We start from the raw sequence: 115,343 nt of genomic DNA on the forward strand, positions 1-115,343 counted from the left end.
AAGCAACTTATGGCTCAGGAGAGCGATAGATAAAAAAGGCACGCTGCCATACGGGAATGCTGCTGATAACAGTATCACCAAAATGCTTACGCTATTTCCTGAAGCAAAACTCAGGGGCGGGTAAAAAACACCAGGAGCTAAACTGCTACGCTGCCATAAGTTGCTTTTCGCAAAATTCGGAAATAGCTTGTCATCTGCAATGCCATTATTTGTGCGCAAATAAAACTTACTCAGGATGACAGGAAAATTAACTATGTCATAGGTAGTGGCAAATCCGAGGATTCTGAAGACAGAATAACGTACATCGCATAGCGGCGAGTCGACTCAACCCGACGAGGCTGCGCGCATAGAGGGGGAAAAATAAAAAATTGAGTTTACCTTCTTTACGGCGCACAGGGTGGCCCAGCGCAGAGGGTGGCCGGATGAGTCGTAACCAGCGTTTAAGCGAATGTTTGTGTAAAACCATTCAAAACATTTTAATACCCACCGAGTTGTACCTAAGGATATGACATCCATCACTATTTATGGTCATGAGCGTCATTCCCCAAGCCGGTAGTAAGCTATAGCTTTGCATTGTAGTCCATTTAAAACTGCATGATTAAAACAAGTATGGCGGTCTCCTTAAATACTTTTCTGTTAACCATTAATTGCGGTTCATCCAGCCTCAAATTCAGTTTGTACCATGTAGGCTCGCTGCAGCAAGAGCTATCGGGCAGTGTAGATGCTATTGGCAGTACAACAAGTAAACTGGTTATAACTAACCAGGAAAACTCGCTGCCCGGGCACGCCGGCGGATTTAAAAACCTGGATGCAGCGGTAAAAGCTGTGATCCGCTGGTTTAAAAAAAGCCCATACAACAATAGGCTGTTGGCGGTAGGGCACCGGCTTGTACAGGGCGGGCCAAACCACAGGGCGCCGCAACTCATAACGGGCGACTTGCTAAAAACCCTGCAGCAATTTATTTACCTGGCGCCTAACCACCTGCCTGATGAAATTAAAGCTATCAAGGCATTCCGGCAAGCTTTTCCAAAGTTGCCGCAGGTAGCGTGCTTTGATACAGCCTTCCACGCCGATATGCCAGACGAGGCTAAATATTACCCCCTGCCCGATAAATACCGCGAACAAGGCCTGCTGCATTACGGCTTTCACGGCCTTTCGTACCAGTACATTATGCAAAAACTGGCCGCCGATGGTGTAAAAGTAAAAGAGCAAAAAATAATTATAGCCCATTTGGGCAATGGCGCCAGTATGGCCGCGGTAAAAAATGGCATCAGTATAGAAACCACTATGGGCCTTAGCCCCATTGGCGGGCTGGTAATGGGCACCCGTTCCGGCGATCTTGACCCCGGTGTGGTGCTGTTCCTGCTGAAACAAGGCCGGCTCACCACTACGCAGCTGGATACTTTACTCAGCAAACAATCGGGGCTGAAGGCTATCGCGGGCAAAAGCGATGTGCAGCAATTGTTGGCCACAGAAACCCATAATGCCAAAGCGAGGGCAGCTATTACCCTATTCTGTTACCAGGCCCGCAAATTCATCGGTTCGCTGGCTGCGGCGATGGGTGGGTTAGACAGGCTGGTTTTTACCGGCGGCATAGGCGAACATTCGGCCGTCATCAGGGAGCGCATTTGCCACGACCTGGAGTTTTTAGGAATTTATATCGACCAGAAATTAAACAGCAGGAATAGCGACGATATATCATCATCAACCGGTAAAGTAAAGGTGATGGTAATAAAAACCAACGAAGAAGAAATGATTGCACAACATACACAAACCATTATTTTAAAATAAAACTCACCATGGAAACCGAAATTTTAGATATAGAACAGGCTGAATTATCGCCCGAACTATTAAGAAAAATACACGCCTACTGGCGCGCCGCAAATTACCTCTCGGTGGGGCAATTGTACCTGCACCATAACCCATTGCTAAAAGAACCGCTTAAGCTGGAGCATGTAAAAAACATGCTGCTGGGGCATTGGGGCACTACACCGGGACAAAACTTTATTTATACGCACCTAAACCGTATCATCAATAAATATGATCTAAATATGATCTATGTTTCTGGTCCCGGGCATGGTGGGCCGGCTGTTGTTGCCGGCACCTATCTGGAAGGGACATACACAGAAGTTTATCCTGATATTACACAGGATGAAGACGGACTGCGGAAACTGTTCACCCGGTTTTCATATCCCGGCGGCATATCCAGCCACGCTTCGCCGCAAACGCCGGGCTCTATCCACGAAGGTGGCGAGCTGGGCTATTCCCTGAGTCATTCATTTGGCGCGGTGCTGGATAACCCCGACCTGGTGGTTGCTTGCGTTGTAGGCGATGGCGAAGCCGAAACCGGCCCGTTAGCAACAGCCTGGCACTCCAATAAATTCATTAACCCGCTTACCGATGGTACAGTATTACCTATACTGCATCTGAATGGTTACAAAATTTCTAACCCTACCGTTTTAGCCCGCATCACCCATGAAGAGCTGGAACAACTGTTTCGCGGCTACGGCTGGAACCCCATTTTTGTGGAAGGCGAAGACCCCGAGCAAATGCACAAAGACATGGCCGCAGCACTTGACTACGCGGTTGACCGCATAAAACAAATAAAATATGACGCCGAACAACCCAATACCGAACGCCCGCGCTGGCCGATGATTGTGTTGCGGTCACCCAAAGGCTGGACAGGGCCCAAGGAAGTGGATGGTCATAAAATTGAAGGTAACTTCCGTTCGCACCAGATCCCGCTGGCAGTTTCTGCTTCAACACCACCGGAACATTTACAAATGCTGGAAGACTGGATGAAAAGCTACCATCCCGAAGAATTATTTGACGAACAAGGTAAACTAATGCCCGAACTGGCCGAACTGGCGCCAAAAGGTGACCGCAGGATGGGTGCCAATCCGCATACCAATGGCGGCAATTTACTGCGCGATTTGCGCCTGCCAGACTTCAGGGATTATGCCACCGTGGTAGAAAGCCCCGGCGCCAGCGGCGAAGGTGATACTTATGTAAGTGGCCGCTTTCTGCGCGACGTCATCAAGGCAAACCAGGAAGAACGAAATTTCAGGATCTTTGGCCCGGATGAAACCGTATCAAACCGGCTGGATGCTGTATTTGAAGTAACCAACCGTCAATGGGACGCGCCAATAATTCCGTACGATGAATTCCTTGCTGCAGATGGCAGCGTAATGGAAATGCTGAGCGAGCACCAATGCGAAGGCTGGCTGGAAGGCTACCTGCTTACCGGAAGGCACGGCCTGTTTAACTGTTACGAAGCCTTTATCCATATTGTCGATTCGATGTTTAACCAGCATGCCAAATGGTTAAAAACAACACTCGAATTGCCCTGGCGCAGGCGCATAGCATCCCTTAATATTTTATTAACATCTACCGTTTGGCGGCAGGACCATAACGGCTTCACCCACCAGGATCCCGGCTTTATTGATCATGTGGTGAACAAAAAGGCCAACATTGTACGGGTTTATTTACCACCCGATGCCAATTGCCTGTTATCGGTAATGGATCATTGCCTGCGCAGCTATCATTACGTAAATGTTATTGTGGCAGGTAAACACCCGGCACCACAATGGCTTAATATGCAGCAGGCGGTTGAGCATTGTACCCGCGGCATTGGCATCTGGGATTTTGCAAGTAACGACCAGGAAGCCGGACCGGATGTGGTAATGGCCTGCAGCGGCGATGTGCCAACCTTAGAAACGCTTGCCGCGGTTTCGATTTTAAGGGAACACCTGCCCGAACTAAAAATAAGGGTTGTTAACGTTGTAGACCTGTTTAAACTTCAAAAAAGCACCGAACATGCTCATGGCCTCAACGATAAAGATTATGACGCGTTATTCACCATTGATAAACCCGTGGTGTTTGCTTTTCATGGTTACCCCTGGCTGGTACACCGCTTAACCTATAACCGCGCCAACAATGCCAATATGCATGTGCGGGGTTATAAAGAGGAAGGCACCATCACCACATCTTTTGATATGACCGTACTTAACGAAATGGACCGTTTTCACCTGGTGATGGATGTTATTGACCGCCTGCCGCAAACAGGCAGCAAAGGCGTTTATCTAAAACAGCAACTAACAGATAAGCTAACCAAACACAAGCAATACATTAAAGCCAACGGCAAGGATATGCCCGAAATACTTAACTGGAAATGGAAACAATAGCGCAAGAGGTAATTGTTAAGCCCGATATGCATACCTATTACCGCAGCTATCGTGTTGATAAAAACGACACCGGGATAAAAATGATACCGACAAATGATTTTAAGCCGGTACCTTCCTTATTTGTCTACAGTAAATATGCGGTTTATACTTTACAGGACGGTTATGGCCTATATTATCAAACCACCAGTTTGGTAAACGCCATGAAAAAAGCCAAGGAGGGTGCGCTGGCCTGTATAAACACTTACATTGGGCAAGGCGAGGCCGGTATGGCAGCATTATTGCAATACCGGATAGACCATTATGAAGATTTGCATATAAACCTTGTTGATGCAAATATTCAATTGGTAGAACAGGAAATAATAGAGGACCGCTGTTTTAAATGGACACCATATCGCATTAAATGCTAAACATGCTCAGTAAAAAACAAATTTTCGGCTATGAGCCGGATGAGAAATATAAAATATCGGTTGCTTATTTTTCAATGGAATTTGCCGTTGACCAGGCTTTAAAAATTTACAGCGGGGGGCTGGGCTTTTTATCCGGCTCGCATTTAAGGAGCGCGTATGAGTTGAAGCAAAACCTGGTTGGCATCGGGATGTTGTGGAAATATGGTTATTATGACCAGGTAAGGGATGGCAACGGATTTATGAAGCCGGAATTTATTGAAAAGCAGTATTCCTTTTTACAGGATACAGGTATAGTTTTTACCGTACAGGTGCATGATGCGCCAGTACATGTTAAAGCCTGGTTATTAAAACCCGAAACATTTGGAACGGCGCCCATATTTTTATTGAGTACCGATGTTCCGGAAAACGATGACGTGTCGAAATCGATCACCCATAGGCTATACGATTCAAACGAGGCAACCCGGATAGCGCAAACCATTATTTTAGGCGTCGGCGGTGCTATGCTGCTGGATATTTTAAACCTTGAACCGGATGTTTACCACATGAACGAAGGGCATTCGGTATCGTTAAACTTTTACCTGTACGCTAAATATAAAAGCCTGGAAGAAGTGAAGAAAAGAGTGGTTTTTACCACCCATACCCCCGAGATGGCCGGTAACGAAGCGCATAGATATGACCTGCTGAAAAAAATGTCGTTTTTTTATCATTTGCAGGAGCACGAGGTAAAATCGTTGCTGGGGATGGACGGAGATAGTTTTAACTACACCCTGGCGGCACTTAAGTTCTCGGGTAAGGCAAATGGCGTATCTAAACTTCATGCCGAGGTAGCGCGGCAAATGTGGGGCAATAATCCCGGTGTTTGCGAAATTATAGCCATCACCAATGCGCAAAACAAAGCCTATTGGCGGGATGCTGCTTTAGATGAGGCCATCGCTGCGAACAATGCAGAAGCTATTGTTGCCCGTAAAAAGGCTATGAAGCTCGATCTGTTCCGGGTGATAGCAGACCAGTGCGGAAAATTGTTTGACCCCAATGTGCTAACCATTGTATGGGCCCGCCGTTTTGCCGGCTATAAACGGGCCGACCTGGTAATGCAGGACTGGGACAGGTTTGTGGCCATGGTAAATAATGCTAAATATCCTGTACAATTGATCTGGGCCGGCAAGCCCTACCCCGAAGATGAAGGCTCTATCGCCTTATTCAACCAGATCATCGCACGTACGCGGGCGTTTACCAACTGTGCCGTGTTAACCGGTTACGAACTGCATTTATCGGCTTTGCTAAAAAAAGGATCGGATGTTTGGCTTAACAATCCGCGGATGTACCGCGAGGCATCTGGCACCAGCGGCATGACTGCAGCCATGAATGGCAGCATCAACCTCTCCCTGCCCGATGGCTGGGTACCTGAGTTTGCCAAAGACATGAAAAACTGTTTCCTGGTTCAGCCTGCATCCAACGAGCTGCAGGCACATGAAAAAGATAGCCAGGAAAACAGGAACCTGATGGATGTGCTGGAAAAAGCGGTACTGCCCATGTATTATGGCGCTCCAAAAAAATGGTTAGGCATCATGAAACAGTCAGCCACGGATGTGGTACCCACATTTGAAGCCGGGCGATTGGCAGCCGAATATTACGAGAAAATGTATAAGCTGTAGTGTCATGTCAACGATAAATTGACGGATAGTCTTTAGCCCAAAGTCTTAAGTTCTAAGCCAAAAAGAAAAAATTTAACTTTGGACTTACGACTCAGTACTTGTTGACTTAACAGTACTAAGGTATCTGAGAACCGGCAGGATCGCGTTTAAAAATTTGATGTAGAAAGAAGGGTAACCCCTACGGGGCACAAAACACATTTAACATTTTATATCTACAAACGGGTAGCCTCTACGAGGCATCATGCCATACAAACAACCTGTAAATACAGAGCATGATTGTTAAAAAAACTGTCAACCAAAAAGCGGACGAGAGCAACTACAAACTTTTTTCAGGACGATACAAAGGGCGCCTGCCCAATGTTATTAAATTGACCAATTAAGGTCGATTTAACATCGAACACCGAATGTCCAATATCGAATAATGAAGGAAAAACTTCGGCGTTGGACATTCGAAATTCAGTGTTCGATATTATTTGTCCTTCTGTTTTCCTTAACTTTAACTTAATGACAAAAAATGCTTGCCTCGTAGAGGCTACCTGTTTGTAGCAATATTTATCTAAGTTTCTTTTATGCCCCGTAGGGGTTACCTATCTCAGCATTAAAAAGCTATTACATTAAGTTCAAACGTAATTTCCCTTTGTATATCAATTATTTAACCGACATATTATTTGTGCTCAATATCAGTTTTTACGATGACGGTCGTCATGAATACCAACCCATTTTACAATGATCTTTACAAAGCTAAAACCCAATAAAATGCAAAAATACCATCGCTTGTTTTTCTTTTCGGCAGGAGTAACTTTGTTGCTATTGTTAGTTGGCGCTGCACCAAAGGCCGTGGCATATAGTGCCCGAAAAGATACATCCATAGCAACCGTTATAAAAGGCCAGCTTGCGGTACACCGCAAAGAATTATATTTTCCAAACAGTGTTCAACGCTTTTACCGGCAAACAGGCTTCAAGCTGGCCTGGATAGCGCCAGACACTGTTAAAACCCATGCTACCGATGCCATGCTGCTGCTTGATTGCGTGGTTACCTACGGGCTAAAACATTCGGATTATCACCCAGATCAGTTATTATACGATAAGTTAAAGTTACTCAGATCAAGTACCGACCCCGTTAGCAACAAGCAAAAAGCGATGTTCGACATCCTGTTAACCGATGCAATCCTCGCTTTTGAAAACAACCTCCACTATGGCAGGCTTAATCCAAATTATCCCGCCGCAAAAATCGACTCCGGAATTAAAGATGGTTTTAATGCCGAAAAGGTGCTGATAAAAGCACTTAAAAGCCAGCAATTTGAAAAAGAGATTAGCAACTTACAACCTCAAACCAAGGCTTACGCTTCCCTGAAACATCAAATGTATTTGATGAAAGGCCTTTATGAACTTGATTGTTACGAGTTTAGTGAAGCCGATGTGCAACGGGTAGCCATTAATATGGAGCGCCTGCGCTGGTACAGCACCAGAAAAAAAACAGACGTAGCTATTAATATCCCATCCGGCATATTAACCGTTCATACAAAAACCAACGACCAATATTTCAAAATAAAAATAGACAAACCGGGCATGGACCTGCTGGCTGCCGGCCTGGATTATTCGGCAATCAACATCATCACAGCTATGGGGCAGGTATTTTTGCAGATAAGCAGGCCGGGCTATCAAAAGCAAGGGGAACCGGTTATAATAACACCTGTTGTTGGCCAGGATACCGCAATTATCCAGGTTAATGTTGCGCGCAGCGCTAAGCTTTTGGCCTTGTTATCAAACATCGGCAAAAAACAACCTGTTCCTGTGTCGCTTACTTACCTTACCTGCGATATCAAAAACGGGCAACTGGTTACTTATAAAGATATTTTTTATGCCGACCAAAAATTAAAGAAAGCACTATACAAGGTTAACAAGCCTTAATCACGCTACCTGCGCCGGAAATTTGACATCGGCTTTAGTATTTTAACTACTGATTTTAATGATTAATCCGATAACGGCAGCTATACCAATGATATAAGGTTCCTGTATTTTTTTGATATAGATAAGTGCGGCTACTGTAGCTAAAGCAATTAGTGCTGTAGGGATATCGACAATTGACCGTAACCCGATAATAATTACCGACCCTACCAGGGCGCCTATTACCGACGCGGTTATGCCCTCTACAAATGCTTTGATACTGGTATTTTTGGCGATCTTTTTAAACGATGGCGCTAAAGCGACAGTGAATAAATAACAAGGCAAAAAAGTTGCCAAAGCCGCCACACAAGCTCCCGGAAAACCTGCAACAAGATAGCCGATAAACCCAACCGTGATAACCACGGGCCCCGGTGTTATCATAGCTACGGCAACCGCATCTACAAATTGATTTTCTGTTAGCCAGCCAAACTCTTTTACAACGCCGCCATGCAAAAACGGCACAATTGCCAGGCCGCTGCCAAATACAAACGCACCCGCTTTTGCAAAAAACCAGCCGATCTCCTGCAAAGTCTTGCCATCGTATTTCCAGAAACCGGTACTTATTAATATTCCGGCCGGCAGTACCGCAGGCTTTTTGATCCATCGCGGCGGCGCTTTGATAACCATATACATGATGCCGCAGCCCAGGAACAACAGTATTTCTTCTCTTTCGGTAATAACCGTAATCACAACGCCGGCTATATAAAAAAACCACAACAACCATTTGGATTTCATGGCAGCCGGTTCAAACTTGCTGATAGATTTTACGGTTAGTTTATAAGCGCTCATCGCTATGATACCAATCACCGCTGCACCTACCCCATAAAATACCGCCTGCATCCACGTTAAGCCGCCGTAAAGCTGGTAAGCCATGCCTAACAATACCACCATGATAAACGATGGCAGTACAAAAGCCAGGCCCGTAAGCGTTGCACCAATGAGCCCGTAGTGAACAAAGCCGATATAGATACCTAACTGGGCAGCTAAAGGCCCCGGGGCCAGCTGCGCCAATGCCAATCCCTCCTTATATTCTTCGGTCGTCAGCCAGCCTTTTTGCTCAACAAGATCGCGCTGCATATACCCTACCAAAGCTACCGGGCCGCCAAAACCCCAGGTGCCGAGTTTTAGAAAGTATTTTGTAATATCCAGCAGCGAATAAGCCGGTGGTTGTTTGGTTAATTGTTCTTCCATGTGTGTGTTTCCTCCCGTACATATTTTGCGAGGCTACAATATTTACCTTTTTAACTATTGCTTTACCTGCACGGTTGTGCCTTCTTTCAGTTCCTCATTGGCTTGTGCCACCAGCTGGTCGCCGGGTTTCAAATCGCCGGCTATCTCGGTTTTTTCCTTGCCGGTAAACCCGGTCTTTACATCTACCCATTGGGTTTTTCCGTTTACCACCCTGATCACAAACTTACGTTCCTGGGTAGATACCACTGCCTTAAACGGCACCAGGAAACCCTCTTTGGGACGGCTTACCGGCAACACAATTTGCGCGAACATGCCGGGTTTTAGCAAGCCATTCGCGTTGGTAAAAGTTAACTCCCAGGTTTCGCTGCGGGTTTGCGGGTCAATGGCATCTGATTTTCGTGCCAGTTTGGCTTTAAATACCTGGCCGGGATTTGCCGATACGGTGAAAGTGGCTTCGTTGTCTTTTAACGTGGTGGAATTATAAGCCTCCGGTACGGCAACATCAACCCTTAAAGAGGAATTATCCTCTACCCGGAACAACAACGTTTTACCGGTGTTATCTACAAAATCTCCTTTAAATATGTTCCTTGCCGTAACCACGCCGTTAAAGGGCGACCGGATCACCAGGTAATCTTCCATCGCCTTATTGGCCTGGGTAGCCGAACGCGAGGCCTGGTAAACCGCGCTATCGGTGCGCATCTGGCTGCGGGCAATTTCCAGCTCGTTATCAGCCACGGCACCAGGCGTTTGGGCAGCCTTTAACAACCTTAAATATGTTGATTTACTGGATTCATATTTGGCTTTTGTACCCATGCTGTTACTTTGGCTTTGGGCTTGCGCCGCTTTTAATTCAGGAGCATCAAGGACGCATAAAACCTGGCCTTTAGTAACTTTCGAACCGATATCAACTTTTACTTCCTTTACATAGCCCGGTGTACGGGCATAAATATTGGCGCGGTCAAAAGGAATAATTTCACCGGTGAGGTTCAGTTTGTTAGCAATGGGTTCCGGTTTCAGCGTTAGCAGTTTAACCACCGGCTTTTCCGGCGGGCCCTGGGGGGCTGCTTTTTCGGCCTGGTTGCCGCCACAGGCCGCCAAAAGGCAAACAGGAACTAAGAATATATAATTGACAGCTTTCATGATTGATTTTCGGTTAAGGGTTGATATTTGCTTTGCGGGTCATCCGGATCTAAAGAGATAACAGGCACCGGGCGGTTACCAACTGACGACTGGTAAATTAAAGGTAAAACGATGAGGCTGGATACCATGGAGAAAATGAGGCCCCCTATAACAGCTGTGCCCAAAGGCGATGTCTGGTCGCCCCCTTCGCCTAAGCCCAATGCCATCGGGACCATCCCGGCAATCATTGCCAGGCTGGTCATCAGTATAGGCCTCGTCCTGTCTTTGATCCCTTGTAAATAGGGATCTTCCAGTTTTTCACTTCTATATTTTTCTGCCTGGGTAACAAACAGGATGGCATTGGCCACGGCCACGCCAACCGCCATAATACAGCCCATATAGGATTGTATGTTTAAAGTTTTGCCACAGATCCAAAGCAATAACAGGCTGCCGGCTAAAATGCCCGGTATAACCGAGATAATTACCAGCGATAACCGGAACGACTGGAAGTTTACGGCTAACAACAGGAAAATTACCACAATAGCCAGCAAAATACCGTTTTGCAACTCCTGGAAAGTTTGTAAAAACACTTCGGCCTGGCCCGGCTGCTGTATTTTCATGCCCTCGGGCAATTTGCCGGTTTCATTGATGATCTTATCGATATCGTTAATGGCCGAACCCAGTGCTTTGCCTTGCAAATTGGCGGTAATGGTAATAAAGCGTTTTTGGTTTAAACGGTCAAATTCGCCTTCGGTATTACCCATTTTCCAGGTTGCTACATCGCGCATGTAAACCTGCTTTCCGTTATTGGAGCTTAACAAAATATTATCTACCTGCGCGGGGTCGTTCATCACCAGCTCAGGTATCTGCACCTGTATTTGGTATGCTGTCCCGGCTGTTTTATCTACCCAATAATTGGGCTGCGTAAAACGGCTGGATGAGGTAGCCGCAGCCAATGATTTACCGGCATCTTCCACGGTTAAGCCTAACTGTCCCAGCTTCACCCGGTCAAATTCAATTTTCATGGCCGGGTAACCCTGCGGGGCGCTATAAGCCACATCGCGCAGGTAAGGCAGGGTTTTCAAACGCTCAACAATCTTTTTTCCAAACTGGCGGTCTTGCGCCAGGCTTTTACCTAATACCTGCACCTGTATGGGTGTGCCCGTTCCCTGGCTCATCACCTGTTCTACCAGGTCTGCCGGTTCAAAAGAAATATGCGAGCCGGGCATTTGCGTACTTACCGCCTGGCGCACCTTTTCCCTGAAATCATCTATTTTGATACCGGAACCTGTAATAAATTTAACTTTCAGCAGGGCTTCTTCCGGCCCGCTCGTCCATAGGTGGATAACGCTAACCGGGTAACTTGAGCCCACCAGGCCAACATAGGCAGATGATATGGCGATTTTATTGCCGCCCGAAAGGCTATCAACCAGGTGCAGCAATTGTTTTGTTTTTGCTTCCGTCCGTTCAATACGCGTCCCTTCGGGCAACCTTAGCCTTACCTGGAACTGCCCTGCATCAACTTTCGGGAACAGCTCTTTTCCAACTGTAAGAAAAAGCAACGTCGCCAAAGCAATGGAAAGCACGAGATAAACAGGTATTAAAATATTCCTGCCCGGCAACAGACGATGAATCAGCCCTTCATGTCTTTCTTTAAAGCGGGCCATGCGTTTACCTTCTTTTGTGGTTTCGGCCAGCCGATCTTTGAACAGCCAGTTAGCGATCACAGGAACAAATGATTGCGACAACAGGAAAGAAGCAATCATCGCAAAACCAACCGAAAGGGAAAGCGGCAGGAACATGGCTTTAGGGATACCCGACATAAAGAAAGCCGGGAAAAATACCGCCAGGATACAAAGGAGGATCAGCAATTTAGGCAAAGCAATTTCTTTACAGGCTTCTAAAATGGCCCGCCCTTTCAGTTCGCCCTTTTCCTGGTGATGGTGGATGTTTTCTATTGTTACCGTGGCTTCATCTACCAATATACCAATGGCCAGCGCCAAACCGCCAAGAGTCATGATGTTGATAGATTGCCCAAAAAGTTTAAGGCAGATAACCGCCGAAAGCAAGGCCAGGGGTATGGTTAAAACCACGATGAGCGAACTGCGCCAGTCGCGTAAAAATAGCAGTACCATAAGGCCGGTGAGCAAAGCGCCTAAAATGCCCTCGGTCATTAAGCTTTTTATGGAATTGATAACATAACCCGATTGATCAAACTCATAACTTACTTTGATATCCGGTGGGATGGCGGCCTGCATATCCGGCAAGGCTGCTTTCACTTTTTGTACCACATCCCAGGTAGATGCATCGGCCCTTTTGGTTACCGGGATATAAACCGAACGTTTTCCATTAATTAACGCGTAACCGGCCGTAATATCGGCGCCGTTGTCCACCTGCGCCAGGTCATGTACGTATACAGCCGGGCCGCTGCCGGTTTTTACGGGGATGTTGCCCAAATCCTGGATATTATCTACCACCGTATTTTGGGGCGCGATGAGCATCTGATCACCCACACGCAGGTTACCCGCCGGGAGGATGGTGTTCCCTTTGGCAATGGCCGTTACCAGTTCTTCGGGGCTGACACCATAACTACGCAATTTATTCGGGTCTGCTTTAATCAATACCGAACGCTGGTTACCGCCAAACGGCGGCGGCGCCGAAACACCGGGCAGGGTGGAAAACATGGGCCGTACCTTAAATAAAGCCAGATCTGATACCTCGCCTAATGACCTGGTAGGGCTGCTGAAAACCAGCTGGCCAACCGCTACACTGCCCCCATCAAAACGGGTTACAAACGGCGATACTGTTCCGGGAGGCATAAAAGCCCTTGCGCGGTTTACCATTGATACAACCTCGCCGGTGGCCTGCCCCATATCGGTGCCCTCGTAAAAATTGAGTTTCAATAAAGTAACCCCCTGGATGGTTTTGCTTTCGACAGATTTAATGCCGGTTACATACAAAAAGTGGTATTCATAGTAGGAGGTTACAAAACCTTCAATCTGCTCGGCCGACAGCCCGCCGTAGGTTTGTGCCACATAAATGGTGGGGGTACCCAGCTTAGGGAAAATATCTACCGGCATAGTACGTATAGATACCACCGCGAAAAAAACTATGGCAATAACGGCTACGATGATGGTGACCGGTTTTCTTAATGAGGCGTATAAAAACTGGATAATATTCATTTGCCGTATTGATTTAAAAACAGGTTCAGGTTGCCGCTATAGGCCGCCTCATTTAATAATGCCCGCCATGCCCCGTAATAAGCTATCCGGACAGTGGCTTCAGACTGAAATAATAATTGCTGCGCCTGTATCACATCATAATAATTGATAAGGCCCGATTTATACCTGGATTGGATGGCTTTATAAGAATATTCGGCAGAATGGAATTGCTGCGGCGCCAATTGTGCCGATTGTACTGCCTTTTGAAAATTGGATACCGCGATTTCCTTTTGGGTATTCAGGTGCAGCTGGGTTTGAGCAAGTTGTTCCCGGCTGGATGCCGTAACGAGTTCCTGCTGTTTCCACAGGGGTTTCTGCCTAAAAACTTCCAGTATTGGAAAAGCTATCTGGGCACCCACCCCATAATTATACCGCTGAAAACGCCAGCCATCGCCGGAGTTAACTGTACCATCCGCGCCGATACCAGATCCCCTGCCATAACCGGTGCTCCATAAAGTTAACTTTGGCAGGATATTTTTCTTCAGCGATTTTAAAGCCAGTTCATTGGTATTTACGTTAGCCTTCCCCAATTGCACTTCGGGATGATCGGTTGTTATAGTATCAGTTAAAGCAATTACCGGCAGATTTTTAAAAAGTGAAGAATCAACCACCAGGCCGGCTGGTAGCTTGCCACCAACCAATTCTTTGAGGGCTATCAGTGTAGAATCCCGCTGCCGTTCAAAAGCAATCAATTGCATTTGGGCCCGGGCGTATTCAGAGTGGAAGGAAGAAGAATCTGTTCCCGGCCGCAAACCGCTAATTACCAGGGTTTGCGCCTGTTTTAAATTAAAAGCCGATTTGTTAATGTTAGACTGGTAAACTTTAACCAAATCGCTTACCAGCAAATAATTTAACCAGGCGCCAATTACATAAACCTGGTGCTGGAACAAAGTTAAATTCTCATCGGCCTGGCCGTATTGCAGCCGGCCTTTAGCCAGGTCAACTTCGGCGCTACGCTGGCCAAAAGTAATGGGTTCCCATTGCAGGTTAAGCGCGGCCGCGCTACCCGGCACGCCACTATAATCATTGCCCCTCGTTGGCGGCCCGCTGATGGGTGTAATATATTGCGGATAAATCATCCCGGTAATATTGTTCGCGGTGGCATAATCAACCTGGTACGATGCGTTTAGCGATGGGATTAAAGCGTTCTGCTTATACTTTACGGCGTATTGTAAAGATTGTGTTTGCAGTCTCTTGGCTTTTATTAAAGGGTAATTGGCCGATGCCGTCCGGAGCAGCGAATCAAGGTAAGGTTTGCCTTGTTGCCCCAAGACCTGTTCGGGCAGTAAAAGACATAGGAACATACCTGTGAGCAGGCAGGTCTTCGGGAAGACGGGTAAATCGTTAAATTTCATAGCTGGAAATCCAGTGCTGTAAATGTAGGCGCAATACTATGGCAATTTACTACTTTAAAATAGAACAGATTTTACCGAATAGAATCTGCTTTACTTTTTTACAACGTTTTTTTTGTACTCAGACGCCCTCATCCCCATTTGTTTTTTAAAGATCCGGTTAAAATGGCTTTGGTCCGAAAATCCGGTGAGGTAAGCAATCTCTGTAAAAGAGTAATCAGTAGTTTCCATCAGGTTTATTGATTTTTCGATGCGCATCTTACGGATGTAATCGCCAAAGGACAAATTCTCAAAATATTTGGAAAACTCCCGCGACAGGTAGGCCGGGTTTATTTTTAGTTCTTCTGAAACCTGTTGCAGGCTCAGGCTCATGTTGGTATCAATCTGGTCCTGGATCATCTCCTTAATTTCCTTTGCCCATACGGGCGCTTTTTTGGAGCCCTGCTGCTTAAGATATTTGTTAAAAACCTCCAGTAAAAGGTATTCTACCGGCTCCTGGATATGTTTTTGCTCGTACAAGTACTTGGCCCAGGTGTATAAGCCGTCATAAACTTTCATACCCAGTTCCAGCAATTCGTGGTCATCAGGAATATTTTTTGACAATCCTAAAAAAATGGCCGACAGGCCCGATGCCTGCGGGGCGAAATCATGCCGGTCGGTATCCGCACCGCGAACAATGGCAGCAATACGATCAAGCGCTGCATCTTTAAGCTGATGTTTCTTTATAAAATAATCAAAACTGCACTGGTCGTCATAATGGGTATATTCAACGTCGGGCAGGTCAAAAGGAGTGGCATTTAAAATCGCTGCCTGCGCAATCACATGGTCTACGGGCACATAAATAATCTCGGCATCAGGGTCAATAAAGCGTTTAATGAGCCAGGGACAGGCTATGCGGTCAATCTTCGGATGTTCGCGGGTAATCCATTTCATTTCGTTACCAAAGTTAGAAATCTAATCCTTTTTTTAGCAACGAACTAAAGGGTGGCTATCCATACATAATCGTAACAAATTTGTTTAAATCGCCAGAAATCTATTTGGACGGTGAAAGTATCAAGACGGGCGTTAATCAGTTAATAGACTCCAGCGTAATGGTGCCCATCAGCTTGCCATTTTTATTAAAGGTTTCCGACTTTACAAAACGCCCCAGTTTTGGCGCAAACCACTCTGTTACCTTTATGCGGAACGGCATGCTGATACCCATCATCTTCACCGTGGTTGTAGCATCGTACGTTACTTTAAAACAATCAAAACTACCTGCGCCTGTGGTTATAGTTTCGGCTGCTTCTACTTTGCGGTTAACAATATCCATTTGCATTTCCCCTTTGGCAGCGCCGCCATTATTCATGTTGATGGTTATCGATCCATCATCAAGCGTTTGGCCGGCTTTCATATCGGCAGGATAAGTCAGGTACCGGGCTTCGCCGCTCACCTGCATATCGCCGTATTGCTTCATAGAGGCGGCCGGGATAAACGATTTCATATCAATCTTAATCGCGTTGCCGCTGCAAATCATCTCCGAATCACCGGTGCCGATAACCTTGCCGTTATGGTCGCTGATAACAGCATGTACCGCCACTGTCGACGCGTCTTTTTTGGTGCTGGTGTAAACGGCGGTCATTTGTGGCTGCCCCTTGGCATCATGGTTAATATAGCTGAGTTTTTTACCCTCAACGTTGTTAACAAACTGGTTGCAACTTTGCGCGTTAACTGTATGCCCGCCAATAGCAGCGCATAGCAGCAGGATGATCAATTTTTTCATGACGTTTGTAGATGATTAAACCGGAAGTAAATATCATACCTAAAGCACAGATATACAACCGTATAAGTACGTCAATACAATGTGGCAGCTACGTAATTTGGGGACATTCGTAAAAAAAAGGTGCTGATACTTTAACTATATATTGTTTATTGATAAGTGGCTGCGAAAGTATATGTTAACAGGCAAGCAGGTATTATCCCGTCTAAAATGACTTTTCTGCATCAATTCCTATTCTGAGTTTTGATGTACAATTATCGAAGCATTTGGTTGGATCAAAATAAAAAAATGACAAACCACCCGCATTCCCCTTTGTTGTAACAGTAAACCGGATATTCCGGCAGATCAAAAATCAAGAGGAGGAAGTATCATGACACTTGTAAAGTTTAATGACGGCAAAAGCAGTATGCTGCGGCCCGGGTTCGACGACATTTTTGAATCTATCCTGAACGACACTTTTCTATCCGACCGTATGGTATCGCGCGTGCCGGCGGTTAACATTTCGGAAACGGATGGCAATTATCATATTGAACTGGCCGCGCCGGGGCTAAGCAAAGAAGATTTTAACGTAAGCCTTGACCGCGACGTGCTCACCATCTCGGCCGAAAAACAGAGCGGGCAACCGGCTAACGATAAAAAGTACAACAAATGCGAATATAATTATACCTCATTTGTACGCTCTTTTACGCTGCCCGATTCTGTGGATAACGAGGGTATCAATGCCGAATATACCGATGGTTTGCTGAAGGTTAATGTGGCCAAAAAAGAAGAAACCAGGACAGCCGCGCGCCAAATAGAGATTAAATAAGCCACAACTGCGGCAATTGTTAACAGGCGCCGTACCAGGCGCCTTTATTTTTTTAGTCATGTTGGCCAGTAAAGATCAAAGCAAGCAAAATGATGCCGGACAACCGGCACCCGAGCTTAAAACGGAAGGTCCGCTTGCCGAAAAGGATCAGCAGGGACAGGCGGCAGAGCGTGCCAGGAAACTCGCGGAGGTGGCGCTGGCTAAATGGCGGCACCTGCAGGAAAAAATTAAAAAATAACATGATGCGACCGGTGGCCGCTGTAATTAATTACAGAGATATAACCACAAAGTATTGGCAATACAGCAACGTTTTTTCAACAATTGTGCAATAAAACAAAGCGTGCGGGCAAGGGTTAAACTCACCCCAATTTAACTGCAACGGTTTAACTTACCTGTATTAAACCTCGCTGCCGTGATGATCGTAAAATTCATTTTCGTAGGTTTCGGGCAGCGGCACCGAGGGGTCATATTCCGGACTGCTCTTTACTGCATTAACCGTGACATCTACGTAAACCGCGTCCTCTTCCCATTTTACATAGGTAATCCACTTAGGCGATATAAGCACCTTTTTCCCCGGAAACCAATGCCCGGTATCCACTACCAGGAAATGTATGCGCCAATTTTGATCGTCAATAATAAAATCTTCCACATCGCCAATTTCGCCGTTGGTGGCGTGAATGCGGTAACCTGCAACTTCGCGGGTGCTGCGCAGATGAGGGTTGACGGGCTTATCGCCGGCTTTTGTTGCCAAAATGCTTTCTTCAAACGGTACCCGGGATTCCATCATGCCCGACATACCCATGCCCCCATAAAATCCTGCTCCAGCCGAACCCATGTATGGCCAGCCGTAGTGACTATACAGGTCAATTTCCTGCTGCCGGGAAACTGTTCTTTCTGTATCAATATCAGGGCTGTGTTCAATTTGCTTTTTAGTTAGGTTCACCGGGAAAACTTTATTTTCCCAATCGGGTGTTTTTAATGCCGCGGGCGAAATCAGCACCTTGCGGCCAAACAGCCAGCCACCCGTTTTAATAATCAGGTAACGTATCGTCCAGGTTTCATCGTCAAAATAAAACTCATCCAGTTTCCCAAATTCGCCGTCGGTTGCCCCCATACTGAAGCCAACCAAACTTTTTACATTCCGTTTCATGATTTCCTCGGTTTATCGCAGTATCTGCTTACTAATTACCCACAAAAATCATGCTGAAAAGCGGGATATCTGGGGGATAATGCATTGTTAAGTCAATAGTCTTTAGCCGGAAGCCTCCAGTCATATTTTGCTTGTTTTTTATTTAGAAGATGTTTAAAAACAGCCTCTTAGAACTTAAGACTTTCGGCTCAAGACTAACCTTCACTTTAAGCATTACAGGACACTTTTACAGATAATGTTTGCCGCTTGCCGAAGTAAAGCTCCTGTCGTCGGCCGAAGGCCCATAAATGGAAGGCACCTCAATATCGTTCAGGCGCATATAAACCGTTAGTTGTCCGCGGTGGTGCACCAAATGGTTAATCGTTGATTCTACCTGTTCTTTTTTGGATGACCGGAGCAATTCCCGGCCACCTGTTTTAAGGTAAAAGGTTTCTGCCAATTCACCTTCACTAACATTTAACAGGGTTTCTTTAGCTCCGGCCACGTTTTGTTTAAAATAATTCACCAGGTCCTGTGTGTCGTTCGGTTTTAAATGCTGAAAGGTAGCAAAGTCGATCTCGGAATATTTGATGATATGGGTAATCCATAAGGGTATCTCGGCCACAAGCAGCGCCAGGTAGCCCATTTCCATTGATCTTTCATGCGGTTTCCAGCCAAACAGCCGGGCCGGGATCCGTTCCAGGCATTTGAGACTGGCAGGCGATTCGGCCTCCAGTTCCCTGGCAAATTCACGTACAAACAATACATCGTTCATGAGCTTGAATTTTATTGGTGATAGATAAGCCAAAAACAAGTTTGCCTTAAAAAAGTTTAACTGAAGTTCTTTTTTTGAATCCGGTTGAAATTTTCTCCTGTCAATTAAAAAAAAAGCAAACTAATAAAAATGAGCATTGTTCTATAAATATTGTATAGGACCAGTTAATTAACTTCACAACATAACACCTTTATAAATTGAAAGCCAAGGCATCGTGTTTAGTCCTTGTGTATCCCATTTTCCGGCTTCTATATAATACATACTGACGATGGCGGCCCCAGGCTCAGCTATTTAAAATATTGAATTATGGAAACTAATAAAATCAAACAAATTCAGGATTTCGGCCAAAGCATCTGGCTGGATTTGCTGGACAGGGGGCTCACCCGCTCGGGCCGGTTAAAAAAAATGATTGACGAAGACGGCCTGCGGGGCATGACCTCGAACCCGGCCATTTTTGAAAAAGCCATTAGCGGCAGCGCCGATTATGATAAGCAGATCAGGGAACTGGCAGAAAAGCACCAAAATAATGAAGCCATTTTTTATGAACTGGCAATTACAGATATCCGGGAAGCTGCCGACCTGTTCGAACCCGTTTTCAGAACCGGGCATGACGGCTATGTTAGCCTGGAGGTTTCGCCACACCTGGCGCGGGATACCAGCAGGACCATACGGCAGGCGATGGAACTTTGGCGAAAAACAGACCGGAAAAATGTAATGATTAAAATACCCGCGACCACCGAAGGCTTGCCGGCTATCCGCAGGGCCATTTGCGAGGGAATTAATATCAATATCACGCTGCTGTTTGGGCTCGACCGCTATGAAGCCGTTACCGACGCTTACCTGTCGGGACTGGAAGACCGCTTAGCCGACGGCCAGCCAATTGACCAAATTGCTTCGGTAGCCAGTTTTTTCCTGAGCCGCATTGATGTACTGGTAGACCCTATGCTGGAAAAAAAGGGCTATCCGGAACTGAGGGGCGAAATAGCGATTGCCTGCGCCAAACAGGCTTACCAGGTATATAAAAGGGTTTTCGGCAGCGACCGCTTTAAAAAATTACAGGAAAACGGCGCCCGCCCGCAGCGCGTATTGTGGGCCAGCACCGGCACCAAAGACCCATCTTTCCCTGATACCAAATATATAGATGCACTTATCGGCCCCGAAACAGTGAATACCGTTCCGCTGGAAACGCTGGACGCCTACCGCGATCATGGGCACCCGGAAAACAGGTTGGAGCAGGGCACCGATGAGGCTGTGCAGGCGCTGGCCCGGCTAAAAAAGATAGGGATCAATATTGACGAGGTTACCGCGCAGCTGGAAAGCGAGGCCATCGAAAAATTTAATAAGCCATATGATCAGCTACTGCAGGCAATCGAGGAGAAAAAAGCCCGGTCGCGGGCCAAATCTTACGCGCTTTAAAACCGGTAAGAGAAAGCGTATTCCATAGCAGGTTTAGTAAGATGTGGCTATTTAAAGTATTAACAGGTTACCTGAGCGGGCATTCGGCAGTTTAGCGCTTTACCTGGTGGCTATTAATTTAATGCAGCAAAAATTAAAAAAATACCATCAGGGAAAGCACAATTTATACTTAACTTTATTTACTCTTATACGTTTGTTCCGGTTTCTATCTTTTCATCTAAAAATTAAAAGTTTATGGAAACAATCATGGTACAAGAAGCAGATGCCGCTACCCTGGATGTGGTAGCCACTGCTTTACAAATGGAAGGCTACCGGGTTTGCAGCCTGGATGATACGAACGAAAATGCGTTGGAAATGATCAGGCGCCATCACCCCAAACTGGTTTTACTTGATTGCTGGCTCAGCCATAATTCGGCGGGGCAGGTTAGCCAGTGGATAAAAGCGCATTTTCCACACCTGCCGGTGATTGCTTTTAGCTGCGATAACCAGATTGAAGCAAAATACCGGCAATTTGGCTTCGACGATTATATCCAAAAGCCATTTGAACTGCATAAACTATACCAGGTAATCAGAAAGCATTTACCCCAACGGCATAAGCGCCGGGAAACTGCCGCACACGCTTAATCCATCAGCATATAGCAACCGGTTAGGTGGCCGGTTTATTTGTAGTTTGATTTTTTTATCAGCATCTGTAAGTCCCTTACCCATATTTTACGGCCATCGGTTTCCACGATGCCTTCTGCTTTAAACTCCTTTAATAAGCGAATTACGTTTTCTTGTGCAATACCCGCCATATTAGCCAGGTCGAGCCTGGAGATATTTAAAACAATATTTTTTTCATCGGCGCCATCTACTTTATACTTCTCCCGGAGCACGATAAGCGCAATGGCCAGCCGTTCTGAGGCAGTGCGCTGCGCGATTACCGAAATACTGTTAGTCAATACCGTAAATTCATGGCTTAACGCCTTGAGCAGCCGCCAGGTAAAAGCCGGAGACCTGTGTAAAATGCTGATAAAATCTTCCTTGGGTATAAAACTTATCAGGCTATCTTCAATAGCCGCCGCCGAATCCGGGTACCGTTCATCAGACAATACCGCATGATAGCCGAATAACTCGCCCTGGTTGGCCACATAAAAGATTTGTTCTTTCGCGGTATTATCAACTTTGTATTTTTTGACTTTGCCACTTTTAATCAAAAATATACCCGAGGGTACGGTGCCTTCCCTGAAAATCACATCACCTTTCTGGTAATGCAGATCGCTGTGGTGCGCAAGTAAATCTGCATGGTCTGCTTCAGACAGCACATGAAGTGTTGATTGCGTGGTAAAATTCCACCGGTCGATTGGAAAAATTCCGGATAGGCTCATATGCTAAGGTACGATTTTTTTAAAAACTGATAAGTATCAGTTCCTGCGTTGATCTGGTACGGAAAACCGGGTTACTTAACCATTTAAATTTACCGGCAATGAAAGCTTACCCTTTTTTCCATTTCTCACCATCGGCGAATGAGCCTGACGAAGGCCAGTTAAAACTAAAAAAAATCGATCCGATTACAGGTTTATTCAGCGATGATGCGGCATTTGACTGGCTGTACCCCGAACATTTTCAGCTGCTATCGCTGAAACATTGGACACCGTTGGCCATTGCACGTAAAGCCGCCAGCTTTTTAGCCGAGCCAAATGCCCGGGTACTGGACATAGGTAGTGGCATTGGTAAATTTTGTTTGGCCGCAGCATACTATTTTCCCGAAACCTATTTTTATGGCGTTGAACAACGGCACGAGCTGATATGCTTGTCTGAAGAAGCTAAAGGGTATACCCAATTGCCCAATGTTAATTTTATCTACGCCAATATTACCCAGGTGAATTTTAAGGAGTTTGATCATTTTTATTTCTATAATTCTTTTTACGAAAATATCGACCCCGAAAACCAGATAGATGATACCCTGGAATTATCGCAAAGCCTTTATGCCTACTATAACCAGTACCTGTGTGCCGAACTGGATAAAAAGCCATCGGGAACAAGGCTGGTAACCTTTCATAGCTTAGAGCAGGAAATACCGTCGGGCTTCAAGCTGGCAGCTATAACCTGCAGTGGCCTGATGAAAATGTGGATCAAAGCCTGACCCGATGGAAACCGCAATTTTCACCTCCGCTTTTAGAAATTTTAATCCTTCCCCAAATAAAAGAATGCTTAATGAGCTATTAAACCCATCCCTGTTTTGCCATGACAGCGCTTTTGACGAGTTGTATCCCGAACATATCCGGCAGTTGTCGCAAATGCACTGGACACCCGTGGAGATTGCCAAAATAGCGGGCAATTTCCTGGCCGTTCCTAATACCAGGGTTTTGGATATTGGCAGCGGGGTTGGCAAATTTTGTATCACCGCCGGTTTTTTCCATCCAGAAACAACGTTCTCAGGCATTGAACAGCGCCGCGAATTATACAATTTTGCCGAGATAGCCAAAGCCGGGATAGATTTGCCCAATGTAACCTTTATGCACGGGAACCTGACTGAACTGGAATTTAACGACTACGACCATTTTTATTTCTACAACCCATTTTACGAAAATATTGAGCCTGATAGCCGTATAGATTATGCCGTAGAGGCTTCCTTTGAGCTGTATGACCAGTATAGCAGGCTGGTTTACCAAATGCTGGCCGAAAAGCCTTCAAAAACGCGGCTGGTTACCTTTCATACCCCAGGCGGCCAGGTTCCGCCTGGTTATCAGCTGGTAAACAATACCTACAGCAGGTTATTAAAAATGTGGATTAAAGAATAAGCCGATGTTTAAACCCAAACTCATAGATACCCTAAAGCATTACCGGAAAGAACAATTCTTTAAAGATCTGATCGCCGGGACCATTGTGGGCATAGTGGCCCTGCCTTTGGCTATAGCATTTGCCATCGCCTCCGGCGTATCGCCCGAGAAAGGAATTTTCACAGCCATTATCGCCGGACTAATCATTTCTGCGCTGGGTGGCAGCCGGGTGCAAATAGGCGGGCCAACCGGGGCTTTTATCGTGGTGGTTTATGGCATTGTACAGCAATTTGGTATCAACGGACTAATCATAGCCACTTTCATGGCCGGGATATTCCTGATTGTAATGGGCATTACCAAATTGGGCAACGCCATCAAATATGTGCCGTATCCCTTAATTACCGGCTTTACTACGGGCATAGCGCTCATTATTTTTTCCTCGGAGGTTAAGGATTTCCTGGGCCTGCACATGGGCAGCGTTCCCGCCGATTTTATCAGCAAATGGGTAGCTTTTGGCCGACATATTTCTTCGGTCAATCCATACGCAGCTGGCATCGGGGTTATTACCTTAGGCCTGGTTTTGCTTTGGCCCAGGGTTACACACAGGGTGCCTGGTTCGTTGATCGCCATCCTGGTTACCACCTTTGCCGTCGCTTTTTTTCATTTACCTGTCGAAACCATCGGCAGTCGTTTCGGCGCTATACCGTCATCCTTGCCCCGGCCGGTAATTCCCGGTGTCAGTTTCGCCACCATTCAGCAGTTAATAAGGCCGGCCATTACCATTGCGTTACTGGGCAGTATCGAATCCTTGTTATCGGCAGTAGTGGCCGATGGCATGACCGGGGGCAACCATCGTTCCAATACAGAATTGATTGCCCAGGGGCTGGCCAATATTTGTTCATCGCTGTTTGGGGGGATACCTGCTACCGGTGCTATTGCCCGAACGGCCACCAATATAAAAAACGGCGGCAGAACACCGGTGGCCGGTATTGTTCATGCCCTCATTTTGTTAATTATTATGCTGTTTGCGGGAAAATGGGCCGCTTTGATCCCGATGCCGACATTAGCCGGAATATTGGTTGTGGTTGCCTGGAATATGAGCGAGCTGGAGAGTTTCAAATCGGTACTTAAGGGCTCCAAAAGCGATGCCGTTGTTTTGATCACCACGTTTACACTCACGGTATTGGTTGACCTGACAGTTGCAATCGAGATAGGCATGATCCTGGCCGCGTTCCTGTTTATGCGGCAAATGATGCAGGCCAGTTCTGTGCAGCAGGCTAATGTTCTGCCGGGCGAATTATTTAAGCCGGAGAATATGCCTGAAGGCCTGGATGTTTTTGAGATTAACGGCCCCTTATTTTTTGGCGCGGCTTACAAGTTTAAGGATGCAATGAAGGTAATTGAAAACCCGGCCCGCGTGCTAATCATCCGGATGCGGAACGTGCCGGTTATTGATGCTACCGGCATCAGGGTGTTGCGCGAGGTACATGCAGCAACAACAAAAAGCGGAACAAAACTGGTTTTAGCCGAGGTTGCCAGCGAACAGGTTATGGGTGAGCTGAAAAAAGCGCGTTTATTATTTCAGATTGGTAAGGGAAACGTTAAAGATACTTTTGAAAATGCATTAAAACGCGCTAACACCATTTTGGAAGCCGGGTAAAATCAGCGATAAAGGCTGTATTGTATTTGTTAACGTCGCAAAAACCACGGGGTATAAAAGCGGAGTAAAACAAAACCGTTGTCATCTCCTTAGGCCAGTGGCAGCGAAAAATAGAAGGTCGAGCCTTTGCCGCTTTCACTTTTTGCCCATATTTTGCCGTCGTGCCTTTTGATAATTTCGGCACTCAGGTACAGGCCGATGCCAAAACCGGAAATATGGCGTAAATGGCTGCCTTCAACGCGATAATATCGGTCAAACACCCGGTCAATATCCGATGGCATAATGCCTATGCCCTCATCTTTAATGCTCACCGTTACCATTCCGCTTGCTGTTTGACAACGGATATCAATCAGTTTGCCTTTTGGCGAATACTTGATAGCGTTGCTGATGAGATTGGAAATAACAGAACTGATTTTATACAGGTCAGCATTAACTATAATATCATCGCATCCCTCCATAGTAAAAACATGGCTGCTTACGGTGAGTTTGGTTTCTTCCAGGATTTCGCGCAGCAAGTGATCAAGCCGGAAAGGCTCTTTTTCAATAAGCAACTGCCCGGATTCTAACCGCGAAATGTTCAGGAAACCATTGATCATGCTGGTCATCTTTTTTACCTGCCGGTTGGCGTTTTCCATGGCCCCTGGCAAAAACTCGTCTTCGCTGTTCCTGAGCTTAGCAGTGCCCATCTGAATAATGGCGCTAAGCGACGTAAGCGGTGTTTTAAGCTCGTGGCTAACCATCCCGATAAAATCATTCTTCCGCTGTTCCTCCTGCTTTTTTTCGGTGATATCCCGGGCAATTTTAGATAAACCAATAATATTGCCCCGCGCATCCTTGATGGGAGAAATTGTCAAAGAAATATCCAGGAGACGCCCGTCCTTTGTTAATCGTTTGGTTTCAAAATGCTCAACCCGCTCACCTTTTTTTAAACGCGCCAGTATTAGGGGCTCTTCATCCTGGCGGTCGGGAGGGATAATTTTATAAATCGTTTCGCCTATCATCTCGTCTGCCGTATAGCCAAAAATCCGTTCGGCTGCGGTGTTCCAACTGGTGATCACGCTTTCCAATGTTTTGCTAACGATGGCATCGTCAGAAGATTGGACGATTGCCGCCAGCTTCGCACTTCTTTCTTCGGCCTGCTTAATATCGGTAATATCCAGGGTAATAATCAGGCCGGCATCTACTTCGTTCTGTTCGTTTTTTAACGGCACAAAATGTACAATATAAAACTCGCCGGTTTCCGCTTTCCATTCAATTGAAAACCTGTCGCCGTTAATCACCCTTTCATACAAGTGGCGGGAGGCTTCGTAACGCTCAGGCGAAACTTCCGAGGGGTGCCTGCCTTCATACCCCTGCCGGTCAAAGCCCATTTTTTCCATGATATCGCCCTCGATGATTACATACCGGTGGTTCCTGTCTATCACAATGATCAGCGACCCGGGAATATTAAGCGCGATGGACCGGAACAATTTTTCGCTTCGCTGAAGGCTGGCCTGGGTTTCAATCAACGCGTCGTTGGTGGCCGCCAACTCTTCATTAGCCGCTGCGAGTTCTTCATTGGCGGCAGCAAATTCCTCGTTGGTGGTAGCCAATTCCTCATTAAGTCCATGGGCGGTATTCTCCAGCAGCCATACCGCTAAACTGGTGACACTGCCTTCATTGTTTTTTATAGGAGAATATACAAAACTAACCATTACCGTTTCCTTCTCACCATCATGTACCAGCGGGATCTCCCTTTCCCGGGCGGTATACGGGCGGCCTTCCTGAACGGCTTTGTTAAGGATCATTTCATCCTGATCAAGCCTGTCCAAAGGAAATACCTCCCGGTAATGCTTCCCCAAAACCGCCCCTTCCGGCTTACCGGTCAGTTTCAAAAAATGGGCATTAACCATTTCGACCACCAGGGTAGCCGCATCTACTATGCAAATACCCACCGGTGCATTCAGCACTATGTAGGATAAATTATACTCATTGAAGATTTGCATAAAGTCAAAGTATTTTCTTTAAACGTAAAGATAAATGAATATCAGTTAGGATGTTCTTAAATAATTGCCTATCTGTTAACCAATAACAATGCCTGGATGGCCCGTGATATTTAAAGCCGCCAGGCAACATTTAAATAATATGATTACATTTCCTGTATCCGGGCTTTTCTTTTTGTTGACGGCACCAAGGGTGGCTCAACATTAATCAATAAGTGAATGCATAAAAGCTAATAGCCCAAAAGTTTATTAATTTTACTGGGCAGGTAACCAAATTTTTTTTTGAATGCCGTTGTAAAATGGTGGGCGTTTTTATAACCCACTTCAAAAGCTACTTCCCTCACCGGTTTCCCATCTTTTAAAAGCAGCTTCGCTTTATCCATTCGCAGGTGATACAAATAACCAAAAACTGTTGTCCCAAAAACTTCTCTAAAGCCCTTTTTTAGTTTAAAATCGTTAAGGCCCACCTTATGTGCCAGCTCTATCAGCGAACATGGGTTTAACAGGTTTTCCTCTACTATGGTTTTGGCTTGATAGATTCGCTCAAGGTCATGCGCTTTCAAAAATGAATTGGCCGATTGTACGGCTAAAGCGGTCACCTGTTCTAATTCAAGAAAAAGTAATTCCAATGCCTTCGCCTCAAAATAAATATGATGGTTCCCTCTTTTATCAATATTAAGGATTATACCCTGGATAACCTGGCTCATTTGCAGCGTAGTTAGCCTGCTTGTTTGCAGCAACTCCAATTGTTCACGGTTCAATGCTGCTGGTATGCTCTTTTTCAAACTATCTCCCAGGAAGCAAACCACGAAGAGTAATAAATTGCATTGAAGGGTGGCCTTAAATTTTAGATGGCCGGGCGAAAAAAGGCAATGATGTTCTGCTTCACAAAACGGGAAGCCCGCTAAACCTGGCTGCGCTGGTCCTGATAAGGTAAAGGTCATTATCAGGCACAAGGTGTCAATCTCGACAGTAACCGGGCATTTTTTATTACCGCCAAAGTCAATCACAAAGAAGCGGATACCTGGCAACTCTACCGTCATAACGTTTACGCGGCCCCAGTTCCCGGTTTGATTGAACGCGGCTTTGTCCTTTAAAACATCATTAAACCTGTAAACATAATCACCCGATGAGGTAGTAGTAATCCTGATCATTATTAATCCGTATGGCGTTTATTAAAATCCCGTTAGCGTTATCATGCTGTTTGTAAATCGTCCAAATTTGCATCATTATTTTTAATTAGTCTAAATAAATGCAAATAAAATATATCCTTTACGCTTTTGTCATGTCATGTACATTCAATATGGCCTATGCGCAAAGGCGGGATACATTAAAAAAGGATACAACAAATATTAAGCAGCTGAAAGAAGTAGTGGTTACCGGAACCCGCACGCTGAAAAGCCTGCAACAGGTGCCAATACCAATTACCCGCATCACAGCTGATGAAATAAAGAAAAAGGGCCTGGTACGGCTGAATGAGATTTTGGCCGAGCAAACTGGGATAACTATTTTAGATGACCCGCACGGACAGGGCATCCAGATCCAGGGCTTTGACCCTGCGTATACCATGATCTTAATAGATGGGCTACCTTTAATTGGACGCAATACAGGTATCCTGGAGCTTTCCAGGATCACCATAAATAATATCGACCGGATTGAAATTGTAAAAGGCCCAACATCTTCCCTGTATGGCAGTGAAGCAATGGCCGGCGTTGTAAATATCATTACTGCAGATCCGGTAAAGGGAATATCGGGCGGGGCGGCAGCCAGGTACGGCACCAATAATACGGCAGATATTGGCATAAATTCGGCCTACAAAAATGACCGGTTCTACATTTCGGGCTTTGCCAACCGTTACAGCAGCGGCGGTTATACATTGCAGCCTTCATCAGGTCTGCCTACGGTTTCCCCATTCGCGGGCTATACGCTGAATGGCAAATCATCTTACAAAATAGACAATAGAACAACCCTCAAACTTTCGGTAAGGTATTATACCAATGACCAGGACAGCAGGTACCTGGTTGATAACCGCTATGCTACAGAAACGGGTACCGAAAAAGATTTTAACATAGCCCCGGTAATTACACATCGCTTTACGGAAAAACTACTTTCTACCCTGCAGCTTTACCGCTCAACCTATAAAACCAAGTCGGATGTAAGGTATGAGGATGACCAGTCTGTATACGACCAGACCTATTTTAACCAGGCCTTTAACCGTGCCGAGCTGCAAAATGATTATGCTTTAAAGGATAACCTGAAACTAACCGCTGGCGTGGGTGGCCAGTATGAAACGGTTGAAGCTACCCGCTACACCAAGCTACAATCATTCACATCTGGCTATGGCTACTTCCAGGCCGACTGGCTGCCGGTAAAAAAGCTGGATATTATTGCCGGTGGCAGGTATGATGTGCACAGCGTTTATAAATCGCAGTTAAGCCCAAAACTGGCGGCAAGCTATGCGCTTAGTCCCAAATTTACGGTACTTGGGTCGGTTGGTAAAGGTTATAAAGCGCCCGACTTTCGCCAGCTTTATTTAAACTTTACCAATGCCGAAGTTGGCTACAGTGTTTTCGGTTACGAAGAAGCAGGCGCAGGTATACAGCGCTTACAGCAAGCCGGGCAAATTGAAACCATATTGATTGACGCCGCTACGCTGAAAAGGTTAAACGCCGAAAGTTCCATGGCCTTTAATTTAGGTTACCGGTACAAACCAACAGGCAAACTCTATTGGACAGCCAACCTTTTCCGCAATAACATTACCAACCTCATCGAAACAGCGGCCATAGCTATAAAAACCAACGGGCAATCTGTTTTCTCCTACTTCAACCTCAATAAGGTTTATACACAGGGTATTGAAACCGACCTGAGCTACCAGGTATTCAAATCATTCCAGGTGGCAGGCGGCTTTCAATACCTGGAAGCATATGACCAGGAGGTTTTGAACCAGATAGCAGAGGGTAAAGTTTTTACCAAAGATCCCGAAACCAATCTTACTAAAGTTATCAAAAGAAGTGATTACGGCGGTCTGCTCGGCCGGTCAAAATACACCTACAATATTCGTGTAAACTACCTCGACGAAAGCTCAGGCATCAATGCCTCCATAAGGGCAATCTATCGCGGCAGATACGGCTATAAGGACACCGATGGAAACGGCATTGTAAACCGCGATGACGAATACACCAAAGGATACGTACTGGTTCACGCCTCGTTATCCAAACCACTGATGAAAGATGCCATCAGGGTACAGTTTACGGCGCAAAACCTGCTGAACTATAAAGATGCCCTGGTTATTCTTAACCTGCCTGGCAGGCTCATTTACGCCGGGATAGCTTATAATTTCAATAAAAAATAACACACAAATTAAATAACCCTTCAAACAATAAAACACATGAACAAATTCACAACTCTATCATTGGCATTAAGCAGCGCAATCATTTTACTGGCATCATCATGCAGTAAAAACAGCGATGACGCCACTCCTGCTGTAAGTAAACTTACCACAAAAACAGTTACCGATCTTGACGGCTCAACAACTAATGTTTACTACAGCCTGTCAACCGGCGCGCAAATTACCGGCGCCGATACAGCGACAACTAAATGGGATATTAAATTTAAGGGGACAAGCATATTTATAAACGGCGGCACATCTGGTACCGGAACTACCCAGGCCCAAATAGTAAGCAGCACTTTTGAAACTTTAACTACGGCGCCAACCGCCGGTTATAAAACGGATGCAACAGGCGCGCCTGCTATATCGGGGTGGTACACTTATACTGCCACCACCGAGCCGCAGCACGCCATCCTTACTGTTCCGGGTAAGATCATCGTAATCAAAACCTCGGCGGGCAACTATGCCAAGGTGGAAATGATAAGCTATTATAAGGGCAATCCAAACACAACAACCGCCGAATTTGCAAACCTGGCTACCAGGCCGGCGTCGCGCTATTACACTTTCCGTTTTGCTTACCAGGGCGATGGTACAACCAGTTTACAATAACCATAGGCTACCATAATTACAAAAACAAATAAATAAAACACTTCAAATCATCATGAAAAAACAAATATGTTTAACGCTGGGCCTGCTGATCATGAGTACAGCCGCCCTTTACGCGCAATCAAAAATGGAACAGGACCGCGCAGCCATCCGTTCGCTCGGCGGCTTTTATAAAGTAACCTTTGACTATACGGAAACTTTTGCGCCTGATACTGCTTACAAAAACCATTCTAAATATCACTCCTCGGGTTATGAGTGGGCGGTAGTTGAGGAAGAATCGCCCAAAAAGATCGTGATCCAGCATATCCTGGTTACCGGTGATACCTCTGTGATTAAGCATTGGCGGGAGGATTGGGTTTATGAAGAAAACAACCTGGTGACGTTTGACAAAGACAATAGCTGGAAAAAAGCGATCTTAAAGCCAGCCGAGGCGAAAGGCCGCTGGGTGCAAAAAGTATTCCAGGTTGATGACAGCCCCCGCTATGAAAGTATTGGTACATGGATACATGCCGATGGCAGTCACGAGTGGCACAGTGAATGCGATGCCCCCCTGCCCCGCCGGGAGTTTACCAAGCGCAGCGATTATAATGTGCTTCGCCGGGGAAACAGGATTTACCTGACCGCTAACGGGTGGATGTTTGAGCAGGATAACCAGAAAATTATCCGTTCGGCCACAGAAGATAAATTACTGGTGCGCGAAAAAGGTTACGAGGAATTTACCAAAGCGGATGAAAGTAAATTTAATTATGCCAAAAGCTGGTGGAAAAGCCGGAAACCTTACTGGACATCTGTGAGGCAGGTTTGGGACGAAGTTTATGCACAGCACGCACAGGTAAAACTAAAGGGAAAAACAGATGGAAAGCTGCTATATGAAAGGCTTTTTGACCTGGCCGATCGGTCTGCAAAAGAAAAATGGGACACCGCCAAAAATAAATTGGAAATCAGCAAGGTGATCGAAAATTATTTAGCAGCCATTTAAAAATCAAAGTCCTGCGCTTACCGTCGTAATTTCCACGGAAACGGCGGTAAGGCAGGCACTAATTTTTAACCAGGAACTTTATCCCACCATTTTAAAGGAAATTTAATTTCGTCCACCGAACTTGCAACCATATCCGGCTTAAATGCATAATGCGCAAGCCTGTCTTTAGTTGATATCCCCGACAACACCAGGATTGTTTTATAGCCCATTTGTACGCCTCCCTGTATATCGGTTTCCATCGTATCGCCTATAACGGTTGTTTCTGCAGTTTCCAAGCCCAGGAACTTACGTGCCGAGCGCATCATCACCGGGCTTGGCTTCCCGGTAACAAAAGCTTTCCTGCCTGTGGCCTCTTCAATCATCGCGGTAGTTGCAGCAATCCCTAAATTGTTCCATCCCGGTTTTTTGGGAGAGGGGTCACGGTTTGTGGTAATAAACTTGGCGCCTGCCAAAATCATATCTACCGCGCGCTGTACCATTTCTAATGTAAAATTCCGGCCTTCGCCCAAAACAACAAACTCCGGATCGGTGTTTACCAGCGTAATGCCATTTTCATGTAAACTGCTCAGCAAACCACCTTCGCCCAAAACATAGGCGGTTCCGTTAGGGCTTTGATCGCCCAAAAACTTTCCGGTAGCCATTGCGCTTGTATAAACATGCCTATCTTCCACCTCAATCCCCAAACCTTTCAATTTACGTACAACTTCCAGGCTTGTGCGCTGGCTGTTGTTGGTCATAAAGGCAAAAGGTATATCGTTATCAATTAAATGCTTAATAAATTTATCTGCCCCAAATATCAATTCTTCGCCGCTATAGATAACGCCATCCATATCGATTAAAAGTCCTTGTTTCATATTACGTTTTTTATATTATAAGTTATGAGAAGACTGGCTTCTCCATATTCAAATATACGATATTAATAACAAATTGAATATTTCATTAAAAATGCCGTAATTTTTTTATTTATTTATTAACAATTTATTAATACAAACAAGCTTTAGAAAAGCATTCCAACATATCTTGAGCCTTCAATTTCTGAAGAATTTGTGATATAGGTTAACTGCATTAGTGACCTGCTTTTCTGACTTAACAATTAAGTTTTATTCTTCCAGGCAAAACATGATGTCGGTACGTAAAACATACTTTATACCATTAATCACCGGCTTGCCTTCGTGTTCTAAATTGTGTAAGAAAACAAGCGCCAACCCCTTTTTCGGTTGAATAGTGAGGCTACCGAAATTCGTCTCGCCTCCTTCATAATTTTCATTTAAATAAATCATAAAGGTATAGTAGCTTGCTTCGCCATCACTTCTGATGTAACTCTGATCCCTGTGGCGCTTAAATTCCTGACCGGGCTGATACTTGTAAAATCTAAAAAGCTCATTTAACCCAACGGCTTTACTATACCCAATTTGGTTAGGTGCAAATGGCTTTAGTTGTTGCCACAGTATGCCGGCAAGTTCATGGTCTTTATAAATCACCCTGTTGTTATTACGAACCGTGGTAACAACTTTTTGTCCGCTCCCTGTTTCAATGGTTGCGGGCTCGTAACCGATGGCTTCACTTTTAAAAATAAAATCATCACACGCTTCCGGCGTCCAAAAATCCTCAATTATGAAAATATCATTTGTCAGAACATGGAGTTTCATTATGCGTAGCTTTAATATCGGCTCACCTTTAAGGTTTCTGGTAGCATGCAAGCCTTTTGATATTCAAATATAGGATAAAAGTTTATCGGAACTTTACCTTTTAGCCCCTGCCTGCTGTGCAAATCGCGGATCAAAAAACTGGCTTTAAATAAAAAAGCCTTCTTTCGAAGGCTTCTCTGTGATCCCGCTGGGATTCGAACCCAGGACCCCAACATTAAAAGTGTTATGCTCTACCAGCTGAGCTACGGAATCGTTACTTTTCGACTTTCCCGGTACTGCTACCGTTTCTGTTTAAAGAGATTCAATTATGGTTTTAAATAAGAAAAGCCTTCTTTCAAAGGCTTTTCGTGATCCCGCTGGGATTCGAACCCAGGACCCCAACATTAAAAGTGTTATGCTCTACCAGCTGAGCTACGGAATCATACTTTTCAACTTTCCCGGCACTGCTACCGTTTCCGTTTAAAGTGGTGCAAATATAGGGCGATTAATTATATGATGCAAGTGCTATTTGTAATTAATTGTAAACTATTTGTTAAGCTATTAATTGCCAATAAACTACATTTTAAATATGGCTATTTTACCCTTGTCGCCAGCCAATAAAACCAGTTTTCCGTGTTTAGCCCTGCGGCAAACATTAAAGCTGGTGGCATCAATTTTTTGCCATGACTCGCCGTTGGCCGTTGATAAGCTGGTGCCGGATGTCCCTGTAGATAAATATATCCTCCCTTGTATGCGTTCAACACATGACTGAAACCCGGTGGCGCCTGCCGGCAAAACCTTGTATGTGTTGCTTTTTTTATCGTACTTACAAATTACAGAATCCGTTACTTTATCTTTTGAATAGTTACCCCCTACTGCCACCAATAGATCATCAGATATCGAAAAAGAACCTTTACTACCTGCATTTTGTGCAAGAGGTAAACTTTTTGTTTGCCACTGCGGTTTGTCGCAATTACATAACTGTAAAAAACGGGCTACTGTGCCGCCGCTTGCTATAACCACACCCAAATCTTTATTAACCCTTAAGCAGGTACCGCTTGCTGCAAAGGCGGCCTCGCCAGGTAAAGCATCGGGCGTGTTTTGCATTTCGGCCCAGGTTTCGCCGCCATCAGTGGTTTCCATCAGCAGGAATTTATTTTTTATAGGATCTCCTAAAATGTAGCCGTGTTTGGCGTCGGCAAAATCCATGGCATCAAAAAAGTATATGCTATCGGTTTTGCGGCATTTTTCCTGCCAGGTTTTACCGCCATCGGTAGTTTTTAAAACCAGCGCCGGAGTGCCCGAACTCATGATTACGGCCTCTTTAGCGTTAAATGCTTCTATATCCCTAAATTCGGCTTTTTCATAGCCGGCAACCTGCTGCCAGGTCCAGGTTGCGCCGCCATCGGTGGTAATGGCTATGTGACCTTTGCTGCCGCTTATCCAGGCGGTTTTATCATCAACAACCGATAAACCGCGAATACTTGTTGGTTTATCCTGTTGTAAAATGGTGATGGTTTGCGCGGCCGAAACAAATGGCGTAAACAGTAAAACTGTGATTATTAGCTGGTAAAAACGTTTCATGAAGCCTAAATTAAGCCTAAACCGCACAAGTAACAACTGACTGTGTATTTTTAAATTTATTATAAGGCTTTTTGACGGAAACGTTTATATTTGCACGCTTGTTAATAAAACAACAGGCCCGGATGGCGAAATTGGTAAACGTTGCGGTCTCAGAAGCCGTTGAGAATTGTCTCTTGAGAGTTCGAGTCTCTCTTCGGGCACGCCGGAAATGAAGTTGAAAGTCTTAAGTCCTAAGTGAAAAGTGAAAACTTTTGACTAACGACTTAAGACTTTAGACTTAAAAATGCCCAGGTGGCGAAATTGGTAGACGCACCATCTTGAGGGGGTGGCATTCGTAAGGATGTACGAGTTCGAATCTCGTTCTGGGCACTTCGCAAAAATTCAAAAAATCATTTCTTCCTGCTACGTTCAGCTATATTTAGCTTTCATCTAAACATCCTATTGTGTTAGTTGTAACGTATATACATTAAACACCGCAAATGTATAAATACCTATTATCCATATTTATCACCTTATTTACAGCATTAACCCTGCGGGCGCAAAGCCCCGCCACATCATATAGATATAAAGATTATGTTTTCACAGACATCGATTTTAAAGAAAACTTAAGTTACTATCCGGCCGCAAAACCCGGGGACAAAAAATCGTACTTATTTGATCTATATCAACCCAAAGGCGACAACTCTACGGCCCGTCCCCTAATTATCTGGATGCACGGCGGTGGTTTTAAATATGGCTCAAAGGCCGACGAGGGTATCAGGATCTGGAGCAGGGATTTTGTGCAGCGTGGCTACTTGTGCGCGGCAATTAACTACCGGCTAAGCAAAAACAACCCGGTATTCCATTTTGATGAATTGCAAAAAAGCTGCTATTATGCCGTACAGGATGTAAAAACGGCTATAGCTTATTTTAAACTACACTACGCCGAATACCGTATCGATACCAACAAAATAATTCTTGCCGGTAATTCGGCGGGCGGCATTATAGCCTTGCAGGCCGCTTATAGCAGCAATGCCGAACTTTCCAGGCGTACGGGCGTAGCCGACCTTACGGCATTACTTAAGCCCGATGACAAGGCCAAAGTTGCAGGCATCATCAACTTTTGGGGAGGTATTCTTGACATCCGCTGGTTAAAAAATGCGCGGATACCAATTGTAAGCGCCTATGGCTCGCACGATCGTATTTTAAACCCCGCGCAGGCAGATACCGGGATGTATGGCAGTATTGCTATCCACCGCAAGGCCGACGAACTGCATATAAAAAACAGCATAAAAGTATTTGAGGGTTTCGGGCACGAGTTGCAAAGGCACTTCAACCCGCTTTTTGATGCCGGTAAACCCTCGCAAAAAAGATGGCTTGAGGCGGCCCGGTTTGCAGCCGGTTTTTACTACGAAATATTATTTAAGAAACCGGAGTAAACAATTGTTGTTTTTTGCAGTTATAATATTGAAATTGCTTTGATCCAATTAATTACACATACATGAGAGTCACAAAAATTATCACGATTGCAACCATAGCGTTAATGAGCTTTGAGGCTTTTGATGCCACAGCCGAAGCATTGCCGGCTGTTGAGGCAACGTCTGTTTTGCAAATCAAGCTTCCACCTCCGCCGCCACGGCCACCTGCACCGCCAAATCCGTTCAGGAGGCATCACCGGCGCGTACGCAGGCATCACCGCAGGTTGCATATCAAATTGCCGCCGCGTCCGCCTGCACCGCCAAATCCGTTGAATTTGCCAACACCGCCGCGTCCGCATTTGCCGCCGCGTCCATAATTAAAAAAGCCCTCCCGATAGTACATCCGGAGGGCTTTTATATTCAGGTTTACTGGGGAAGGTTATAAAAAAATGTTTCGGTTACAATTTTACCGTCTTTAACTTCGTAAACACAAACTTCGCTCATCATGCTGCGGCCCTGGCCTTTATAGGTTACATCCATATCCATGGTTACCGCAAAAAAGTTACCGCTTACAATCGGGTCAGATACCTGGCTGCTGTGAACTTCTTCAACCATATCATACCATTGCTGATTTTTGGCTATGGCGGCTTCCTTGCCTTCCGAAAGCTCCATATGCGAACCCTTTGGCTCATGGCCTACCACATCATCGGCATACAACTCATCTATGGCATCTAAATTTTTGCCTGCACGGCAAAACTCCACTAATTTTCCGGCTACTTCCTGTGTATTCATCTCTGGTTGGTTTTATTGGTTAATGTTGTATAAAGTTACTCAGTATTATAAAAACCGTGGCATTATTTGTTTTAAGTTTAGGTTAAGCTTTGTTCAAGTCAATAGTCTTAAGTTCTAAGTCTTTAGTCGATTTTGGACTTTCTGATACGGCATTCAATACTTAGAATTCGAGCCTCCGAATAACCAAACAAAAACGCCAACCTTTCACCTTTAGCCTTTCACCTTTAACGCTCCCCCCTTCCGCAAAAAAAGTTTAATAAAATCATTTTTTTATGATTACTTTGAAGGTTAAATTTTTGCAAGGGATACAACAAATTAAATGCAGCTTACCCGCTTAGAAATCAAGGGCTTTAAGAGTTTTGGAGATAAGATCACCATTAATTTTAATGAGGGTGTAACTGCCATTGTAGGCCCCAACGGCTGCGGTAAATCAAACGTTGTCGACTCCATCCGCTGGGTACTGGGCGAACAAAGCACCAAGATGCTCCGCTCGGAGAAGATGGACAACGTAATATTTAACGGCACCAAAACCCGTAAAGCAGCCAACCTTGCCGAAGTTTCCCTTACCTTTGATAACACCAAAAACGTACTGCCTACTGATTATTCGCAGGTTACCCTTACCCGCAAGCTTTACCGCACCGGCGAAAGCGAGTACCGGTTGAATGATGTGCAGTGCCGCTTAAAAGATATTACCGATCTTTTCCTGGATACGGGCATCGGCTCAGATTCGTACTCCATCATCGAGCTGCGGATGATTGACGAGATCATTACCAACAAGGAAGGCTCTCGCCGTAATTTATTCGAGGAAGCATCGGGCATCTCCAAATACAAGCTGCGCAAAAAGCAAACGTTCAATAAGCTAAAAGATACTGAAGCCGATTTAGAACGTGTTGAGGATTTACTTTTCGAGATTGAAAAGAACCTGAAAACACTGGAGAACCAGGCCAAAAAAACTGAGCGCTATTACCGCATCAAGGATCAGTATAAATCGCTGAGCATTATGCTGGCCTCGTTCAGGATAGTATCTTTCAGCGAATCGTTGGCAAAAATTCAGGACCAGGAACAAAAACAAAAAGCCGATAAAGGCGGCATTGTTGCCCAGATAGATACTTTGGAGGCAGCCTTGCAGCAGCAAAAGCTGGATAGCATTACCAAAGAGAAAAACCTGTCGGTACAGCAAAAAACCACCAATGAGTTTGTATCGAAGATTCGCGCTTATGAAAGCGAGAAAAAGATCAAGAACGAGCAGCTAAAATTCCAGCAGGATAAAGAAGCGCGGCTGACAGAAGAACTGGACAAAGATAAAAACCAGTTAAACCACGTTTTTTATAACATCAAACGACTGTCGGAAGAAAAGGCGCTGGAAGATGAAACCCTGCAAACCATTAAAACCCGCCTTGCCGATTTGAAAGAAGCGGTTGACGAGTTGCGCCTGCAGCAAACATCGGCACGTAACGAGCTGACCGAAATAACCGGCATCAACACCCGCCTGCAAAACCAGGCCTATAAAGCCGAGAAGGATATCGATATCCTGCAAATTCAGCAACAGGCGCTGGAGCAGGAAAGCCAACGCAACATGGAAGATACCACCAATAAGGAGGTGGAACTTTCGCACTTTAATCAGGTAGTTGCCGAACTACAAAACCGTAAGGAAACGCTGGATTTTGATTACCAGCAGGCCCTTGATTTTGAAAACAAGTTAAAGGAGCAGATAGCAGAAACGGATGCCGAACTAAGTTTGGTAAAAGATACCATCATTAAAGAAAGCCGCAAGCTGGATGCCAAACAAAACGAGTACAACCTTACCAAAAGCATGGTGGATAACCTGGAGGGCTTTCCCGAGTCCATCCGCTTTTTAAAGAAAAATACCGACTGGGCCAAAAATGCCCCCCTGTTTAGCGATGTACTGTTTTGTAAAGAGGAATACCGCGTAGCAATTGAAAACTACCTGGAACCGCTGATGAACTACTACGTAGTTGAAAATTATGACGAGGCTATAAAGGCCATCCAGTTATTGAGCAATTCGTCACGTGGCCGCGCGCATTTTTTTATCCTTGAAAATTATAGCGAGATAAACCCAACCAACCCTGCTTTTGAAAATGCAGGCGCGGTATCCGCCCTTAAAGTTATCGAGGTTGATAAGCGCTACATTAACCTGTGTAACCATCTGCTGAAAGATGTATACCTGGTTGATGACGATAAAGACCAGCAAATTAACAACGCTGCCCTGCCCGATGGCGTTGTGCTAATAGGTAAGAGCGGTAAGTTCAACAAATCAAAACATACCATGGCCGGCGGATCGGTAGGTTTGTTTGAGGGAAAAAGGATTGGGCGCGCCAAAAACCTGGAAAACCTGGCTAAAGAGATCAAGGCTATCGAAAACCTGGTTAACACGCAGAAAAGCAAATCTGACGAATTACAGAGTAAGTTATCTGCTTTAAGGTCATCAACCAAAAGCGCCGAGATTAACGAGCAGCAGATGATCATTAACCGGCTGAATACCGAACTGATCACGGTAAAAACCCGGCAGGAACAGTACCAGACATTTATTGAAAACAGCCTTAACCGTAAGGATGATATAGCCCGCAAAATTGAAGGTATTAAGGCCGAAATGGAAGCTCTGCACCCACAGCTGGCCGATTTAAAAGCCCAGAAGCAAATTCAAAGCGAACTACTCGTTGATAAACAAGCCGAATTTAACGAACTGAACGAATATGTATCGGTGCAATCAAACGCCTTTAACCAGGAGAATATCCGTTTTCACCAGCAGCAAAACAAGGTATCGGGCCTGGTAAAAGACCTGGAATACCGCGATAATCAGCAGGAAAACCTGGAGGCCCGCATCAAACAAAACAGCACCGAACTGGAAAAGGTAAAAATTGCCATACAGGATAACCTGAAGCAATCTGATAACTCCGACGATGACCTGCTGGAAATGTACGAGCAAAAAGAAAACCTGGAAAAAGCCACCCAACAGGCCGAACAGGAATACTATCAATGGCGAGGCATCATCACCGAAAATGAAAACGAGATAACCGCGCTTCGCCGTAAAAAGGATAACCACGAAGTAATTGAAAATGAACTTCGTGACGAGCGTAATAACCTGAAGCTTGAACTAAATGCGCTTAAAGAACGCCTCTCGGTTGAGTTTAATATAGATATTGAAGACCTGCCCGAAACGGAAGTGCCTGCTGAAAGCGAACAGGAGTTACGCGAAAAGGCCGAGAAACTTAAAAAACAACTGGACGATTTCGGCGCCATCAATCCTATGGCGGTTGAGGCCTATAATGAGATGAATGAGCGTTACACCTTCATCCAGGCACAAAAGAAGGACCTGAGCGAGGCTAAGGCATCGCTGCTGGCAACTATCCAGGAGATTGATGATACCGCTAAAGAAAAGTTCATGCGTGCCTTTGTGATGGTGCGCGAAAACTTTATCAAAGTATTCCGTTCACTGTTTAATGATGAAGATTCGTGTGATTTGATCCTGACTGATCCAAGTCACCCGCTGGAATCGGACATTGACATCATCGCGAAGCCAAAAGGGAAACGCCCGTTATCTATCAACCAACTATCCGGAGGAGAAAAAACACTTACAGCAACAGCCATACTGTTCTCGCTTTACCTGTTAAAACCTGCCCCGTTTTGTATTTTTGATGAGGTGGATGCTCCGCTTGATGACACCAATATTGATAAATTCAATAACATCATCCGCACCTTTTCAAAAGATTCGCAATTCATCATTGTATCGCACAACAAACGCACCATTGCCAGCACCGACGTTATTTATGGCGTAACCATGGTTGAGCAGGGAATATCCCGTGTGGTGGCTGTTGATTTGCGGGAACTGGCTGATTAGGAAGATAACGGGTTTCCAAAGAAATTAAATTACCGACTCTCGAATTCAAATAAAAAGGGCAAAAGATAAAATCCATTGCCCTTTTTATTTATTTTTCGCGCTTTTTTACTTACGGCGAAGTCCTTTTTCACTAACCATACCTCTAAATTTACGTTCATCCAGCTTAAGTGTCATCTCTAAAACTTGCTGTGCCGACATGGTTTTAGTTTTTGTCAAACTCTGAACTTTCGGACCTGAAACATCATACACTCCCGTATTGATATAGTTTAATGCATGTTGCAGTAATACTTCCGTGCTATCTCCAAAATCCTTTGTTACATCATCATAATCAAGTTTACCCGGATAATCTGTTGAACCTGGCGTCATTCCCGAATAATAGCCACCCTGATTAGCCGAGTTTTTGGTTTCAAACTGAGGCACAAATAACTGGTATTTATTGATATCTATGGCAAAAAAGCCTACCGGCTTACCATAGCTTGTACGGCCTATAAGCTTAACTTCCATTTCAGGACGCAGGTTATTAATTGTAAGTTCACTTGCCGATGCTGTTGAACCGGTCACTATGAAAAACACCTTACTTATATTTAACGAACCATTCTTTGCGAAATTAATCCGATTGTTGGCGGGTAAAAAATCGCCTTTGTTAATATTATATATGGCACTTAGCAGTGGGTGATTATCAGCCTGTAGCTTACTATTATAATAATAGGTAAACATCTGAGTGCCACTTTTTGCAGCAGGTACAATCAGGTTATCCAGGTATTCGGCTGTTTCAACGCTTCCACCCAGGTTGTAGCGGAAGTCTACAACCAGATCTGTAATGCCGGCAGCGCTAAAGGCATTAAATGCCTTTAATAATTGTGGGCGCGCGTTTTCTATTACAGTAAAAGTATTAAAAACAATATATCCTATCTTTTTGTCACCCATGATAAAAACCTTGTATTTTAACACTGGGTTAATGGTATAATCGGCCACCTTCAACGGCACATCTACCGTGGTATTATCAGCTTTTTTAAGCGTCATAGTTATCGGGGAAGTACCAAAAATCGCGTTTACCACAAAGTTCACGTTGGCGCCATTATCATAATCCAAACTGGTACGGTTATTAAGTTTTACTATCTGATCGCCCCTTTTAATACCTGCGCTATCAGCTGGCGACCCCGGGTATACATATTTTATGCGCAGGTCATTAGTTTCCTGGTATAAAACCGAAAATCCAAAATCACCGCTTATACCCCCCAACTCTGTAGAAACGGATCCATCATCAATAAACGAATATTTAGCCGAACCCGGATCATCTGCATAATACTCGTAGGGCTTACCCGTTGCCGGGTTTATTTTAAACTGTGATATAGCGTCAACCTCTTTTGTAAGCGCGTTTATTTCATTGGTACCTGTATAACTACGCGGCAGGAATGTTTTGTAATCTGGGATGGCATCGTACCATAAATAGGTTTCCTTGGCATACAGGTAAACAGAATCCTTGATCAAATTGGATATTTCTAACTTGATTGCCGTGGAGTCGGTAGCATTAACAATTATTTTTTTATCCTTGTGGCATGCTGATAACAAGCCGACAGTAAGGATGAGCGTTAAGTAAAGTATTTTTTTCATGTACAACGAATATAATGTGTTAACGAAATAAAAATAAGTATGTTACAACAGGCGTTACAAAAATTTATCGACGCCCATGTAGTCAATTCCAACAGTTTCGGCGCATAAACTATCTATTTCAGAATTGCCTATCATCAAAATGTCCCGTCGTTGCAGGTTATGCTCCTGCATTAAAAGGTGTATTACATCGGGCTCGGGCTTTGGCGCGGTTTCATCGGCCAGGTAGCAAATTAGGTACGGTTCCAATTTATGCCACTCTACCTGCCTTATCTTGTTTACCTGTTGCGTAACCTTCCCGTTGGTTACAATGAATAGCTTTTTGCGATCCACAACAATTTCCTGAAGTAAGGTAAGCATATTCTGATACAAAAGCAATTTCAGGGGAAGTTTGGCAGTATCAAAAAGGTTATAAAATTTATCCCTGTACTGCTCTGCAACAGGAAACTTTTCTGCAAGCTTATCAAATACAAAATCCGACCCTTCGTTAACATAGGTATCAGTCATTAAATTGGTTACCTGTTTGGCATCAACCAATTCAACATACTCCAGCATGTTTGCAAACAGGTAGTAAACCTGGTATATATAATCTTTGGCCGGGTACAAAACATCATCCAGCTCCAGTACAAACGCAGTCTTGCGCTTATCAATATCCTTATACGTCATCGTTGCCGGCAATGATTTTTATATTATATTCATTAAATAACACTTCCGATTGTTTCAACAGCACAGCTTCCTGCTCCCGAAACAGGTAAACACTGCCTACCCCTAAGTCAAGGCATAAAGCCAGCATCTCATGCGTGTAACTGGGCGATGCAGGGTTGGGCAGGCGAATAAGCTGGCCTGGTTTCAGCATAAAATCGGGCAGGTCCATGTAATCGCCCATAATAATTTCGGCGCCATTTAATTTATTTTTCTGCTTATAAGCCTGTGCAGCGTTTGCTGCTGTTATCAGTATCTTCAATTCAATAGCTAAGCTTATGGTACAATTAAACCGTCTTTCATAATAACTGTACGGTCAGATAGGTCGGCAAGTTCTTCATTATGAGTAACAATTACAAAGGTTTGGTTAAAATCTTTACGCAACTTAATAAAAAGTTCATGCAACTCCAGCGCGTTTACCGAATCGAGGTTCCCCGATGGTTCGTCGGCAAATATTAAAGCCGGATTGTTGATAAGCGCACGTGCAACAGCAACCCGTTGTTGTTCGCCGCCCGAAAGCTGGTTGGGTTTATGGCTTACCCTATCGCTCAATCCCAGCAAATCCAGTAACTCTTTGGCTTTCTTTTCGGCATCTGCTTTTGATACACCTGCAATAAACGCCGGGATACACACATTCTCCAGGGCCGTAAACTCGGCCAGCAAATGGTGAAACTGGAAGATAAAACCAATTTTACGGTTTCTGAAATCGCTTAAATTTTTATTATTAAGCTGGCTTAACTCAATATCATTAATATACAACTGTCCCGAGTCCGGCCTGTCTAACGTACCTAAAATATTAAGCAAACTACTTTTGCCGGCTCCTGATGCGCCAACAATGGTTACAATTTCGCCACGTTTAACCTCCAGGTCAACACCCTTTAATATCTGTAACTGCCCGTATGATTTGTAGATGGATTTAGCTTTAAGCATAACGCAAAGTTACTATTTTGGTTGATTTTATTGCGGCGCCAATAACCCGCTAACTTTTAGCTAAATTTAAAAGCCCTGGTGTTAAAATAGTACAACCAAACATACAAAAACACGTATAAAAGACAATTAATTAAACAGCAATAAGTTTATTACAACCACCTAAATACAAAATATGCGCCTTCTGGTAGTTTGCTGCATTATACTTTTCAATGTACCGTTTATAAATGCACAGCAGCTATTTGTTGAAAAATACCCAATGAGCGTTTACGGCGCCGGCATACAAAGCTGGACTATGGCGCAGGATAGCCAGGGCGTATTGTATATTGCCAATAACGATGGTGTTGTTAAATACGATGGCATTAGCTGGGATTTAATGCCCATTGCCAATCAAAACTATGTGTTTTCGCTGGGCCTGAATTCAAAAAACGAGATTTTTGTAGGCTCCTACAATGAGCTTGGTTATTTCAGAAAAGATAGCGCCGCAAATTACAAGTACCACACTTTATTGCCACTGCTCCCAAAAACGTACAAAAACCTGAACGATTTACGCCAAACAATGGTTTTTAATGACGAAGTGTTTTTCAACAACAATAAAAACATTTTCCGGTACAGTAAGGGCACACTTAAAATATTCAACGTTGCCGATAACTGGTTGTTTAGGTTAAAAAAGCAATTATTTTCGATAGGCGGTAATGGCTTGTTGGTTTATAAAAACGGTCAATTTGTGGAGGTCGGTTTCGCCAGGCAAATAGCCGGGCTGCATATAAAACGAATTGCCGATTACGAAAATGGCAAATATCTTTTGCTCGACGATAACAACCGGTTATGGTCATTAAACCCGCTGGAAGCAGATAGTAATAAAAAAATGTTGCTGCTTACCCAAAAGCCCGTTACCAGTACAAAAAACGTTACTGTGCGCAGCCTGCTTTACCTGGATATGGGAAAAATAGCCCTGGTTGCCGAAGAAGGCGTTTACCTTTTAAACAAAGCTGGCAAAACGGTAAACTTCAATTCTAAAGAGATGCTGGGACTTAACCTCAATACCGGTTTTTGCTTCCTGGATAGGGCCCAAAACATTTGGCTTGGTGCCGATACTTACATTACGCAGCTGATTTCAAGTTCGCCGCTATCAATATATGACAATAATAATGGCCTCGACGGGACGATATTATCGCTTGGTAAAAAAGGCAACGATTTATATGTGGGCACCGATAAAGCGCTTTTTTACAAAAATAGTAATTCAACGTTTTCTGCCATCCCCGGAACCGAAAGCGAAAACTGGAATATGTTTAATTTCGGCAACAAACTATATTTAGCTCATCGTACCGGGGTTTTTGAAATACAGGGCAAAAAAGCTATTCCGCTCATCCATCATTTGTTTATCCAAACCCTGGGCGAAGTAAAAAACAAGCCGGATTGTATGATCATGGGCACCTACAACTCGGGTATCTGGCTTTTATCAAAAGAAGGCAATGCCTGGCACGAAAAAAAGATCAGGGGCTTTGAACAGGAAACCCGCTATATACAGCAAGACGACGAGGGTAACGTATGGATAAGCCACTACAATAAAGGCATTTATAAGCTCCGGCTAAACGCCCAAATGGATTCGGTAATCAGTACCGCCTTTTACGATACAAAAAATGGGTTGCCATCAACCCTTAATAACCGAATTTACCGCTTAAACAACGGGTGCATTATTGCAACCACAACCAATGGTTTTTATAGCTACAACAAAGTAAAAAACAGGTTTGACCCCGATGCCGTACTTGGCAAGGTAAGCCAGGGTGTTTGCATTTATACAGTTAAGCAAACTGCCAGGGGCGATATTTACTTTTGGGGCGCACCATCAAAAAAAGCGCAAAATGCAGGCGCCTTTATAAAACAGCCCGATGGCTCATTTAAATTGACGTTTACACCGTTTAAAAAAATTGCGTTGACTACCCACGGCCTGCTACCTGTTGATGTTGATGCACCGGTACTTGCAGCCGGCCCCAATGAAATATGGATTGGCAATTTAAAGCGGGTTGTAAATTACAGCCCCAATCAACAAACCTACTACCATAAACCTATGCCGGTATACATCAAAACCGTAAAGGCGGCAGATTCAACCATTTTTGCCAGCGGGGCCAGGCTGCCACAAAACGATATTCCGTTTTCAAAAAACAGGTTGAAATTTGTTTTCACAAGCCCATTTTTTGAGGATGCCGATAAAATTCTATATCAATACCAATTAAACGGGTTTGAAGATAAATGGTCGGGCTGGAGCCATGACAAAGAAGTTTCATTTACAAACCTTACCGATGGCGATTACATTTTTTTTGTACGGGCCAAAAATATTTACGGGCAAATAAGCCGCCCTGCCTATTATTCGTTTCATGTTAACGCTCCCTGGTTTAAAACCTGGTGGGCTTATTTACTTTATATACTTACAGGGTCATTATTGTTTTACCTGTTCAGTATATTTAATAACGGCCTCATTAAAAGACAAAAATTGGCGCTTGAACGAAAGGTGACCGAAAAAACCAGGGAATTAAGCGATAAAAACAACGAGATTTTGGCCCAAAGCAAAGCGCTGCAAGAATCAAACCTAACCAAAGACAAGCTTTTCTCCATCATCTCACACGATTTAAGGGGACCAATAGGCCAGCTGAAACAAACCCTCGACCTGGTAAAATCAGGTTCAATATCGCTGGAAGAATTGGAGGAACTTATCCCGCATCTCGATGAAAACATAGGATCGGCATTTAGCCTTACTGATAACCTGCTTTACTGGGCAAAAAGCCAGATGGACGGCATCCAGGTAAACCCGGTTTTGTTTGATGTAATGGAAATTGCCGACGAAAACTATCACCTGTTTAAGCTAAACACCGACACCAAACACATTGAACTGGTAAACAACATTAACAAAAGCATTGCTGTTTATGGCGACAGGGATATGATAAAGCTGGTATTGCGCAACCTGCTTGGCAATGCCACAAAATTCACCCCTGTTGACGGCAAAATAATCCTGGGATACAGTACCAAGCCCGGCTTTGTTGAAGTGTATATAGAAGACACCGGCGGCGGCATGTCTGCCGAGGATATTGCCAAAATATTCCGCAAAGAAAATTTTCATAAAGATGGCACCTCGGGCGAAAAAGGCTCGGGGCTGGGGCTCTCACTTTGCCAGGATTTTATCGAAAAAAATGGGGGTAAACTAACCATTCAAAGCGAATTGGGCAAAGGCAGTAAAATTTCTTTCTGGCTTAAAAGCGATGATAAAATAAGTCCTGTCAAATAAACGCTACAATCCTCCCCTACTTTAAACAAAAATTGTAGATTTACCGCAAATTCTTCAAAAAACATGAATATCCACGAATATCAGGGCAAAGCGATATTAAAAAGCTTTGGCGTACGAGTACAGGAAGGCATTGTTGCTGATACACCCGAAGAGGCTGTTGCAGCTGCCCAAAAATTGAAAGAAGACCTGGGATCAAGCTGGGTGGTGATAAAAGCACAGATCCATGCCGGCGGCCGTGGTAAAGGCGGTGGCGTAAAGCTGGCCAAAAATCACGACCAGGTTAAAGAAATTGCAGGCAACATTATTGGCATGCAACTGGTTACCCCACAAACCGGACCCGAAGGTAAAAAAGTAAAAAAAGTTTTAGTAGCCCAGGATGTTTACTACCCCGGCGAAAGCGAAGTAAAAGAGTTTTATATGAGCGTACTGCTCGACAGGGCTAAGGGCCGTAACATTATCATGTACAGCACCGAAGGCGGTATGGATATCGAGGAAGTTGCACACTCAACCCCCGAATTGATATTTAAAGAAGAAATTGACCCTAAAGTTGGTCTGCAGGCTTTCCAAACCCGCAAAATCGCTTTCAACTTAGGTTTATCGGGCGAGGCTTTTAAGGACATGACCAAATTTATCGCGGCGCTGTACAAAGCTTACGATGCTACCGATTCATCGCAGTTTGAAATTAACCCGGTATTAAAAACATCTGATAACAAAATTTTAGCTGTTGATGCCAAAGTTAACCTGGATGATAACGCCCTGTACCGTCACCCGGATTATGCCGCTATGCGTGACACCGACGAGGAAGACCCAACCGAGGTTGAAGCCAGTAAATCAAACCTTAACTATGTAAAGCTTGATGGTAACGTAGGCTGTATGGTTAATGGCGCCGGTTTAGCTATGGCCACCATGGATATCATTAAAATAGCCGGCGGCGAGCCAGCCAACTTCCTTGACGTAGGTGGTACTGCCAATGCCGAAACTGTAAAAGCCGGTTTCAACATCATCCTGAGCGATCCAAACGTAAAAGCTATCCTCATCAACATCTTTGGTGGTATCGTTCGTTGCGACCGTGTTGCACAAGGTGTTATTGATGCCTACAAAGAAATTGGCAACATCCCCGTACCTATCATCGTGCGCCTGCAAGGCACCAACGCTGCCGAAGCAAAAGAATTGATAGATAATTCAGGATTGAAAGTATTCTCGGCCATCTTATTAAAAGAAGCTGCTGAAAGAGTTAAAGAAGTACTGGCTTTGTAAATAAAGCAGACTATAATATATTGAAAGAGGGGCCTTGTGCCCCTCTTTTTGGGTTATAACTAATTGCATATCCTAACCCGTAAAACTAATGAATGCAAAGGAAAAACAAACTGCTTTTATTAAAGCCTATTTAAAACCGACGCTAAAACAATTCGGCTATTCAACCAACAGCCAAACATGGTGGAAAACCCATGACGACTTTCATATAGTTATTAATCTTCAAAATTTTTCGTGGAATTCCAAAGACGAAGTTAATTTTTCCTTTAACATAGGGATTGCGCTTAAAGCTACTACAAATGATAATTCCAAACCGTCATACCATGATCTTAATATCCTAATGGGTCAAAATGGCTATTTACCTATTGACCGTTTCGTACACGATTACCATAACAAACCGGGATACATCATTAAAACAGGTTCTGACTTGGCAAAGTTCATAAATGAGTTTCAGATAGACTTTGAACAAAACATTTTACCGGCACTGGATGGCCTTAATACGTTAGAGGACTGCATAAACTACTACCAAACTATTCCATTTTGGGGCGAAAGATTAAGGCAACAAATTACAGACTTAGGGCTACGTTAAATTTTCAAATCTAAAATTTTGCATGGTCCTCTTTTCATCAAAAAGCCGCCCCAATAACCTTCATATAATCCTCCCTGTTGCATTTTTTAAAGGCAATATCCCGGCATTTGTTGAATTGCACAAACGCTTTTAGCGCCACTATTATCTTCCCTGTCATGGTTTCATCAAGTTCCAACTCCTCGAAGTGCAGATTATGCACAATCAGTACCTTTTGTTTCCTGTCGGCTTTGGCATCCATGCGGGCTACAAAGGTATCACCCACGAGTACCGGTAACGAGAAATAGCCATACTTACGTTTGGGCGCGGGCACAAAGCATTCAATCTGGTAGTCAAAATCAAAAAAGTCGCGTAGCCGGTGCCTGAATACATTCAGAATATCAAAGGGCGAAAGAATAAAAGCATCACCCGCCAATTCAACTTCTGTTTGCTGGCCGGGTAGCATATACAGCGGGGCGCTTTTTAGCCCTTCTACCTGCACTGTGAGCACTTCACCGGCGGCTACCATTTTCTCGAGTTCTTTTTTTACCAGGTTGCCTTTCACATAGCGGGCGCGCCAGGCCATTTCTTTAACATAGGCAATACCCAATGCTCCCAGCGTACGCCTGACCACGAAGCGGGCAAATTCTTCTGCCGTGGGCATGCTTAAATCCGTATCCGGCGGAATTAAATTCATCGGCACATCATATACTTTATGAAAACTTTTGGTGCGGGTGATGGTCAGTTTGCCATCCAGGTACAGCCGTTCCAGCGCCACTTTGGCCGGCCGCCAGTCCCACCAGCCCGAACTGGCCTCCAGCCGGTCGTTTTCAAAATCGCCGACCATCAGGGGGCCTTCGCGCTCCACCCGGTCAAGTACTTGTTTCATAAGCCGGGTCTCTGCCGGGCTTACAGGCTTCCTGTTTACCGAAAAACCCTCCTTAACCGGCAACGAAAAGCGGAAGTCGCGCATTGGGATATAACCCGCGTCGGAAGTAAAATATTCAAAGATCCGGCCATCCGCCGTTAGCTCCCCCAGCCATTCCGGCTCATAGTCGGGCACGCGTGCTGCCATCACATGGTGGTGCGCCCTTTCAACCACGTAATTGGTATCCAACTGCACAAAACCCAGGTGATCAATCAGCCGGTAAACCGCCTCAGGGCCTGTACCAAACTGCGCTTGCCTGGCCAATCCGGCGGCCTGAAGGATGATCTTCCGCGCTTGTGATTTTGATAGTATCAGAGGTTCCATACCAATTCGTTTTTCTGTAGGGGTCCGTCACATGAACCGCTACAAAAACTCCGTTTGCAATTATGTATTTACAATTTTCCAGCCTGGCCGGCAATTCCTTCAGCGCGGCGTGCTTTATGTTTTATGGCTACAAAATCGGGTTAAACTGCAACCGGCAATGCCACACCATCGGCCTCTTCGGCAACCAGCGGGTTAATGCTTTCGTCATCTTTTTCAACCCGCAGGTTGTTTACTATGTGCATTTGGCGGGTTGGCGTGTTTTTGCCCATAAAATATTCCAGCAGGCCTTTAATATTGGCATCTTTCAGGATCACGGGGTCAAGGCGGATATCTTTACCTATAAACAAGCCAAATTCATCAGGCGAAATCTCGCCCAATCCTTTAAACCGGGTTATCTCAGGCTTGTTGCCTAATTTAGCAATGGCGTTGCGGCGTTCCTCGTCGCTGTAGCAGTAAATGGTTTCCTTTTTATTGCGTACCCGGAACAGTGGCGTTTGCAGGATGAAAACGTGGCCTGCCTTTACCAGGTCGGGAAAAAACTGCAAAAAGAAGGTCATGAGCAACAGGCGGATGTGCATACCATCCACATCGGCATCGGTAGCTATTACTATGTTGTTATAGCGCAGGGCATCCAGTCCGTCTTCAATATTAAGGGCATGCTGCAGCAGGTTAAACTCCTCATTTTCGTACACCACTTTCTTAGTGAGGCCAAAACAATTAAGTGGTTTACCTTTCAGGCTGAATACGGCCTGGGTCATTACATCGCGCGATTTGGTGATGCTTCCGCTTGCCGAATCACCCTCGGTAATAAACAGCGTGGTATCCTGGCGGCGCTCGTGGGTATCTTCAAAATGCAGTTTACAATCGCGCAGCTTGCGGTTATGCAATGATGCCTTTTTGGCGCGCTCGTTAGCCAGCTTTTTAATGCCGGCAATATCCTTACGCTCGCGCTCAGATTGCAGGATGCGTTTTAACAATGCATCGGCAGCGGCCGGGTTTTTATGCAGGTAATTATCCAGCTCCTTTTTCAGGAAATCGTTGATGAAACCACGTACCGATGGCCCTTCGGGGCCAATATTTTGCGAGCCGAGCTTGGTTTTGGTTTGCGATTCAAAAACCGGTTCCTGCACCTTAATAGCAATGGCCGCAACTATAGATGCGCGGATATCCGAAGCATCAAACTCTTTTTTATAAAACTCGCGGATGGTTTTAACAACAGCTTCGCGGAAGGCGGCCTGGTGGGTACCGCCCTGTGTGGTGTTCTGGCCGTTTACAAACGAGTAATACTCCTCGCCGTATTGCTGCCCGTGGGTCATGGCTATTTCAATATCCTCGCCTTTTAGGTGGATGATGGGATAACGCAGCGTTTCTACATCGGTGTTACGGGTAAGCAAATCGTACAACCCACGTTCCGAAAAATATTTTTGACCGTTAAAGTTAATGGTAAGGCCCGAGTTGAGGAACACATAGTTCCAGATCATGCTTTCAACAAACTCCGGGATAAAACGGTAATGCCTGAAAATGGTATCATCGGGTATAAAGTTGATGGCGGTACCGTTACGCTGCGTAGTTTCCTTTTCAGCTTCATCACGAATCAGCTCGCCTTTAGCAAACTCGGCCAGCTTGGTGCGGCCGTCGCGGTACGATTGCACGATGAAATTGTTTGACAATGCGTTTACCGCTTTGGTACCCACCCCATTTAAACCTACCGATTTTTGGAAGGCCTTGCTATCGTACTTACCACCGGTGTTTATTTTGGATACGCAATCAATCACTTTTCCCAAAGGGATGCCGCGGCCATAATCACGTACGGATACTTTATGATCGCTCATATTTACCTCAATAGTACGGCCACTGCCCATTACAAACTCATCTATCGAGTTATCTACAATCTCTTTAAGCAATACGTATACCCCATCATCATAGGCCGAGCCATCGCCCAGTTTACCAATGTACATACCTGGGCGCAAACGGATGTGCTCCTTCCAATCGAGCGAGCGGATACTATCTTCACTGTAATTAACTGGTTCTGCCATTTATAAAGTAGAATTTAAAAAAAGGTATCACTATGCACCTATCTGCAAAAATAAAGTTTCGGCAATGAATTGAGTGTTCAAAACTGTCAACTTATTAACATTATGTTAATGGATCTTAAACTTGAGACAATTGGTGCCCCTATCAATATTCCTGAAAAATTCGGGATCTTTTTCGTTGGTAAAGCAAACCGCCATAATTGTACCCGTGTGGTTACGCTGTAGCATGATAAGCAGGGCGTATTTATAACTTTTTGTTTCGGGCATATCTAACAGGTTTAGCAGGTATGATTTACCTGCATCGGCTTTGTAGCGTGCCAATACATTTGCCGGGATAGCCCGCACAGAATTATCCTGTTCGCCGGTAAAATTGGTAGCCTGGGCTTTAGCAATCTGCAGGTATGATGAATCGGGATTTTCCTGTTCGTGGTAACGTTCAAGGCTCTTCCAGTTTTGCTTAAGCGATTTTACCTGGAACCAAATCTCAAATTCCTTACCCGGGATTTCCATAGCATAATCAAAAGAAAAATTTTCGTTGTTTACAGCCGGTATCTCTCTGAATCCCTTAGGGAAGGTAAATGTAACGTTGGCATTGGCCAAAATTTTTGAAAACTCCTGAAATTGCGCGCTACCTTTAACCGGCTTAACAATTGCGACGGGCGACGACTTTTTCCTGTTGCCGGCCAAATATAACGGGCGCTTTACCTGTGCAAAAACACCTGTAATGCATAGCAATAGTATAGCCTGAAGTAAAATACGCTTAAGCTGCTTCACAATAGTTTTCATTAACTCGAAACCAGGGCTGTTTCTATATGTAATTCTATGAAAATAGAACCACAAATCAAAATTAATTAAAATTTAAAAAACACAAACAACCAATTTAATATCAGCTATTTGCATTCGTCAAATGACATTTTATGCAGCTTTGCCCGTTTTATTTAGCGGATAAAAAAATCAGCCCAAAAATACTGCAACAAAATGGCTTTATAAATTTTGTTGCTAATTTAGTTTCGGCACAAATTTTAAAAATATGAAATACCAGGACATTCCGCTTATTAATAACGAAGCCATCCATAATTTTGAACTTACTATAGATGGCAACAGGGCCTTTATTGATTACAAGTTAAAGGGTGATAAAATTTACCTGATACATACCGAAGTACCGGTAGCAATGGAGGGCACCGGTGTTGCCGCCGCCCTTGTTGAAAAAGCTTTTAACTACATTGAAGATAACCACTTGAAAATTGTGCCTCTTTGCGCATACATTATAGCTTATTTAAAACGCCACCCCGAGTGGAAGCGTTTACTGGCAATAGCAGAATGAAGATTTAAAACAAACTGCCCGGAAAATATAAACTTTCCGGGCAGTTGGTTATTACGGCTGCAGCCAAACAACTTTTACACCTTTTTTACCATTTTGATTTGAAAGTTCCAGGGTAACGTACACATTGTTGTTGCGGTCATAGTCGGATATTGAAAACAATCCCAGGTTATGGTCTTTTTTTCCTTCCGGATTGCCAAAAACGTATTCTCTTTTCAAAATTGGTTCTTTGCCGGTAAGCGGATAATAAAAGCCATCGCAACCACTTACGCCCATTATATCAACCAGGCCTCCACTTTCCTGCTTTTCGTTATTGCGTTCGGTGTCATTGAATAAAATGTAACTTTTGATTTTCCCATCAAGGTAAGCGAACGATTTAAACTGACTACCTCCGCCCAGTTTTTGAGCTGTGCCTTCCCGGTATGATTGGTAAAACGGGCCTACTCCTCCATTGATGAAATGACTTTTGCGGATAAGGAAATCAGTCGACAGTTCCCCGGTTTTAGTGTAATTAACCACAGCCAGATCGCCAAGTATTGTGGTTACCGAGTAATTGGTGTAGCGGTAGGCCATTTCTTCGGATACAACGGTGAAAGTACCATCGTCATTGATGAACAGGTTTTGCGGTAAACCCCTGAAACCCTTCTTTGAATATTGATCAAGGCGTTCTGAAGGAGAAATTACATTTACCCGGTTGATCTTTTTATCGAAAGGATTTACCAGTGCCATAATAGGCGTATAACCTTCATCTTTTGAGTTCTCTTTGGTTGAAGCTATCAATACCAATGATTTAATAGCAGGATTGTAACGGCATATACCATGATATACCAGTAAATCCAGCGAAAAGCCCAGTTCAGTAAAACTAACGGTTTTGGCACCTTTATCTAAATTAGCCAAAATAAGCTCGCTCGCTTTACCGCCGCTGTTTGCGGTATTATAACCATAGGCCAAAACCGAAACTTTATCGCTTCCAATTACAGCCATATCAACATAGCGGATATATTTATATTTTTCATCCGGTGATGCATAAAACGCCCGGCCTGTTTCTTTGTTATCGGCCCCGTATGATATAATTTCAATGCGTTTGCTTCTTTCCGACTCGAAACTGTTTAACAGCACCAGGGCATAATTGTCGCTGTGCGGATCTTTGCGCACAAAAAAATCGGGTTGCGGCACATTACCAAATGCCATAGCATAGCCCGCAAAAAAACTTACTTTGGCCAACTGAGCAATTTGTTTGTCTTCTTTGGCCGCACCTGTTTTGCCGTCAATTATAATACGATACAACACAGGGGTGCGGGATTCTGATTTGCTGACCATCAAAACAACATCGCCATTTATTTCAAAAACGGCTTCGATACTACTCCCGGTTCCGAGCTTGTCATACGATGGATTGATATGATTAGTAGCTATTTCCTGGTGCGCCGGGTTGTAAATGCGGGTATCAATACCTTCTTTATTACTGATATGCATAAATATAGTACTCCCGGTTTTTAATTGTAATATTTTGGCAAAACCCTCTTCGGGTTCTTTAAAAACAGGGCCTTCGGCTATAGGTTTGAACTGGGCGTTAACTGTAACACAAAATAAAAGTAACAAGAGTAGTGATAAAGGTTTTTTCATTCGGGTTTAATAATTACTTAGGGCTTAAAAATAGATAAAAATGCATCTAAGAACAACAACAAAGTATTGTGAAATAAATCCCGCACCAAACACTAATATCAGTAAAGCCTTCTATCCAAATTATTTCCTGATGTTTACCGGCAGTTCTTCATTTTCGTCTATCATTCATCGGTAATTTTCCGCCGTTTACCGGAAGTTTGCTTTGCTTCGCCTAATATCTATAGCTAAAAGGCCATTCTGTTTGCATTTTTGAATCAACAAATCGCAATCACCATGAAAACTTTACTTGCTATACAAATTATTCACCTGATAGTTAAAGCCGCAGAACATGCCGAAGCTATCATTAATTCCATCGGTCACCTGATAAAATAAGCCCCCCAGCCCCCTGAAGGGGGAGTTTTTATTATCAGGTTCTATATAAATCAACGTTACTCCCATAATGCCATCTGTAAAAAAATAACGCTATAAAAAGGGAGATAAAACGAACCGGTACAGGGCAAAATCGGCAGCCGAAGATAAAACGGCTAAAAATACGATGAGCCCGTAACCAAAATCATAAAGAGCCTCACCCTGCCCTCTCCAAAGGAGAGGGTTCTTAAAAATCAAGGTTTTTGAAAATAAAATATGCAAATCAAAAGTCCTCTCCTTTGGAGAGGATTATTCGCACTATGATATTTTGAGGCGCTCATGAATACTGTTTAGGTGAGGCTGGAGCTGTTTTAAATAATTCATGGTTATTTCATTATTCTGTTGCATTTTTACCTTATGGCGAAACCACCCATTATCACTGTAAAAAACCTGGTAAAAAACTACGGCGATTTTGCTGCCGTAAAAGATATCAGCTTTGAAGTTTATGAAGGCTATTAAGACTTTTAAATGGGAATAAGGGGAGAGTCAAGAGATTAGAGTCAAGAATTAAGACCCGAATATATCTGCTTTGCATTATCTGGGGAATGAAGCAATTTCCAACTTTATAAATCAGTCACGCTTTATCAGCCATTATTTAAACGGCTCTCCCCAGGCGGTAACATCAAAATATATGGCCAAATTTAAACTACTTAGTAGTTGAATATGTTTTGAACTGATAGCCATGCCGCCCAAACGCTGATTACCGGCATGAAAATCCATAATTACCTGAACGAAGGCATTGGCATTTGCTGCTAATGCGCGCACGCCGTCAATATCTTTTTGCAAAAATGTCAACAGTTTTTCAAGCTTGTCTTCAAATTCGTCTGCCTCTGGGTTGGGCGTAATTTCGATGCAGTTAAAGTTATAAGTACGCCTTCCATCTGGTCGTAAATCGCCGGTGCTCCATACCCTTGTTGGTTGCAGCGTTGTAAAACCTTGTAATATGTCCGATTTAATTATTTGAGACTCGGCCCTGAAGTATACTGTATTACGTGATTCCGTTCCTACATTAAATATTTCCTTTTTTATAGGATCGATATAAACCGCAAAGTTAAAGTATTCGTCCTTTACGGGTAGGTATGCAATTATCAAATCATCTTCCTTCTCCCTGTCTATGCGGTCAATCTTAATCTTGCCATCGTTTAACATCGGCTGATGGATCTCCAGGTATTGCCCGGTAGTTCCTAAAGTTTTGTTCAGAAACTCATCTTCAACTAAAAGTGCTACTTCTTCATTGGTCATATAAATACTAAAACTAATGCAAAAGTATACTTAAAACAACTTTTTATTGCGATAGGGATGGCAACGGTACCGGCCTGCGCGTAATGCCCGCAGGCGTATTAGTGAACAGCCCGGGCCGCAGGCATCGCCCCAAATCGACAAATTATAAACCTCACTACATTAACAAAATAGACCTTTTCTTTTCTATCAGCCGGTTTATTGACAAACTTAACATTAACTTAACATTAAGATACCATAACTTAACACTAACGTAACATTAAGGAAATACATTTGCACAATTAAACCCCTGAGTTATGTTCAAAACCAGCATTGGTGCCGTTTTAGTTTTTATTTTATTGTTATGTTCATTTACCGTTAAAGCCCAGGATAGCAAAGTAGGTACATGGGGCATAGCTACCGTTGTTTTACCTGGCGATAGTGCTCATAAATGGGGCGGCTACTCAGAAATTCAAACCCGCACAAACGGCGTGTTTAAACAGTTTCAGTACTACGAGGCAAAAGCCGGTGTAAGTTACGATCTGGATAAAAACTTTACCGCCCTGCTTGGTACCGGAACCTACCATACTTATGATTATACCGATCTTGATAAAGGCCCAACAACCAACGAATACCGGTTTTGGGAGCAAATGACGGTTAACCAGTTTTTAGACCGCTTTAAATTCGAACACCGTTACCGCATAGAGCAGCGCTGGGTAAATGGCGATTACCGTAACCGTTTCAGATATCGCCTAAACATGTTTATTCCCTTAAACCACAAAAAAATTATTGCCAATACCTGGTTTATCTCGGTTTTCGACGAGGTGTTTTTTAATAACCGGGTACCCAATTTCGAGCGTAACCGCATATCTGCCGCTTTGGGTTACCAGGTTGATAAAAGCTGGATAGTGCAGGCCGGCTGGATAAACCAACGTAATTATACAGCCATACAAAGCAGCGCCAAAAGCAATATTATGCTGATGCTGATGTATCGTATTAACCGTAAAAACGCTGTGCAACGCGAACATGTGCCTACTACAACCGATTAAGGCCGGAATTTTTCCTTTTTGGAGGCAACATCAGCATAAAAACATTTTAATTTCATGTTAAATTGCTGTTACCCTTTGGCATTATTGATTAATAATGATAACAAATACAAAATTTCGATTGTGATTTCTTGATTTTGCTGTTAACTTAGCCGCCGTTTACAATTTACAAATATCTGACAATAAAAAAATGAGCTTAATAATTGACGTACACGCCCGCCAGATTTTAGATTCGCGCGGTAACCCTACTATCGAAGTAGAAGTATTAACTGAGAATGGCGCATTCGGTCGCGCCGCGGTACCTTCTGGTGCATCAACCGGTGTACACGAGGCTGTTGAACTTCGCGATGACGATAAAACAAAATACATGGGTAAAGGCGTGTTAAAAGCTGTTGCCAACGTAAATGACATTTTAGCTCCTGAATTAAAAGGTATCGATGTATTTGATCAAAACAGCATTGATGCCCTGATGATTGAAATTGATGGTACCGAAAATAAAGGTAAAATTGGCGCCAACGCTATATTAGGCGTTTCATTGGCCGTTGCAAAAGCAGCAGCACAGGAAAGCCGCCAGCCTTTATACCGCTACATTGGTGGTGTAAATGCCAACACCTTACCTATCCCGATGATGAACATCATCAACGGCGGTTCGCACTCTGATGCGCCTATCGCTTTCCAGGAATTTATGATTATGCCGGTTGGCGCTCCTTCATTCTCTGAAGCTTTACGTTGGGGTACCGAAGTATTCCACAACCTGAAAAAAATCCTGCATGACCGTGGTTTATCAACCGCAGTTGGCGACGAAGGTGGTTTTGCACCAACCTTTGAAGGTACCGAAGATGGTGTTGAAACTATTTTGAAAGCTATTACTAAAGCCGGCTACAAACCGGGCGAAGATATCTTTATAGCTTTTGACTGTGCTGCATCTGAGTTTTACAAAGACGGCAAATACGATTATACCAAATTTGAAGGCGAAAAAGGTGCTATCCGCACCAGCGCCGAGCAGGTTGAATACCTTGCCGAGCTTGTTGGCAAATACCCTGTTATTTCGATTGAAGACGGCATGGCCGAGGATGATTGGGATGGCTGGAAATTATTAACCGAAAAACTGGGCAAAACTGTACAGTTGGTAGGTGATGATTTGTTTGTAACCAACACCAAACGTTTACAACGTGGTATTAACGAAGATACTGCAAACTCAATCCTGGTAAAAGTAAACCAGATTGGTTCATTAACCGAAACCATCAACGCGGTAACTTTAGCGCAAACCAATGGTTATACATCTGTAATGAGCCACCGCTCGGGCGAAACTGAAGATGCTACCATTGCCGATTTAGCTGTAGCGTTAAATTGCGGACAGATCAAAACCGGTTCGGCTTCACGTTCAGACAGGATCGCTAAATACAACCAATTGCTTCGTATTGAAGAAGAATTAGGCGCTAATGCCAAATTCATTGGTAAAGATTTCAAATTTTTGAAAAAATAATTTTACCTCATATAAAGGGCCATCTGTTTTGTACGGATGGCCTTTTTTTATAAAACACCAATGTTTTTGGCCGCAATTTGTGCAGGCCAACAACTTAAGTAACGCCTGTTACGTTATAAACAAAATACAAGTACTAAATTTTTGATGGATAAGAAAAGGGTTTCGCGGGGATTGTGGTTATTATTACTTTTAGTTTTAGTTATCGGGGCCGATAGGATCAGCAAAATTTATGTGCGCGACCACGTCCATTTTTCTCTTATTATTACGATTGTAAAAAACTTTATCACCGTTACCCGGGTTGAAAACACCGGCGCTTTTTTAAGTATAGGCGATTCGTTGCCCAACCCATGGCATTTTATCCTGCTTTCTGCTTTACCCGCAGCAGCACTGGCCTGGGGCCTGCTATATGTATTATTAAAACGCGGATTAACTACGCTTAACCAGGCTGGCATTATTGTAATACTGGCCGGCGGTATAGGCAACCTGTATGATAGGGCCGTTTATGGCAGCGTAACCGATTTTGTACAAATGAACTTCGGTATTTTTGAAACCGGCGTGTTCAATGTAGCTGATGTGGCTATTATGGTTGGCGTGGGTATGCTGCTGCTAAACGCCTTTATCCGCGAGCGCGAGCAGAAAAGACAGGCGGCTGAGGAGAAAACAGTTACGGCTTAGTTTTCAAGTTCGATTTTATATTTCAGGCTATCCAACTGCGTGGTTGTTAAATCAATTCTTTTATAGATATTTTTATAGGTAAGTGGCTTATTCTCTGACAATTGTTGAATATCTCTTCTATAAAACAAAAAAGTTAACCCACCCTTATCCACTGCCTTAATTTTCCAACTCGAAGCGTTAATTGAAGGGTGGATGGTATCATGCGGTAATAATTGATTGCCATTAATGTTATAGGCTATGTCATACCGCCTTTTAGCTGTATCGTATGCGGCTATTGAATCATAAGCAAAGTTATAAGTATATTCATTTTCTGATTTATAATCATGCACATAATAATATAATGAGTCGGTGGTACTGTTAATGATAGTGATATCATTATTTCCGGGATCATAGATGCACGAAGAGCTAAATATAGCTATACTTGTAATTATGGTGATGGCCCATTTTTCCATTTTTTAGATGACTAAGTTATTATTGATACCATTTTATCAGCAAAGTAACCCTTGCCTGGTTCAAATTAATCTTAACATAAAAAAGCGTATCTTTGCAGAAAATTATGCCTCGCTAAAAACATAGGCATATCAGTCTATAATATTACCAGCATATCTGCACATCTGAAATTTGCACATCTGCACATTCAAACAAACATGTCATTCGAAAATTTAAAATTAATTGAGCCTCTCCTCAAGGCCTTAAAAACCGAGGGATATACAACCCCTACCCCTATCCAGGCGCAAGCCATTCCTATTGTATTAAATCACCGCGATTTATTAGGTTGTGCGCAAACCGGTACCGGTAAAACCGCCGCCTTTGCGTTGCCTACCTTGCAGTTACTGTTCCAGGACAGGATGGCCCATAAAGAGCAAAAAGCAATCAAGGCCTTAGTGCTTACACCAACCCGCGAACTTGCCATCCAGATTGCCGAAAGCTTTACCGCTTATGGCAAACATACCGGCTTAAAAAACCTGGTCATATTTGGCGGTGTATCGCAAAACCCGCAGGTTGACGCCTTACGCCGTGGCGTTGATATTTTGATAGCAACCCCGGGACGCTTACTGGATTTAATGAACCAGCGCTTTGTACACCTTGACCAGGTTAGAATGCTGATACTGGACGAAGCCGACCGCATGCTGGATATGGGCTTTGTAAACGATGTTAAAAAGATCATTGCAAAAGTACCTTCAAAAAGGCAAACGCTGTTTTTCTCGGCTACCATGCCTGCTGAAATAACATCATTAGCCAATACCATATTAACCAATCCCGAACGGATAGAAGTAACCCCGGTATCGTCTACAGCCGATACTATACAACAGGCATTATATTATGTAGAGAAGAATGACAAAAAATCATTGCTGATCCACATATTAAAAGATAAAGGAATTAAAACCGCGTTGGTATTTACCCGTACCAAACACGGCGCCGATAAGGTTGTAAAAGATTTGAATAAAGTAGGCATCACTGCCGAGGCCATTCACGGTAATAAATCACAAAACGCGCGTCAGCGGGCTTTAACCAACTTTAAAAACCGTACTACACGTGTGCTAATAGCTACTGATATTGCTGCCCGCGGCATTGATATTGATGAGCTTACCCATGTTGTAAACTACGAGTTACCTAACATCCCCGAAACTTATGTTCACCGCATAGGCCGTACAGGCAGGGCCGGCGCTGACGGCATAGCCATGTCGTTCTGTGATTCGGAAGAGATCCTGTTTTTACGCGACATCCATAAACTTATAGGGAAAGAGATTCCCGTTGAGGAAGGTCACCCTTACCCAATGAGCCCTGTGGCCATGGCTGCAAACCTGGTGGCCGGCCAATCCAAAAAGGGATCAGGCAGCTTTAAACGCGAAGGCGGCCGTGGCGGCAGCGGACGTAAGCCATCTGGCGGCAGGCCAGCCGGCGGCGGCGGTCGTTCAGGCGGCTCAAGCGGCATGAGCGGGGCAAGCAGATCATCGGGAAGAAGATAGTTCATTAAGTGAGTAGTTGATTGGGTGAGTGGTTGATTAAGTTAAAAATCAACCACTCACCTAATCAACCCAATTAACCACTCACTAAAAATATTTGCAACCTTCAAGAAAATTAAATAGCTTTAAATGAAATTCAAAGAACCCATATCGATGAAACGCCTCATTGACCTTTTTAAGAATAAATTCTTTTTGGTTACCCTGGCTTTTGTAGTGTGGATGATTTTTTTCGACAAAAACGACCTGTTTTCGCAATACGAATACCGCACCCAGGTAAACAAGCTTAAAAAAGAACGCGACTTTTATAAAGCCCAAACAGACCAGGTTACCAAAGAGCTAAACGAACTAACATCCAACCGGCAGCAATTAGAAAAATTTGCCCGCGAAAAGTACCTGATGAAAAAGGACAACGAGGATGTTTATTTGATTGTACCGGAGAAAGCGGAAAAATAGAGGCAAGAAATTAGAATCAAGATATAAGATATTTAATAGCGGTGAATTGTTCATCGCTATTTTTTTACGATTTGATTAGAAGTTGCACCCAATCTTCTATCTTTCAGTTACGTTACTAAACCTTATTTACGAAAAATGAAACACATTGTCCTCCTAATAACACTTTGCTTTATATGCATTTATTGCACTGCCCAGGTTAAATTAAGTGATAAGGATTTTAACAACCTCATCTCCCTTAGTCAACTATATTCTCAAAATAACATGGCAACCGGCAATGCTTTCGCTAAAGCTGCTGACGCTTTAAGAACGCCTGTGTTAAATAATATGGTTGATGTCTTAATAGCAACAGGAAAGCAAGATAGTACCGTATTGCAGCCCCGCTTTATCAACAGGCCAACCAACGACGAAATGCAGCTGTGGTATGTTCTGCGCGAGATACACTACAATCGTATAGATACGAGTAAAAAACCTTTCCCTGACCCGGATGTAGCCCGCAAAGCGCTCGCCGAGACTATTGATGAAAGACTCCTGCTCGATAACTATTATTACCGCTTACAAACCGGACTGGCTATGCTTTTCAATACAGCCGACCTACGCACACATAATTTCGACCTGGGCAACATGAAGTTTAAAAATGATACCGAAAAAGCGATCTTCTTTCATAGCATAATGAGCGCACTTGCAAATGGCAGGTTCCAGGTTTTACATTACTTGAAAAAAACAGAAAAACTTACGGAAAAGCAAAGTAAAATGCCACTATTTAACGGCAAGCCCTATTATTATTATACAAATTTGGATATCCCTGATTTTGAAATTACAGGATATAAAAAGAAAGAGTCGTACCAAGAAGTTCATGTTGGGAATTTCATCAGTACATTACTGATACAATTTTCAAATATGGCTTCAACCAGCGATAATATGCATGCCCGCGAGTTGTATTTCAATTCTATTCTGCACAAGCCCGAGTATTTCAAATACAGCAAATCAAAAGACGATTTGCAGGGAATGTACGATAAGGCAAACTAACCAAGGTTTTTAGGTTGTTCCCACATTGCCAACACCCTATCCCTCAACATTATCGATGCCCTTTCAACAGTATATCTCACTATCAAAGCACCAACAATACAAGCACAAAAACAACAAACCATCATCAGGTTGCCGTTTTTATCCACTCCAGCTCTTTCAAAAGGGCCAGGATGGTGTGTATGATCAATTTATGGCTAAGATATATGCCGTATGAAAGGGTTGCAATTTATGATGTTACTTTCGATTTGCCAACGCCCGCAGGTGATCTAACCTTAATAGTTTATGTTTATCTGAAATATTTATTATTCTACCGACATTTCACTCCTAACGGAGTGGTTTTTCTAAATACTATCTCATATAAACTTGTGTACACATAGTAGCCCTCGGGAAGGAATAGCACGGCCTCCTGCTTTTGACTCCGCATTTTATACTCTTTTGATTCTTGACTCTATATTTCCCCTTCGCGTTTTCTTAAAAACCACTCTGTACTTAGCAGCAGAAGGATCAGCACAAACAGCCATTTTACGTCGATGATGTCGCTATAGTGCTTATCTTCATAAACTATAGTTTTAATATTATCATTTTTGCGGATCAAATCTGCAAGCCGGCTGATTTGCGACGGTTGCAGCATTTGCCCGCCGCTTTGCTGGGCAAGGGCCTGCAACAGCTGGTGATTAGCCGCGCTTTGCCGGGTTTCCAGGTTAAGGGCCTTAACGGTGAGTTGGCCGGCGGCTTTAAACCGGTTTTTACCGTTTTGGGTTGATGCGCTGTAGCTATACTCGCCAACCGGCAAGGCACCGGCATCCAGTTGGTAGCTTGGGCCAAAACGGCTAAACAGGAAACTGTAGTTTTTACCTGCGCTGCTCTTCAGGTCAATCTTCACATCAGGCGTGTTGATAAGCTCCAGGGCATCGTTATATAGTTCGGCGTTCAGGATCACGTTTTCTCCCTCATCAAAAACATTGCGGGCCGGGTAAACGCGGAAACGCTGGCGGTTGGCGTTGGCGGTTAAGTATTGTACGGTTTGGCTCAACAACTCGTCTGTAGCGTTGCGGTTGCCAAAGTTTTGAAACTCCGATAGCTGCCAGCGCCAGATGCCTTCGCCTGTTAGTACAGCGGTGCGGCGGCCGCCTTCATCGCCAAAGGCTAACAAAGGATAAGTTGTAGCTATGGCGCCAATTTTTTGCTTTAATAAAATGGTAGTACCTGTCCCCGTTCCGTAGCTGCCAAAGGGGGCCAGTAAAGGCGGCAAATTGCCAATCTTTTTGCGCGATGAATCGGATAATGTAAAAGCGGCAAAACCGGCTTCGGGCAAGGCGTATACTTCCTGCGTTTCGCTGCGGCCGGCGCTTATTTTTACAATGTTTTGTTCGGCATTAAAAGCCTGCAAATCGCTTTGCGAACCTAAAATGTACCAGGTGGGAATTTTACTTTGGGTGATAAAACTTTTTACCGGGGCAAGGCTGCCTGCATTAATTTGATACAGTATTACTAGGCTATAGTCGGCCAGTTTAATGCCGGTCATATCAGAGGTCAATGCTGTTTTTACCTCATAGTTCTTATTGGTTTCAATGGCCTGTTTAATTACCGTAATATCCGGGTGCGCGCTTTGGTACAGTACCAACACCTTTTGGCGGGCATCCAACACATCTACATAAATAACTTCGGTGTTATTTTGGGTCGATAGCTCGTTTTTAACCGGAGCTATGTTGATGGTGAATTTACGTACACCTTTCCTGTCCGCCGTGAGCTTAACAGGTACAAGCTTTTTAAAATCGGCGCCGGTTACCGGGATAGTTTGCGAAAAAACCTGTTTACCATCTTCGGCAACGGTTAAATGGATATTTTCGCCTTTGCTTTGGTAGGCGGCGGTTAATACCTCTACCTCAAAATCGTTACCTAAAAAAGCGGTTTTGTTATAGTTTACATTACCAATAAGTAGGTCGCGTTTGGCTACAGTATCGCCAAGGGCAATGGTATAAATACTCGTTTTGATGTTTTTGGCCTCGTATTGCGGATCGTTACCCTGGTTGTATAAACCATCGGTAGCTAAAACCAGCGCACCAATGTTTTGGTTAACAAATTTGTTGTTTAGCTGGTGCAGGGCATTTGCCAAATCGGTTTGCTTACCGTTGAATTTATTGGATAGACCATTGTTCAGGTCTTTATCAAAATTAAACTCCTGCACATCGTATTTATCGCCCAGTTGTTCCTTAAGTTTAGCAAGATCACCCACCAGTTTATCAGCATTAAAACCGGGAGCTTTAAATGTATTGATGGATGATGAATTATCCTGCGCTATCAACACCAAAGGTTTCTGAGGATCGTATTTGATAGACTTTACCAATGGAGATACCAGCAGCATCGCGATAAAAAACACCACCACCGTGCGGATAACCGACAGCCCGTACCTGAAATATTTACCCAAATTAACCGGTTGCCGGTAAAGCAGCCAGGCGTATACAATTCCTAACAGCAAACAGGCAGGCACCCACCATCCCGAAACCGAACCCCATGTAAGTGAAAATAGAAATAGCATATTTAAGTGATACGTATTACGTTGCACGTTTTACGTTATGGTGCAATATCAGAAAATAAGCTGAATTGAGGTAAATTAATCGTCACGGGCTAAACAGATGAATATTGGTAATGAATATCTTACCGCAACAGGTTTTCCCTTCATTTTGCCAGGCGTCCACTTTATTTTTTTGACTTTAGCAAACAGCCCGTTCGAAAGTAAATGATCTTTACCGCAGGGATCTCTTACAACGGTTTCGTTATCAATTATTCCGTCTGCCTCGACAACAAAGGTAATAATTACCCTTCCGCCGGGTGATTCACAGCTATCGGGATAATGCAGGTTCTTGGCAATTGCACTAATAAGTTTGTCTAATCCACCTGCTGGCATTGGCATTTCTTCAACAGATTCGTAGATGTGCCACTGTGATATTGGAATTACCTTCTTATGCGCCACCACCCTTTTACTTTGGGCGTGGCTGTCTCCAAAAGCAAAGCATATGAGTAAAGTAAGCAGGATTATTTTCACGGTTTAAGTAATATTGGTTGATATTAAAGTAACTGATTTTTTATCACCAAATTGTATGACCAGGATAAAAACAAACAAGGCAAGCTAAATGCCTGCCTTGTTAAAATATCTATCGTAATCATCCGTTTGCTATCTTCGAACCCCAGACTTACGAAGTTTTTAAAACTTCGTAAGTCTCTTGCCGCTTTTTTTGCCTGCGCAAGAGCTTTTTGAATTTTTACTTTTGAATTTTGACTTAATACTAAAGCATCCCTCCATCAACAGGAATTACCTGCCCGGTGATGTAGGTTGCCATATCCGATGCCAGGAAAACGCAGGCATTGGCTACGTCTTCAGTTGCGCCGGCGCGTTTAAGCGGGATTGCCGCTGCCCAGCCTTCAACCACTTTAGGGTCTAATACCTCGGTCATTTCTGTTTTGATAAAACCAGGAGCCACAACGTTGGTACGGATATTGCGTGAACCTAATTCTTTGGCCATTGATTTGGAGAAACCAATGATACCCGCTTTTGAAGCGGCATAGTTACCCTGCCCGGCATTACCCTGTACACCCACAACCGAACTCATGTTGATGAATACACCGTTGCGGTTTTTCATCATGATTTTTGATGCGGCTTTGGTTACGTTGAAGATAGATTTAAGGTTAACGTTCATCACTTCGTCCCATGCTTCCTCGGTCATGCGCATCAGTAAACCATCTTTGGTGATACCGGCGTTGTTAACCACAATATGAAGGGTGCCAAAATCGGCAATAATATCGGCTATCAATTTTTCGGCTTCGTCGTATTTTGAGGCATCGGAGCGATAGCCTTTAACCTGTGTACCAAAGCTTTGCAATTCCTGCTCTAAAGCCTGGCCTTTTTCAACAGACGACAGGTAAGTAAAAGCTACATTAGCGCCGTGCTCGGCAAATTTTTCGGCTATTTTGCGGCCTATTCCTTTTGATGCACCGGTGATAAGTGCGGTTTTTCCTTCTAATAATTTCATTTATGTACTATTTCGGGCGGTGAAGTTAGTTATTTAGTGTGAAAGTTGGAAAAGCCGTTTTTAGTATCAAGTAGTCAGTATCAAGTATCAAGATTTTTTTTTGAGTTTACGTTGGATATATTTAACCACTAAAGCTGCGTATTGGGATAGCAAAATACATTCTTTCAGGTGCTAGCTGAATCAGTAATTTTGCACGACATTTTTTCTTTTGTCTTGATACTTGATACTAGCTACTTAATACTATTTTTATGCTAACTACTTGATACTAATTCACTACCTTTGCGGCTCAAAAAATCACTGTAAATGAGCCAGTCTGTTCAAATAAAAAACGCTTTAATTTCTGTTTACTACAAAGACAACTTAGAGCCTATAATTCTCGAGTTAAATCGCCTTGGTGTTAATATATATTCAACCGGTGGTACCGAAACTTTTATCCGCAATTTAGGGGTAAATGTGATACCTGTTGAGGATCTTACCTCGTACCCGTCTATATTAGGTGGCCGTGTTAAAACCCTGCACCCTAAGGTATTTGGTGGCATTTTGGCCCGCCGTAGCTTTGATAGCGATGAGAAACAACTGGCCGAATACGAAATCCCTGAACTGGATTTGGTTATCGTAGATCTTTATCCGTTTGAAGAAACTGTTCAATCCGGCGCGAGCGCTGCAGATGTGATTGAAAAGATCGATATCGGCGGTATTTCCCTTATCCGCGCCGGTGCTAAAAACTTTAAAGATGTAACCATAGTTGCTTCAAAAGACGACTACGGCATACTGGAAGACATCCTGAAAACACAGGATGGCGTTACCACTATCGATCAGCGTAAATCATTCGCGCAAAAAGCATTCAACATTACTTCAAACTACGATACGCACATTTTCCAGTATTTTAACCAGGAAGAGCCGTTGCCGGTATTTAAACAAAGTATCCAAAAAAGCCAGGTATTACGTTACGGCGAAAATCCGCATCAGCAAGGTACATTTTACGGTAACCTGGATGCTATGTTCAACAAACTAAACGGTAAAGAACTTTCCTACAACAACCTGGTTGATGTTGATGCAGCAGTTGCGTTGATTGATGAATTTACCGGCGAGCCAACCATCGCTATATTAAAACACACCAACGCCTGCGGTATTGCTTCGCGCTCGTTCATTATAGAGGCCTGGATTGATGCTTTGGCATGCGACCCGGTTTCGGCTTTTGGCGGTGTAATTATCGCTAACGACGAAATTGATGCGGCAACCGCGACTGAGATTGACAAGATATTTTACGAAGTGCTGATTGCACCTGCCTATACAGACGAAGCTGTACAAATATTACAGGCTAAAAAGAACCGCATTATTTTGGTCCGCCAGCCTGTTGAATTACCGGTTAAGCAATTTAAAACTTTGCTGAACGGCGTTATCGAGCAGGATAAAGACGCCGTGATTGAAGGCCCGGCCCAAATGACCCCGGTTACCAACCGCAAACCAACCGAGCAGGAATTGAAAGATTTGTTTTTTGCCAACAAGGTGGTGAAACATACCAAATCAAACACCATTGTATTTGCTAAAAACAACCAGCTAATGTCAAGCGGTGTTGGACAAACTTCAAGGGTTGATTCTTTAAGGCAGGCCGTTATTAAAGCTCAAAGCTTTGGTTTTGATCTGAACGGTGCTGTTATGGCATCCGACGCGTTTTTCCCTTTTCCTGATTGCGTGGAACTTGCTGCCGAAGCAGGCATTACTGCCGTATTACAACCGGGCGGATCGATAAACGATAAGCTTTCTGTAGCCATGTGCGATGAAAAGAACATCTCGATGGTGACTACAGGGGTGCGTCATTTTAAGCATTAAAGCTTGAGTTGATTGGGTTGATTGAGTTGGATTAAGTGAGTGGTTTAAAAAAACAAGTGCGAGTATGACAACTCAATCAACCTAATCAACCCAATCCAACTTAATCAACCCACGCAAACAATAAATATTAATTTTTAACGCTTTTAATTGCAAGTATGTAATTTTATTAAGCGTATTTTTATAAACTTTGCAGATTATTTCAAGGGAAACATTAGATGGGTTTATTTAACTTTTTTACACAGGAAATTGCTATCGATTTGGGTACTGCCAATACCCTCATTATACATAATGATAAAGTTGTTGTTGACGAACCGTCCATCGTGGCGTTCGACAGGACTACCAACAAGGTTATTGCCATTGGGCGCCAGGCCATGCAAATGGAAGGTAAAACACATGATAATATCCGTACCGTTCGCCCGCTTAAAGATGGTGTAATTGCCGACTTTAACGCTGCCGAACACATGATACGCGGTATGATCAAAATGATAAACCAGGGTAAAGGATGGTTCTTCCCATCGTTACGTATGGTTATCTGTATCCCATCGGGTATTACCGAGGTAGAGAAACGCGCGGTGCGCGACTCGGCCGAAATTGCAGGCGCCAAAGAGGTTTACCTGATACATGAGCCAATGGCTGCTGCGGTAGGTATTGGTATTGATGTGGAAGAGCCTATGGGTAACATGATCATCGATATTGGCGGTGGTACTACCGAAATTGCGGTTATCGCTTTATCAGGTATTGTTTGCGATCAATCTATCCGCGTAGCGGGTGATAACTTCGACTCGGACATTGTACAATACATCCGCAGGCAGCACAATATCATGATTGGCGACCGTACTGCCGAAAAAATTAAAATTGAAGTTGGCGCCGCACTGCCAGAACTGGCAGATCCACCTGCTGATTTTGCAGTACAAGGCCGTGATTTGATGACCGGCGTGCCAAAACAGATTATGGTATCGTATACCGAAATTGCGCATTGTCTTGATAAATCTATCTCCAAAATAGAAGAAGCGATATTAAAAGCGCTGGAAATTACCCCGCCCGAGCTTTCGGCAGATATTTACCAGACTGGTATTTACCTGACCGGTGGTGGCGCCCTATTGCGCGGCCTTGATAAACGTGTGGCAGCCAAAACCAAACTGCCAGTTCACGTAGCCGAAGATCCGTTGCGCGCCGTAGTACGTGGCACAGGAACCGCCCTAAAAAATATTGGTAATTTTAAATTTTTAATGCAATAGTAGGTCAATGACTGAATTATTGAGTTAGTGAATTAGTGATTTTTAATTGCTTTTTCAATTCAATAATTCAGTCATTCACTAATTCACTAATTAATAAAGCCGATGCGTAACCTCTTGATATTTATCACTAAGTATAACGCGTTTTTTTTATTCCTGATTTTTGAGGTGAGCGCTTTGCTTATCTATATCAAATACAACTCTTTTCAAAAAGCTACTTTTATCAATTCGCAAAACCAGGTTACCGGCAGTTTATACGGGCAGGTAAACGAGTTTAAGGGATATTTATCTTTAAAAGATGTGAACGACAGTCTTGCACGTGAAAATGCCAGGTTACGGGGAATGCTTAAAACATCATTTTATATTGATACAACCGAAAAGCATAAAGTGGTTGATACGGTGTACAAGCAGCAGTATACTTACCTGGTAGCAAGGGTTATTAATAACTCAACCAATCAATCCAACAATTACATCACCATAAACAAGGGCAGCAGGGATGGCATAACCAAAGATATGGGTGTAATTTGCGGCGCCGGCGTTGTAGGTATGGTGGCCGCCGTTTCAGATCATTACGCCAGCGTAAAATCATTGCTGCACTCAAAAAGCCAGTTTAGCGCTATGCTTATAAACGATAAATCTGTAGGCTCATTTATCTGGGGGAATGATTTGAATCCGCATAAAGGCTTGCTGAGCCTGCAAAACGACGCCAAACCCGTCCTGGGCGAGATGGTAGTTACATCGGGCTATTCGCTTTTCCCTACCGGGATCCCTTTTGGCAAGGTAACTAACCTGCATGCTAAAGAAGGCGGCTTACTACTTAATGTAGAGGTTGGTCTTTCGGTTGATTTTAGCAAACTGCAGTATATATACGTAGTAGTTAACAAATACGCACAGGAACAAGCGGGACTGGAGGCCCTGGAAGTTAAATAATGGCCCGTACTATTATCGTCAATATCATCCGCTTTTTTCTATTGGTTTTTATGCAGGCATTCCTGCTTAAAAATATTACCTTTTATAACCTGTCTACCCCATACTTTTATATTCTGTTTATATTGCTGCTTCCGTTCGAGACACCGAATGCGCTGCTGTTTATATTATCATTTATATTAGGCCTTACGGTAGATGCATTTTACGATACTCCCGGCCTGCACGCCGCCGCCTGTGTGGTGCTTGCCCTGGTGCGCATCCTTTTTATCAATATAACAGTGCAAAAAGACGGCTTTGATAATGAGCCCGAACCCACCCTGAGCATTATGGGCTTCAGGTGGTTTTTTACCTATGCGGTAATACTCACTTTAGCACATCATTTTTTCCTGCTAAGCCTTGAAGTATTCAAGTTTTCTGAAATACAATACACACTAAGCCGTGTTGTTTTGAGTTCAATATTTACGGTATTTTTGATACTTGTTTCGGGCCTGTTATTTTTCAAAAGGAAAGAACGTAAATGAATAGTTTTTTTGAGCGTCGCTACGTTATCACGGGTATTTTTGTTGCCATAATTTTCACGCTGCTAGCCAGGCTTTACTATATCCAGATAGTTGATGACCGTTACGCCATCTACGCTACCAAAAACGTGATCCGCAGTTTTATTCAATACCCCGCCCGCGGCCCCATCTTAGACAGGAATGGCAAAATACTGGTGCAAAACGTACCTACCTTTGATATTATGGTTGTCCCAAAAGATGTAAAACCTTTTGATACCATTGCGTTTTGTAACCTGCTTGGTATTGATAAGGCAGGCTTCGACAAACGCTGGATAAAAGCCATCAAATATTCGCCCAATAAAGATTCGCAATTTGAAAAACAAATATCGGCCCAACGGTTTGCCTCTATACAGGAAAAAATAAACGACTTTACCGGCTTTTATGCATTGTCACGTACTGTACGCGCTTATCCAGATTCGGTTGCGGCGCAGTTTTTAGGTTATATCGGCGAGGCGCAGGACCGTGACATCAAGCGATCAAACGGCTATTACCGCCTGGGCGATTATATCGGTGTTACCGGTGTCGAAAAAGCATATGAAACCGTGTTGCGCGGGCAGCGCGGCGTAAAAAACATGATGGTAGATTCGCGGGGGATACAAAAAGGCTCATTTGCCAACGGCGCTTTTGATACCATTCCCCGTACAGGCGAACGCTTAACCTCGTCATTAGATATCGAATTACAAAAGCTGGGCGAAAAACTGATGCAAAATAAGCTTGGCAGTATTGTGGCCATTGAGCCGTCCACCGGCGAGATCCTGGCTTACGTAAGCAGCCCGGGCTATGATCCTAACCTGATGGTTGGCCGCGAGCGCGGTAACAACGCTGCTAAAATGTATAACAATCCGTATAAGCCGTTTTTCATCAGGCCCATACAGGCGCAGTATCCGCCAGGCTCATCATTCAAACCTCTGAGTGCTTTGATAGCCTTGCAGGAAAACATCATCTCACCTGCTGAAACATACTATTGTACCGGGCATTACAGGGCCGGCAACCGCCTGGTACCGTGTAACAATGGCGAAGCCCACGGCAGCGTTAACATGGGCAGGGCAGTAGCCGAATCCTGCAATGGTTATTTTTCGATGGTGTTTCAACGCATCCTGGAACGCAGCGGGACAAAATATACCGAAGCTGCGTTTACTAACTGGCGGGCCAATGTAATGAAATTTGGCCTGGGCACAAGGCTTGATCTTGACATGCCGGCTGAAAGCCGGGGCAACGTACCAACTCCCCTGCATTACGACAATATTTATAAAAAGGGCGGCTGGCGTGCCAGCACCATCATTTCTTTAGCCATAGGCCAGGGCGAGTTATTAGCAACCCCATTACAAATGGCCAACCTGGAATGTGCCATAGCCAACCATGGCTTTTTTTACAAGCCGCACCTGATTAAAGCCATTGGTACCGAAAATGTAATTAAGGACGAGTATACCAAAAGAAATTACGTCGGGATAGATTCGCAATATTTTGAGCCCGTTATTAACGGGATGCAGGCCGTGGTGGAAGATGGCACAGCCAGGCGATCAAAAATTCCGGGCATTATCATGTGTGGTAAAACAGGTACAGCGCAAAACCCCCGTGGCGAAGCTAACTCGGTATTTGTGGCTTTTGCACCCCGCGAAAACCCTAAAATAGCTATTGCCGTTGTTGTAGAAAACTCGGGCGAGGGCGCACACTGGGCTGCACCAATTGCCAGTTTTATTGTCGAAAAATATTTAAGGGGCAAAATAACCCCGCGCGAATCGGGTATCACGGTTGATTATTTTGCCAATGCAAACCGCCTGCCCGATTTGAACCTTTACGCGATGGACCTTAAGAAAGAGCGGATGCGCGATAGCATCCGGGCTGCGAGGGCCGATTCGATAAAAAAATTCAAGACCGATTCAATAAAAAAATTCAAGTCCGATTCGATAAAAAAAGCCACCGGGGTAAAAACGGTAAACAATAACAAACAGGGTAGCTGGGGCAGTTTATTAGCAGGCAGGGGGGCTGGCAAATAGCATGAACAACCACAATAATAATCAACGGAGTTTCTTTTTTAATGTTGATTGGGTAACGGTGTTCCTATACCTTATCCTGTGCGCCATAGGCTGGTTTAATATCCATGCCGCAGTGTTTGATGAAAGGCACCCCAGCATAATTGATGGGGCAACCAATTACGGTAAGCAATTTGTATACATTATAATGGCCGTGGCGGTTGGCATGGTTATTTTACTGTTAGAGAGCCGCTTTTTTAGCGCCCTATCCCCGGCTTTTTATGCCGTAACAGTGCTTTTGTTAATAGTTGTACTGATTGTTGGCCGGAATGTTGGCGGTAACCAGGCCTGGATAAACCTTGGCGGGGGCTTCAGGCTGCAGCCATCGGAGTTTGCCAAATTTGCAACGTGCCTGTTATTGGCCCGGTACCTGAGCGGGCCCAATATCCGCGTTACCGATCCCAAATCGTTTATGGCGGCGGCCGCTATTATCGGCCTGCCTATGATACTGATTATGTTGCAGCCGGATACAGGCTCTACATTGGTGTTTTGTTCGCTTATTTTTGTACTGTACCGGGAGGGTTTATCCCCTTATTTCCTGATCGTATCCGGTTTGCTAATTACGCTTTTTGTGGTGGCCCTGTTGTTTAATCCATTGCATATTATTATTGCATTGGTGGCATTTACCGCCCTGGTTATCTTTTTGTTCAGGCGTAACCGCAAGCTCATCAGCACTATGCTGATAGGCCTTGCTATCTCCATCACCTTTGTGTTTAGTGTAAAATTTATTTACACCAACGTTTTAAAACCGCACCAAACAGATCGTATCAATATCATTTTGGGCATCACTACCGATTTACGGGGCAAAGGATACAACGTAAACCAATCAAAAATAGCTATAGGCTCTGGCAAAATGTGGGGTAAGGGCTATTTGCATGGCACCCAAACCAAATACTCATTTGTACCCGAGCAAAGCACAGATTTCATTTTTTGCACCATAGGCGAAGAGTGGGGCTTCGCCGGATCAGTTGTATTATTAGGCCTCTATATTTTCCTTATCCTCCGGGTTATTTTTCTCGCCGAGCGACAGCGATCGCCATTTTCGCGTATCTATGGCTATGGCGTGGCCTCTGTGCTCTTTTTCCACGTTGTGATCAATATCGGCATGACAATAGGAATAGTACCGGTTATTGGTATCCCACTGCCATTTATCAGTTACGGCGGCTCATCATTATTAAGCTTTACCATCCTGCTCTTCGTGCTCATCAAATTCGACTCCAACAGGATGGGGATTATATAAGCCGGAAGATGTGCAGATGAATTATTTGAAAATTTGAGGATTTGAGGATTTGAAAATGTTCAGTGCATTCAGAAATAAAAGCCTGTCATTATAAGTGATAAAATTTCGCGAAATTCTGAAGGGGAAATGAAAAGCCGACGAAGGACTTAGTAATTAAAACTTCAACTTCCATAATCTACAACATGTTATGGGTAGGCACGAAGGGTCTATCAGCTGTGCATGACGGATAGAAAAGTTCGCGAATAGATACTTCGTTGCTACCCATGACATGTTGAAAAACGGAAGTCATCCCGTCCGTTAGCTAACGGATCAGGATCCCACAGGACAGGTGGTCCACATGAAGTACACTTAGCATGTGGGGTGCCGAAACAAGTTCGGCATGACATTGGGGATTAACCGATGTCATTCTCCCTTCAGAATCCGCGGATTTTACTACTCTGGATAACAATCTTTTATTCTTGAATGTCATTTCCCTTTCAGAATCCGCGGCTTTATAACTCGTATAGCATAAAAACAATAAACAAAAAAGCCTCCCGAAATACTCAGGAGGCTTATTTTTTTGCTGTTGAAGGTTACTTCTTCATTTTCATCGTGTCTTTTTTCATTGTCGAATCCTTCTTCATTTTTTTCTTCTTCATTTTTTTCTTTGTAGTATCTGTTTGCATAATACCATGCGTAGTTTTTACCGTTGCTTCACCGGCAAATGCAAAAACGCTTCCGAAAGAGATTGCTGCTAAAGCAATCATACAAAGTGCTTTTTTCATAGTTTTTCTGTTTTATAGTTTTTTATACTACCAATAACAAATTAACTATAGATTGTTTTTTATTTCGTTTAATTAAATAACGGTGCCGTTAGGAATAATCGCGCGTTTTTTAACAACTACAATACCATCCTGCACAGTATGCGTGCCGTAATCGCCATCGGCCAGCAATTCGCCGCAGTTGATGCTCACATCGTCGCCTATGTAGGTATTTTTATCAATGATGGCATTTTTTATCTTTACCCTGTCGCCTATACCCATAATTGGCGAGTCGCTCAATTTCAGTTCGGCAATTTGCTCAAGCGTTTGGTAGTTATCGCTACCCATTACATAGCAGTTTTCAATTTCGGTATCAACTCCTATCCGGGTGCGGATACCAATGATAGAGCGGGTAATTGTTTTAGCGCTGATAATACAACCGTCTGCGATAATCGATTTATTTAATGTAGTGCCGGATACCTTTGATGGAGGCAGCATGCGCGCACGGGTATAAATATGGTTTTCGCCAAAAAGGTTAAACTTAGGTATCTCGTCGGTAAGGCCCAGGTTAGCATCAAAAAACGATGGGATGGTACCAATATCTGTCCAGTAGCCCTCATACTGGTAGCTCAAAACCTTATGATTAACTATAGATTGCGGGATAATTTCTTTGCCAAAATCAGTACGGTCATTGCCTTCCAGCAATTCATACAGCAGTTTGCGGTTAAAAATGTAAATACCCATTGATGCCAGGTAAACCCTGCCTTCGGCTTTCATCTCGTCGCTTACATCCGATGCCCAGCTTTCAAAGTTCGATTTTGGCTTTTCAATAAATGCTGTAACCATGCTGTCATCGTCCGCTTTCAAAATACCAAATCCCGGTACATCAGCGGCGTCAACCGGGATAGTAGCGATAGAAATTTCGGCACCGGCGTCAATATGCTTGGTTATCATATCATCAAAATCCATCTGGTACAATTGGTCGCCCGATAGGATCAATACATACTCAAACTCATGTACAGCCAGGTGGTGTAAACTTTGCCGTACCGCATCGGCCGTACCCTGAAACCATGATACGCTTGACGGGGTTTGCTCTGCCGCCAAAATATCAACAAAAGCATCGCTAAAGCTGCTAAAGTGATAAGTGTTTTTAATGTGTTTGTTTAACGAAGCCGAGTTAAACTGCGTTAACACATAAATACGTGTAATACCCGAGTGCAGGCAATTGGAAATGGGAATATCAACCAAACGGTACTTACCGGCAATTGGCACAGCCGGTTTTGAACGTGTTGCAGTAAGGGGCGATAAACGACTGCCCTGGCCACCGCCAAGCACAATTGAAATTACTTTAGATGTCATATCAGAGGGTTTAAACTTTCATAAAGGTTTATATATTCTTTGGCCGATCTGTCCCACGAAAAATCGAGGGCCATCATGCGTTTGCGTAATATTTGTAATTGTGGCTGGTTTTGGTAAAGCGCGGCAGCACGATTTATGGCGTGGCAAATATCATCTACCGAAACCTGGTTAAACCGGATGCCGTAGCCTCCTTCGTCGCCAAAATCAATTACCGAGTCGATTAAGCCGCCCGTACTGCGTACCAGTGGCATGGTGCCATAACGCAAGGAATACAGCTGGTTAAGCCCGCATGGCTCTACACGCGATGGCATCATCAGGAAATCGGCACCCGCATAAACCACGTGCGCCAGGCCTTCGTCATACCCGATAAATACATTGCACCTGCCGGGATATTTGGCCTTAAGTTCAAGTAAGGCCAGTTCCATATCTTTGTCGCCCGAGCCAAGGATAAAAAAGTTAACCTCATCGCCATATTGCGCCAGCGTACGGTCGATGGCTTCTGGCAGCAGGTCGGCACCCTTTTCAATCACCAGCCGGCCGATGAAGGTAAATAAAGGCTTCGAGGCATCTAACCCAAAACGGGTACAAAGTACTTCTTTATTTAATTGCTTTCCCTTCGCCAGTGTTTTAATATTAAAATGGCTCGGTATCATAGGATCTTTCAAGGGATTCCACACTTCGGTGTCAATACCATTGATGATACCATGCCCTTTCGCTCTTTCAATATAAAAAAGGTATTCCAACCCATTGGAGTTAATAGTAAGCTCGCGCAAATAAGTTGGCGAAACCGTGGTATAGAGCCAGCTACATTTTACAGCCGCGGCCAGCGGGTTTATACCGCCGGCCCAATCAAGCAAGCCTGTTGAAGCAGGGTCAACCTCGGGCAGGTATTGAAAATGCTCCCAACCAAAAGCGCCATGATACTGACCATTATGTATGGTAAACACCGTAGGCACATTAGCCAGCCGTTTATACAGTTTGGAATGATAAAGCAGGAAGGGCACCAAGCCCGAGTGATGATCATGACAGTGGATGATATCTGGTGTTTGCTGTGAGTAGCTTATCCAATCTAAAAAAGCCAACTGGAAAGCAATAAACTGCTCCCGTTCGTCGGGATAGCTGTATACATTTTCCCTGTCAAGCAATCCGGGTATGCGGACTAAAAATAACTCAAAACCCAGCTTATCGGTTTTTTCTTTTAAAATCTCAAAGTAAAGGCGGCGGGTGTTTAACAAAGTTACCGCGGTAAAAACAACATCAAATTCGTTTTCCTGCGTAAACTTTCTATCGTAATAGGGCATTACAACTGCTGCCTGCAAGCCTGCCAGGTTTTGATATTTAGGCAGTGCGCCAACAACATCTGCAAGGCCGCCAACTTTGGCAACGGGGTAACATTCGGCACTCAAATGGAATATTTTCATTCAGGTTTTATTGGCTCAATTTAAGGAAAGATTACCAAAAGAGAAACCTATAATCATTAATATAGTTTTTGAAATTTACAGAGAAGATTGTAAAAATGTTATTAAAGTTTTGATGTTTATATTGATAGATTGGTATAAAAGAGTACCAAAAGAATGGAGAGGCTGAATGAGATTGGGCACACTAAGGTCGCTTTTTGATGATAAAAGCAGACCATTTTCTCATTAATACAAAAAATGTCATTGCGAGGAACGAAGCAATCGCGAACCATGCAAATCCGCTATGCACGCGATGAGATTGCCACGCTATCGCTCGCAATGACATAAATTGTCATTATCAATGCGCCTCCAGCCAATTCAACCCCGTACCAATCTCTACCATAATAGGCACGGTAGTTTTGATGGCATTTTTCATATGATGCATAATAATAGGTTTTACAATTTCAATTTCGTCATGAGGTACATCAAACACCAACTCATCATGCACTTGCATGGTCATGCGGGCGTCCAGTTTCTGGTTTATAAATTCGCGGTGGATGTTGATCATGGCTATCTTGATCATATCTGCTGCCGAACCTTGTATGGGGGCATTGATGGCATTTCGCTCGGCAAAACCACGCACTGTCGCATTGGCCGAATTGATATCGCGCAGGTAGCGGCGGCGGCCCATCAACGTACATACATAGCCATTTTCGCGGGCAAAGTTCATGGTATCGCTCATGTATTGTTTAATACCAGGAAACTGGGCAAAGTACTGCTCAATAATATCCGCAGCCTCGTTACGCGGGATGCCTAAACTTTGTGATAAACCAAAGGCCGATTGCCCGTAAATAATACCAAAGTTAACCGCTTTTGCGTTGCGGCGCTGCTCGCTGGTTACCTGGTCAAGGCCAACACCATAAACGTTTGCGGCTGTGGCGGTGTGGATATCCAGGTTATCAACAAAGGCCTGCATCATATTGGGGTCTTTACTGATCTCGGCTATAATGCGCAATTCTATCTGCGAATAATCGGCAGATACAATGCTGTGGCCCGCATTTCTGGGGATAAAGGCTTTACGCACCTCCCGGCCGCGCTCGGTACGGATAGGGATATTTTGCAGGTTGGGGTTAACACTGCTCAACCGCCCGGTAGCAGCTACCGCCTGGTTGTATGACGTATGCACCCTGCCCGTTTTACTGTTCACCATAGTTGGCAAAGCGTCAACATAAGTTGATTTGAGTTTTTGCAACTGCCTGAAATCTAATATATCCCTTACAATATCGCTTTTGGCGGCTAACGAAAGCAGCACATCTTCGCCGGTTTGATATTGGCCGGTTTTGGTTTTTTTTGCTTTAGGGTCAAGCATCAGTTTTTCAAACAATACTTCGCCCAACTGTTTTGGCGATGCGATGTTGAACCTTACTCCCGCTTTTTCATATACGGTTTTTTCCAGTTTACTAATATCAGTCTCCAGTTCTTTACTGAATTCGCCCAGTGTGAAGTGGTCTATTTTCACGCCTTCAAATTCAATGTCGGCCAGTACGTAAATCAACGGATGCTCTATCTCGTGAATCAGCTTTTCGCTTTCTACTTCTTTTAATTTCGGTTCGAATACTGATTTTAATTGCAGGGTAATGTCGGCGTCCTCTGCGGCATATTCTTTTATTTTTTCTATCTCCACATCGCGCATGCTGCCCTGGTTTTTACCCTTGGGGCCAATAAGCGAGGTGATGGAAACCGGCTTGTAGCCCAGGTAATTTTCGGACAGAATATCCATGCCGTGGCGGGTATCCGGGTCGATAATATAATGCGCCATCATGGTATCAAACAGCTTGCCTTTAACCTGTACATCGTACCATTTCAGTATCAGGATATCAAACTTAATGTTTTGCCCTGTTTTGCCGATACTTTCATTTTCCAGCACCGGTTTAAACTCGTTAACTATGGCTTTAACCGCTTCCTGGTCTTCGGGCACCGGCACATACCAGGCCTCGCCTGCTTTTATAGAAAACGACAGGCCAACCAATTCGCAATAATTTGCATCAGTACCGGTGGTTTCAGTATCAAAGCAAAAGCTTTCCTGTTTTTCAAGGATAGCAATCAGTTCGGCGCGTTTTTCAACCGTATCGGCCAGGTGGTATTCGTGCGGTACGTTATCTATATTTTTAGATGCTGTTACAAAGTCTTCGCGGATATCTTCCACATCTACGGTCATCGTAGTACGTCGTTCTTCAACCGGAGAACCAAAGAGGTCGGTTTGGGTACCGGCCGATTTAAATTCGGTGATGGTAAAATCATCGCCGAAAACACGCCTGCCAAGGGTACGGAACTCCAGTTCGGCAAAAAGCGGTTCTAACAATTCCTTGCTTGGCGCACATATTTCCAGGCCAGCCTCATCCAGTTCAACCGGGACATCTAATATTATGGTGGCCAGTTTTTTGGATAATAAACCCTGCTCGGCAAAGTTCTCTACATTCTCACGTTGCTTACCTTTCAATTCGTGGCTATGGGCAATGATGTTTTCCATCGAGCCGTATTGTTTGATGAGCGATTTGGCGGTTTTTTCGCCTATACCGGGGATGCCGGGAATATTATCTACCGCATCGCCCCAAAGGCCCAAAATATCTATAACCTGTTCAACCCTTTCTATCTCCCATTTTTCCAGCACTTCTTTCACGCCCAAAATCTCCATCTCGTTACCCATACGGGCCGGTTTGTAAATGCGGATGTTATCTGATACCAGCTGCGCGAAATCTTTATCAGGCGTCATGCAATAAACCTGGTAGCCCTTTTGCTCGGCCTTTTTGGCCAGGGTGCCTATAATATCATCGGCCTCGTAACCATCTGATGTTATTACCGGGATGTTAAAACCCAGTATTAGCTTCACTACATAGGGTAATGCCTTTGATAAATCTTCGGGCATAGCCTCGCGGTGGGCTTTATAATGTTCGTAATCGGTATGGCGTTCGGTTGGCGCTTCGGTATCAAACACCACGGCCATATGGGTTGGCTTTTCTTTTTTCAACACATCCAGCAGGGTATTGGTAAAGCCCATTACCGCCGATGTATTCATCCCGCCCGAGGTAAAACGCGGACTTTTACTCAAAGCAAAATGCGCCCGGTAAATAAGGGCCATGCCATCCAAAAGAAATAGTTTTTTCATATATTATACACACTAATTGCACGAATTTATTAAACACGAATTGTACTAATTTATTCGAATTTCACGAATTACTTGCAATGGCTTTATGCAAAAATAGAATTAAATCCATGATATTTCGTGCCGATTATAATTAGTACAATTTGATTGAATCGGCGATAATTCGTGCTCATAAAAATTCGTGAAATTCGATTAAATCAGCGATAATTCGTACTTATAAAAATTCGTGAAATTCGGCACCATTCGTGACAATTCGTGTTTACTTGAAACTGCACTCCGGTATATGATCATTCACCATGCCCGTTGCCTGCATGTGGGCATAACAAATGGTGGTGCCAAAGAATTTGAAGCCCCGCTTTTTCATATCCTTACTGATAGCATCCGATTCGGGCGTACTGGCGGGGATTTTATGGTGATGGTTGATAATTGGCTTGCCATCCGGCATAAAGCTATACAGGTATTTATCAAACGAGCCAAATTCCTGTTGTATGCCTATGAATAGTTTGGCATTGTTGATAGCTGCCAATATTTTTAACCGGTTGCGGATAATACCGGTATCCTGCATTAAACGCTCTACATCCTCGTCGGTAAAGGCGGCTACTTTGTGTACATCAAAATTGGCAAAAGCGTTACGATACCCATCGCGCCTGCGCAAAATAGTTATCCAGCTTAAACCAGCCTGGGCAGATTCGAGGATCAGGAATTCGAAGAGCGTTTTGTCGTCATGTACTTCTTTGCCCCACTCTTCGTCGTGGTATTTGTTGTATAAGGGGTCGGTTCCGGCCCAGCTGCAACGGATTAAGTCTTTGGAGCTTTCGTTCATTTTTGCCATATAAAAGAATATACTATGGTGAATTTATTTACGTGCTGCTTGTGCAATACACTTATAATTTTCTTAATAACCGGGTAAGGGGTTTCGCCATCAGCCGTAATAGCGATACGCATTTGGGCGTTGTGTTGCCTCAATGTTGCCTTTCTTGAGCATCTTATCCAATTGAATAACTCGTCATCACATGCTATATCGGGCAATAAACCTGGTTGGGTACGATAGTCGGTAAAATTGTAGTAGTTGGTAATATATTTTTTTAGTGAGTTCAGCGGGGTACCGATAAAGTCAGTTTTGCCAAACTTAGCTATCTCATTCGTTGAAAAAGGAACATCATAAATTTTGGCCATTTGTTTTAACGCGTCTTCGCGAACACCCGCAGATTCGAGCCCAAACATCACCTTGTTTTCTCCAACTAATATGGTTCCAAAATCAGCGTCAGGGTCCCCAGTATTAAATGAATGACCAACGGGTAAATTAATATCAATAGGGCTTCGGGGCAAAGGCCTGCCATAAATTAATAGAAACATCAATACAATCAATAACAGATTGAACATCGGAAACATGTCAACATAAAGCAGTTCGCGGCGGGATTTTGATTGATACATAAGATTAGGTTTTTACTAACATTATACGCCTGTCTATCATTTTTATTGCACTAAAAAACAACACATTACCAACAATCACAATCCCCGCTATAATTCTGAATTTGCCCTTCCTGCCGACACAAATGGTCACATAACAATCGCAACTTTACAGGGCGGATTTGCATAGTTCGCGATTGCTTCGTTCCTCGCAATGACATAGTTTGACATTTTCATTTTACCCCGTCGGCGACCACAAGATTTTATAACCCTCAACTACGCACGGTTAAAAATCACCCCATTAATTTTCTTATCCAACCCGAAACTTGCTAAGCCTCATTTAACTCGTCCCAATACTCTACCGCGCGTCGGTAATGAGGTATAACTATCGATCCGCCTACCAAATTGGCTATCATAAATATCTCGTTCATTTCGTCACTGTTAATGCCGGCCTCGTGGCATTTACCCAGGTGGTATTTAATGCAATCATCGCAGCGCAATACCATGCTTGCAACCAGGCCAAGCATTTCTTTGGTTTTTACATCAAGTGCTCCTTCAGCATAACTGGTGGTATCCAGCGCGAAAAAACGTTTGATATTGGTGTTAGCAGTTTCCATAATCCTATCGTTCATTTTAGTACGATAGCCGTCAAATTCTTCTACAAGTTTTCCCACTTTTTTAATTATTGAATTAGTGATTTACTGAATTATTGATTTTTGACAATTTTACTAAATTATTTAGCATTTTCAATATAAATATTTATTTTTATCGCGGCATTTATTTCAACTTTTACAGCTTAATTAAAAACCATGGAAAGCTTATCGCCCAATATTTTTGTGAAGGATGTTAACGAAACTATCAAATTTTATCACCTGCTGGGTTTTGAACTGGTAGTAACCGTACCCGAAACCGGTACCGACCTGGTTTGGGCCATGATGGCCAAAGGCAATGTTACCATGATGTTTCAAACCATGGCCAGCCTGGGCGAAGAACTTCCGGATATCAGCCGGCAGGATGGGGCGTCGATGCTGCTGTATATCAAACTTAAAAACATCCGGGCATTTTTTGAATCAGTAAAAGATCTGGTGCCTGTTTTGAAAGGCTTAGAAACTACTTTTTACGGGGCTACTGAGTTTTCGATTAAGGATAATAACAATTATGTGCTTACGTTTGCCGAGGATGAGTAAAAAATGTTGTAAACGGGCTCACCCGTTTACAACGATCACCTTGGCAAGTTTCATCTTTTAAAGGTCGATGTAAATTTATAGCAAGCCATCGCAAAACAAAAGGATAACTTTTGTTGACCAATATTTTTGTATCTTCAAACCTCGGATACCGCCTTATATTATAAGGTATCTGATAATCATCTACCCTATGCCGGCAAAAAAAAATATAGCCCCTTTTTATGAACGACTTGCGCTTACCCTGCTGGGTTTTCTTGCCCTTGGCTACCTCATCGTCGTAGGCAAAGATATCCTCGACCCATTAATCTTCGGATTTATATTTGCGATCCTGCTACTGCCGGTTTCCAACTATCTGGAAAAAAAACTGCGCCTGCCGCGCAGCATGTCGTCACTGGTATCTATCCTTTTGTTGGTGGCCCTGGTTGGCGGTATACTATACCTGGTAGGCTCCCAAATATCAAACCTTGCCAACGATTGGCCAATGCTTAAAAGCCAGGTTTCGCAATCAATTCATGATTTGCAAAGTTGGGTGCAATCGGCATTTCATATCAACGCGGCCAAACAACTAAAATATGTAGATGATGCCTCCAAAAAAATAATGGAATCGGGAACCGATGTGGTAAGCACTGCTTTCGGCGCAATCTCATCGCTCATGATATTTTATGTATTTATCATGATTTTCACGTTTTTTATTTTGCTTTACCGGCGGCTTCTTCTCCGGTTTATCATCTGGGTATTCCGGGACGAAAACTCTGAGGTAGTGATGGATATAGTAGTAAATGTTCAATCTATCATGAGGCAATATATACTGGGGCTGCTGTTGGAAATGTTTATAGTGGCCAGTGTAGCTATTACCGCTTTCCTGTTAGTCGGTATTAAGTACGCGGCGTTATTGGGCATCATTGTAGGGCTATTTAATATCATCCCCTATATTGGTATTTTCACAGCATTGTTATTAAGCACAATCATCACTTTTGCTACCGGCAATATCGGCAAAACTGTTACCGTGGCCGTTAGCGTAATTGTAATACATGCTGTAGATGCTAATTTTTTGCTGCCAACCATTGTGGGCTCAAAGGTGAGGCTGAACGCCCTGATCTCGTTTATCGGCATTATCCTTGGCGAAATGATATGGGGGCTTTCGGGCATGTTTCTTTCTATCCCGGTTATTGCTATTTTCAAAATCATATTTGATCGTATTGAAAGCCTTAAACCCTGGGGTTACCTATTAGGAGGCGACTATGAATATAGTAAAAAAGCTGCAAAAGAGATGAAAACAGAGTAAATATTAATTCGAACGTTAATTATTATCCTAAAAAAACATCCCTTTCATGTATTTATTTTAGATTTGCATTATAAAAATACCCCTATTAAATAATGCAAATTGTCCCTCTTAACCAGCGCCCTGTTTACAGGTGCAAAAAGTGCAAGGAAGTACTCAACACCAGGCGAAAGCGTGGACTTTTTATCAAAACCTTCCTGTTTTGGCTACCAATAAAAAAATTCTTTTGCGAGCGGTGCATCGCCAACAGGTACCATTTTTAAAACAGCTTTTATTTTTGTTTAATTCATGGCTATATCATTAATTTAGCGGCATAACAATTGTGCTATACTGCAATTGAAAATCTACCTTTAATGATTCGCAAACACCTTGCTTTAAGTGTTATTTTATGCGCACTGATGCCTTTTTTAGTAATGGCACAAGTTAAACCCGCGCGCTCATTCAGGCTGGTGCCGTTGGGCGTGCTGGGGGGCATTGATGAAAGTAACCTATCGGCCTACATGCTGGCAGCAAGCGGCAGTAACAATTATATATGCTTAGATGCCGGCACGCTGCACTATGGCATAAAAAAAGCCATCGAAAACAAGACTTTCCATGTTTCGCAGGAAAAAGTATTAAGGCAATACATCAAAGGATATTTCATTTCGCACGCCCACCTTGATCATCTTGCGGGCCTGGTCATTAACTCGCCCGAGGACAGCACTAAAAATATTTACGGCCTGCAAAGTACGCTCGAAACATTCAAAACCCACTACTTTACCTGGGCAAGCTGGGCCAACTTTGCCGATGAGGGAGAAAACCCCGCTTTAAAAAAGTTTCATTACAAACCACTTGAGCCTGGCAACGAGGTGGCTATAGAAAACACCTCGTTAAAAGTGCAGGCATTCCCGCTGAGCCATTCAAACCTCACCAGTACTGCCTTTTTGGTACACAGCAATGAGGCTTATATTTTGTATTTAGGCGATACCGGCCCCGATGCTGTTGAAAAAAGCACCAACCTGCAAAAGCTTTGGGAAGCTGTTGCCCCCCTGGTTAAAAACAAACAATTAAAAGCCATTATGATTGAGGTTTCGTTCCCAAGCGAGCAACCAGATAAAACATTATTTGGCCACCTTACACCACATTGGCTGATGGCCGAAATGGATAAGCTGGCTGCCCTGACAGGCAGTGACGCTATAAAAGGATTAAATATTGTTGTTACCCATTTAAAACCGCCGGCAAGCAGCATCGCCAAAATAAAAGCGGAACTTAAAGTTGAAAACAAATTACAATTAAATTTAATTTACCCCCAACAAGGTAAACCGCTTACTTTTTAATTTAATAGCTACCAAGTCAAATCAGGACATATGAAAAATACAGTTAAAACGTGCTTGTTATTGTGCTTGTTGTTAAGTACGGGTACCGTATTTGCACAGCAGGGTAAAGTAATAGAAGAGCAAACCGTTAAAAGCAAAATTTTAAAACGCAACGTTAAATATACCATTTACCTGCCTGCCGATTATGAAACGGCAAACCGCACTTACCCTGTGGTATACCTTTTACACGGATACTCTGACGATAACACCGGCTGGTTGCAATTTGGCGAGGTTAACCGCTTTGCCGATCAGGCCATTTTAGATGGTACCATTCCGCCAATGATTATTGTAATGCCCGATGGCGGTACCAGCTGGTACATTAACTCGTACGATGGCAAAGAAAAATACGAGGATTTTTTTATCAAAGAATTCATACCCCATGTTGAGCAGGCCTATCGCATAAAAACCGAAAGACAATACCGCGGCGTTGCCGGCCTATCCATGGGTGGTTATGGTACCCTGATTTACGCTATTAAATACCCGCAGCTGTTTTCGGCCGCAGCGGCGTTGAGTGCGGCTGTTTTCCCCGACGATCAGTTGGTTAACCAGCCAGATAATAATTATGAAAACGTTTTTGGCCAGCTATTTGGCCGTGGCTTAAAGGGTAAAGACCGCCTGAGCGCTACATGGCAGACTAATTCGGTTTTAAACTTGGTGCAAACTAAAACTACAGACGAATTGAGCAAAGTGCGCTACTGGATTGATTGCGGCGATGATGACTTTTTAACCATAGGCAACAGTATGCTGCACATAGCCCTGACAGAAAAGAAAGTGCCACATGAATTCAGGATGCGCGATGGCGCACACAACTGGACTTACTGGCGCACAGGCATCACCAATGCGCTCAGTTTTATAGGCGATGGTTTCAGGCAGAAGTAGTAGATGTGCAGATATGCAGATTTCAGATGTGCAGATGGATGAGATAATGTTTCAATGTTGATAAATGGCAAAGGATTTTAACCTCCCGGTTTCGATAGGCCACCTGGAAAAGCTTGCAGATGGCACGCTGCCGATAGCTGATTTTTTGAGCGCTTTTTTGGACGACGATCAAAACAACGCCAACATGCGCCAGGGCCTGGCCTCCTATTTTTATGATAATGGAGGATCGCCAGAGGTGCGGGAATTTGATATTGTAGATGCTAAGTTTAATGCCGACAATTTAACAGGATCATTCAAATGCGCATTTACTGTGTATTATTTTTTTACCTGCAGCGATATTAAAAACGATAAACGCGAAAATATAACCTGGCAATTTAAGATAGACAGGAATGATCTTAGCGTAACCCTTGCCGGCGAAGAACCATGGGTGTGGGATGCGGATTAACTATAGCCCTCTATGTCATTGCGAGGTACCATCAGGATGATCCTGAAAAAAACGGGGATGACGTATTGGCTTTAGCGCATCACAACAACTATGTCATTGCGAGCGCAGCGTGGCAATCGCGAACTGTGCAAGTCCGCCATACAAAGTTCGCGATTGCTTCGTTCCTCGCAATGACATAATTAATAATACTAACAATCAGCAACTTAAAAACACGTCATTATAAGATACGAAGCAATCGCGAACTATGCCTTACGGACCAGCACAATAGGGCGATTGCCCCGCTGCGCCCGCAATGACAAAAACATTGTCTTGATACTTGATACTAACTACTTTATACTGTACTTACTATGAAAAAACTTATTCTGATCTGCCTACTCCTCTCTACTTCCATGGCATTTGCACAGCATATCCCGGCCGGTAAGGTGATAGAGGAACAAAATGTGAAGAGCGACATTTTGGATTATAACGTAAAATACGCCATTTACCTGCCGGCCGATTACGAAACATCAAACCGTACCTACCCGGTAGTGTACCTGCTGCATGGCTATGGCGACGACCAAACCGGCTGGCTGCAATTTGGCGAGATTAACCGTTATGCAGATAAAGCCATTGCCGAAGGTAAAATACCGCCGATGATTATTGTAATGCCTGATGCAAAAACCACATTTTACATAAACTCTTACGATGGTAAACAAAACTATGAGGATTTCTTTTTCAAGGAATTTATCCCCACCATCGAAAAAGATTATCGCATAAAAGGCACTAAAAAATACCGCGCCGTAGCCGGTTTATCTATGGGCGGATTCGGAACCTTAATTTACAGCATCAAACATCCCGAAATGTTCTCGGCAGCGGCGGCATTAAGCGCCGCCGTACGCAACGAGGAAGACTTTATGGGTATTACCGATGCCCGGTGGGCCGAGGCGTACGCTAAAGTCTTCGGCCCCAACCTTAAAGGCGCCGAACGATTGAATGATACCTGGAAAGCAAACTCCATTTTGGGCCTTATCCAAACCAAAACAGCCGACGACCTTAACGATGTACGTTACTGGATTGATTGCGGCGATGATGACGCCCTAAGCAAAGGCAATTCCCTGTTGCATGTTGCCCTGATGGACAAAAAAGTACCCCACGAGTTCCGCATCCGCGACGGCGCCCACACCTGGACTTACTGGCGCACAGGCATAACAGACGCCCTGAACTTTATTGGAGATAGTTTTAGACAGAAGTGATTGATGTGCAGATGAAAGAATGGATGTGCAGATGTGCAAATTTCAGATGTGCAGATGAAAGAATGGACATGCAGATGTGCAGATGAAAAGGATGAATTTTAGATATGAGAAATCTCATTTTCAAATTTTCAAATCCTCAAATTTTCAAATTGATTAATCATCTGAAATCTGCACATCCGCACTTTTTTTCATATTTTTATAACCAAACGCCAACATGTGCGTTATGTTGAAATAACAAAGTTTAACCAATTGTTATTTATGTTTACAGCACTGCAAGTATAACTCAATGAGCAAAGTATTTACAATTACCGAAGGTTTGGAGAATATGGGGGCTTTGCGAACGGGCGGACAAGGCTCTGTTTATAAAGGCAGGCGCTATGGCCCCATCATTACAGCGGTAAAATTATTACCCACCCCTATCCATACTGAAAGTACCGACGATAAAAATTTCAGAAATTTCCAGAACGAGGTTGAAAAACTAAAAAAGGTAAATGAAGAGCCTAACCCCAACGTGGTTAAGATCCTCAATTCGGGTATTACCGAAAGCGGTTCGTTCCCTTTTATCGAGATGGAATATATTGATGGCCCCGACCTGGAGGATTTGCTTAAACCACCTCACGAGGCCATTTTTACCATCAAGGAGATCATTAAACTGGCCGATCAGCTGGCCAATGCGCTTTCGCATTGCCACAAAGTATCGGTTAAGCATGGCGATATTAAAAGTAATAACGTAAAGTTCAATATCCATACGGGGAACTATGTGCTGCTTGATTTTGGGCTCTCGGCTATGTCTGATGATCAGCGCCGCACCAGTATCAGGCATGCCGGGGCTATTGAATTTATGGCGCCTGAGCAAAACGAAGGGCTGATGTATTTTCAGACAGATGTGTACAGCTATGGCATTATCCTGTATGAGCTAATTGCCGGCCAGGTACCTTTTCCCCTTAATGACAACGGCGAAACCGCCCGCAACGCGGTAATGCTGTCGCATATGGAAAAGGAAGTTCCTGATGTAATGGAACTGCGCAAAAAGAATTTGCCTGCCAGCTGGACCGACGAAAAGAAAAAGCACGAAATGCAGGTGCCCGCATGGCTGCTTAAAATAGTAGCCAAGTGCCTGGAAAAGGAGCCCGAAAACCGTTACCCAAATGGCATCGAACTGCAGGAGGTATTGGTATATAGCAGCATATCAGCAGTAAACAGCACAGATGTTGATGATTCCTGGAATGCTTCGGTATTGTTAAAGGAAAATGAGCGCCTGCAAGGACTGTTACTTTACTACCAGGAGGCCGAAAGCGCAAGAGGCGTACATGTGGTAAACCCCGGCACCGAAACACCTGTTGTGGTGGGCAAGCACGCGGTGCGCATCTCTAAACCAATATTCATCAGTTTAATTATACTGCTGATTGGCCTTACAGGGTTTTCGACTGTTATGGCCGTTAAACACAGGAAGGGTATTTATAATACTTTCTTTAAATCAACGCCGCCGCCAAGGGATACCTTAAGCCAAAGCAGTACCCAGGCCAAACCGGATAGCCAGGTTAAAAAGGATACGCATGAAGAAACACAACCGGTTAATGATGACCCGGCTTCAAGTATCCCGCCCGAGGTTGATTCTATTGCCGATTCGATATTGCGTGGTGTAAGACACAAGCCGAAGTCCGATCCGCAGTTTTATCGTGATAGCATAAAAAACGCTGATACATCAAAGTTGAGTTTTTAGTTAATGATAATTAACATCTAAAAAAGAATTACCTAATGGAATCCAAATCTACATTTTGGCAAAAAATAGGTCTGCAGGACTGGTTTCTGCCGAATGGGAAGGCGGCCGCGGTGGCCGCTGTAGCAAATAAAACGCTCACCCCCGATGACGTGTACCTGTACATCATCGAAAAATTTAAAGAATCCGTTGGTCAGCTATCTTTTGCCGATAGGGTTGTTTTTTATCACGAATACATCATCAGCTTTAACGAAGAGGATTACCAGGAATTTATCAATAACAGGTCGGGTTTGTTCGGTATTATTGTTCATGAATCGGTAAAAAAATTCTATGAACTGCTGCGCGAACACCAGGAAGTAGGCAAAAAGGTTGAGCCATCAAGTTCAAAATGGGTGTTCAGGCTGGTATCGCATCCCGATTATAAAAAGGGCGATAAAGGCTTTATAGGTAAACTGCTGCCCGGGAGCAATAAAAAGGAAGAGAACCTGCGCGTTACCTTTATACCCCGCCACACCGGCGTAGCCCAAACATTAGACATCAGCAATGATATTTTAAAAGGCTTTACCTATTACAGCGAGGGTTATTACGAATTACCTTACGCGAATGACTTGCATTATAACGAAAAGGATGTGGTAAAACCAGGCCAAACAGTGTTGGCCCGGCTGGATACCATTATGCCTGAGAAGCAGTTTGTAGGCCGTAAGGTGGAGTTTCTGATGAAAAATGAAGACATCGTAGTATCGGGCAACGAAGAAACCCGCGAAGATGCTGCCGTGTTTAAAATCCCGAGCGATTGGGTAAACACGCCGCACCTGCGCATCCGCATGAATAAGGCTGATGGCAAGCTCTACCTTTCGTCGTTTGGCGAATTAACCATGATTAACGAGCAGGAAGTTACCCGCAGCGATGTAAACTCGCCGCAATGGGTGGAACTGCCTTTTAACTCAAAAATATTGCTGAATGGTATCATCGGCATCAACATATTTAAACCCGAAGCATAATGTCACAAATATTATCAATAGGCTTATTGGCGATATGCGTTTTATTATTGCTGGCCCACTTTATCGACATAAAAAGATCAAGCCATGGCAAATAATTTTTTCGGACTGACGGATACCGGCAGGCAGCGGGACAATAACGAGGACACCTTTATTGCCCAGAAAACCGGTGATGGCAATTTTATTATAGCCTGTGTAATTGACGGAGTAGGAGGCTACGTAGGCGGCGAGGTTGCTGCCGAGATAGCCCGCGAAACCATTATCAAAGATTTATCATACATAGCGGGCGATATTACAGCCCTGCTTGTGAACACGTTTGCTGATGCCAATAAGCAGATTTATGATAAAAAAATAGCCGATAAGGAATTGCAGAGCATGGCCTGCGTGCTTACGCTTGCCGTGATTGACCTGGAAAATAACCAGTTTTATTACGCCCACGTGGGCGATACCCGTTTGTATTTGCTGCGCGATAATTCGCTCATCAAAATATCCAAAGACCACTCCTTTGTGGGTTTCCTGGAAGATTCGGGCAGGCTGAGCGAAGAAGCCGCCATGGACCACCCTAAACGCAATGAGATTAATAAAGCCCTTGGTTTTGACCCCCATATAGCTAAAGATGCCGATTTTGTAGAAACAGGCCATTCGCCGTTTTTACCCGGTGATATGTTGCTGGTATGCAGCGATGGACTTACCGACATGGTGGACAAAAATCTGATAAAGAGTATCCTGACCGATGCGGGCACATTAGAAGATAAGGGAACTAAACTTATAAACACGGCCAACAATAAAGGCGGCAAGGATAACGTGACCGTGGTTTTGGCCCAAAACGATAAAACCCCGCGCGTGCAAAATGTAACCCGGCCGGTAGTGTCGGCCAAGGTACAGGAGGAAACTATCGACCCAAAGCATCAGCCTAAACTGCCCGACGGGCCTGCAACAGTACCCGTTAAGCAAAAAAGCAACCGGGGTACGGTGGTTTTGCTTGCCATACTATTCCTTGTAGTTTTGTGCGGATTTGTGTGGCAATACTGGATAAACCAGCAGCTAAAGCATAATGATGTTACACCAACTATTGTAAAACCGTTAGCAAAGCCAAAAAGCGCCGGAGAAATAAAACTACAGGATACGTTAAACAAGTTAAAGGGGAATATACTTATACTTTCGAGCGCCGATTTTAAGGAGCCTATTATTTTAAGCGATTCCATTTATATTGGCAGGGATAGCCTGTACATAAAGGCAAAAGGCAAAATTGTTTTTAAATCCGATTCGGATTATAAGGGGCCGGCGTTTATGCTATCGCCCAAAAGCAAATATGTGGTGCTGGATAGTGTTGCCTTTGATGATTTTAAAGTGGGGATTGCTACACATAACGATGCATTGGTTTTAAAATATGTGCAGTTTAATAACTGCGTTACGCCTGTGCAAACAACATACCTGTTCCCCGATAAGCGATATGTATCGGGCAGGTTGTTTGGCGGTATGTTTACAATAGATTCGTTACCCAAAGCCATCAAAAAATAATGGACAACGGTACACCCAAAACTCCCGGCAGGAGATTAGAACGGCTGTTTTTGTTACTTACCGGCATTTTGCTGGCTGTGTTGTTTGGCAAGCTCTATTTAGTTTTGCAACAAAAATTCGCTGATGTTGATAAGCGGCTTAAGGATGGCACCATAGTAAATTTAAATGCCCCTAACCCGGCAAAAAATGTAGCTGCACTTTTACGAAAAGGCTATTATTTTGATGACCCGAGAGACATTAATTATATCGAATCTGTTATTGCCGGAAGAGCGAATGCCGCCGGAGCTTTTGATAATGCGGGCGAACTAAACAAGCGTAAATACTATGTAAACGCCGATGAAGCTATTGAGCAGGGCGGCGAATCATTCAGGCAGCGGGTGTTGGATTCGCGCGAACTGCTGGGTTACACCGGCGATGATTCCATTCGGTTTAGCCAGGAAAAAAATCATCCGCCCACGATTCCGGCCGAAAATAACCTTGGCTTAGGCAACTATAGCATCAGCGGAAAAATTACCCACAAGGAGCAACCGGTTGCAAATGTTTTGGTAAGGTTGAATATGATCCTCCCGAGGGACAGCATTTATTCGGATGAGGAAACAGCCGTAAAAAACACTACCACCGAAAACTCGCCGACTGTAAAAAAGGTGTTTGTTGCCAATGCCGATAAAAAGCGGCAATTGCAATCGCTTACCGCATTTGCCCGTACCGATGCCGGTGGCCGTTATGAATTTATAAATCTCCCCACCAATAAAGCCTATGAATTATTACCCTTGCAGCCCGGCTTTGAGTTTGGCCGCTCGCAGGGCGTGGTTGATTTGGATGCTGACAAAAAGATCAACTTTATCCAGGCTGCCCACAGCATTAAGCTCTTATCAACACGCGATTTTAATATCCTGAAAAAAGAGGGCGCTTTTATTGTACGTACTATTGACGATTTTAATACCTGGTATTGGATTATCGCTGCCAGCTTTTTTGCCGGGTTTATTATTATCCACCTCCTGCTAAGCTACCGTTATCCCGCGGCCGATCAAATTATTCTGCCCCTGGTGATGATGCTTACCGGCATATCTTTTCTCACTTTATTAAGTTTGCAGGACCCTTTAAGAGATAGGTTTTTAGCAAAGGATACGCTTATTTACCTGGGTATTGGTGTTGGAGTTATCTGCATTATACTGTTTATCAACCTGCGCAAGCTTACTGCCGACTCGGGTTTGTATCGTTTGCTGGTATTCAAAAATGTACGCAGTGCTGCCAATGGCTGGCCATGGGTTGTTGTGGCTATGGGCATCTTGTTCAGCACTATTTTATTTGGTACCGGGCCCGAAGGTAGCGGGGTTAAGGTAAACCTGTTGGGTTTTCAGCCAAGCGAGATTGTAAAATACCTGGTGATCATTTTCCTGGCTGGATTTTTTGCCGCTAATGAAAAATTCATCAGCCAGTACGCAAGCTGGAGCAAGCGTTTATCGTTTTTTTCATCGGCGCTGGTGGCCACATTGATAACGCTGTTATTGTTTTTGGTTTTGGGCGATTTGGGGCCGGCGATGGTAATCTGTTTTACTTTTATCATCCTGTTCTCTTTCTCCCGTGGAGATTTTTTACCCATGGCCGGTTTTGTGGTGCTTTTTGTGCTTATTACCTGGTTTTTTGATAATGTTTGGTTAAGCGCCGGTGTCACGTTTGGCATATTAGGTTTGTTTGGTTTCTGGAAACCAAAATACCTGAGCGAATCTGCGGTGATGGCGCTTATTGTGATCAGCGCTTTTTTAACTATCGATAAAATTCCAGGCCTGGATAAGATAATTCCTGGTCCGGTTGAACGCTTGGTTGAACGCAAAGCCATTTGGCAGGATCCGTGGAATAATGAAGTTTATGGCGGCGACCAGGTAGCAAACGGCCTTTGGGCAATGGCCGGTGGCGGTTTAACGGGCGAAGGTGTTGGCCAGGGCTTTGCCAAAACCATTCCCGAAGCACATACCGATATGATCCTGCCATCAATAGGCGAAGAGTTTGGCTGGGCAGGTATGGCGGCCGTATTTATATTGTTCCTGCTGTTTTTACACCGGTCGATAATTATTGGGCGGCAAACAGGTACGCCTTTGCTGTTTTACTTAAGCGCAGGAATTGGGGTTTGTACGTTCGTCCAGTTTTTGCTGATTGCAGGGGGATCCATAGGGGCCTTGCCTTTGTCGGGCGTATCGTTGCCGTTTGAAAGTTACGGTGGTTCATCATTGGTAATTAATTTATTGGCCACCGGCTTTTTGCTGTCGGTATCGTTGGTAAAAGGCAGCCAGGTACAAATGGACTACATTACCAAACAGCAGGATAAAAACCTGGTACCCGCTTTGGCAGCTGCGTTGGCAGGCGTAGTATTGTTAACCGTAAATGTATCGCGCTACAGCGCCGATAATAAAAATTGGGTGGTAAAACCCGCGTTGGTAGCCGATAAAAGCGGGCTGCGGATGTTTAGCTATAACCCCCGCATCGCTATCCTGATGAACAAGCTGCAGGCAGGCTCATTATTGGATAGGAACGGACTGATCCTGGCTACCAGCAAACCCGAACTTATTGCGAAGCAACAGAAAAAACTTGCTGTAGCAGGCGTAAAAGATTATAACCTCGATTCGGCGGTGCACAAGCGGCTTGAACGGTTTTATCCATTTGAGGAACAAATGTTTTTTTGGACCGGCGATGCCAATACAGGCGTATTTAACGGCAGTACCAACGGCTACTTTGCCGAGTATGAGCACGCGGCCGAGCTGCGCGGCTTTAAAATGCCCATCAGCAGTTATAACGTAAAGGCATCCCGCTACCAGGAGGATAGGTTTTTGCCCCGCGGTGTAAAGGAAATGACCGTAGCCAAAAAGGATTATAGTGAACTTGCGCCTTTGCTGCTAACGGATATTAACGGCCCCGAAGTAGCCGCCTTTAAAAACCGCAACCGGGATGTAAAGCTGACCATGGACGCCGACTTGCAAACAAAAATTCAGCAGTCCATAGCTACCGATACATCTTTGCTTGACAACCGGGTATCTGTAGTGGTTATGGAGGCCAACACGGGCGATGTGCTGGTGTCGGCACAATACCCACTGCCGCCGGTCCACAACTGGGACCAGCTAACGATGTCGCAAGCGGATCAGAATAAACTATCCAACTGGATGACCACTACCGATCTGGGCTTTACCTATGCCTCGCAACCGGGTTCAACGGCTAAGGTTTTAACCGCCATGTCGGCATTCAATAAACTGGGGATGGACGCATCCAAAGTAACATATCACGTAAGCATGGCAGAACGCATCCGTACCAAAGGTATCGAGCCCGATGAAACCGGTATCATTACTATGGAACGGGCTATTGCCAAATCAAACAACGTATATTTTATTAAACTGGCCAACCAGCAGCACCTGGAAGAGTATATGGTAAACCTGTATATGAAAACCGGGATGTTTTTGCATGGGGTAGGCGGCTACTATTATAACAAACCTGCCGAAAACGATGCGCAGGAAGAAAAATGGCGCAACCTGTGGCGTAAAACCGAGTTTAATACCAGGCCCCGGTACGACCCTGACAATATTCATAAAACCAGAGCCAAAGGCATTTCGGGCATGGCCTGGGGACAGGGAGAATTGATTGCCACCCCCGCATCTGTTGCCCGGCTGGTATCAGGCGTAGCCAATAATGGCGTGTTATTAGCCAATCGCTTTGTATTGAATGTTGGGAAAGTAAAAATGCCGGTAAAAGCCGGCATTACCCTGGCCGACAAACCAGATTATGCTGCGCTGTTGAAGCAATACATGATAACCCAAAGCGCGCCGAAGGTGCCTATACTGGGTATAGCAGTTGCGGGTAAAAGCGGTACGCCCGAACGAATTGTAAAAAACAAAAGCGTGAACGATGGCTGGTATGTTTTTTTTGCACCGGAGGCAAACGGAAAAGGCAATATGGTTGTTTGTATCCGTGTAGAATCGACCAAAGGATCGTCAGATGCGGTGCATTTGGCCGGTAAACATATTATCCCTTTCCTTTTGGAGAAAGGGTATATGAAGAGCTTTGGCGAGGAAGTGGTGAGTGGTGAGTAGTGAGTAGGTGACTGCGTAAGCAGCGGGGGATTGGTAGGAGGGAAATTGTGGGTTAGAGATTTTGGTTTAGAATTTCAGATTTAGGGTTTAGAGTTTCGGATTTAGAATTTAAAATATGGCATTTAGTTTTTTCAGTAAAAGCGGCGGAGAAAAGGGACAGGTTGATGTAAAGGGCCTGCGCGACGCCATATTGCGTTTTATAAAAGAAGCCCTGCAAAAGGTTGAAGGCGGTGAAGGCAGGCATATTAAAGAATTGCTGCTTTACCTTGCACCCGATGCCGACGACAAACACCTTTACGAGGGTGCGGTTTACGTACATGAGAAGGAAGTGTTCAGGAACGAGATTCAACGTATTGCTGATGACTACGCGATAGATTTGCCGGATGATTGGACTATCGAAGTGATTTTTGCGGATCAACTCCCTGCCGACGTACCAAAGATACCCGAGATTGATGCTGCTTTCCAGATGCATACCCGCAGGCAGGTGGCGCACAATGCTTCTTCGGCAATTGCTTATGTCAGGATACTTAACGGCGAGGCTGAGCAGGAGGAGTATATCATTAAAGCTACCGATGGTAAAATCAATATTGGCCGCGATAAAAAAGTGATAACGGAGAATGGATCATACCGGTTGAACAAGATCATATTCCCGGCAGATAGTAACGACCCGAGCAACAAATTTATCAGCAGGCAGCACGCCCATATTGAATGGAACAAGGATGCCGAATGTTTTATGATCTTTGCCGACGAAGGCGGTGTACCGCCGCGTAATAAAACCAAGATCAGCATAGCAGCTGATGATAAGCTGATCAAGCTAAATTCTATCCAGATTGGCCACCCTATGAACGAAGGCGACCAGGTAATATTGGGCGAATCGGCGGTGTTTTTGTTTAGTGTTAAGGCGGAAGGATAGGAAGACCGATAAAAGAAGGTTTTGTATCAATGATAAAGTGGCGGTTAGTCCTAAGCCGGCAGCCCTGATTTTTAAGCCGGAAAAGATAAACTTCGACTTTGAGCTTCCGGCTAAAGACTTGACCTTAGCGCGTTAGCATATTTAATCTTTGATAATAATAATTTAAATAGGCTTTTTTGATGGAGTCGCTCAAATAGGAGTTCGCTGTAAGCAGTGCAACCTTGGCCTGCCTGGTTAGCAACGGGAAGGCAAGCTTTTCGATCCTTTTGGATTGAATTCCTATCGCTGTTCCGAATTTAAAAAAATCATCTGTTGTAGGATGCCCCGTCCTTTTCCACGTGCTTGACCGTGATGCATCAGCAAACAACCCTTTTTTCAACGCAAAATCGGTGTCATCCACGTGTATCCTGGTATTGAGCAGATCATATGCCGGGCTAAGCATAAAGTCACCCTGACTGGTTTCCAGCAACCCGAAGTTTTTCATATGGGCATCGCCATTGCCGAAAAGAAAGTTAAAAAGGATCAGTACAAAATATTTTTCTACCTCAACCCTCCATGCAGGCACAAACCGTTGGATGAGCAGGCCTATTTCTTCGTAGCTGGATTCATACTTAAAATCCGGCCCTCCGTTATCTTTGCTTATGCCTGCCAGGCTTGCAAAATCTTCTTTTCTCCACTTATTTCCATCGGGTTTTACATCAAATCTTTTTGTGATATAGGCTGGTTCACCATTTTTAAAGAAAGCCAACGCATTTTCCGCAGTGGGAATACCATATACCTGCCTGGCAATCTGCATCGTGAGGTGCTCATTCGCGGGCACCATAGCCACTTTTTTAACGTCGCGGGGAATTGGCTTTAAAATATAGGTCCCTTGTTCTTTCGCTGTTGTTAATCTTAAGGTTTTGTTATCAAGCAGCAACGACATTTTTTCCTGAACCCCTGATATGGACAGCCGCTTTCTGTTTTCAATAAACTTTTCTGCATCTTCTTCGCTTGTTTTTGGTGATTCGTAGGGCAAAATATGGCTTACACGCTTTTTGCCGAACATTCGTTTTAATCCCAATGGGCTATAAGTACTATAGCCCTCAGCAAGCACGGCCGGGCATATGTTAATCAGTGGTATCATCTTCAACAGGTTTTACGGTAATCGCCCCAATAGTGTCATACCGGGCTGTAGCCAGTAAAAATCCAAATGAATCATCCTCGTCAATCTTCAATTGGGTACTTTGTAATTTTCTGTTCACACCCTCGGCCAGCATGTTAAAAAAAAATGGGAATAAGAAAGATGAATGGTATACCTGTTTTGACTTTGGTAATGTCAGGCTGATGGCTGGTAGTCCTTGGTCTTTAAAATAGGCCTCATCATAGGTAAACAAATAATTATGCCTGTCACTTTCCTGTAGAATGCCCGCAGGAATATTGTTGTAAAATACTTGCGCAGCTCTCATTATACTAATCAACTTGCTTAACTGTCATTTTTAACTCCATCCCCAATACGGCCGCAACCTGATTTAATACCGCTAATGTCGGATTAGCTTCATTTCTCTCTATTTTATAAATTGTATTGACATTTACCGCGGCCAATTCGGCCAAATGCCCTTGAGTTATCCCCAGTTGCTTTCGCCTTTGTTGAATAACTGTTCCAATTGATAACAACATTATAATGGGATTTTTATTTAAAGTTAGTTAAAAAAAGAATTTTAATCATCATAAATCTTATTAAAATAGGATTTATGATGGCCATATTTTTTTTATGATATATTTTTACGCGCAAATCCCATTATAATATGCTTTTTTGTAGCGTCAATCGGCCATAAAATAAATTATTGGAGATGATAACATTTTCTTAGCTGATAAGTTAGTATTTCAAATAACCCTGCGATATATTTAAAAATCTATGCTCAAGAAAGCTATTTTGTTCCTGATACTTGTCACAACGGCTACGTTTGCCCGTGCTCAAACGGCCGAACAGGTTTACGACAACTACCTCGATTTTAATGTTGCAAAGCTGAATGATGACGCAGCCTCGGCAATTGCCCTTGCCGAAAAGATATTGCCCGACACAGCTAAGCTGACGCCCAAAGTCCGGCTTGCATTTTATAACTCCCTGGCAAAGCTTTACGAAGACGATAACCAAAGTATCAATGCTGTTAAATATTACAAAATAGTTGCAGCCGCCCAGCCAGATTATTACGTGGCGCACCGTGCTTTAGGCTACCTGTATATCAAAGACATTTCGGGAAAGCCCGTGGTGGTGAACCTGAATTATATTGAAAAAGCCAGGTTGGCGTTACCCCACCTTGAAAAAGCCCAGGCCTGCGATCCGGATGAAAACACCCTTAAAATTATCAAGGTGCTCTATAACAACTTAAATAACGAAGCCGCGCTTAGCACCCTCCCCGCCCGCCTCGCAAATTTGAGTAAGAACTGTATTGATTTGCTGAGTGATCAATGATTTAGATGTGCAAATGATTAATCAATTTGAAAATTTGAGGATTTGAAAATTTGAAAATGAGGTTTCTCATATCTAAAATTCATCCTTTTTCACCTGCACATCTGAAATCTGCACATCTGCATATCATTTTATAACTATTTCATCTACCAACAACCATGCTTTGGCACCGGCAATATATTCGCCAGGCGGAATAATGCCTTTGTTGGTACCCCTCACTCTTACATAACGTGCCTGGGTTGGATTAATATCGGCCCTCACTGTGTTAATACCGTTCGCGTTAAACTCGGTTTGCCGGTAAACTTCGGTGTAGTTTTTGCCGTCTTCAGATACTTCAAAAGTCAGTAATGTTGGTTCCCACATTTTTTGCCAGTGGTATTTTAAAATGTTAATGCCCAATTGCGATATTGTTTGAACCGAACCCAGATCGACCACAGCATCCAGGTCATTGCCGCTGAAGCCGAACCACTGGCCATCGTTGTATAATTTGCTGCCCAAAATACCATTAACCAAACCAAAGGTATTACCGGGATTATAAGCTCCCTGCGGCTGGTTAACAAGGGTTACTGTTTTACCAACGCCTTTGTGAATGGTGATTTTTTTTTCATATACCCGCCCGGTTAATTTGCCATTGTTAAATACAGCTGCTTTTATGCTGACAGATTGGGTAATGGTTAAGGCACCTTCATACCTTTTGATGCCTAAGCCGGGTAACGATCCGTCGGTGGTATAAAATATTTCTCCGCCGGGCAAGGTGGTGTTTAAGCTAAGCGACACCTGGTGGTCGGCAGTTTCATTTACACTATCCGTTATCTCGTCAAAAGTATTGGCGGCATTAATATTCAGTTTTGTAAGCATCGGCTGCTCATACCTTAACCGCCTCAAAAAGCCATCATAATTTTTGTTTTCTTTAGCCGACCAGGCTACCTCGGCCAAAGCCAATATCCTGGGGAACCATTGACGCTCGGCCCGGGCGGCACTGGGCAGGTACTCGCTCCAGGCGTTGGCTTGTACGCCTTTGATGTACCGGGCTTCGCCGGCAGATAATGCTTTAGTAACAGGTTCATAGTTATAAGTTTTGCTTAGCGGGGTATAGCCACCCGCTGCAATTGGCTCGTCGGGGTATAAGGACTGATAATAGTCCAGGTACACATATTTTTCGGGCGTCATGATGGCGTTGTGGTGTTGTTTGGCAGCAGCTATGCCGCCGTCCTCACCTGTCCAGCTCATAACAGTTGCGCCGGGGGTTAAGCCACCTTCCAGGATTTCGTCCCAACCAATAATCTGGCGGCCTTTACTGTTCAGGTATTTTTCCATACGGCCTATGAAATAGCTTTGCAGCTCGTGTTCATCCTTCAAATGCTCGTCCTTAATGCGTTTTTGGCATTTAGGGCAGGTTTTCCATTTGGTTTTTGGGCATTCATCGCCACCTATATGAATGTATTTTGAAGGAAACAGCGGCAATACTTCGTCAAGCACGTTTTGCAAAAAAGTAAAGGTTTCATCATTACCGGCACAATATACATCATCAAAAATACCCCAATAAGCAACCGTTTTGTAGGGGCCGCCGGTGCAACCCAGTTGCGGGTATGCAGCCAATGCCGCCAGCGCATGCCCCGGCATTTCAATTTCGGGAATAACGCTGATATGCCGCTCCTCAGCATATTTTACGATGGCCTTAACCTCGTCCTGGGTGTAATAACCGCCATAACGTTTGCCATCAAAAAGGTGCGGGCTATCGCGCTTGTGGCCTATGATGGTTTCATCCCGGTAGGCTGAAATGCTTTGTAAAAGCGGATATTTTTTTATTTCTATACGCCATCCCTGGTCGTCGGTGAGGTGCCAGTGAAAGGTATTTATCTTATATAGGGCCAGCATGTCTATCCATTTTTTGATGTCGCTCATGGCAAAAAAATGGCGGCTTACATCCAGCAGCATGCCCCGGTACCCAAAACGGGGACGATCTTGAATTGAACAGCGCTCAACGGTTATTTTCCCGTTGGATAAGCGTAATAGCTGAATAAGTGATTGCAGGCCATAAAACACACCGGCTTCATCATGGCCGGTTATTTTAATTTGCTTTGATGTTACCACCAGTTCATAACCCTCAGGATCAACAACTTTAGAGGAATCGATTTTCAGGATGATATTGCCTTCCCTTTTCACTTTAGGCCGATATCCGGCAAGGGACTGAAAATATTGATTAAAAAATATAAGGTTGCCCGTTTTGATTCCGGGCTCTATAGTTATACCTGTAGCCGCAGAAAATGTAAACATCCCCTTACCTTTTTCAAACTTACAGGGCTGCGGTATTATCCCCTGTTGTTCAATTTGTGCCGATGTACTGCCCGCAATTAATGCCAGGCTTAAGATAGTTAACAGGAATTTGTACGGATGTATCAGCTTTATCATGAATGCAGATTTGCAAAGCCTAATATAGCTGATTATAGGTATTTACGCGTTCAATTATAAAAATTACAAGCTGCCGATAGCTTTGCGATAATTGGTAATGGCTGTGGCGATAGATTTTACAATAGCATCCTGCCCGCCGGGCGAGTTGAGGTAGTCCTCCTCTTCGGGGTTGTTAATAAAACCTGTTTCGATAAGTACGGCAGGCATGGCGCTATGGGCCAATACCAGTACCCCCTGCTCCTTCACCCCTTCGCTTGGGCGGCCGTCAAAATCAGTAAACTCGGCATTGAGCAGATCGCCGAAGAGGATACTTTGTTTGCGGTACTTTTGAATATAGGCGTTCAGGATAATGGCGTTTGACGGGTCGGTTTGATCGTAGCTTTCGTAGTTTTGCTTGTAATCCTTTTCCTGGAAAATAGATGCGTTTTCACGTACAGCCTCCTCCTGCTCCTTCAGCCTGTGGAAACCGTAAACCAGCAGCAGCACTCCCTTACGCTTATGTGCCGAAGCCGCGTTTCCTTCGGGAGATGAGTTGCAGTGGATAGAAACAAACAGGTTACCATGCGCCTGGTTGGCTATGTTTGATCGTTGATTGAGGGGGATAAACGTATCGTCGGTACGGGTCATCAAGGCGGTAAGGTCCCTCATGCCGGTATCAATATAAAGCTTCAGTTTTTTGGCTATGGCCAGGGTAACATTTTTCTCAACCGAGTACGATCCGCGGGCGCCGGGATCTTTACCGCCATGCCCGGCATCAATAATAACCGTCTTAAACCTGAAGCCCGAGCCTGCCGGGATGGAATCTCTTTGCTGTGCCCGGGAGTTTAAATAAAACAGGCAAATTCCTATACAAAACCCGATTATTCTTGAAATTTTCTTGATATATCTCATCTTTTTACCGCCTTTTTGCTGCATTTTGGGCACAAGCCGGTAGCATATAGTGTAAAGCCCCGGGGCTCAAAACCCGGTGGCAGGGTTATGGCGGGAAGGTGCAAATCGTCAAGGCAGTATACGTTTTTGCATTGGGTGCAGTTGAAGTGCACGTGCTCGTCATGATGATGGCCTTCTTCGCAACTTGACGAGCAGAGGGCGTAATTGGCCGTGCCGTTTAAATCAAAAACTTTATGAATAATGCCTTTTTCTTCAAAAGTATTCAGGATGCGGTATAGGGTAACCCGGTCGATATCGTTCATAACACCCTCCAGATCAGGCTGTGAGGTGGCTGCACTACGGGCCGACATCATAGACAATACCCTAAGCCGGGGGGCAGTCTTTTTTAAATGGTGCCTGTTCAGCAGGTCTTCGAAGTGAAAGTTATTACGGGCTGGTTCCATCTAAGTTTTATAGGGGCTGTATACGTGCAAATATATACAACGTTGCATTACGGGAGAAATTATAGTGATGCTGTTGCGCAGGTGTCCGGGTTTTGCGGGATATGGTGTTTTGGGGTTCAGACAGGCAGCGGTTTGAACGGCGGCGACAACTCACCCTGGCTACGCTGTGCTGGCCGACTCTCCGGCTGGCGTCGCAACTCATTTTTATTTTTTTTCCGTTTCCGCCCCTCTATGCGACGCAGTCGGAGAGAGGGGATGACGTCCGTTAGCTAACGGATCGTCGGGGTGAGTCGTAGCCGCCATGCGATAAACGCCATTCCCCTCCAGGTTCCACCAAGTTCTCGCTCCCCTGGCACAACATCAGCCAAAAAACAATGCCCTGCAACAGCTTTTCGCTATCGCAGGGCAATGCCATTCTGAACTTATATAGTCTGCTTAAAACCCATATCGTAACCCTACCTGGAACTGGTATGGGTTACCGCTTAAGCCGGATACACCTGCATTGGTGTTTACGGTATAGGCGTACTGTTTATTTACAGCGTCAAAGCTTTTGATGGTGTAAATTGAAGTAGTACCAAGGTTATGGTTTACGCCCCAATTTTTGTCGAGTAAATTGCTGACGTTAAACAGGTCGACTGATATCTCGAGGTATTGCTTTTTCAGGATTTGCACCCGTTTGATCAGCCTCAGATCTATTACACCGTAAAACGGGTTAACGCCGCCGTTACGTTCTGCTATTTTGCCAAAGCTTTTCTCAATATAATCTTTCATCCCTTTTTCAACCTTGGGGTTATTTAATATAGCATTGATGCCATCTTTTAAATATTGCGGTGTAGATGCGGAGTTAGGATTGTAGATGTAAGCCAGGTCATTGCTGGCCACAAAATCGCCATTAACGTTGCCGTTTACTGTTAACGAATACCTGGTGCCGCTTATCCCCGAAAACCGTAAACCCGCGCTAAAACCATGAAATGTTGGCGAGCTACCATAAAACACCACCTTATTACGAAACTGGTTGTCCGAATAGTTCATGCTGCTTAGGTTACGCGGATCGTCTTTTACATATTGTACCAGGGTAGCGGTGTTTGCCACGTTTCCGTTGTACGATGTATTGTCTTTAGTTTGGTTCCAGGTGTAAGAGAACGATATTTCGCCTTGTTTATAGTACCTGTAATCGGCATCGATGACAAAGGCTACCTGGTTAACTTTTCCCAGGCTTTCAAGTTCGAGCACCCGTCCAACTTCGGTAGTTTTGCGGCCTTGTGTCCAGTCGGCCGATCCATTTGCGGGATTAATTGTACCTGCCGGAACATATACGCCCCGGTTATCTTCGGCGGCTATGCGGAAATATGGTTCGTCTACCATGTTTTTATCCACATAGGTGTAGTTATTGCGGCCCAGGCTCAGGTAAGCACTGGCGGTAACGCGAAAGTTTTGCGCAAAAAAGTGCGAATACGAGGCGTTGGCCTTGTAAACCTTAGGTACTTTGGCGTCTTTGCCGTTCATGTTGATGGTTGCCATCTTTGGTATCGATGGGTTATCAAGCAAGTCCTGGCCTGGCGCTGTCGACGGATCTTTGCGGTAGGCCGGAAAATTGGGCGTTGGCACCAGGTTACCGGTAACATCAACGCTTTGGATATGCGAGCCATCAAACAGCATATTGTTAATCATCGAATACGGATTAAGCGCAGAGCCTAATATGCCGCCTCCAACCCTCACGATATCTTTCCCGTTTTGCCCCAAATCCCAGGTTGCCTGTATGCGGGGCTGAATTTGCAGGGTAGCCAGTTTATTGGATGTGTTTAAGCCTAATGTTCTGTTAACTACTTCGTTAAAATTCGCCTTATCAAGGTAATCAGTATAATCGGCACGGATACCGGCAGTTAAATCAAAACCCGGAAATAACGTGGTTTGGGCCTGCACATACAGGTTTGGCGCAAGAATGTTGAATTTGATATTATGATCTGCCGAAACATAAATATCCCTGGCAAAACGGTAAGGCGTAAGGTTGTTAAAGTTGGTTAACCCGGTAAAATAAAAACGCCCGTTGGTTTCGCTGCCATAAATGGAATTCTGGTTGGTAAAAGATAAGCCGCCTCCTAAAGTGAAGTTAAATTTTCCTTTCGTCCAGTATACGTTATCGGTAAGCTGTGCCACGTTGTTGTTAAAATAGTCGCCGCCGTAACGTTGGCCGCCCAATTGTATGGCCGTTGAATAGGTTGATCCGTTTGCCGCTGTCGAAGAAATATTTTGCACTATAGCGCGCGGAATATTGTCGGCAGGCAGCTGGCTGTTGGCAAACATTTTATTGTATTCCCAATAGTGCTGTACTTTCAGTTCGTTGGTTAAGGTTGGGCTCAGGATGCTGCGCAACGAGGCCATTACGCTGTTGTTCAGGCTTTTCCTGGTGCTATACACCTCGTAAATATTGATGGCCGTATTATCATTATCCGATTGGTTATCCAGGTCATAGATAAAGTTATCGCGAATGGTGAATAAGTTTTTAGCGTTGATTTGCCAGTCTATACGGGCGAAACCGGCATGGGTATTTTTAAATTTATCAAACTGGCCCACCTGCGGCGAATTGGCAACACCGTATTTTGTGCGCGCTATTGATAAAAAGTTATCAAGGGTAGCCTGGGTTACGTTGTAGCGTTTTTCGTCATCGGCAGATTGAATATTAGCTATGTACAAAGGCCGCGAATCTGCCTGGTGATCCCATGCTATAAAAAACTGTGCCTTATCTTTAACGATGGGGCCGCCCAACGAAAATCCGTACTGATAAGTAGAGAACGCCTGGTTACGTTTTAAGCCGTTTAAGCCATAGGGGCTTGAAAGCCAGTTGGCACGCGCGTAGGTAAAAGCGCTTCCCGAAAGTACGTTGGTGCCCGATTTGGTTACTGTACTGATGGTGCCGCCGCCGGCGTTACCGTAAGTAACGTCATAGGCATTGGTAACCACCTGAAATTCGCGTACGGCTTCCAGCGATATGGAATAAGCGCCGGTTGGCTGCCCGCCAGATATGGTGCCGCGTGCTGCCATACCATCAATAGTATAATTGGTTGCCGATGCCAGCTGGCCATTCAAGCTGCCGCCCGAACTAAGTGGCGATAAATCTGCCAGGGTGGTAAAATTACGCCCGTTTACCGGCAGCTTCGCAATGTCTTTAGCGGTAACGGCTGTTGACGAGCCTATATTTTCAATTCTGTTGCGGGTGGTGGCCGATTTAATCTCGACCACGTTAAGCTCATGAACTTTGTCTTCCATAACAAACGCAACCTGCAGCAGGTCGCCCTGGTTAAGTGCAAAGTCGGTTTGTTTTTGGGGCGCCATGCCTAAAGCTTCTACAGTAATGCTGTAAGGCGAACCAAGGGGAAGCTCCTTTAAAAGGAACGCGCCTTTTGAATTGGTTGTGGTTTTAATCATGAACCCGGTCGACTCATTTTTCACCGTAACGGTTGCGTTGGATAAAAGCGCGCCGCCAGGGCCGGATACTTTGCCGGAAATACCGGCCAGGTTAGTTTGTGCCTGGCCCGTTGTAACCAACAGGAAGCAGGCTATGCCCAGCAGGCATATTTTTTGCAGGATAGTTTTGTATAAAGTCAGCATTTCTTAAGTATTAGTTAGCCGCAAAGGTGTACTTGCCGTATTAACCAAAGATTCCCTAACTATTAACCTTAAGTAGTGATTATTTAATCTAAATGTTAATTTTATTGGATTAGGTTACGTAAATTCATTAAATGATATCGCCATTTTATTATTGAGGTATTTGTTTAGGGCGGGGCCTTCAAGTAAAATACCTTAAAGAATTTCGTTTAACAGAAGGTCGCCACTGCTATAACTCTGTATATCAGAATTACCGAAGTTTAATATAGATGGCCATCAGAGTCAGGAAAATCGCTTTTAAACTTTTTTTAGCTACAAACGATTAAGCTTTACAATATAATACACTTTTAAGCTGCCTCGTAGAGGCTACCTGTTTGTAGAAAATAAATAGTTCAACCCTTTTTGCTCCTTAGGAGCTACCTTTCTTCAGGATCAGCTTTTCAAAGCGATTCCCCTGCGATCGGAGTGGAAAGGTACACCAAACGGAGGCAAAAAAAAATTTGACGGATATTGAGAACCAAACTTTAAAAGAGGGATGTCGCAGGGAAATCGCTTTTAAAGAGGAGGCACCTACAGAGCCTGGCTTTTAGGTTTCCTTTGTCTATAAACACGAGACTCCGCTGGAGTCAATGATTCACCGACTATTTTCAACTCCAGCGGAGTTACGTGTTTATAGTGAAAAGCGCCTCGTTTTTTGGCTCCGTAGGTGCCTCCTGTTTTATTGTTGATTTTAAAATCGATTTCCCTGGGGATGTCGAACTCGTATTGACATTTCCTCAAATATTTAGCAAATTTGATCTGATATCAATAAATATGGCACCAATAAAAAGGCTTCACGTATTACCAGCAGGATTAGCTGTCCGCAGGAATAATAACGGTCTCGAGATAATCTGATGTCGGTTCTTACGCCCCCACCCCTTCCCTGTTATATTTCGCCCGGTAATCCAACGGCGACAGGCCGGTTATTTTTTTAAACACTTCCCTAAAGGCTTTATCATCGGCATAGCCAACTTCATTCATTACTTCAAAAATACTTTTGCGGCCTTTTTCCAGGGTGCTTTTGGCTACTTCCACTTTTACACGCTGCAGGTATTCTACCGGGGTGTTGCCAGTGGCTTTAATAAAACGCCTGTCGAAATTCCGGCGGCTGATGGCCAGCTTAGAGGCTAATCCTTCGAAAGAAATTTTTTCGTTTAGGTTTTCTTCTATAAAAATTTGGGCTTTACCAATCAGCTCGTCGCCATGGTTTTTCTGTGTCTGAAAAATATTAAAGGGCGATTGCGATGTCCGGTCCATATCAATCTGGAATACTTTGGAGCAGTAAATAGCTGTTTGCCTGTCAAAATACTTTTCGACCAGGAAAAGTACCAGGTTCAAAAAGGAGTAGGCGCCGCCGTTGGTGTAAATGCCCTGCCCAACCGTAAGCAGTTTATCGGTATGCAGGTCGACGTTGGGGAACAGGCGCTTAAAAGCAGTTGCCGCATTCCAATGGGTGGAGCATGTTTTGCCGTCGAGCAGGCCGGTAGCGGCTAACAAAAACGCGCCGGTGCAAATACTGGCTATTTCGGCTCCGCGCTGATATTGTTCGCCTATCCAGCTGATAAGGCCGGTGTTCTCCTTAAGTACCCGGTCGTACTCGTGCGAAACGGATGGGATGATGAGTAGGTCGGCTTTTGATATTTCATTTATATCTACAGGAAAAATGGAAAAAAAACCGCCATCCAGTTTTAGTTCGGTTTCAAAACCGGCTATATGCACTTCCATCATGGGCCGGTGCCCCAACTGCTGCCAATAGCCATTTGCGCGGTTCAGGATTTGAAATGTACCTACTACGCTGGCCAGGTTGGCGTATCCTTTGGGTACAATGATGACAACTTGCTTCATGCTAAAAATTTTGATTAAAGATAGCTATCTGATTTGTCCAAATCAACCCGTCAGAATGTCCATTTTACACCTTGTACAAGCGGTACTTCGGCGGTAAATTTGTTATATACAATTCCAAATCAATAACTATAAAAAATGACAACAGCAGATTTTACAACCACCCTGTTGGTTGACCAAAGCCCCAGGGAAGCATTTAATGCCATCAATAACGTTCGCGGATGGTGGTCGGAAGAAATTGAAGGCGGTACCAGTAAACTGAATGATGAGTTTAATTACCATTTTGAAGATATACATACCTGCAAAATGAAGCTGATAGAAGTTGTGCCGGATAAAAAAGTAGTTTGGCTGGTGCTGGATAACTATTTTAAATTTACCCGGGATAAAACCGAATGGACGGGCACAAAAATTAGTTTCGGGATTTCGGAAGAAGATGGTAAAACGAAGGTCGTTTTCACCCATCATGGTTTGGTGCCGGCATATGAGTGTTTCGAGATTTGCCGGGGCGCCTGGACCACTTACATACAAAACAGCCTGGCCGGCCTGATCGCTACGGGTAAAGGACTGCCCAACGCCGCCGGTACCGCAAGAACAGAAGACGAAGAGAAACTCATGGCCGAAAAAAAATAAGCCGGCAAACCACATCATCTCCAATACACCATGAACAATTATCAAAAAAGCATCACCGTAAACAAATCCGCCGATGAAGTTTACGCCGCCATTACAGAACACATTGCCGATTGGTGGAGCGATGACCTAAACGGCGCCACCGCCCACACCGGCGACCAATATGATATTGCCTTCGGGAAAACCCAAAAAACATTTAGTATAATTGAGGCCGTCCCCAATGAACGTGTACTATGGCAATGTAATAAAGCGTACATAGATATGGCTTCCCTAACAAACAAGGCGGAGTGGGTGGGCACTAAAATGATATGGACGATAAGTGCCAACGGCCAGGATACCACCCTGAATTTTTTGCACGAGGGCTTAAACCAAAGTTTTGAATGCTATAACGTGTGCGAAGCCGGCTGGGATTTCTTTATAGGCAGCCTGCATGCTTTTTTAACCACCGGAAGCGGAACGCCGTATCGCAAACAACAGGCCGCATCGGCTTGAGAGGATACCAGGCAGGCCGCCGCGCAGTGAACCCGTTGCTCCTTAAAAAACATAAGCAGCTATTTCACAGCCATTTGGCCTTATTAAAAAATAAATAATAGCTTTATGACATAAAGCGTCGGCCGCTTTGCGAAACCATCAATAATAAAACCATGAAAACAACCTTATTTTGCTTGCTTACTTTTATAATGCTTAATTTTTATAATGCCGGGGCACAGGAACTGCCTTTTAAAATACCGGCAACAAGTTTAGGCCAGCGTATTGAACAGGATTTTGGGCTTGGCACCATATCGGTAAAATATTACCGGCCTAATACCAAAGGCCGCAAAATTTTTAACGGCCTGGAGCCCTACGGCATTGTTTGGCGTACCGGGGCCAATAATGCCACTGTTGTAACCCTTACCGATAGTATCCAGGTAGAAGGCAATACTCTTGCACCCGGTTCGTATTCGCTTTTTAGTATTCCCGGTGCAGATGAATGGACAATTATATTTAATAAAACCATTAACCAATGGGGCGCTTATGCCTATGACCCAAAACAGGATGTGCTCCGTTTTAAGGTAAAACCAACAAACCTTACCAATAAGGTGGAAACCCTTACCATTCAATTTGCCGACGTTCGGCAAGACAACTGCCTCCTGCAAATACTGTGGGAAAACACGGGTATCAACCTCCATTTAACAACCGATGTTGATAGCCGAATTATGGCCAATATACAGGAGGCCATGAAAGGCGAAAAGAAGCCTTATTACATGTCGGCTGTATGGTATTACAACCATAACCGGGATATGCAGCAGGCGCTTACCTGGATGCAGGAAGCTGATAAAGCCACCCCGAATGCATATAATGTAAAATACTGGCTGGCAAGACTGCAGCTAAAAACAGGCGATAAAAAATCGGCAATAATATCGGCCAATGAGGGGCTTAAGCTGGCATCGGCCCAAAACAATGCCGAATACATCCGTATGAATAAAGAAGCTTTGCGTGACGCAGGGACAAACTGATAATTTTACCTGCTTTGTCCCTAAAAACTAAGTTCAGACAATCACCCAAAACGTTAAATTTATTTCCTTCATTTCAAACAGGTATTGGCTAAAACAGTTAAATTTGGGATACCTCTGAGGCAACGGCCGTACATATACGCCAATCTTTAGAGCGTTAATCCCGTTTAACTTTAAAAAGTTTGATTAGTAGTAAGGTAAATGTAATATGGAATAGGTTAATTGGCCTTAAACCCGATTTCGGTTTAGAGGGGCGGATCTTCCATTCCGTTTGCATTATCGTTATGTTCGGGCTTGCGCTCAACATCCCATTTAATTATATGATTGGCCTGCCCAAGCTGGCAGGGCTTATGTTTGTGGTATTGCTGGTTGTGGCCGCAGCCTATTATGCATCCCGTTTTTATAAAATGCTGCGCCTGGCAATTGTCACATTCCAGGTTATCAACAACCTGATGCTGATAGCTAATTATTACGACAACTCCGGCCTCAATGGCCCTACGCTTGCTATCTTCCTGTTATCATTCATTATAGCGGTTTCCATCATCCCGCAAAAGCAGTACGCGGTTTGGTTACCTATAAATGTATTAACAATGTTATCGTTGATATACTGGGAAGCGACGCACCCCGGCTGGATCAAAGATACCTACCCCAACAAGAACAACCGCTTTGCCGATTTTGGGTACAGCTATATTATCATCGCCGCGCTTATTTTTTTTATAATAGCTTTTATCCGGAGTGCTTATCACCAGGAACGCCGCCGGGCAGAGCATGAAGCCGCAGAACTGGCTGCCAGTAACGAAACCAAGAACAAATTACTATCTATCCTGGCACATGACCTTAAAGAGCCCCTAGCTTCGGTACAGGGTTTCCTGGAATTACTTACCTATTATAAACTGGAGGAAACAGAAAGGCGGAACATTGAGAATGAGTTGCTAAACCGTACCCGCGATACCGCGCAAATGCTGGGCAACGTACTTACCTGGACCAAGAGCCAGATGGGTGGCGTACAGGTACAACTGGTGCCTCTGCAACTGTTGCATGCGCTGGATGGCACCTTGCAGCTATTAAAAAGCATTTCGGCCGAGAAGCAGATTGAGCTACAGCATGATATCGACGAAACCATTTGGGTGGTCGCCGACCCCGACATGCTACAACTGGTGATCAGGAATGTGGTGATGAATGCCATTAAATTTACCTTTCCGGGCGGTAAGGTTACTATAAGCGCCAATACAAGAGATGGCAAATGCACCATCGCGATAGCCGACAATGGCATGGGCATTCCGGCCGGTAAACAAGCTAAATTATTTTCGATAAGCGAGCAGGTTACCTATGGTACCGGGAAAGAAAAAGGGGCCGGCCTTGGCCTGGTGCTTTGCAAAAATTTTGTGGAACTGCAGGGCGGCGACATTTGGTTTAAGAGCGAGCCGGGGTTGGGCAGCACCTTCTTTATCAGCCTGAATTATTGCCCGCCGGTAACAAACGTTTTCAGTTCTGCAGATACGATAGCAAGGGTTCCCGGAGCGGCATTTTGATGTGATAATTTGCCATACATTTACCT

Annotated in this window: 92 protein-coding genes, 4 tRNA genes and 1 pseudogene; 52 read left to right on the top strand and 45 right to left on the bottom strand. The window is 44.1% G+C overall.

From position 1 onward, the window contains the following. The first annotated feature begins 594 nt into the window (after nt 1-594). From AC1DXF_RS07525 to AC1DXF_RS07545, 5 genes are all read left to right on the top strand, one after another. Nucleotides 595-1,791 (top strand): acetate/propionate family kinase, encoded by a 1,197-nt coding sequence (locus AC1DXF_RS07525; protein WP_477447694.1) that lies wholly within the window; start codon nt 595-597, stop codon nt 1,789-1,791. Nucleotides 1,792-1,799: 8 nt separating this feature from the next. Next, nucleotides 1,800-4,184, top strand: a complete 2,385-nt coding sequence (locus AC1DXF_RS07530; RefSeq protein ID WP_477447695.1) for a phosphoketolase family protein — start codon at nt 1,800-1,802, stop codon at nt 4,182-4,184. Continuing rightward, on the top strand, nt 4,172-4,591 hold the full coding sequence (locus AC1DXF_RS07535) for a hypothetical protein (RefSeq protein WP_477447696.1): 420 nt from the start codon (nt 4,172-4,174) through the stop codon (nt 4,589-4,591). Before AC1DXF_RS07530 ends, AC1DXF_RS07535 begins: the two co-directional genes overlap by 13 nt. A 2-nt stretch (nt 4,592-4,593) precedes the next feature. Then, the gene (gene glgP, locus AC1DXF_RS07540) at nt 4,594-6,246 is read left to right on the top strand and encodes an alpha-glucan family phosphorylase (RefSeq protein ID WP_477447697.1); all 1,653 of its coding nucleotides are present in this window, start codon (nt 4,594-4,596) and stop codon (nt 6,244-6,246) included. A 756-nt stretch (nt 6,247-7,002) separates the two neighbouring features. After that, nucleotides 7,003-8,157, top strand: a complete 1,155-nt coding sequence (locus tag AC1DXF_RS07545) for a L,D-transpeptidase scaffold domain-containing protein (RefSeq protein WP_477447698.1) — start codon at nt 7,003-7,005, stop codon at nt 8,155-8,157. 42 nt (nt 8,158-8,199) lie between these two features. On the opposite strand, the gene AC1DXF_RS07550 is transcribed toward AC1DXF_RS07545, so the two are convergent. The 6 genes from AC1DXF_RS07550 to AC1DXF_RS07575 form a co-directional block, all read right to left on the bottom strand. After that, nucleotides 8,200-9,384, bottom strand: a complete 1,185-nt coding sequence (locus AC1DXF_RS07550; RefSeq protein WP_477447699.1) for a chromate transporter — start codon at nt 9,382-9,384, stop codon at nt 8,200-8,202. 54 nt (nt 9,385-9,438) lie between these two features. Then, nucleotides 9,439-10,524, bottom strand: a complete 1,086-nt coding sequence (locus AC1DXF_RS07555) for an efflux RND transporter periplasmic adaptor subunit (protein WP_477447700.1) — start codon at nt 10,522-10,524, stop codon at nt 9,439-9,441. Beyond that, nucleotides 10,521-13,685 carry an efflux RND transporter permease subunit gene (locus AC1DXF_RS07560; RefSeq protein ID WP_477447701.1) on the bottom strand — a complete coding sequence of 1,055 codons (3,165 nt, stop codon included), beginning with the start codon at nt 13,683-13,685 and terminating at the stop codon, nt 10,521-10,523. Before AC1DXF_RS07560 ends, AC1DXF_RS07555 begins: the two co-directional genes overlap by 4 nt. Continuing rightward, complete coding sequence (locus AC1DXF_RS07565; protein WP_477447702.1) at nt 13,682-15,079, bottom strand: TolC family protein; 1,398 nt, start codon at nt 15,077-15,079, stop codon at nt 13,682-13,684. Before AC1DXF_RS07565 ends, AC1DXF_RS07560 begins: the two co-directional genes overlap by 4 nt. Before the next feature lie 90 nt (nt 15,080-15,169). Beyond that, nucleotides 15,170-16,009: a chromate resistance protein ChrB domain-containing protein gene (locus AC1DXF_RS07570; protein ID WP_477447703.1), complete on the bottom strand. Its 840-nt coding sequence runs from the start codon at nt 16,007-16,009 to the stop codon at nt 15,170-15,172. A gap of 136 nt (nt 16,010-16,145) precedes the next feature. Then, complete coding sequence (locus AC1DXF_RS07575) at nt 16,146-16,838, bottom strand: TapB family protein (RefSeq protein WP_477447704.1); 693 nt, start codon at nt 16,836-16,838, stop codon at nt 16,146-16,148. A 367-nt stretch (nt 16,839-17,205) separates the two neighbouring features. Between AC1DXF_RS07575 and AC1DXF_RS07580 the strand changes: the two genes are divergently transcribed. Beyond that, complete coding sequence (locus tag AC1DXF_RS07580; protein ID WP_477447705.1) at nt 17,206-17,643, top strand: Hsp20/alpha crystallin family protein; 438 nt, start codon at nt 17,206-17,208, stop codon at nt 17,641-17,643. A gap of 58 nt (nt 17,644-17,701) precedes the next feature. Beyond that, nucleotides 17,702-17,881: a hypothetical protein gene (locus AC1DXF_RS07585; protein ID WP_477447706.1), complete on the top strand. Its 180-nt coding sequence runs from the start codon at nt 17,702-17,704 to the stop codon at nt 17,879-17,881. A gap of 159 nt (nt 17,882-18,040) precedes the next feature. On the opposite strand, the gene AC1DXF_RS07590 is transcribed toward AC1DXF_RS07585, so the two are convergent. Together AC1DXF_RS07590 and AC1DXF_RS07595 are read right to left on the bottom strand one after the other, a co-directional pair. Continuing rightward, nucleotides 18,041-18,793 carry a PRC-barrel domain-containing protein gene (locus tag AC1DXF_RS07590; RefSeq protein WP_477447707.1) on the bottom strand — a complete coding sequence of 251 codons (753 nt, stop codon included), beginning with the start codon at nt 18,791-18,793 and terminating at the stop codon, nt 18,041-18,043. A 226-nt stretch (nt 18,794-19,019) separates the two neighbouring features. After that, complete coding sequence (locus AC1DXF_RS07595; RefSeq protein WP_477447708.1) at nt 19,020-19,547, bottom strand: DinB family protein; 528 nt, start codon at nt 19,545-19,547, stop codon at nt 19,020-19,022. A 306-nt stretch (nt 19,548-19,853) separates the two neighbouring features. On the opposite strand from AC1DXF_RS07595, the gene tal reads away from it, so the two are divergent. Both tal and AC1DXF_RS07605 read left to right on the top strand, forming a co-directional pair. After that, nucleotides 19,854-20,963, top strand: coding sequence for a transaldolase (gene tal, locus AC1DXF_RS07600; protein ID WP_477447709.1), 1,110 nt, complete (start codon nt 19,854-19,856; stop codon nt 20,961-20,963). A gap of 234 nt (nt 20,964-21,197) precedes the next feature. Continuing rightward, nucleotides 21,198-21,587 (top strand): response regulator, encoded by a 390-nt coding sequence (locus AC1DXF_RS07605; RefSeq protein WP_477447710.1) that lies wholly within the window; start codon nt 21,198-21,200, stop codon nt 21,585-21,587. Between the two features lie 35 nt (nt 21,588-21,622). Here the strand turns inward: AC1DXF_RS07605 and AC1DXF_RS07610 are convergent, their stop codons facing one another. Further along, the gene (locus AC1DXF_RS07610) at nt 21,623-22,330 is read right to left on the bottom strand and encodes a Crp/Fnr family transcriptional regulator (protein WP_477447711.1); all 708 of its coding nucleotides are present in this window, start codon (nt 22,328-22,330) and stop codon (nt 21,623-21,625) included. Between the two features lie 98 nt (nt 22,331-22,428). Here AC1DXF_RS07610 and AC1DXF_RS07615 point away from each other — a divergent pair, with 98 nt between their 5' ends. From AC1DXF_RS07615 to AC1DXF_RS07625, 3 genes are all read left to right on the top strand, one after another. Continuing rightward, nucleotides 22,429-23,088, top strand: coding sequence for a methyltransferase domain-containing protein (locus tag AC1DXF_RS07615; RefSeq protein WP_477447712.1), 660 nt, complete (start codon nt 22,429-22,431; stop codon nt 23,086-23,088). A gap of 64 nt (nt 23,089-23,152) precedes the next feature. Further along, nucleotides 23,153-23,746 carry a class I SAM-dependent methyltransferase gene (locus AC1DXF_RS07620; RefSeq protein WP_477447713.1) on the top strand — a complete coding sequence of 198 codons (594 nt, stop codon included), beginning with the start codon at nt 23,153-23,155 and terminating at the stop codon, nt 23,744-23,746. A 4-nt stretch (nt 23,747-23,750) separates the two neighbouring features. Further along, nucleotides 23,751-25,385, top strand: a complete 1,635-nt coding sequence (locus tag AC1DXF_RS07625; protein ID WP_477447714.1) for a SulP family inorganic anion transporter — start codon at nt 23,751-23,753, stop codon at nt 25,383-25,385. Between the two features lie 89 nt (nt 25,386-25,474). Here the strand turns inward: AC1DXF_RS07625 and AC1DXF_RS07630 are convergent, their stop codons facing one another. Together AC1DXF_RS07630 and AC1DXF_RS07635 are read right to left on the bottom strand one after the other, a co-directional pair. Next, nucleotides 25,475-27,370 carry a PAS domain-containing sensor histidine kinase gene (locus tag AC1DXF_RS07630; protein ID WP_477447715.1) on the bottom strand — a complete coding sequence of 632 codons (1,896 nt, stop codon included), beginning with the start codon at nt 27,368-27,370 and terminating at the stop codon, nt 25,475-25,477. Nucleotides 27,371-27,597: 227 nt separating this feature from the next. After that, entirely contained in the window at nt 27,598-28,521 is a 924-nt protein-coding gene (locus AC1DXF_RS07635; protein WP_477447716.1) for a helix-turn-helix transcriptional regulator, read from the bottom strand. 131 nt (nt 28,522-28,652) lie between these two features. On the opposite strand from AC1DXF_RS07635, the gene AC1DXF_RS07640 reads away from it, so the two are divergent. The 3 genes from AC1DXF_RS07640 to AC1DXF_RS07650 are packed head-to-tail and all read left to right on the top strand — an operon-like array spanning nt 28,653 to nt 32,340. After that, nucleotides 28,653-30,719, top strand: a complete 2,067-nt coding sequence (locus tag AC1DXF_RS07640; protein ID WP_477447717.1) for a TonB-dependent receptor plug domain-containing protein — start codon at nt 28,653-28,655, stop codon at nt 30,717-30,719. A 36-nt stretch (nt 30,720-30,755) separates the two neighbouring features. After that, entirely contained in the window at nt 30,756-31,364 is a 609-nt protein-coding gene (locus AC1DXF_RS07645) for an HmuY family protein (protein WP_477447718.1), read from the top strand. A 52-nt stretch (nt 31,365-31,416) separates the two neighbouring features. Then, on the top strand, nt 31,417-32,340 hold the full coding sequence (locus AC1DXF_RS07650) for a DUF6607 family protein (protein ID WP_477447719.1): 924 nt from the start codon (nt 31,417-31,419) through the stop codon (nt 32,338-32,340). Nucleotides 32,341-32,405: 65 nt separating this feature from the next. On the opposite strand, the gene AC1DXF_RS07655 is transcribed toward AC1DXF_RS07650, so the two are convergent. From AC1DXF_RS07655 to AC1DXF_RS07675, 5 genes are all read right to left on the bottom strand, one after another. Next, nucleotides 32,406-33,194 carry an HAD-IIA family hydrolase gene (locus AC1DXF_RS07655; protein ID WP_477447720.1) on the bottom strand — a complete coding sequence of 263 codons (789 nt, stop codon included), beginning with the start codon at nt 33,192-33,194 and terminating at the stop codon, nt 32,406-32,408. 246 nt (nt 33,195-33,440) lie between these two features. Beyond that, complete coding sequence (locus AC1DXF_RS07660) at nt 33,441-33,989, bottom strand: 2OG-Fe(II) oxygenase (RefSeq protein WP_477447721.1); 549 nt, start codon at nt 33,987-33,989, stop codon at nt 33,441-33,443. A gap of 179 nt (nt 33,990-34,168) precedes the next feature. Then, nucleotides 34,169-34,241: transfer RNA gene (locus AC1DXF_RS07665), tRNA-Lys, on the bottom strand. A 96-nt stretch (nt 34,242-34,337) separates the two neighbouring features. Further along, nucleotides 34,338-34,410: transfer RNA gene (locus AC1DXF_RS07670), tRNA-Lys, on the bottom strand. A gap of 134 nt (nt 34,411-34,544) precedes the next feature. Then, nucleotides 34,545-35,552, bottom strand: a complete 1,008-nt coding sequence (locus AC1DXF_RS07675) for a WD40/YVTN/BNR-like repeat-containing protein (protein WP_477447722.1) — start codon at nt 35,550-35,552, stop codon at nt 34,545-34,547. A gap of 116 nt (nt 35,553-35,668) precedes the next feature. Here AC1DXF_RS07675 and AC1DXF_RS07680 point away from each other — a divergent pair. From AC1DXF_RS07680 to AC1DXF_RS07695, 4 genes are all read left to right on the top strand, one after another. Beyond that, nucleotides 35,669-35,752: transfer RNA gene (locus AC1DXF_RS07680), tRNA-Leu, on the top strand. A gap of 85 nt (nt 35,753-35,837) precedes the next feature. Then, nucleotides 35,838-35,921 (top strand) — tRNA-Leu (locus AC1DXF_RS07685). A 110-nt stretch (nt 35,922-36,031) separates the two neighbouring features. Next, nucleotides 36,032-36,970 (top strand): alpha/beta hydrolase, encoded by a 939-nt coding sequence (locus tag AC1DXF_RS07690; protein WP_477447723.1) that lies wholly within the window; start codon nt 36,032-36,034, stop codon nt 36,968-36,970. A gap of 62 nt (nt 36,971-37,032) precedes the next feature. Then, the gene (locus AC1DXF_RS07695) at nt 37,033-37,326 is read left to right on the top strand and encodes a hypothetical protein (protein ID WP_477447724.1); all 294 of its coding nucleotides are present in this window, start codon (nt 37,033-37,035) and stop codon (nt 37,324-37,326) included. 49 nt (nt 37,327-37,375) lie between these two features. On the opposite strand, the gene AC1DXF_RS07700 is transcribed toward AC1DXF_RS07695, so the two are convergent. Next, nucleotides 37,376-37,741 carry a SnoaL-like domain-containing protein gene (locus AC1DXF_RS07700; RefSeq protein WP_477447725.1) on the bottom strand — a complete coding sequence of 122 codons (366 nt, stop codon included), beginning with the start codon at nt 37,739-37,741 and terminating at the stop codon, nt 37,376-37,378. Nucleotides 37,742-38,060: 319 nt separating this feature from the next. Here AC1DXF_RS07700 and smc point away from each other — a divergent pair, with 319 nt between their 5' ends. Continuing rightward, nucleotides 38,061-41,600, top strand: a complete 3,540-nt coding sequence (gene smc, locus AC1DXF_RS07705; protein WP_477447726.1) for a chromosome segregation protein SMC — start codon at nt 38,061-38,063, stop codon at nt 41,598-41,600. A gap of 105 nt (nt 41,601-41,705) precedes the next feature. On the opposite strand, the gene AC1DXF_RS07710 is transcribed toward smc, so the two are convergent. From AC1DXF_RS07710 to AC1DXF_RS07725, 4 genes are read right to left on the bottom strand one after another with little or no spacing between them, the layout of a single operon-like run. After that, entirely contained in the window at nt 41,706-43,214 is a 1,509-nt protein-coding gene (locus AC1DXF_RS07710; protein ID WP_477447727.1) for a S41 family peptidase, read from the bottom strand. 54 nt (nt 43,215-43,268) lie between these two features. After that, complete coding sequence (locus tag AC1DXF_RS07715) at nt 43,269-43,877, bottom strand: HAD family hydrolase (protein WP_477447728.1); 609 nt, start codon at nt 43,875-43,877, stop codon at nt 43,269-43,271. Beyond that, complete coding sequence (locus tag AC1DXF_RS07720; protein ID WP_477447729.1) at nt 43,867-44,175, bottom strand: hypothetical protein; 309 nt, start codon at nt 44,173-44,175, stop codon at nt 43,867-43,869. The genes AC1DXF_RS07715 and AC1DXF_RS07720 overlap by 11 nt, the downstream gene beginning before the upstream one ends. A gap of 14 nt (nt 44,176-44,189) precedes the next feature. After that, entirely contained in the window at nt 44,190-44,843 is a 654-nt protein-coding gene (locus tag AC1DXF_RS07725; protein WP_477447730.1) for an ABC transporter ATP-binding protein, read from the bottom strand. A gap of 172 nt (nt 44,844-45,015) precedes the next feature. Between AC1DXF_RS07725 and AC1DXF_RS07730 the strand changes: the two genes are divergently transcribed. The 3 genes and pseudogenes from AC1DXF_RS07730 (at nt 45,016) to AC1DXF_RS07740 (ending at nt 49,966) form a co-directional block, all read left to right on the top strand. Beyond that, entirely contained in the window at nt 45,016-48,123 is a 3,108-nt protein-coding gene (locus AC1DXF_RS07730) for a sensor histidine kinase (protein ID WP_477447731.1), read from the top strand. Nucleotides 48,124-48,183: 60 nt separating this feature from the next. Continuing rightward, nucleotides 48,184-49,380: pseudogene (gene sucC / locus AC1DXF_RS07735) on the top strand (ADP-forming succinate--CoA ligase subunit beta); the annotation flags it as partial. Between the two features lie 88 nt (nt 49,381-49,468). Further along, entirely contained in the window at nt 49,469-49,966 is a 498-nt protein-coding gene (locus AC1DXF_RS07740; protein WP_477447732.1) for a DUF4304 domain-containing protein, read from the top strand. Between the two features lie 37 nt (nt 49,967-50,003). Here the strand turns inward: AC1DXF_RS07740 and AC1DXF_RS07745 are convergent, their stop codons facing one another. From AC1DXF_RS07745 to AC1DXF_RS07755, 3 genes are all read right to left on the bottom strand, one after another. Further along, nucleotides 50,004-51,194: a winged helix-turn-helix domain-containing protein gene (locus AC1DXF_RS07745; protein WP_477447733.1), complete on the bottom strand. Its 1,191-nt coding sequence runs from the start codon at nt 51,192-51,194 to the stop codon at nt 50,004-50,006. A 140-nt stretch (nt 51,195-51,334) separates the two neighbouring features. Beyond that, entirely contained in the window at nt 51,335-53,230 is a 1,896-nt protein-coding gene (locus AC1DXF_RS07750) for a DNA topoisomerase IV subunit B (RefSeq protein ID WP_477447734.1), read from the bottom strand. 105 nt (nt 53,231-53,335) lie between these two features. Further along, complete coding sequence (locus AC1DXF_RS07755) at nt 53,336-54,001, bottom strand: hypothetical protein (RefSeq protein ID WP_477447735.1); 666 nt, start codon at nt 53,999-54,001, stop codon at nt 53,336-53,338. 256 nt (nt 54,002-54,257) lie between these two features. On the opposite strand from AC1DXF_RS07755, the gene AC1DXF_RS07760 reads away from it, so the two are divergent. Then, nucleotides 54,258-54,551, top strand: a complete 294-nt coding sequence (locus AC1DXF_RS07760; protein ID WP_477447736.1) for a GNAT family N-acetyltransferase — start codon at nt 54,258-54,260, stop codon at nt 54,549-54,551. A gap of 51 nt (nt 54,552-54,602) precedes the next feature. Here AC1DXF_RS07760 and AC1DXF_RS07765 read toward each other — a convergent pair whose 3' ends face one another. Together AC1DXF_RS07765 and AC1DXF_RS07770 are read right to left on the bottom strand one after the other, a co-directional pair. Then, nucleotides 54,603-56,171: a hypothetical protein gene (locus tag AC1DXF_RS07765; protein WP_477447737.1), complete on the bottom strand. Its 1,569-nt coding sequence runs from the start codon at nt 56,169-56,171 to the stop codon at nt 54,603-54,605. 999 nt (nt 56,172-57,170) lie between these two features. Further along, nucleotides 57,171-57,821 (bottom strand): DUF4279 domain-containing protein, encoded by a 651-nt coding sequence (locus AC1DXF_RS07770; protein WP_477447738.1) that lies wholly within the window; start codon nt 57,819-57,821, stop codon nt 57,171-57,173. 293 nt (nt 57,822-58,114) lie between these two features. Here AC1DXF_RS07770 and AC1DXF_RS07775 point away from each other — a divergent pair, with 293 nt between their 5' ends. From AC1DXF_RS07775 to lspA, 3 genes are all read left to right on the top strand, one after another. After that, entirely contained in the window at nt 58,115-58,846 is a 732-nt protein-coding gene (locus AC1DXF_RS07775) for a DUF2490 domain-containing protein (RefSeq protein ID WP_477447739.1), read from the top strand. 187 nt (nt 58,847-59,033) lie between these two features. Then, nucleotides 59,034-60,329 (top strand): phosphopyruvate hydratase, encoded by a 1,296-nt coding sequence (eno, locus tag AC1DXF_RS07780; protein ID WP_477447740.1) that lies wholly within the window; start codon nt 59,034-59,036, stop codon nt 60,327-60,329. A 144-nt stretch (nt 60,330-60,473) separates the two neighbouring features. Beyond that, nucleotides 60,474-61,004 (top strand): signal peptidase II, encoded by a 531-nt coding sequence (gene lspA, locus AC1DXF_RS07785; protein ID WP_477447741.1) that lies wholly within the window; start codon nt 60,474-60,476, stop codon nt 61,002-61,004. Here the strand turns inward: lspA and AC1DXF_RS07790 are convergent. Next, nucleotides 61,001-61,456: a hypothetical protein gene (locus tag AC1DXF_RS07790; RefSeq protein WP_477447742.1), complete on the bottom strand. Its 456-nt coding sequence runs from the start codon at nt 61,454-61,456 to the stop codon at nt 61,001-61,003. The two genes, lspA and AC1DXF_RS07790, sit on opposite strands and share 4 nt — an antisense overlap. 195 nt (nt 61,457-61,651) lie before the next feature. Here AC1DXF_RS07790 and AC1DXF_RS07795 point away from each other — a divergent pair, with 195 nt between their 5' ends. The 3 genes from AC1DXF_RS07795 (at nt 61,652) to AC1DXF_RS07805 (ending at nt 64,450) form a co-directional block, all read left to right on the top strand. After that, the gene (locus AC1DXF_RS07795; protein WP_477447743.1) at nt 61,652-62,974 is read left to right on the top strand and encodes a DEAD/DEAH box helicase; all 1,323 of its coding nucleotides are present in this window, start codon (nt 61,652-61,654) and stop codon (nt 62,972-62,974) included. Nucleotides 62,975-63,100: 126 nt separating this feature from the next. Further along, entirely contained in the window at nt 63,101-63,424 is a 324-nt protein-coding gene (locus tag AC1DXF_RS07800) for an FtsB family cell division protein (RefSeq protein WP_477447744.1), read from the top strand. 261 nt (nt 63,425-63,685) lie between these two features. Next, nucleotides 63,686-64,450 (top strand): hypothetical protein, encoded by a 765-nt coding sequence (locus tag AC1DXF_RS07805; RefSeq protein ID WP_477447745.1) that lies wholly within the window; start codon nt 63,686-63,688, stop codon nt 64,448-64,450. Nucleotides 64,451-64,898: 448 nt separating this feature from the next. Here the strand turns inward: AC1DXF_RS07805 and AC1DXF_RS07810 are convergent, their stop codons facing one another. The 3 genes from AC1DXF_RS07810 to fabG form a co-directional block, all read right to left on the bottom strand. Further along, the gene (locus AC1DXF_RS07810; RefSeq protein ID WP_477447746.1) at nt 64,899-66,989 is read right to left on the bottom strand and encodes a hypothetical protein; all 2,091 of its coding nucleotides are present in this window, start codon (nt 66,987-66,989) and stop codon (nt 64,899-64,901) included. 75 nt (nt 66,990-67,064) lie between these two features. After that, nucleotides 67,065-67,496, bottom strand: coding sequence for an energy transducer TonB (locus tag AC1DXF_RS07815; RefSeq protein WP_477447747.1), 432 nt, complete (start codon nt 67,494-67,496; stop codon nt 67,065-67,067). A 241-nt stretch (nt 67,497-67,737) separates the two neighbouring features. Further along, nucleotides 67,738-68,481, bottom strand: coding sequence for a 3-oxoacyl-[acyl-carrier-protein] reductase (fabG, locus tag AC1DXF_RS07820; protein WP_090651241.1), 744 nt, complete (start codon nt 68,479-68,481; stop codon nt 67,738-67,740). A gap of 303 nt (nt 68,482-68,784) precedes the next feature. Between fabG and purH the strand changes: the two genes are divergently transcribed. The 6 genes from purH (at nt 68,785) to rodA (ending at nt 76,306) form a co-directional block, all read left to right on the top strand. Beyond that, nucleotides 68,785-70,314, top strand: a complete 1,530-nt coding sequence (purH, locus tag AC1DXF_RS07825) for a bifunctional phosphoribosylaminoimidazolecarboxamide formyltransferase/IMP cyclohydrolase (protein WP_477447748.1) — start codon at nt 68,785-68,787, stop codon at nt 70,312-70,314. Nucleotides 70,315-70,529: 215 nt separating this feature from the next. Then, complete coding sequence (locus tag AC1DXF_RS07830) at nt 70,530-71,552, top strand: rod shape-determining protein (RefSeq protein ID WP_090651245.1); 1,023 nt, start codon at nt 70,530-70,532, stop codon at nt 71,550-71,552. A gap of 102 nt (nt 71,553-71,654) precedes the next feature. Continuing rightward, entirely contained in the window at nt 71,655-72,479 is an 825-nt protein-coding gene (gene mreC, locus AC1DXF_RS07835) for a rod shape-determining protein MreC (protein WP_477447749.1), read from the top strand. Beyond that, nucleotides 72,479-72,997 (top strand): rod shape-determining protein MreD, encoded by a 519-nt coding sequence (locus tag AC1DXF_RS07840; protein WP_477447750.1) that lies wholly within the window; start codon nt 72,479-72,481, stop codon nt 72,995-72,997. The genes mreC and AC1DXF_RS07840 overlap by 1 nt, the downstream gene beginning before the upstream one ends. Continuing rightward, nucleotides 72,994-75,030 carry a penicillin-binding protein 2 gene (gene mrdA, locus AC1DXF_RS07845; protein WP_477447751.1) on the top strand — a complete coding sequence of 679 codons (2,037 nt, stop codon included), beginning with the start codon at nt 72,994-72,996 and terminating at the stop codon, nt 75,028-75,030. The genes AC1DXF_RS07840 and mrdA overlap by 4 nt, the downstream gene beginning before the upstream one ends. Nucleotide 75,031: 1 nt before the next feature. Further along, complete coding sequence (gene rodA, locus AC1DXF_RS07850) at nt 75,032-76,306, top strand: rod shape-determining protein RodA (protein ID WP_477447752.1); 1,275 nt, start codon at nt 75,032-75,034, stop codon at nt 76,304-76,306. A 572-nt stretch (nt 76,307-76,878) separates the two neighbouring features. Here the strand turns inward: rodA and AC1DXF_RS07855 are convergent. The 7 genes from AC1DXF_RS07855 to AC1DXF_RS07885 all read right to left on the bottom strand — a co-directional run bounded on the left by AC1DXF_RS07855 (nt 76,879) and on the right by AC1DXF_RS07885 (nt 85,049). Beyond that, entirely contained in the window at nt 76,879-77,070 is a 192-nt protein-coding gene (locus AC1DXF_RS07855) for a hypothetical protein (protein ID WP_477447753.1), read from the bottom strand. Between the two features lie 72 nt (nt 77,071-77,142). Continuing rightward, on the bottom strand, nt 77,143-78,405 hold the full coding sequence (locus AC1DXF_RS07860) for a glucose-1-phosphate adenylyltransferase (protein WP_477447754.1): 1,263 nt from the start codon (nt 78,403-78,405) through the stop codon (nt 77,143-77,145). Further along, on the bottom strand, nt 78,402-79,826 hold the full coding sequence (locus AC1DXF_RS07865; RefSeq protein ID WP_477447755.1) for a glycogen synthase: 1,425 nt from the start codon (nt 79,824-79,826) through the stop codon (nt 78,402-78,404). Before AC1DXF_RS07865 ends, AC1DXF_RS07860 begins: the two co-directional genes overlap by 4 nt. 334 nt (nt 79,827-80,160) lie before the next feature. After that, nucleotides 80,161-82,968 carry a DNA polymerase I gene (polA, locus tag AC1DXF_RS07870; RefSeq protein WP_477447756.1) on the bottom strand — a complete coding sequence of 936 codons (2,808 nt, stop codon included), beginning with the start codon at nt 82,966-82,968 and terminating at the stop codon, nt 80,161-80,163. Between the two features lie 256 nt (nt 82,969-83,224). Beyond that, on the bottom strand, nt 83,225-83,788 hold the full coding sequence (locus tag AC1DXF_RS07875) for a DNA-3-methyladenine glycosylase I (RefSeq protein WP_477447757.1): 564 nt from the start codon (nt 83,786-83,788) through the stop codon (nt 83,225-83,227). After that, nucleotides 83,785-84,399, bottom strand: coding sequence for a biopolymer transporter ExbD (locus AC1DXF_RS07880; RefSeq protein ID WP_477447758.1), 615 nt, complete (start codon nt 84,397-84,399; stop codon nt 83,785-83,787). Before AC1DXF_RS07880 ends, AC1DXF_RS07875 begins: the two co-directional genes overlap by 4 nt. Nucleotides 84,400-84,704: 305 nt before the next feature. Further along, on the bottom strand, nt 84,705-85,049 hold the full coding sequence (locus tag AC1DXF_RS07885; protein WP_477447759.1) for a carboxymuconolactone decarboxylase family protein: 345 nt from the start codon (nt 85,047-85,049) through the stop codon (nt 84,705-84,707). Between the two features lie 135 nt (nt 85,050-85,184). On the opposite strand from AC1DXF_RS07885, the gene AC1DXF_RS07890 reads away from it, so the two are divergent. The 11 genes from AC1DXF_RS07890 (at nt 85,185) to AC1DXF_RS07940 (ending at nt 99,980) form a co-directional block, all read left to right on the top strand. Further along, on the top strand, nt 85,185-85,562 hold the full coding sequence (locus AC1DXF_RS07890) for a VOC family protein (protein ID WP_477447760.1): 378 nt from the start codon (nt 85,185-85,187) through the stop codon (nt 85,560-85,562). Between the two features lie 187 nt (nt 85,563-85,749). After that, a complete protein-coding gene (locus tag AC1DXF_RS07895) occupies nt 85,750-86,844 on the top strand; it encodes an AI-2E family transporter (protein WP_477447761.1) in 1,095 nt (364 codons plus the stop codon). 350 nt (nt 86,845-87,194) lie between these two features. Continuing rightward, the gene (locus AC1DXF_RS07900) at nt 87,195-88,157 is read left to right on the top strand and encodes an MBL fold metallo-hydrolase (protein WP_477447762.1); all 963 of its coding nucleotides are present in this window, start codon (nt 87,195-87,197) and stop codon (nt 88,155-88,157) included. Between the two features lie 30 nt (nt 88,158-88,187). Continuing rightward, entirely contained in the window at nt 88,188-89,075 is an 888-nt protein-coding gene (locus AC1DXF_RS07905) for an alpha/beta hydrolase (protein ID WP_477447763.1), read from the top strand. Between the two features lie 64 nt (nt 89,076-89,139). Continuing rightward, on the top strand, nt 89,140-89,520 hold the full coding sequence (locus AC1DXF_RS07910; RefSeq protein WP_477447764.1) for a hypothetical protein: 381 nt from the start codon (nt 89,140-89,142) through the stop codon (nt 89,518-89,520). A 347-nt stretch (nt 89,521-89,867) separates the two neighbouring features. Further along, a complete protein-coding gene (locus AC1DXF_RS07915) occupies nt 89,868-90,752 on the top strand; it encodes an alpha/beta hydrolase (protein WP_477447765.1) in 885 nt (294 codons plus the stop codon). Nucleotides 90,753-91,038: 286 nt separating this feature from the next. Then, complete coding sequence (locus AC1DXF_RS07920; RefSeq protein WP_477447766.1) at nt 91,039-92,475, top strand: serine/threonine protein kinase; 1,437 nt, start codon at nt 91,039-91,041, stop codon at nt 92,473-92,475. 35 nt (nt 92,476-92,510) lie between these two features. After that, entirely contained in the window at nt 92,511-93,473 is a 963-nt protein-coding gene (locus AC1DXF_RS07925; RefSeq protein ID WP_477447767.1) for a hypothetical protein, read from the top strand. An 84-nt stretch (nt 93,474-93,557) separates the two neighbouring features. Next, nucleotides 93,558-94,991, top strand: a complete 1,434-nt coding sequence (locus tag AC1DXF_RS07930; RefSeq protein WP_477447768.1) for a protein phosphatase 2C domain-containing protein — start codon at nt 93,558-93,560, stop codon at nt 94,989-94,991. Further along, nucleotides 94,991-99,067, top strand: a complete 4,077-nt coding sequence (locus tag AC1DXF_RS07935) for an FtsW/RodA/SpoVE family cell cycle protein (RefSeq protein WP_477447769.1) — start codon at nt 94,991-94,993, stop codon at nt 99,065-99,067. Before AC1DXF_RS07930 ends, AC1DXF_RS07935 begins: the two co-directional genes overlap by 1 nt. A gap of 115 nt (nt 99,068-99,182) precedes the next feature. After that, on the top strand, nt 99,183-99,980 hold the full coding sequence (locus AC1DXF_RS07940; protein WP_477447770.1) for an FHA domain-containing protein: 798 nt from the start codon (nt 99,183-99,185) through the stop codon (nt 99,978-99,980). 124 nt (nt 99,981-100,104) lie between these two features. Here AC1DXF_RS07940 and AC1DXF_RS07945 read toward each other — a convergent pair whose 3' ends face one another. The 3 genes from AC1DXF_RS07945 to AC1DXF_RS07955 are packed head-to-tail and all read right to left on the bottom strand — an operon-like array spanning nt 100,105 to nt 101,639. Next, nucleotides 100,105-101,106 (bottom strand): type II toxin-antitoxin system HipA family toxin, encoded by a 1,002-nt coding sequence (locus tag AC1DXF_RS07945; protein WP_477447771.1) that lies wholly within the window; start codon nt 101,104-101,106, stop codon nt 100,105-100,107. Beyond that, nucleotides 101,090-101,428 carry a HipA N-terminal domain-containing protein gene (locus AC1DXF_RS07950; RefSeq protein WP_477447772.1) on the bottom strand — a complete coding sequence of 113 codons (339 nt, stop codon included), beginning with the start codon at nt 101,426-101,428 and terminating at the stop codon, nt 101,090-101,092. Before AC1DXF_RS07950 ends, AC1DXF_RS07945 begins: the two co-directional genes overlap by 17 nt. A 4-nt stretch (nt 101,429-101,432) precedes the next feature. Beyond that, nucleotides 101,433-101,639 (bottom strand): helix-turn-helix domain-containing protein, encoded by a 207-nt coding sequence (locus AC1DXF_RS07955; RefSeq protein WP_477447773.1) that lies wholly within the window; start codon nt 101,637-101,639, stop codon nt 101,433-101,435. A gap of 238 nt (nt 101,640-101,877) precedes the next feature. On the opposite strand from AC1DXF_RS07955, the gene AC1DXF_RS07960 reads away from it, so the two are divergent. Beyond that, nucleotides 101,878-102,435 carry a hypothetical protein gene (locus AC1DXF_RS07960; RefSeq protein ID WP_477447774.1) on the top strand — a complete coding sequence of 186 codons (558 nt, stop codon included), beginning with the start codon at nt 101,878-101,880 and terminating at the stop codon, nt 102,433-102,435. Nucleotides 102,436-102,558: 123 nt separating this feature from the next. On the opposite strand, the gene AC1DXF_RS07965 is transcribed toward AC1DXF_RS07960, so the two are convergent. The 5 genes from AC1DXF_RS07965 to AC1DXF_RS07985 form a co-directional block, all read right to left on the bottom strand. After that, nucleotides 102,559-104,844, bottom strand: coding sequence for a glycoside hydrolase family 20 protein (locus tag AC1DXF_RS07965; RefSeq protein ID WP_477447775.1), 2,286 nt, complete (start codon nt 104,842-104,844; stop codon nt 102,559-102,561). 63 nt (nt 104,845-104,907) lie between these two features. After that, nucleotides 104,908-105,735: an N-acetylmuramoyl-L-alanine amidase family protein gene (locus tag AC1DXF_RS07970; RefSeq protein WP_477447776.1), complete on the bottom strand. Its 828-nt coding sequence runs from the start codon at nt 105,733-105,735 to the stop codon at nt 104,908-104,910. Continuing rightward, nucleotides 105,732-106,178: a Fur family transcriptional regulator gene (locus AC1DXF_RS07975; RefSeq protein WP_477447777.1), complete on the bottom strand. Its 447-nt coding sequence runs from the start codon at nt 106,176-106,178 to the stop codon at nt 105,732-105,734. Before AC1DXF_RS07975 ends, AC1DXF_RS07970 begins: the two co-directional genes overlap by 4 nt. A gap of 435 nt (nt 106,179-106,613) precedes the next feature. Then, nucleotides 106,614-109,787, bottom strand: coding sequence for a TonB-dependent receptor (locus AC1DXF_RS07980; protein WP_477447778.1), 3,174 nt, complete (start codon nt 109,785-109,787; stop codon nt 106,614-106,616). A gap of 900 nt (nt 109,788-110,687) precedes the next feature. Beyond that, nucleotides 110,688-111,668: a GlxA family transcriptional regulator gene (locus AC1DXF_RS07985; RefSeq protein WP_477447779.1), complete on the bottom strand. Its 981-nt coding sequence runs from the start codon at nt 111,666-111,668 to the stop codon at nt 110,688-110,690. Between the two features lie 135 nt (nt 111,669-111,803). Between AC1DXF_RS07985 and AC1DXF_RS07990 the strand changes: the two genes are divergently transcribed. From AC1DXF_RS07990 to AC1DXF_RS08005, 4 genes are all read left to right on the top strand, one after another. Next, nucleotides 111,804-112,295, top strand: coding sequence for an SRPBCC family protein (locus AC1DXF_RS07990; RefSeq protein ID WP_477447780.1), 492 nt, complete (start codon nt 111,804-111,806; stop codon nt 112,293-112,295). A gap of 30 nt (nt 112,296-112,325) precedes the next feature. Then, on the top strand, nt 112,326-112,784 hold the full coding sequence (locus tag AC1DXF_RS07995; RefSeq protein WP_477447781.1) for an SRPBCC family protein: 459 nt from the start codon (nt 112,326-112,328) through the stop codon (nt 112,782-112,784). 152 nt (nt 112,785-112,936) lie between these two features. Next, nucleotides 112,937-113,788 (top strand): DUF2911 domain-containing protein, encoded by an 852-nt coding sequence (locus AC1DXF_RS08000; protein WP_477447782.1) that lies wholly within the window; start codon nt 112,937-112,939, stop codon nt 113,786-113,788. A gap of 179 nt (nt 113,789-113,967) precedes the next feature. Next, nucleotides 113,968-115,317, top strand: coding sequence for a sensor histidine kinase (locus AC1DXF_RS08005; protein WP_477447783.1), 1,350 nt, complete (start codon nt 113,968-113,970; stop codon nt 115,315-115,317). Nucleotides 115,318-115,343: the final 26 nt, after the last annotated feature.

The organism is Mucilaginibacter sp. P2_A5 (assembly GCF_056404995.1).

Coding starts and splice junctions, on each gene's coding strand:
- AC1DXF_RS07525 (WP_477447694.1), top strand. CDS start 595: ATGATTAAAACAAGTATGGCGGTCTCCTTAAATACTTTTCTGTTAACC.
- AC1DXF_RS07530 (WP_477447695.1), top strand. CDS start 1,800: ATGGAAACCGAAATTTTAGATATAGAACAGGCTGAATTATCGCCCGAA.
- AC1DXF_RS07535 (WP_477447696.1), top strand. CDS start 4,172: ATGGAAACAATAGCGCAAGAGGTAATTGTTAAGCCCGATATGCATACC.
- glgP (WP_477447697.1), top strand. CDS start 4,594: ATGCTCAGTAAAAAACAAATTTTCGGCTATGAGCCGGATGAGAAATAT.
- AC1DXF_RS07545 (WP_477447698.1), top strand. CDS start 7,003: ATGCAAAAATACCATCGCTTGTTTTTCTTTTCGGCAGGAGTAACTTTG.
- AC1DXF_RS07550 (WP_477447699.1), bottom strand. CDS start 9,384: ATGGAAGAACAATTAACCAAACAACCACCGGCTTATTCGCTGCTGGAT.
- AC1DXF_RS07555 (WP_477447700.1), bottom strand. CDS start 10,524: ATGAAAGCTGTCAATTATATATTCTTAGTTCCTGTTTGCCTTTTGGCG.
- AC1DXF_RS07560 (WP_477447701.1), bottom strand. CDS start 13,685: ATGAATATTATCCAGTTTTTATACGCCTCATTAAGAAAACCGGTCACC.
- AC1DXF_RS07565 (WP_477447702.1), bottom strand. CDS start 15,079: ATGAAATTTAACGATTTACCCGTCTTCCCGAAGACCTGCCTGCTCACA.
- AC1DXF_RS07570 (WP_477447703.1), bottom strand. CDS start 16,009: ATGAAATGGATTACCCGCGAACATCCGAAGATTGACCGCATAGCCTGT.
- AC1DXF_RS07575 (WP_477447704.1), bottom strand. CDS start 16,838: ATGAAAAAATTGATCATCCTGCTGCTATGCGCTGCTATTGGCGGGCAT.
- AC1DXF_RS07580 (WP_477447705.1), top strand. CDS start 17,206: ATGACACTTGTAAAGTTTAATGACGGCAAAAGCAGTATGCTGCGGCCC.
- AC1DXF_RS07585 (WP_477447706.1), top strand. CDS start 17,702: ATGTTGGCCAGTAAAGATCAAAGCAAGCAAAATGATGCCGGACAACCG.
- AC1DXF_RS07590 (WP_477447707.1), bottom strand. CDS start 18,793: ATGAAACGGAATGTAAAAAGTTTGGTTGGCTTCAGTATGGGGGCAACC.
- AC1DXF_RS07595 (WP_477447708.1), bottom strand. CDS start 19,547: ATGAACGATGTATTGTTTGTACGTGAATTTGCCAGGGAACTGGAGGCC.
- tal (WP_477447709.1), top strand. CDS start 19,854: ATGGAAACTAATAAAATCAAACAAATTCAGGATTTCGGCCAAAGCATC.
- AC1DXF_RS07605 (WP_477447710.1), top strand. CDS start 21,198: ATGGAAACAATCATGGTACAAGAAGCAGATGCCGCTACCCTGGATGTG.
- AC1DXF_RS07610 (WP_477447711.1), bottom strand. CDS start 22,330: ATGAGCCTATCCGGAATTTTTCCAATCGACCGGTGGAATTTTACCACG.
- AC1DXF_RS07615 (WP_477447712.1), top strand. CDS start 22,429: ATGAAAGCTTACCCTTTTTTCCATTTCTCACCATCGGCGAATGAGCCT.
- AC1DXF_RS07620 (WP_477447713.1), top strand. CDS start 23,153: ATGCTTAATGAGCTATTAAACCCATCCCTGTTTTGCCATGACAGCGCT.
- AC1DXF_RS07625 (WP_477447714.1), top strand. CDS start 23,751: ATGTTTAAACCCAAACTCATAGATACCCTAAAGCATTACCGGAAAGAA.
- AC1DXF_RS07630 (WP_477447715.1), bottom strand. CDS start 27,370: ATGCAAATCTTCAATGAGTATAATTTATCCTACATAGTGCTGAATGCA.
- AC1DXF_RS07635 (WP_477447716.1), bottom strand. CDS start 28,521: ATGATCAGGATTACTACTACCTCATCGGGTGATTATGTTTACAGGTTT.
- AC1DXF_RS07640 (WP_477447717.1), top strand. CDS start 28,653: ATGTCATGTACATTCAATATGGCCTATGCGCAAAGGCGGGATACATTA.
- AC1DXF_RS07645 (WP_477447718.1), top strand. CDS start 30,756: ATGAACAAATTCACAACTCTATCATTGGCATTAAGCAGCGCAATCATT.
- AC1DXF_RS07650 (WP_477447719.1), top strand. CDS start 31,417: ATGAAAAAACAAATATGTTTAACGCTGGGCCTGCTGATCATGAGTACA.
- AC1DXF_RS07655 (WP_477447720.1), bottom strand. CDS start 33,194: ATGAAACAAGGACTTTTAATCGATATGGATGGCGTTATCTATAGCGGC.
- AC1DXF_RS07660 (WP_477447721.1), bottom strand. CDS start 33,989: ATGAAACTCCATGTTCTGACAAATGATATTTTCATAATTGAGGATTTT.
- AC1DXF_RS07675 (WP_477447722.1), bottom strand. CDS start 35,552: ATGAAACGTTTTTACCAGCTAATAATCACAGTTTTACTGTTTACGCCA.
- AC1DXF_RS07690 (WP_477447723.1), top strand. CDS start 36,032: ATGTATAAATACCTATTATCCATATTTATCACCTTATTTACAGCATTA.
- AC1DXF_RS07695 (WP_477447724.1), top strand. CDS start 37,033: ATGAGAGTCACAAAAATTATCACGATTGCAACCATAGCGTTAATGAGC.
- AC1DXF_RS07700 (WP_477447725.1), bottom strand. CDS start 37,741: ATGAATACACAGGAAGTAGCCGGAAAATTAGTGGAGTTTTGCCGTGCA.
- smc (WP_477447726.1), top strand. CDS start 38,061: ATGCAGCTTACCCGCTTAGAAATCAAGGGCTTTAAGAGTTTTGGAGAT.
- AC1DXF_RS07710 (WP_477447727.1), bottom strand. CDS start 43,214: ATGAAAAAAATACTTTACTTAACGCTCATCCTTACTGTCGGCTTGTTA.
- AC1DXF_RS07715 (WP_477447728.1), bottom strand. CDS start 43,877: ATGACGTATAAGGATATTGATAAGCGCAAGACTGCGTTTGTACTGGAG.
- AC1DXF_RS07725 (WP_477447730.1), bottom strand. CDS start 44,843: ATGCTTAAAGCTAAATCCATCTACAAATCATACGGGCAGTTACAGATA.
- AC1DXF_RS07730 (WP_477447731.1), top strand. CDS start 45,016: ATGCGCCTTCTGGTAGTTTGCTGCATTATACTTTTCAATGTACCGTTT.
- AC1DXF_RS07740 (WP_477447732.1), top strand. CDS start 49,469: ATGAATGCAAAGGAAAAACAAACTGCTTTTATTAAAGCCTATTTAAAA.
- AC1DXF_RS07745 (WP_477447733.1), bottom strand. CDS start 51,194: ATGGAACCTCTGATACTATCAAAATCACAAGCGCGGAAGATCATCCTT.
- AC1DXF_RS07750 (WP_477447734.1), bottom strand. CDS start 53,230: ATGGCAGAACCAGTTAATTACAGTGAAGATAGTATCCGCTCGCTCGAT.
- AC1DXF_RS07760 (WP_477447736.1), top strand. CDS start 54,258: ATGAAATACCAGGACATTCCGCTTATTAATAACGAAGCCATCCATAAT.
- AC1DXF_RS07765 (WP_477447737.1), bottom strand. CDS start 56,171: ATGAAAAAACCTTTATCACTACTCTTGTTACTTTTATTTTGTGTTACA.
- AC1DXF_RS07770 (WP_477447738.1), bottom strand. CDS start 57,821: ATGACCAATGAAGAAGTAGCACTTTTAGTTGAAGATGAGTTTCTGAAC.
- AC1DXF_RS07775 (WP_477447739.1), top strand. CDS start 58,115: ATGTTCAAAACCAGCATTGGTGCCGTTTTAGTTTTTATTTTATTGTTA.
- eno (WP_477447740.1), top strand. CDS start 59,034: ATGAGCTTAATAATTGACGTACACGCCCGCCAGATTTTAGATTCGCGC.
- lspA (WP_477447741.1), top strand. CDS start 60,474: ATGGATAAGAAAAGGGTTTCGCGGGGATTGTGGTTATTATTACTTTTA.
- AC1DXF_RS07790 (WP_477447742.1), bottom strand. CDS start 61,456: ATGGAAAAATGGGCCATCACCATAATTACAAGTATAGCTATATTTAGC.
- AC1DXF_RS07795 (WP_477447743.1), top strand. CDS start 61,652: ATGTCATTCGAAAATTTAAAATTAATTGAGCCTCTCCTCAAGGCCTTA.
- AC1DXF_RS07800 (WP_477447744.1), top strand. CDS start 63,101: ATGAAATTCAAAGAACCCATATCGATGAAACGCCTCATTGACCTTTTT.
- AC1DXF_RS07805 (WP_477447745.1), top strand. CDS start 63,686: ATGGCAACCGGCAATGCTTTCGCTAAAGCTGCTGACGCTTTAAGAACG.
- AC1DXF_RS07810 (WP_477447746.1), bottom strand. CDS start 66,989: ATGCTATTTCTATTTTCACTTACATGGGGTTCGGTTTCGGGATGGTGG.
- fabG (WP_090651241.1), bottom strand. CDS start 68,481: ATGAAATTATTAGAAGGAAAAACCGCACTTATCACCGGTGCATCAAAA.
- purH (WP_477447748.1), top strand. CDS start 68,785: ATGAGCCAGTCTGTTCAAATAAAAAACGCTTTAATTTCTGTTTACTAC.
- AC1DXF_RS07830 (WP_090651245.1), top strand. CDS start 70,530: ATGGGTTTATTTAACTTTTTTACACAGGAAATTGCTATCGATTTGGGT.
- mreC (WP_477447749.1), top strand. CDS start 71,655: ATGCGTAACCTCTTGATATTTATCACTAAGTATAACGCGTTTTTTTTA.
- AC1DXF_RS07840 (WP_477447750.1), top strand. CDS start 72,479: ATGGCCCGTACTATTATCGTCAATATCATCCGCTTTTTTCTATTGGTT.
- mrdA (WP_477447751.1), top strand. CDS start 72,994: ATGAATAGTTTTTTTGAGCGTCGCTACGTTATCACGGGTATTTTTGTT.
- rodA (WP_477447752.1), top strand. CDS start 75,032: ATGAACAACCACAATAATAATCAACGGAGTTTCTTTTTTAATGTTGAT.
- AC1DXF_RS07855 (WP_477447753.1), bottom strand. CDS start 77,070: ATGAAAAAAGCACTTTGTATGATTGCTTTAGCAGCAATCTCTTTCGGA.
- AC1DXF_RS07860 (WP_477447754.1), bottom strand. CDS start 78,405: ATGACATCTAAAGTAATTTCAATTGTGCTTGGCGGTGGCCAGGGCAGT.
- AC1DXF_RS07865 (WP_477447755.1), bottom strand. CDS start 79,826: ATGAAAATATTCCATTTGAGTGCCGAATGTTACCCCGTTGCCAAAGTT.
- polA (WP_477447756.1), bottom strand. CDS start 82,968: ATGAAAAAACTATTTCTTTTGGATGGCATGGCCCTTATTTACCGGGCG.
- AC1DXF_RS07875 (WP_477447757.1), bottom strand. CDS start 83,788: ATGAACGAAAGCTCCAAAGACTTAATCCGTTGCAGCTGGGCCGGAACC.
- AC1DXF_RS07880 (WP_477447758.1), bottom strand. CDS start 84,399: ATGTATCAATCAAAATCCCGCCGCGAACTGCTTTATGTTGACATGTTT.
- AC1DXF_RS07890 (WP_477447760.1), top strand. CDS start 85,185: ATGGAAAGCTTATCGCCCAATATTTTTGTGAAGGATGTTAACGAAACT.
- AC1DXF_RS07895 (WP_477447761.1), top strand. CDS start 85,750: ATGCCGGCAAAAAAAAATATAGCCCCTTTTTATGAACGACTTGCGCTT.
- AC1DXF_RS07900 (WP_477447762.1), top strand. CDS start 87,195: ATGATTCGCAAACACCTTGCTTTAAGTGTTATTTTATGCGCACTGATG.
- AC1DXF_RS07905 (WP_477447763.1), top strand. CDS start 88,188: ATGAAAAATACAGTTAAAACGTGCTTGTTATTGTGCTTGTTGTTAAGT.
- AC1DXF_RS07910 (WP_477447764.1), top strand. CDS start 89,140: ATGGCAAAGGATTTTAACCTCCCGGTTTCGATAGGCCACCTGGAAAAG.
- AC1DXF_RS07915 (WP_477447765.1), top strand. CDS start 89,868: ATGAAAAAACTTATTCTGATCTGCCTACTCCTCTCTACTTCCATGGCA.
- AC1DXF_RS07920 (WP_477447766.1), top strand. CDS start 91,039: ATGAGCAAAGTATTTACAATTACCGAAGGTTTGGAGAATATGGGGGCT.
- AC1DXF_RS07925 (WP_477447767.1), top strand. CDS start 92,511: ATGGAATCCAAATCTACATTTTGGCAAAAAATAGGTCTGCAGGACTGG.
- AC1DXF_RS07930 (WP_477447768.1), top strand. CDS start 93,558: ATGGCAAATAATTTTTTCGGACTGACGGATACCGGCAGGCAGCGGGAC.
- AC1DXF_RS07935 (WP_477447769.1), top strand. CDS start 94,991: ATGGACAACGGTACACCCAAAACTCCCGGCAGGAGATTAGAACGGCTG.
- AC1DXF_RS07940 (WP_477447770.1), top strand. CDS start 99,183: ATGGCATTTAGTTTTTTCAGTAAAAGCGGCGGAGAAAAGGGACAGGTT.
- AC1DXF_RS07945 (WP_477447771.1), bottom strand. CDS start 101,106: ATGATACCACTGATTAACATATGCCCGGCCGTGCTTGCTGAGGGCTAT.
- AC1DXF_RS07950 (WP_477447772.1), bottom strand. CDS start 101,428: ATGAGAGCTGCGCAAGTATTTTACAACAATATTCCTGCGGGCATTCTA.
- AC1DXF_RS07955 (WP_477447773.1), bottom strand. CDS start 101,639: ATGTTGTTATCAATTGGAACAGTTATTCAACAAAGGCGAAAGCAACTG.
- AC1DXF_RS07960 (WP_477447774.1), top strand. CDS start 101,878: ATGCTCAAGAAAGCTATTTTGTTCCTGATACTTGTCACAACGGCTACG.
- AC1DXF_RS07965 (WP_477447775.1), bottom strand. CDS start 104,844: ATGATAAAGCTGATACATCCGTACAAATTCCTGTTAACTATCTTAAGC.
- AC1DXF_RS07970 (WP_477447776.1), bottom strand. CDS start 105,735: ATGAGATATATCAAGAAAATTTCAAGAATAATCGGGTTTTGTATAGGA.
- AC1DXF_RS07975 (WP_477447777.1), bottom strand. CDS start 106,178: ATGGAACCAGCCCGTAATAACTTTCACTTCGAAGACCTGCTGAACAGG.
- AC1DXF_RS07980 (WP_477447778.1), bottom strand. CDS start 109,787: ATGCTGACTTTATACAAAACTATCCTGCAAAAAATATGCCTGCTGGGC.
- AC1DXF_RS07985 (WP_477447779.1), bottom strand. CDS start 111,668: ATGAAGCAAGTTGTCATCATTGTACCCAAAGGATACGCCAACCTGGCC.
- AC1DXF_RS07990 (WP_477447780.1), top strand. CDS start 111,804: ATGACAACAGCAGATTTTACAACCACCCTGTTGGTTGACCAAAGCCCC.
- AC1DXF_RS07995 (WP_477447781.1), top strand. CDS start 112,326: ATGAACAATTATCAAAAAAGCATCACCGTAAACAAATCCGCCGATGAA.
- AC1DXF_RS08000 (WP_477447782.1), top strand. CDS start 112,937: ATGAAAACAACCTTATTTTGCTTGCTTACTTTTATAATGCTTAATTTT.